This window comes from Nonomuraea turcica (assembly GCF_030718205.1).
In the GTDB taxonomy this organism is placed as follows: Bacteria; Actinomycetota; Actinomycetes; order Streptosporangiales; family Streptosporangiaceae; genus Nonomuraea.
In genome coordinates this window covers 567,587-682,929 of the sequence record NZ_JAUZQF010000003.1, presented here as the reverse complement: position 1 = coordinate 682,929, position 115,343 = coordinate 567,587, and the positions used below count along the sequence as shown (strand labels likewise).

95 protein-coding genes and 1 pseudogene (2 of these 96 running past the window's edge) are annotated in these 115,343 nt (G+C 69.6%); 38 read left to right on the top strand and 58 right to left on the bottom strand.

Annotated features, from left to right (window positions below):
- The 3 genes from Q9G87_RS11855 to Q9G87_RS11845 all read right to left on the bottom strand — a co-directional run.
- On the bottom strand, nucleotides 1-116 hold the 5' end (the start) of the coding sequence (locus Q9G87_RS11855) for a hypothetical protein (protein ID WP_305916327.1). It extends 391 nt beyond the left edge of the window; the window shows 116 of its 507 coding nt (coding positions 1-116); its start codon is at nucleotides 114-116; the stop codon falls past the left edge of the window.
- A gap of 1,026 nt (nucleotides 117-1,142) precedes the next feature.
- Nucleotides 1,143-1,922, bottom strand: a complete 780-nt coding sequence (gene erm / locus Q9G87_RS11850; protein ID WP_371825762.1) for an ErmE/ErmH/ErmO/ErmR family 23S rRNA (adenine(2058)-N(6))-methyltransferase — start codon at nucleotides 1,920-1,922, stop codon at nucleotides 1,143-1,145.
- 205 nt (nucleotides 1,923-2,127) lie between these two features.
- Nucleotides 2,128-2,943, bottom strand: a complete 816-nt coding sequence (locus Q9G87_RS11845; RefSeq protein ID WP_305916325.1) for an SDR family NAD(P)-dependent oxidoreductase — start codon at nucleotides 2,941-2,943, stop codon at nucleotides 2,128-2,130.
- 112 nt (nucleotides 2,944-3,055) lie between these two features.
- On the opposite strand from Q9G87_RS11845, the gene Q9G87_RS11840 reads away from it, so the two are divergent.
- Nucleotides 3,056-3,697 (top strand): TetR/AcrR family transcriptional regulator, encoded by a 642-nt coding sequence (locus tag Q9G87_RS11840; RefSeq protein WP_305916324.1) that lies wholly within the window; start codon nucleotides 3,056-3,058, stop codon nucleotides 3,695-3,697.
- Between the two features lie 12 nt (nucleotides 3,698-3,709).
- Here the strand turns inward: Q9G87_RS11840 and Q9G87_RS11835 are convergent, their stop codons facing one another.
- The gene (locus tag Q9G87_RS11835) at nucleotides 3,710-3,958 is read right to left on the bottom strand and encodes a hypothetical protein (protein ID WP_305916323.1); all 249 of its coding nucleotides are present in this window, start codon (nucleotides 3,956-3,958) and stop codon (nucleotides 3,710-3,712) included.
- On the opposite strand from Q9G87_RS11835, the gene Q9G87_RS60640 reads away from it, so the two are divergent.
- Complete coding sequence (locus Q9G87_RS60640) at nucleotides 3,866-4,192, top strand: site-specific integrase (RefSeq protein ID WP_371825761.1); 327 nt, start codon at nucleotides 3,866-3,868, stop codon at nucleotides 4,190-4,192. The two genes, Q9G87_RS11835 and Q9G87_RS60640, sit on opposite strands and share 93 nt — an antisense overlap.
- Nucleotides 4,114-4,395: a hypothetical protein gene (locus tag Q9G87_RS11830; protein ID WP_305916322.1), complete on the top strand. Its 282-nt coding sequence runs from the start codon at nucleotides 4,114-4,116 to the stop codon at nucleotides 4,393-4,395. The genes Q9G87_RS60640 and Q9G87_RS11830 overlap by 79 nt, the downstream gene beginning before the upstream one ends.
- Here Q9G87_RS11830 and Q9G87_RS11825 read toward each other — a convergent pair.
- From Q9G87_RS11825 to Q9G87_RS11815, 3 genes are all read right to left on the bottom strand, one after another.
- Nucleotides 4,326-5,144 carry a GNAT family N-acetyltransferase gene (locus Q9G87_RS11825; RefSeq protein ID WP_305916321.1) on the bottom strand — a complete coding sequence of 273 codons (819 nt, stop codon included), beginning with the start codon at nucleotides 5,142-5,144 and terminating at the stop codon, nucleotides 4,326-4,328. The two genes, Q9G87_RS11830 and Q9G87_RS11825, sit on opposite strands and share 70 nt — an antisense overlap.
- A gap of 313 nt (nucleotides 5,145-5,457) precedes the next feature.
- The gene (locus Q9G87_RS11820) at nucleotides 5,458-6,003 is read right to left on the bottom strand and encodes a dihydrofolate reductase family protein (protein WP_305916320.1); all 546 of its coding nucleotides are present in this window, start codon (nucleotides 6,001-6,003) and stop codon (nucleotides 5,458-5,460) included.
- Nucleotides 6,000-6,590, bottom strand: a complete 591-nt coding sequence (locus Q9G87_RS11815; RefSeq protein ID WP_305916319.1) for an NADPH-dependent FMN reductase — start codon at nucleotides 6,588-6,590, stop codon at nucleotides 6,000-6,002. Before Q9G87_RS11815 ends, Q9G87_RS11820 begins: the two co-directional genes overlap by 4 nt.
- A 72-nt stretch (nucleotides 6,591-6,662) precedes the next feature.
- Between Q9G87_RS11815 and Q9G87_RS11810 the strand changes: the two genes are divergently transcribed.
- Nucleotides 6,663-9,749 carry a BTAD domain-containing putative transcriptional regulator gene (locus tag Q9G87_RS11810; protein ID WP_305916318.1) on the top strand — a complete coding sequence of 1,029 codons (3,087 nt, stop codon included), beginning with the start codon at nucleotides 6,663-6,665 and terminating at the stop codon, nucleotides 9,747-9,749.
- 106 nt (nucleotides 9,750-9,855) lie between these two features.
- Here Q9G87_RS11810 and Q9G87_RS11805 read toward each other — a convergent pair whose 3' ends face one another.
- Nucleotides 9,856-10,752, bottom strand: a complete 897-nt coding sequence (locus Q9G87_RS11805) for a neutral zinc metallopeptidase (protein WP_305916317.1) — start codon at nucleotides 10,750-10,752, stop codon at nucleotides 9,856-9,858.
- A gap of 341 nt (nucleotides 10,753-11,093) precedes the next feature.
- Between Q9G87_RS11805 and Q9G87_RS11800 the strand changes: the two genes are divergently transcribed.
- Nucleotides 11,094-11,303 (top strand): hypothetical protein, encoded by a 210-nt coding sequence (locus tag Q9G87_RS11800; RefSeq protein WP_305916316.1) that lies wholly within the window; start codon nucleotides 11,094-11,096, stop codon nucleotides 11,301-11,303.
- Between the two features lie 18 nt (nucleotides 11,304-11,321).
- Nucleotides 11,322-11,465 carry an SDR family oxidoreductase gene (locus Q9G87_RS11795; protein ID WP_305916315.1) on the top strand — a complete coding sequence of 48 codons (144 nt, stop codon included), beginning with the start codon at nucleotides 11,322-11,324 and terminating at the stop codon, nucleotides 11,463-11,465.
- Nucleotides 11,466-11,640: 175 nt separating this feature from the next.
- Here the strand turns inward: Q9G87_RS11795 and Q9G87_RS11790 are convergent, their stop codons facing one another.
- The 4 genes from Q9G87_RS11790 to pta all read right to left on the bottom strand — a co-directional run bounded on the left by Q9G87_RS11790 (nucleotide 11,641) and on the right by pta (nucleotide 17,584).
- On the bottom strand, nucleotides 11,641-13,242 hold the full coding sequence (locus Q9G87_RS11790) for a ricin-type beta-trefoil lectin domain protein (RefSeq protein ID WP_305916314.1): 1,602 nt from the start codon (nucleotides 13,240-13,242) through the stop codon (nucleotides 11,641-11,643).
- A gap of 835 nt (nucleotides 13,243-14,077) precedes the next feature.
- On the bottom strand, nucleotides 14,078-14,857 hold the full coding sequence (locus Q9G87_RS11785; protein ID WP_305916313.1) for a PP2C family protein-serine/threonine phosphatase: 780 nt from the start codon (nucleotides 14,855-14,857) through the stop codon (nucleotides 14,078-14,080).
- The gene (locus tag Q9G87_RS11780) at nucleotides 14,857-15,363 is read right to left on the bottom strand and encodes a PAS domain-containing protein (protein WP_305916312.1); all 507 of its coding nucleotides are present in this window, start codon (nucleotides 15,361-15,363) and stop codon (nucleotides 14,857-14,859) included. Before Q9G87_RS11780 ends, Q9G87_RS11785 begins: the two co-directional genes overlap by 1 nt.
- Nucleotides 15,364-15,505: 142 nt before the next feature.
- Nucleotides 15,506-17,584: a phosphate acetyltransferase gene (pta, locus tag Q9G87_RS11775; protein WP_305916311.1), complete on the bottom strand. Its 2,079-nt coding sequence runs from the start codon at nucleotides 17,582-17,584 to the stop codon at nucleotides 15,506-15,508.
- Between pta and Q9G87_RS11770 the strand changes: the two genes are divergently transcribed.
- Nucleotides 17,583-17,999 (top strand): hypothetical protein, encoded by a 417-nt coding sequence (locus Q9G87_RS11770; RefSeq protein WP_305916310.1) that lies wholly within the window; start codon nucleotides 17,583-17,585, stop codon nucleotides 17,997-17,999. The two genes, pta and Q9G87_RS11770, sit on opposite strands and share 2 nt — an antisense overlap.
- A 259-nt stretch (nucleotides 18,000-18,258) precedes the next feature.
- Here Q9G87_RS11770 and Q9G87_RS11765 read toward each other — a convergent pair whose 3' ends face one another.
- The 4 genes from Q9G87_RS11765 to Q9G87_RS11750 are packed head-to-tail and all read right to left on the bottom strand — an operon-like array spanning nucleotide 18,259 to nucleotide 22,844.
- Nucleotides 18,259-19,266, bottom strand: a complete 1,008-nt coding sequence (locus Q9G87_RS11765) for a C-terminal binding protein (RefSeq protein ID WP_305916309.1) — start codon at nucleotides 19,264-19,266, stop codon at nucleotides 18,259-18,261.
- Nucleotides 19,253-21,022: an IlvD/Edd family dehydratase gene (locus Q9G87_RS11760; protein WP_305916308.1), complete on the bottom strand. Its 1,770-nt coding sequence runs from the start codon at nucleotides 21,020-21,022 to the stop codon at nucleotides 19,253-19,255. Before Q9G87_RS11760 ends, Q9G87_RS11765 begins: the two co-directional genes overlap by 14 nt.
- Nucleotides 21,022-22,392: a glucose-6-phosphate dehydrogenase gene (locus Q9G87_RS11755; protein ID WP_305916307.1), complete on the bottom strand. Its 1,371-nt coding sequence runs from the start codon at nucleotides 22,390-22,392 to the stop codon at nucleotides 21,022-21,024. The genes Q9G87_RS11760 and Q9G87_RS11755 overlap by 1 nt, the downstream gene beginning before the upstream one ends.
- Nucleotides 22,389-22,844 (bottom strand): glycoside hydrolase family 15 protein, encoded by a 456-nt coding sequence (locus Q9G87_RS11750; RefSeq protein WP_305916306.1) that lies wholly within the window; start codon nucleotides 22,842-22,844, stop codon nucleotides 22,389-22,391. The genes Q9G87_RS11755 and Q9G87_RS11750 overlap by 4 nt, the downstream gene beginning before the upstream one ends.
- Before the next feature lie 243 nt (nucleotides 22,845-23,087).
- On the opposite strand from Q9G87_RS11750, the gene Q9G87_RS11745 reads away from it, so the two are divergent.
- The 7 genes from Q9G87_RS11745 to Q9G87_RS11715 all read left to right on the top strand — a co-directional run bounded on the left by Q9G87_RS11745 (nucleotide 23,088) and on the right by Q9G87_RS11715 (nucleotide 31,832).
- A complete protein-coding gene (locus Q9G87_RS11745) occupies nucleotides 23,088-23,405 on the top strand; it encodes a hypothetical protein (RefSeq protein ID WP_305916305.1) in 318 nt (105 codons plus the stop codon).
- 135 nt (nucleotides 23,406-23,540) lie between these two features.
- Entirely contained in the window at nucleotides 23,541-24,380 is an 840-nt protein-coding gene (locus Q9G87_RS11740; protein ID WP_305916304.1) for a prephenate dehydratase, read from the top strand.
- Between the two features lie 75 nt (nucleotides 24,381-24,455).
- The gene (locus Q9G87_RS11735; protein ID WP_305916303.1) at nucleotides 24,456-24,629 is read left to right on the top strand and encodes a hypothetical protein; all 174 of its coding nucleotides are present in this window, start codon (nucleotides 24,456-24,458) and stop codon (nucleotides 24,627-24,629) included.
- 144 nt (nucleotides 24,630-24,773) lie between these two features.
- Nucleotides 24,774-25,763, top strand: a complete 990-nt coding sequence (locus Q9G87_RS11730) for a hypothetical protein (RefSeq protein WP_305916302.1) — start codon at nucleotides 24,774-24,776, stop codon at nucleotides 25,761-25,763.
- A gap of 380 nt (nucleotides 25,764-26,143) precedes the next feature.
- Complete coding sequence (locus Q9G87_RS11725) at nucleotides 26,144-29,485, top strand: family 16 glycoside hydrolase (protein ID WP_305916301.1); 3,342 nt, start codon at nucleotides 26,144-26,146, stop codon at nucleotides 29,483-29,485.
- A gap of 191 nt (nucleotides 29,486-29,676) precedes the next feature.
- Nucleotides 29,677-31,272, top strand: coding sequence for an ATP-binding protein (locus Q9G87_RS11720; protein ID WP_305916300.1), 1,596 nt, complete (start codon nucleotides 29,677-29,679; stop codon nucleotides 31,270-31,272).
- Between the two features lie 200 nt (nucleotides 31,273-31,472).
- The gene (locus Q9G87_RS11715; RefSeq protein WP_305916299.1) at nucleotides 31,473-31,832 is read left to right on the top strand and encodes a hypothetical protein; all 360 of its coding nucleotides are present in this window, start codon (nucleotides 31,473-31,475) and stop codon (nucleotides 31,830-31,832) included.
- Between the two features lie 231 nt (nucleotides 31,833-32,063).
- On the opposite strand, the gene Q9G87_RS11710 is transcribed toward Q9G87_RS11715, so the two are convergent.
- The 5 genes from Q9G87_RS11710 to Q9G87_RS11690 form a co-directional block, all read right to left on the bottom strand.
- Entirely contained in the window at nucleotides 32,064-32,888 is an 825-nt protein-coding gene (locus tag Q9G87_RS11710) for a carbohydrate ABC transporter permease (protein WP_305916298.1), read from the bottom strand.
- A gap of 1 nt (nucleotide 32,889) precedes the next feature.
- Nucleotides 32,890-33,846, bottom strand: coding sequence for a carbohydrate ABC transporter permease (locus Q9G87_RS11705; protein ID WP_305916297.1), 957 nt, complete (start codon nucleotides 33,844-33,846; stop codon nucleotides 32,890-32,892).
- 71 nt (nucleotides 33,847-33,917) lie between these two features.
- Entirely contained in the window at nucleotides 33,918-35,189 is a 1,272-nt protein-coding gene (locus Q9G87_RS11700; RefSeq protein ID WP_305916296.1) for an ABC transporter substrate-binding protein, read from the bottom strand.
- Nucleotides 35,190-35,358: 169 nt separating this feature from the next.
- Nucleotides 35,359-37,053 (bottom strand): hypothetical protein, encoded by a 1,695-nt coding sequence (locus tag Q9G87_RS11695; protein WP_305916295.1) that lies wholly within the window; start codon nucleotides 37,051-37,053, stop codon nucleotides 35,359-35,361.
- Between the two features lie 134 nt (nucleotides 37,054-37,187).
- A complete protein-coding gene (locus tag Q9G87_RS11690) occupies nucleotides 37,188-38,585 on the bottom strand; it encodes a hypothetical protein (protein ID WP_305916294.1) in 1,398 nt (465 codons plus the stop codon).
- Between the two features lie 125 nt (nucleotides 38,586-38,710).
- Here Q9G87_RS11690 and Q9G87_RS11685 point away from each other — a divergent pair, with 125 nt between their 5' ends.
- The 8 genes from Q9G87_RS11685 (at nucleotide 38,711) to Q9G87_RS11650 (ending at nucleotide 50,793) form a co-directional block, all read left to right on the top strand.
- Nucleotides 38,711-40,177: an extracellular solute-binding protein gene (locus Q9G87_RS11685; RefSeq protein ID WP_305916293.1), complete on the top strand. Its 1,467-nt coding sequence runs from the start codon at nucleotides 38,711-38,713 to the stop codon at nucleotides 40,175-40,177.
- A 66-nt stretch (nucleotides 40,178-40,243) separates the two neighbouring features.
- Nucleotides 40,244-42,037, top strand: a complete 1,794-nt coding sequence (locus tag Q9G87_RS11680) for an HSP90 family protein (protein ID WP_305916292.1) — start codon at nucleotides 40,244-40,246, stop codon at nucleotides 42,035-42,037.
- Nucleotides 42,034-44,823, top strand: a complete 2,790-nt coding sequence (locus tag Q9G87_RS11675) for a hypothetical protein (protein WP_305916291.1) — start codon at nucleotides 42,034-42,036, stop codon at nucleotides 44,821-44,823. The genes Q9G87_RS11680 and Q9G87_RS11675 overlap by 4 nt, the downstream gene beginning before the upstream one ends.
- 94 nt (nucleotides 44,824-44,917) lie before the next feature.
- Entirely contained in the window at nucleotides 44,918-46,039 is a 1,122-nt protein-coding gene (locus tag Q9G87_RS11670; protein WP_305916290.1) for a helix-turn-helix domain-containing protein, read from the top strand.
- Nucleotides 46,036-46,572, top strand: a complete 537-nt coding sequence (locus Q9G87_RS11665; protein WP_305916289.1) for a hypothetical protein — start codon at nucleotides 46,036-46,038, stop codon at nucleotides 46,570-46,572. Before Q9G87_RS11670 ends, Q9G87_RS11665 begins: the two co-directional genes overlap by 4 nt.
- A 336-nt stretch (nucleotides 46,573-46,908) precedes the next feature.
- A complete protein-coding gene (locus Q9G87_RS11660; RefSeq protein WP_305916288.1) occupies nucleotides 46,909-47,871 on the top strand; it encodes a golvesin C-terminal-like domain-containing protein in 963 nt (320 codons plus the stop codon).
- A gap of 46 nt (nucleotides 47,872-47,917) precedes the next feature.
- Nucleotides 47,918-48,106 (top strand): hypothetical protein, encoded by a 189-nt coding sequence (locus Q9G87_RS11655; RefSeq protein WP_305916287.1) that lies wholly within the window; start codon nucleotides 47,918-47,920, stop codon nucleotides 48,104-48,106.
- An 11-nt stretch (nucleotides 48,107-48,117) separates the two neighbouring features.
- Nucleotides 48,118-50,793, top strand: a complete 2,676-nt coding sequence (locus Q9G87_RS11650) for a helix-turn-helix transcriptional regulator (protein ID WP_305916286.1) — start codon at nucleotides 48,118-48,120, stop codon at nucleotides 50,791-50,793.
- A 9-nt stretch (nucleotides 50,794-50,802) separates the two neighbouring features.
- Here Q9G87_RS11650 and Q9G87_RS11645 read toward each other — a convergent pair whose 3' ends face one another.
- Nucleotides 50,803-51,981 (bottom strand): NAD(P)/FAD-dependent oxidoreductase, encoded by a 1,179-nt coding sequence (locus tag Q9G87_RS11645; RefSeq protein ID WP_305916285.1) that lies wholly within the window; start codon nucleotides 51,979-51,981, stop codon nucleotides 50,803-50,805.
- Nucleotides 51,982-52,190: 209 nt separating this feature from the next.
- Between Q9G87_RS11645 and Q9G87_RS11640 the strand changes: the two genes are divergently transcribed.
- From Q9G87_RS11640 to Q9G87_RS11625, 4 genes are all read left to right on the top strand, one after another.
- Nucleotides 52,191-52,553, top strand: coding sequence for a DUF6223 family protein (locus Q9G87_RS11640; RefSeq protein ID WP_305916284.1), 363 nt, complete (start codon nucleotides 52,191-52,193; stop codon nucleotides 52,551-52,553).
- A 62-nt stretch (nucleotides 52,554-52,615) separates the two neighbouring features.
- Complete coding sequence (locus Q9G87_RS11635; protein ID WP_305916283.1) at nucleotides 52,616-53,011, top strand: COX15/CtaA family protein; 396 nt, start codon at nucleotides 52,616-52,618, stop codon at nucleotides 53,009-53,011.
- A gap of 218 nt (nucleotides 53,012-53,229) precedes the next feature.
- Complete coding sequence (locus tag Q9G87_RS11630) at nucleotides 53,230-54,696, top strand: MFS transporter (RefSeq protein ID WP_305916282.1); 1,467 nt, start codon at nucleotides 53,230-53,232, stop codon at nucleotides 54,694-54,696.
- Nucleotides 54,697-54,821: 125 nt separating this feature from the next.
- On the top strand, nucleotides 54,822-55,958 hold the full coding sequence (locus Q9G87_RS11625; protein WP_305916281.1) for a hypothetical protein: 1,137 nt from the start codon (nucleotides 54,822-54,824) through the stop codon (nucleotides 55,956-55,958).
- Between the two features lie 103 nt (nucleotides 55,959-56,061).
- On the opposite strand, the gene Q9G87_RS11620 is transcribed toward Q9G87_RS11625, so the two are convergent.
- The gene (locus tag Q9G87_RS11620) at nucleotides 56,062-56,376 is read right to left on the bottom strand and encodes a hypothetical protein (protein ID WP_305916280.1); all 315 of its coding nucleotides are present in this window, start codon (nucleotides 56,374-56,376) and stop codon (nucleotides 56,062-56,064) included.
- A 457-nt stretch (nucleotides 56,377-56,833) separates the two neighbouring features.
- Here Q9G87_RS11620 and Q9G87_RS11615 point away from each other — a divergent pair, with 457 nt between their 5' ends.
- On the top strand, nucleotides 56,834-57,454 hold the full coding sequence (locus Q9G87_RS11615; RefSeq protein ID WP_305916279.1) for an L-threonylcarbamoyladenylate synthase: 621 nt from the start codon (nucleotides 56,834-56,836) through the stop codon (nucleotides 57,452-57,454).
- Nucleotides 57,455-58,226: 772 nt separating this feature from the next.
- Here the strand turns inward: Q9G87_RS11615 and Q9G87_RS11610 are convergent.
- Genes Q9G87_RS11610 through Q9G87_RS11585 form a run of 6 tightly spaced genes read right to left on the bottom strand, consistent with a single transcriptional unit; the run spans nucleotide 58,227 to nucleotide 65,327 of the window.
- Nucleotides 58,227-58,874 carry a TetR/AcrR family transcriptional regulator gene (locus Q9G87_RS11610; RefSeq protein ID WP_305916278.1) on the bottom strand — a complete coding sequence of 216 codons (648 nt, stop codon included), beginning with the start codon at nucleotides 58,872-58,874 and terminating at the stop codon, nucleotides 58,227-58,229.
- Nucleotides 58,875-58,909: 35 nt separating this feature from the next.
- Nucleotides 58,910-60,427: a bifunctional 3-(3-hydroxy-phenyl)propionate/3-hydroxycinnamic acid hydroxylase MhpA gene (gene mhpA, locus Q9G87_RS11605; RefSeq protein ID WP_305916277.1), complete on the bottom strand. Its 1,518-nt coding sequence runs from the start codon at nucleotides 60,425-60,427 to the stop codon at nucleotides 58,910-58,912.
- Nucleotides 60,424-62,322, bottom strand: a complete 1,899-nt coding sequence (locus Q9G87_RS11600) for an acyl-CoA synthetase (RefSeq protein WP_305916276.1) — start codon at nucleotides 62,320-62,322, stop codon at nucleotides 60,424-60,426. Before Q9G87_RS11600 ends, mhpA begins: the two co-directional genes overlap by 4 nt.
- On the bottom strand, nucleotides 62,319-63,278 hold the full coding sequence (locus tag Q9G87_RS11595) for a fumarylacetoacetate hydrolase family protein (RefSeq protein WP_305916275.1): 960 nt from the start codon (nucleotides 63,276-63,278) through the stop codon (nucleotides 62,319-62,321). The genes Q9G87_RS11600 and Q9G87_RS11595 overlap by 4 nt, the downstream gene beginning before the upstream one ends.
- On the bottom strand, nucleotides 63,275-64,420 hold the full coding sequence (locus Q9G87_RS11590; protein WP_305916274.1) for a VOC family protein: 1,146 nt from the start codon (nucleotides 64,418-64,420) through the stop codon (nucleotides 63,275-63,277). Before Q9G87_RS11590 ends, Q9G87_RS11595 begins: the two co-directional genes overlap by 4 nt.
- A 16-nt stretch (nucleotides 64,421-64,436) precedes the next feature.
- On the bottom strand, nucleotides 64,437-65,327 hold the full coding sequence (locus Q9G87_RS11585; protein WP_305916273.1) for an MBL fold metallo-hydrolase: 891 nt from the start codon (nucleotides 65,325-65,327) through the stop codon (nucleotides 64,437-64,439).
- Between the two features lie 120 nt (nucleotides 65,328-65,447).
- Between Q9G87_RS11585 and Q9G87_RS11580 the strand changes: the two genes are divergently transcribed.
- From Q9G87_RS11580 to Q9G87_RS11570, 3 genes and pseudogenes are all read left to right on the top strand, one after another.
- Entirely contained in the window at nucleotides 65,448-66,155 is a 708-nt protein-coding gene (locus Q9G87_RS11580) for a DUF3159 domain-containing protein (RefSeq protein ID WP_305916272.1), read from the top strand.
- Nucleotides 66,155-66,574, top strand: a pseudogene (locus Q9G87_RS60635) (MBL fold metallo-hydrolase); the annotation flags it as partial. The gene Q9G87_RS11580 and the pseudogene Q9G87_RS60635, both read left to right, overlap by 1 nt.
- 205 nt (nucleotides 66,575-66,779) lie before the next feature.
- Nucleotides 66,780-67,091, top strand: a complete 312-nt coding sequence (locus Q9G87_RS11570) for an alkyl sulfatase dimerization domain-containing protein (protein WP_305916270.1) — start codon at nucleotides 66,780-66,782, stop codon at nucleotides 67,089-67,091.
- 231 nt (nucleotides 67,092-67,322) lie between these two features.
- Here the strand turns inward: Q9G87_RS11570 and Q9G87_RS11565 are convergent, their stop codons facing one another.
- Nucleotides 67,323-67,622 (bottom strand): hypothetical protein, encoded by a 300-nt coding sequence (locus tag Q9G87_RS11565; RefSeq protein ID WP_305916269.1) that lies wholly within the window; start codon nucleotides 67,620-67,622, stop codon nucleotides 67,323-67,325.
- Nucleotides 67,623-67,634: 12 nt separating this feature from the next.
- Complete coding sequence (locus tag Q9G87_RS11560) at nucleotides 67,635-68,942, bottom strand: jacalin-like lectin (protein ID WP_305916268.1); 1,308 nt, start codon at nucleotides 68,940-68,942, stop codon at nucleotides 67,635-67,637.
- Between the two features lie 109 nt (nucleotides 68,943-69,051).
- Between Q9G87_RS11560 and Q9G87_RS11555 the strand changes: the two genes are divergently transcribed.
- Nucleotides 69,052-70,653, top strand: coding sequence for a PHP domain-containing protein (locus tag Q9G87_RS11555; protein ID WP_305916267.1), 1,602 nt, complete (start codon nucleotides 69,052-69,054; stop codon nucleotides 70,651-70,653).
- A 382-nt stretch (nucleotides 70,654-71,035) separates the two neighbouring features.
- On the opposite strand, the gene Q9G87_RS11550 is transcribed toward Q9G87_RS11555, so the two are convergent.
- The 13 genes from Q9G87_RS11550 to Q9G87_RS11490 all read right to left on the bottom strand — a co-directional run bounded on the left by Q9G87_RS11550 (nucleotide 71,036) and on the right by Q9G87_RS11490 (nucleotide 89,484).
- Nucleotides 71,036-72,289: a hypothetical protein gene (locus Q9G87_RS11550; protein WP_305916266.1), complete on the bottom strand. Its 1,254-nt coding sequence runs from the start codon at nucleotides 72,287-72,289 to the stop codon at nucleotides 71,036-71,038.
- Nucleotides 72,290-72,952: 663 nt separating this feature from the next.
- Nucleotides 72,953-76,192, bottom strand: a complete 3,240-nt coding sequence (locus Q9G87_RS11545; RefSeq protein WP_305916265.1) for a BTAD domain-containing putative transcriptional regulator — start codon at nucleotides 76,190-76,192, stop codon at nucleotides 72,953-72,955.
- 206 nt (nucleotides 76,193-76,398) lie between these two features.
- Nucleotides 76,399-77,301, bottom strand: coding sequence for a C40 family peptidase (locus tag Q9G87_RS11540; protein ID WP_305916264.1), 903 nt, complete (start codon nucleotides 77,299-77,301; stop codon nucleotides 76,399-76,401).
- Between the two features lie 262 nt (nucleotides 77,302-77,563).
- Nucleotides 77,564-79,120, bottom strand: a complete 1,557-nt coding sequence (locus tag Q9G87_RS11535) for an arylsulfatase (RefSeq protein ID WP_305916263.1) — start codon at nucleotides 79,118-79,120, stop codon at nucleotides 77,564-77,566.
- On the bottom strand, nucleotides 79,117-80,754 hold the full coding sequence (locus Q9G87_RS11530) for an alpha-amylase family glycosyl hydrolase (protein ID WP_305916262.1): 1,638 nt from the start codon (nucleotides 80,752-80,754) through the stop codon (nucleotides 79,117-79,119). The genes Q9G87_RS11535 and Q9G87_RS11530 overlap by 4 nt, the downstream gene beginning before the upstream one ends.
- Entirely contained in the window at nucleotides 80,747-81,655 is a 909-nt protein-coding gene (locus tag Q9G87_RS11525; RefSeq protein ID WP_305916261.1) for a dihydrodipicolinate synthase family protein, read from the bottom strand. Before Q9G87_RS11525 ends, Q9G87_RS11530 begins: the two co-directional genes overlap by 8 nt.
- A complete protein-coding gene (locus Q9G87_RS11520; RefSeq protein ID WP_305916260.1) occupies nucleotides 81,655-83,265 on the bottom strand; it encodes an FAD-dependent oxidoreductase in 1,611 nt (536 codons plus the stop codon). Before Q9G87_RS11520 ends, Q9G87_RS11525 begins: the two co-directional genes overlap by 1 nt.
- A 26-nt stretch (nucleotides 83,266-83,291) precedes the next feature.
- Nucleotides 83,292-84,080, bottom strand: coding sequence for an ABC transporter ATP-binding protein (locus Q9G87_RS11515; protein WP_305916259.1), 789 nt, complete (start codon nucleotides 84,078-84,080; stop codon nucleotides 83,292-83,294).
- A complete protein-coding gene (locus tag Q9G87_RS11510) occupies nucleotides 84,077-85,093 on the bottom strand; it encodes an ABC transporter ATP-binding protein (protein ID WP_305916258.1) in 1,017 nt (338 codons plus the stop codon). The genes Q9G87_RS11515 and Q9G87_RS11510 overlap by 4 nt, the downstream gene beginning before the upstream one ends.
- The gene (locus Q9G87_RS11505) at nucleotides 85,090-86,613 is read right to left on the bottom strand and encodes an ABC transporter substrate-binding protein (RefSeq protein ID WP_305916257.1); all 1,524 of its coding nucleotides are present in this window, start codon (nucleotides 86,611-86,613) and stop codon (nucleotides 85,090-85,092) included. Before Q9G87_RS11505 ends, Q9G87_RS11510 begins: the two co-directional genes overlap by 4 nt.
- 29 nt (nucleotides 86,614-86,642) lie before the next feature.
- Nucleotides 86,643-87,509, bottom strand: a complete 867-nt coding sequence (locus tag Q9G87_RS11500; protein ID WP_305916256.1) for an ABC transporter permease — start codon at nucleotides 87,507-87,509, stop codon at nucleotides 86,643-86,645.
- Complete coding sequence (locus Q9G87_RS11495) at nucleotides 87,506-88,432, bottom strand: ABC transporter permease (protein WP_305916255.1); 927 nt, start codon at nucleotides 88,430-88,432, stop codon at nucleotides 87,506-87,508. The genes Q9G87_RS11500 and Q9G87_RS11495 overlap by 4 nt, the downstream gene beginning before the upstream one ends.
- Nucleotides 88,429-89,484: a LacI family DNA-binding transcriptional regulator gene (locus Q9G87_RS11490; RefSeq protein WP_305916254.1), complete on the bottom strand. Its 1,056-nt coding sequence runs from the start codon at nucleotides 89,482-89,484 to the stop codon at nucleotides 88,429-88,431. Before Q9G87_RS11490 ends, Q9G87_RS11495 begins: the two co-directional genes overlap by 4 nt.
- A gap of 208 nt (nucleotides 89,485-89,692) precedes the next feature.
- On the opposite strand from Q9G87_RS11490, the gene Q9G87_RS11485 reads away from it, so the two are divergent.
- The gene (locus tag Q9G87_RS11485; protein ID WP_305916253.1) at nucleotides 89,693-91,489 is read left to right on the top strand and encodes a right-handed parallel beta-helix repeat-containing protein; all 1,797 of its coding nucleotides are present in this window, start codon (nucleotides 89,693-89,695) and stop codon (nucleotides 91,487-91,489) included.
- Nucleotides 91,490-91,508: 19 nt separating this feature from the next.
- Nucleotides 91,509-92,522 (top strand): SGNH/GDSL hydrolase family protein, encoded by a 1,014-nt coding sequence (locus Q9G87_RS11480; RefSeq protein WP_305916252.1) that lies wholly within the window; start codon nucleotides 91,509-91,511, stop codon nucleotides 92,520-92,522.
- Nucleotides 92,523-92,576: 54 nt separating this feature from the next.
- Here the strand turns inward: Q9G87_RS11480 and Q9G87_RS11475 are convergent, their stop codons facing one another.
- Nucleotides 92,577-93,782 (bottom strand): DUF5685 family protein, encoded by a 1,206-nt coding sequence (locus Q9G87_RS11475; RefSeq protein WP_305916251.1) that lies wholly within the window; start codon nucleotides 93,780-93,782, stop codon nucleotides 92,577-92,579.
- Between the two features lie 95 nt (nucleotides 93,783-93,877).
- Here Q9G87_RS11475 and Q9G87_RS11470 point away from each other — a divergent pair, with 95 nt between their 5' ends.
- Nucleotides 93,878-94,174 carry a hypothetical protein gene (locus tag Q9G87_RS11470; protein ID WP_305916250.1) on the top strand — a complete coding sequence of 99 codons (297 nt, stop codon included), beginning with the start codon at nucleotides 93,878-93,880 and terminating at the stop codon, nucleotides 94,172-94,174.
- Between the two features lie 18 nt (nucleotides 94,175-94,192).
- Here the strand turns inward: Q9G87_RS11470 and Q9G87_RS11465 are convergent, their stop codons facing one another.
- Together Q9G87_RS11465 and Q9G87_RS11460 are read right to left on the bottom strand one after the other, a co-directional pair.
- On the bottom strand, nucleotides 94,193-95,395 hold the full coding sequence (locus tag Q9G87_RS11465; protein ID WP_305916249.1) for an ankyrin repeat domain-containing protein: 1,203 nt from the start codon (nucleotides 95,393-95,395) through the stop codon (nucleotides 94,193-94,195).
- A 31-nt stretch (nucleotides 95,396-95,426) separates the two neighbouring features.
- Nucleotides 95,427-95,786: a VOC family protein gene (locus Q9G87_RS11460; RefSeq protein WP_305916248.1), complete on the bottom strand. Its 360-nt coding sequence runs from the start codon at nucleotides 95,784-95,786 to the stop codon at nucleotides 95,427-95,429.
- 202 nt (nucleotides 95,787-95,988) lie between these two features.
- Between Q9G87_RS11460 and Q9G87_RS11455 the strand changes: the two genes are divergently transcribed.
- Nucleotides 95,989-97,200, top strand: coding sequence for an extracellular catalytic domain type 1 short-chain-length polyhydroxyalkanoate depolymerase (locus Q9G87_RS11455; protein WP_305916247.1), 1,212 nt, complete (start codon nucleotides 95,989-95,991; stop codon nucleotides 97,198-97,200).
- A 73-nt stretch (nucleotides 97,201-97,273) separates the two neighbouring features.
- A complete protein-coding gene (locus tag Q9G87_RS11450; protein WP_305916246.1) occupies nucleotides 97,274-98,203 on the top strand; it encodes an LLM class flavin-dependent oxidoreductase in 930 nt (309 codons plus the stop codon).
- A gap of 51 nt (nucleotides 98,204-98,254) precedes the next feature.
- On the opposite strand, the gene Q9G87_RS11445 is transcribed toward Q9G87_RS11450, so the two are convergent.
- From Q9G87_RS11445 to Q9G87_RS11425, 5 genes are all read right to left on the bottom strand, one after another.
- Nucleotides 98,255-99,286 carry a LacI family DNA-binding transcriptional regulator gene (locus Q9G87_RS11445; protein ID WP_305916245.1) on the bottom strand — a complete coding sequence of 344 codons (1,032 nt, stop codon included), beginning with the start codon at nucleotides 99,284-99,286 and terminating at the stop codon, nucleotides 98,255-98,257.
- Between the two features lie 339 nt (nucleotides 99,287-99,625).
- Nucleotides 99,626-100,981, bottom strand: coding sequence for an ABC transporter substrate-binding protein (locus Q9G87_RS11440; protein WP_305916244.1), 1,356 nt, complete (start codon nucleotides 100,979-100,981; stop codon nucleotides 99,626-99,628).
- 44 nt (nucleotides 100,982-101,025) lie between these two features.
- Nucleotides 101,026-101,970 (bottom strand): carbohydrate ABC transporter permease, encoded by a 945-nt coding sequence (locus Q9G87_RS11435; protein ID WP_305916243.1) that lies wholly within the window; start codon nucleotides 101,968-101,970, stop codon nucleotides 101,026-101,028.
- 12 nt (nucleotides 101,971-101,982) lie between these two features.
- Nucleotides 101,983-102,927 carry a carbohydrate ABC transporter permease gene (locus Q9G87_RS11430; protein ID WP_305916242.1) on the bottom strand — a complete coding sequence of 315 codons (945 nt, stop codon included), beginning with the start codon at nucleotides 102,925-102,927 and terminating at the stop codon, nucleotides 101,983-101,985.
- Nucleotides 102,928-102,930: 3 nt separating this feature from the next.
- A complete protein-coding gene (locus tag Q9G87_RS11425) occupies nucleotides 102,931-105,069 on the bottom strand; it encodes an alpha-galactosidase (protein WP_305916344.1) in 2,139 nt (712 codons plus the stop codon).
- 308 nt (nucleotides 105,070-105,377) lie between these two features.
- On the opposite strand from Q9G87_RS11425, the gene Q9G87_RS11420 reads away from it, so the two are divergent.
- Nucleotides 105,378-107,003, top strand: coding sequence for an alpha-amylase family protein (locus Q9G87_RS11420; RefSeq protein WP_305916241.1), 1,626 nt, complete (start codon nucleotides 105,378-105,380; stop codon nucleotides 107,001-107,003).
- Nucleotides 107,004-107,022: 19 nt separating this feature from the next.
- On the opposite strand, the gene Q9G87_RS11415 is transcribed toward Q9G87_RS11420, so the two are convergent.
- From Q9G87_RS11415 to Q9G87_RS11390, 6 genes are all read right to left on the bottom strand, one after another.
- Nucleotides 107,023-107,997, bottom strand: coding sequence for a hypothetical protein (locus Q9G87_RS11415; RefSeq protein WP_305916240.1), 975 nt, complete (start codon nucleotides 107,995-107,997; stop codon nucleotides 107,023-107,025).
- Nucleotides 107,998-108,301: 304 nt separating this feature from the next.
- Nucleotides 108,302-109,933, bottom strand: coding sequence for a ricin-type beta-trefoil lectin domain protein (locus Q9G87_RS11410; RefSeq protein ID WP_305916239.1), 1,632 nt, complete (start codon nucleotides 109,931-109,933; stop codon nucleotides 108,302-108,304).
- A gap of 9 nt (nucleotides 109,934-109,942) precedes the next feature.
- Nucleotides 109,943-111,970 carry a glycoside hydrolase family 2 protein gene (locus Q9G87_RS11405; protein WP_305916238.1) on the bottom strand — a complete coding sequence of 676 codons (2,028 nt, stop codon included), beginning with the start codon at nucleotides 111,968-111,970 and terminating at the stop codon, nucleotides 109,943-109,945.
- A 25-nt stretch (nucleotides 111,971-111,995) separates the two neighbouring features.
- Nucleotides 111,996-112,838 carry a carbohydrate ABC transporter permease gene (locus Q9G87_RS11400; protein ID WP_305916237.1) on the bottom strand — a complete coding sequence of 281 codons (843 nt, stop codon included), beginning with the start codon at nucleotides 112,836-112,838 and terminating at the stop codon, nucleotides 111,996-111,998.
- Entirely contained in the window at nucleotides 112,835-113,701 is an 867-nt protein-coding gene (locus Q9G87_RS11395; protein ID WP_305916236.1) for a carbohydrate ABC transporter permease, read from the bottom strand. Before Q9G87_RS11395 ends, Q9G87_RS11400 begins: the two co-directional genes overlap by 4 nt.
- Complete coding sequence (locus Q9G87_RS11390) at nucleotides 113,698-115,074, bottom strand: ABC transporter substrate-binding protein (RefSeq protein ID WP_305916235.1); 1,377 nt, start codon at nucleotides 115,072-115,074, stop codon at nucleotides 113,698-113,700. The genes Q9G87_RS11395 and Q9G87_RS11390 overlap by 4 nt, the downstream gene beginning before the upstream one ends.
- Before the next feature lie 124 nt (nucleotides 115,075-115,198).
- On the opposite strand from Q9G87_RS11390, the gene Q9G87_RS11385 reads away from it, so the two are divergent.
- Nucleotides 115,199-115,343: the beginning of a LacI family DNA-binding transcriptional regulator gene (locus Q9G87_RS11385; RefSeq protein ID WP_305916234.1), read on the top strand. 866 nt of this gene lie beyond the right edge of the window; 145 of the gene's 1,011 nt are visible here — the first part of the coding sequence; its start codon is at nucleotides 115,199-115,201; the stop codon falls past the right edge of the window.

Sequence of the window (115,343 nt, the reverse complement as noted above, 5' to 3'; positions counted from 1 at the left end):
GGAACGTCGCGGGTTCTCATCCTGCGCAGTTGGTCGACGGCGTAGCCGCCGGCGCCTGCCGCGGCGCAGAACGGCTTGGATTCGACGATCTTCTTGACTCTGTCGGCGAACTTCATTGGCCATCCTCTTCTTTCGTCTGGTATGGCATGGCCGCTCAAGCGACCAACCGCCGCCGCGCTTGGCGAAGGCTCAGCCGGTACAGGCCAGACCTGCGCGTGTCCCCCGCACGGGCTCGCAGACCGACGCGGCCGGCTCGCCTCCGCGCGAATGCTGCTGGGACCTCATGTGTTCGGTGGAGCCGCACTGATGACCGCCAGCGCCCAGCCGGTCGGCGTGCGGCGACGCCCTGGATGCCTCCCGTTCGCCCCTTCCCCGCCCGCAGACACCGATGGCACACCCGCCGTCGATTTTGCGACCTAGAGCAGGTATCCCAACCCTCCAGAACGCTAAGCTGCGCCCACGCTCTCCCCCAGACGGTAAAGACCGTCAGGCGACAACAGCCGCCACCCCAGGCTCAACGGGCGAGGACGGGAACAACCGTCGGCATAGTCGAGCAGGACAACGCCACACAACTGGTGCACCACGTTCATGCGTAGCCGTGACTGGCGTGTGGGGGCCGGTCATGAAGGTACTCGACGCGGCGCGCTCCTCTCCTCCTGGACCGGCATCTGTCGCGGCGCTCTTGGACGCCGCCCCTTCATCGAGGCGGCAACCCCGCAGATTGTTGAGGGACAGGAGACTGTCAAGCATGAGCGACACGAAATATCAGTAACTCACCGTGGCGGTCAGCTCAGGTCCTCCCATGTCCAGGGAGCAGCGGCGCTGTCATCTCGTTCCCACCGCAAACGCAGCCGACCCCCATGATCGAAAATCCCGGAGTGGGACGAAGTGCTCACCGACGCCGACCGGCGCGGCCTGACCCCCGCTGTTCACCACCAACATGACGCCGTACGGAACCGTGCAGTTGGGGCGCGATCGCCGACTGGATCTGACCGGGCCGCCGATACCCCCTCAGCCCGCCTGACCATTCCAGCTCGGGGGGGCAGCGGGCGTGGGCGGGCAGAGAAGCGATCAGGCTCTACCCGAGGGCCGGTGCATGGGGGCGCAGGATGGGGAATTCCGCGCTGGGCATTTAGGTCGGGTCATCGGTATAGGCGCTGCCACAGTGTGATCCACTGGTCGGGGTGAACGTATCCGACGACGGCGTCGCGGGCAACGCCGGCCGCCGCCAGGGCGGCGTCCACTCCTCGGTGACGGGTCTTCAGCGAGGCGCGCACCGAGCCGCCGAGCCCGCTGAAGCCCAGCTCGACCAGCTCCTGGTAGGTGCGGCGGCCATGCACCAGCGGTTCGTGCCTGCGCTCGATCCGCAGGATCGCCGAGTCGACCGACGGTATCGGCCGGAAGCACTCCCGGCCCACCGTGTGGCCGAGCCTCCAGTGGAACCATGGCCACGACTGCACGGTGACGCGGCTCCAGCGGCCGTAGCCGCCCGCGCGTTTGCGGGCGTACTCGCGCTGAGTGAGCAGTGTGGCCGAGGTCAGGGACGGCGCCCGCAGGCACCAGTTCACTATTTTCGACGTCGCCGAGTACGGGATGTTGCCTACGACCGCGAACGGCCGTCCGGGGGCCGGCGCGGCGGTGAAGTCGCGGTGCGCCACCTCGATGCCGGCGGCACCGCGCGTGCGTGCGGCCAGACGCCGGGCCAGGCGCGGGTCGATCTCGTAGCCGATCACGTGCGCGCCCGCCCTGGCCAGCGCCAGAGTGAGCGCTCCGGCGCCCGCCCCCGGCTCCAGCACCAGGCCTGCCGGGTCGGCTGCCCTGATCACGAGATCGATGGCGTGGCGGTCGACCAAGAAGTTCTGCGAGAGCGTGCGCCGTGCTCGGTCCACGGGGGTGCGGGCACCGCCGGCTTTGCTCGTGATCAGGACGGGTGGACGGTCGGCGAAGGCATGACCTCGCGTCACAATGCCGCCCTTTCAAGGTGTTTCGACAGGGGCGCCCCGGCCGGCCCACGATGGGCGTCCTTGACGGCCGGGGACGCGGTCGCGCTCCTGGCCGGGATGTACACGATTTCCTCGGGGTCACGGCGGCGCCCCTGGCCGCCACGCTGTTTGTCCTGCGTGCAGGTCATCCGGGCGCCTTGCGGCTGAGGTGCTCCCAGGCGTGGTACTTCGTCACCCGCTCCTGAAGGTCCTGCTGAACCATGTCGTAGGACGCGGCGCCGACGATGAGACGCCGGGGCGGCTCCGGCAGGCCGGCCAGCTCCATGATTACGGGGGCGGCGGTGTCGGGGGCGGGACCGGCCTCATCGCCCCACATCTTGATCAGCTTGTCGCGCAGCTCCTGGTAGTGCGGGTCGGGCGTGGTCATCGTGGTGCCCGTGGTGAACAGGCCGGTGTCGTAGCCGCCCATCTGGACGATGGTGAGCTTGATGCCGAACTGCTCAGCCTCCATGGCCACGGCCTCGGAGACCGAGTCGAGCGCCGACTTGCCGGCCGCGTACAGGCCGACCATCGGGAAGCCGCCGCCGGTGCCCATCGTCGTGACCTGCAGAATCCGCCCGCCACCCTGGGCGCGCAGGTGCGGCAGCACGGCCTGGGTGACCCAGATCGCGCCGAACAGGTTGACGTCGAAGTGGGCCCGAATCTGCTCCTCCGTGGCCTCCTCCAGCATGCCCAGGAGCATGACGCCGGCGTTGTTGACCACGATGTCGAGCCTGCCGAAGGCCGCGACCGCCCGCTCCACGCCCTCGAACACGGCCGCGCGGTCGGTGACGTCGAGCGGCAGCGGTACCAAGCCGTCGGGATATTTCCGGGCGAGGTCGGCGAGCGGCTCAACGTTGCGGGCGGCCGCGACCACCCGGTCGCCCGCTTGTAGCGCCGCCTCGGCGAACGCCCGGCCCAGTCCTCGTGACGCGCCCGTGATGAACCATACCCGGGTCATGGGCTCCACCTTCTCTTGCTCGGGTCCGTTGCTACGAGGAAAGACGGTACGTCTCGCCTCGCGATGTGTCAAGACGGAACGTCTCGTCTTACGGAATGGTACGATCCGGGGCATGGCCAAGCAGCCCAATCCCGCCCGCCGCAACGAGCGCTCCCGGCAAGCCATCCTCACCGCGGCCCGCGAGCTGGTCTCCGAGGTGGGGTACGCCAAGCTGACCATCGAGGCCATCGCGGCCCGGGCCAGCGTGGGCAAGCAGACCATCTACCGCTGGTGGCCGTCCAAGGGCGCGGTGGTCTTGGACGCCTTCCTGGTGCTCAGCGAGGGCGGGCCGCAGCAGGACATGGCGCTGCCCGACACCGGCGACCTAGAGGCCGACCTCAAGGTGGTGATGCGGGCGACGGTGGCCGAGTTCGCTGATCCGGCCTTCGAGCGGCCAATCCGCGCGCTCAACACCGAGATCATCAACGACCCCGCCCTGGCCGCCCAGTACCTCGAGAAGCTGGCCGGCCCGGTCGACGAGGCCAAAAAGGCCCGGCTTCGCAGCGCGCAGCGAACCGGGCAACTCGCCGCCGACGCCGACCTCGACCTGGCGCTCGAACTGCTGTACGCGCCCCTCTACCAGCGCTGGCTGCTGCGCTCCGGCCCGCTCACCCCGCAGTACGCCGACGCCCTCGTCGAGGCCTTCCTCAAAGCCATGCGGCCGGACATCGGCCAGCTCATGGACGGTGAGGACTCCGGGAAGCTGGAGAACTGACGGCCAGTGGCGTCAGCGGGCCAGAGCGACCGGAGCTTCCAGTCGGGGGCGGCGTGCCCGCGGTTGCGGGATAACCGTTATCTGGCAACCGGGCGGATAGTGGAGGTCGGCACGGTGGATCCGGTCATCGCCGAGCAGCTCGGCCGCGCACACCCGCTCGCCCGGCACCTGGACGATTTCCTCACCGATCTGGCCAACGCCGGCGCCTCCGCGCACACCCGGCGCGCCTACCGCGGCGACCTGATCGCCTTCGCCGCTCACCACGGGGAGGAGATCGGCGCACTGTCCGCCGTGCCGGTTCGCGCGTTCCTGGCCGAGCTCGCCGAGTTGTCGCCAGCCAGCCGTAAGCGCAAGCGCGCCGCCGTCGCTCCTTCGCCAAGTGGGCGGTCCGGCACGACCTCCTGGCCGCCAACCCGATGGACCGCATCGACACGGTCAAGGTGCCCAAGAGCCTGCCGCGCCCGGCCGCGGCCGCCGACGTCGTCAAGGTGCTGACCGCGATCTGCTCACGGCGGCCGCGCAAGGAGACGCCGCTGGACCGGCTACGCGACCGGGTGCTGTTCGAGGCGGCGGGCAGGTCCGCGCGGGTCCGCGTCTTCGCCTGGGCGGCGGCCGACCTGATGGCCGGTCAGCCCATCGAGATGAGGATGGGCGCGACGTATCGCCCGCGGTCGCCCGGGTGGCGGTGGGCGCCGTAGACCATCGTCGGCAGGGCCGCGGGTCCCTCGGTGGGCCCCAGCCCAGTGAGCCACGGGCGCAGGCCCGGGTAGGCGTCCAGCAGGTCGATCCGCACGTCGCGGTCGGCGCCGTGGGCGGCGGCCAGGATGAGCTCGCGGGCGGCTTCCTCCGAGGGCGCGACGACGGGGCCGATGACACGGTGGGGCCCGGCGTTCCAGGCCACGGCGAAGCCGCCGTCGGTGACGATCGTGCGCTCGGCCCTAGCCAGCAGGACGGTCAGCGCCTTGCTCCGGTCGGCCCCGGTGACCTCGGCGTCCAGGTCGAGGAGCGCGGAGTGGTCGTCCGGTGTCGCCACGCGGACTCCGGACGACCCCGCCGCCCCCTCCATCGGGCCCATAGTGATCGTGAGGCTGCCCGTGGGCCGGAAGCCCAGCCGCTCGTAGACGGGGCGCCCGAACCGGGTCGCGGTCAGCTCCACGATGCGGTCTCCGGCGGCCTCCAGGGCGTGCTCCATCAGCCGCGTGCCGAGCCCCTGCCTGCCGTACCTGCTGGCGACCAGCATCATGCCGACGTCGGCCAGCGAGTCGCCGTAGCGGGTCACCACGACGCACCCGGCCAGGCCGTCGCCGTCGGCCGCGTCGACGGCGTAGACCTCGCCCGTCTCGAACATCAGCCGCCATTTGGCCTCGTCGGTGGACCACTCGCGATCGCTTTCGAGCCGCTGGCACAGGGGCAGTTCCTCGGGACCGAGAAGTCGAATATCACTCACAGGCGAGAACCTACTCTGTCGGCTACTCCGGCACAGCCCCGGAAGTACCAGAGCCTGTACGGAGTCGAGATCGCAGAGACGGCCTGCGCTCCGGTCTGCGGTTCTGGCAGGCCTTCGCCATGACGCGCGGAGACCTCACCGACGAGGAGTGGTCCATGATCGAGCCTCACCTGCCGCTGGGTGAGTGAGGCCCGATTCCGGATCTGCGGCGGCAGATCAACGCGGTGGTGTGGGGTTTCGTACCGGTAGCCCGTGGCGCGACCTGCCCATCGAGTACGGGCCATGGTCCACCGCTCGCAATGATCATCCTGGTCTACTGCTCAGGCTGGTAGACCAGGATGACCAGGCCGGAGCTGAACGTCTTGTTCTCCAGCAGCTTCAGCTTGGCCTTCGACTCACGCCTGAACAGCGGCTGTCCCTCACCGAGGATGAGGGGGTGCACCCACAGGTGGTACTCGTCGAGCAGCCCGGCCTGCGACAGCGCGTCGGTCAGCTGCCCGTTGCCGTAGATGATGATGTCGCCGCCCGCCTGCTGCTTGAGCTTGGTGACCTCCTCGACGAGGTTCTCGCCCCTGATGATGGTGGAGGTGCCCCAGATGTCGGCCTTCTCCAGGGTGTCGCTGACCACGTAATGGTGCATGCCGTTGATCCGGTCGGAGAACTCGTCGCTGGGCCTGGTCGGCCAGACCGACGCGAACCCCTCGTAGGTGGCCCGCCCCGCCAGCAGGGCGTCCGATCTGCGCATCAGGTCCAGGGCGTACTGGGTGGCATCGTCCGTCCGGTAGTCGAACGACCAGTTCTGCGGCTCGTCGATGTAGCCGTCGAGCGTGGTGAAGGTCGAAGCGATGACTTTCCTCATTGTTCTCTCCATTGGTAATCGTTTCTGGCGTCCCGCAGCGTACGGGCCCACCATGACAGCTGGTCAAGCGTGATTCCGGCCGCCGCATGGCAGCTCGCGCCCCGTTTGGGCCAGGAGCCGTCGGCGTCGAAGAGATCCCAGTAGCAGGGCAGGCTGACCGCCTCGGTGACGGCCACCGCCCGCAGCACGGTGAAGATCTCACGGAGCTGGGCGACCGCGTGCAGGCCGCCCGACTCTCTGCCGTACGACACGAAGGCGACCGGTTTGGCCTGCCACTCCGCGTAGTACCAGTCGATGGCGGTCTTGAGCGGTGCGGGGAAGCTGTGGTTGTACTCGGGGGTCACCACCACGAAGCCATCCGCCGCGGCCAGCCGCGGAGCCAGCGCCCGCACCTCGGCAGGCAGCTCCTCGTCCTCGTCGGTGAGGACCTCGGGCAGCCGCGCCTCGGCCAGATCGACGACGTCGACCTCCAGCTCCCTTCGCCTGCGGGCCTGGGCGGCGAACCACTCGGCCACCGTCGGGCCGAACCTGCCGCTTCTGGTGCTACCGATGATCACCGCCACCCGCAGCCGTTCGTTGCTTGCCATGTGACTACTGTGCTGGGCGGCCCTTACCGGTTCCTTCCACCGCTCTTACCGCTCCGGCATAGGGTGACGGTCATGCGGTTTGGGGTGCTTGGCCCGCTGATGGTGTGGGACGCGGACGGCGTGCCCGTCACGATCCGTGGGCTGAAGGTCCGCGCGATCCTGGCCGACCTGCTCCTGCACGAGGGCCACCCGGTGTCGGCCGACCGGCTGGTCGACGACCTGTGGGGAGACGACGCCCCCGCCAATCCATCGGCCACGCTGCAGGTCAGGGTCTCGCAGCTGCGCAAGGCGCTGGGCGATCGGAAGCTGGTGGCGCACCGGCCCGCAGGCTACCTGCTGCAGGTGGAGGCGGACGCCGTGGACGCGCGCCGGTTCACCGAGCTCACCAAGCAGGCCCAAGCGGCGAAAGACCCGGGAGCGCGGGCCGCGCTGCTGGCCGACGCGCTGGCCCTGTGGCGGGGCCCGGCGTTTGCCGATTTCGCCGACGAGGAGTTCGCCAGGGCGGCGATCGCCCGGTTGGAGGAGCAGCGCCTGACCGCCGTGGAAGCGCACGCCGAGGCCCGGCTGCAGCTGGGAGAACACGCCCTGCTCGCCGGGGAGCTGACCGACCTGGTGGCGCGGCATCCGCTTCGTGAGCGACTGCGTGCCGTACACCTGAAGGCCCTGTATCGGGCCGGACGGCAGAGCGAGGCACTGGACAGCTACGCCGACCTGCGCGAACGGCTCGGCGAGGAGCTCGGCCTGGACCCCAGCCCCGAGCTGGCCGAGTTGCAGCGGGCCATCCTCGCCCAGGACCCTGACCTCGCTCCAGCGGTACGGCACGCCACCAACCTGCCCGCTCCGCTCACCGAGCTGATCGGACGGGACGAGTCATTGGCCGCGGTATCCGCACAGCTCGGGGCGAATCGGCTGGTGACGCTCTGCGGGTCCGGCGGGGTGGGCAAGACGCGGCTGGCCGTGGAGACGGCGGGCCGGCTGGTCTCCGCCCACGCCGACGGTGTCTGGCTGGTCGAGCTGGCCTCCATGCCCCGGTCCGGCGAGGTGGCCGAGCTCGTGATGGCGGTCATGGAGATCCGCGACCCGGGCGGCGAGCCGCTCTCGGCACGCGACCGGCTGGCGCGTGCGCTGCGCAACCGGCGGGTGCTGCTGGTGCTGGACAACTGCGAGCACGTCGTGGACCAGGTGGCGGATCTGGCGGAGGCGCTGCTGCGGGCAGCGCCGGCACTCCGAATCCTGGCGACGAGCAGGGAGCCGCTGGCGCTGCCTGGCGAGGTGGTGTGGAACGTGCCGCCGCTGGAGCAGGACAGCGCGGTCCGGTTGTTCGCGGCCAGGGCGGCGGCCGCACAGAGCGATTTCCGGCTCGACGACTCGACCGCCCCCGCCGTCTCGTTGCTGTGCAAGCGGCTGGACGGGATCCCGCTGGCGTTGGAGCTGGCCGCCACCAGGGTGCGGGCGCTGGGCGTAGACGGCCTGGTGGAGCGGCTGGACGACCGCTTCAGGCTGCTGGCGACCGGGCATCGGGGTGCGCCTCCCCGCCAGAAGACGCTGACCGCCATGATCGACTGGAGTTGGGAGCTGCTGACCGAGCAGGAGCGGCTCGTGCTGCGCCGCCTGGCCGTACACGCCGACGGGTGCATCCTGGAGGCGGCGGAGGCCGTGTGCCCCGGCGACGTCGTGGCCGCCGATGACGTCCTCGACCTGCTCGCCCGCCTCGTCGACAGGTCGCTGGTGGCCAGGGCGGGAAACCGGTTCCGCCTGCTGGAGTCCGTCGCCGCTTACTGCGTGGAACGCATGCGAGAGGCGGGCGACCTGAATGAGGTACGGCACCGCCACCATGCTTATTACACCGATCTCGCTGAACGAGCCGCCCCCCACCTCTACGGCCCCGACCAGCGCCAGTGGCTTGGCCTGCTCGACGCGGAGGCCGCCAACCTCCGCGCCGTCGTGGACGGCGCTCACCCGGACCTGACCCTCCGTCTCGCCAGTGCCCTCACCTGGTACTGGTACCTCCGCGGTCGCCCGACCGAAGCCAGTCGCTCACTCGAAACCGCCCTCACCGCGGCGGATGGCGGGGTGCGGTCTGTGGCGATGGCGTGGCTTATGGGCATCTCCGTTCTGAAGGGCGGGAGTGCCGAGTGGGTGGCACGCCGGGAGCAGGCAGCGGAGGTGTTCGCCGGAGAGCTGGGCGAGCGGGCCAGGGCCGCGTGGTTCCTGGCCTTCGCGCTGGTGAACCTGGGTGAGATGGAAGCGGCTGAAGACCTGCTCGACAGGGCTCTGGAGGCCCTGCGCGCCGCGGGCGACCGGTGGGGTGAGGCGGCGGCGCTGAGCACTCGCGCCCAGTTCGCGCACGTACGCGGCGACCTGACCGGACTCGAGCGGGCAGCGACCAGAAGCGCGGAGTTGTTCGCCGACCTCGGCGACCGATGGGGTCAACTGCAGGCATCGGGCTGGCTGGGCGGCCTGGCAGAACTGACCGGCGACACCGACCGCGCCGCCAGGCTGCACGAGGAAGGTGTGCACATGGCGGAGGAGCTGGGCCTGTGGCCGGAGGTCAGCGGTCAACTCGCCTGGCTCGGCTGGACCCACGTGCAACTGGGCGACTACGCGAAGGCCTGGAAGCTGTGCGAGCGCGCCCTCCGCCTCGCCACGGAACAGGACTACGCGGGCGGCGAGATCCTCGCCGAGATCGGCCTCGGCTACGCCGCCCGCAGGCAGGGCGAGCTCGATCTCGCCGAGGAACACCTCGGCAACCTGGTACGGCGGGCGAAGTCAGGAGGCGGCGCCGAGCCCCTGTACCTCTCGATGGTCCTGGTCGAACTGGGCTTCACCGCCGAGGAACGCGGCGACGCCGAGGCCGCCCGCGCCCTGCACCTGGAGGCGTACAGCGCGGCACGCAAGCTCGACGCCCCGCACAGCGCGATCTCCGCCACGGAGGGCCTGGCCGGGGCCGTGGCCCTCGCGGGCGCCCACGCCCACGCCGCCCGGCTCCTCGGCGCGGCTGCTGCGTCCCGCGAGGCCACCGCCCTCCCGCAGTCCCCAGCGGAACGTGCCGACGCCGACAGAATCGCCGCAACCTGTCGCCAGATCCTGGGCGAAGAGATCTTCACCACTGAATACACCGCCGGCCGCCACCAGACCCTGGACGAGACGATCACATGAGCACGTCGTGGTCCGGGAGGGCGGGGAACAATGACAGCATCGGAGTGGCGGGCGCTGCGCCGTCTCTCGCATCGCCCGCCACGGATGATCGGTTGATGAGGGAGGGTTAGGGCTGCTTGGCGAGGCAGGCTTGGGTGCCATGCTTACCCCGCTCGAATGCGTCGATGCGCTGTTCAGCAGTGCCGTGATGATCTATGTCCGCTTCGGGAAGATCGTCGGAGATGCTTTCGAGAGCGTTGGCAATCCTCTCTGGATCTCTGCGATCCCATTCGAGTCGACCCTGATAGAGGGATCCGATGAGTGCCGCGCCGGCGAAGCAGTCAGCCTGGAGCTCGTAGCGGTAGCCCATCTGGGCTCTCTGGTGCGGGCGGAGCCGCTCTTGGATGGCGTGTCCCCATTCGTGAGCGATCGCCACGTAGGGAAAGGTGTTTCCGTCCCGCTCCGGGTTTCCTTTGATGTAGTTCTTGTCCCAGGCGATGTAGTCGTCCGAGGAGCAGTAATAAACGTTGTTCGGCTTCAGCCGCTCGTCACCGCACATGGGCGGATCAGCGGGATGGTACGGGCCCCACACCGTGGGAGGCTTGTACCGGCCGGTGATGTTTTTCTCCCAGAATGAGCTGACGATCTGCACCGCGTCCCTTTCGGTTTTGCCCATACGGAGGCGCGTCTGCGGGATGGACGTGGACTCGCCGGGCTGCTGCAGGATCGTCAGCTCGGACGGTTCCTCGTCGGCGGTGGAGCCGGGAGCCGAGTCCGGAGCCGAATCCGAGTCGCTGGACTGGGATTCCGAGTCGCTGGACTGGGATTCCGAGTCGCTGGACTGGTCTGCGGGGTCGGGTTCGGTCGGCCTCGCCCCCGTACCCGTCCCTGCCCGGCTTTCCGTAGCGGGTGCGGCTGTGGATTCGGATTCGGTGGGCGTTTCGGCGGCCAGCGCCGGTGACGCATAAGCGAGAGCGGCAAGAAATGCCGGGCCGAGCAACATGAGCCGTTGCTTCTCGTTCATTCCATCTCCTTTTCCCAGGGCTACGACCTGCGTCTTCGCCTTTCGGGTTGCGGAGATCTCCTTCCGAGATGTGCAGACCGCCAATGAAGCGGCCGTCCCCTCATGGTTGGCAGCCGGGTTCGGCCATGTCGATGGCTCTTGACCCAGTCGATCCGCCTCTTTAACGACATGCTGGAGCATTCGGCGAGCCGGGACATGCTCACTTGACCGTCGTCCTGGCTCCGATTGGCCGCCCCGAACCATGACTGGAGACCAGGGACACACCGTGGACCACAAGCCTCGGAACGCCTGTTCGAGTGCTGATCGTTGATCTGCAGGGCGGCCTGCGGAGGAAGGGAGCGATGCAGTTCATCGAGACCAGCATCATCGGCGTCCAGTTCGCCGTTCTCACCTTCCGGCGCCAGGCTCGGCGATTGCGTTCCTTTTCGTCCCCATGGTGCACGTCGCCGAACAGGCTGAAAAGGCGAGACGCGCTTCTCAAGCTCCTGGCGAAGGTGGCCGACTCCTTGCGGGCACGCGGGATAGAGGTGCCCTCCCGCAAGCAAGGGTGATCCCGCGCCTGCCAAGAGATGTGGGACCGCCTGATGGCTGTCAATGCCAAGGCCGTCTTCTTCGCCAGCTGGGCAGCCGCCCGGCGCATGCCCGATGGCGGCCGCATCGTCAACCTGTCCATCCTCGGCACCGTGCAGGCCACGCCCGGCAGCGCGGTGTAAACGGCCAGCAAGGGCGCGGTCGAGCAGATCACCCGCGTCCTGGCCCGCGAGCTGGGCCTGCGCGGCATCCCCCGGACACCCGTGCGGCAGTGGACGGAGTATTGACAGCCTTCAGCCGTCCAGGATCACGTAGACTACGCGCCCCCGGTGGCCCGATGCCTTCGTGATCACGTGCTTAAGCGTCCCAGCGCTGGTTGGCGCCGCCCCAGCAGGTGTACTGCTGGAGGCGAGCGCTATTTGCCGTCGACTGGCCGGACACGTCGAGGCACTTGCCCGAGTGCCGGGCGACGATCTCGACGTAGCTCGTGCCGGACACGGTGCGGAGTTGCCACTGCTGGTTGGTGCCGCTGCCGCACGTGTACTGGATGACGGCCGCGTTGTCCGCGGTGGAGGCGTTGTTCACGTCGAGGCACTTGCCGGAGTGCTGCGCCACGATGTTGTGGTAGCCGTTGCCCAGATCGCGCAGTTGCCACTGCTGGTTGGCGGCCCCGGTGCAGGTGTACTGGATGATCTCGGCGGCGTTCGCGGTCGAGCCCTGCAGGACGTCGACGCACTTGCCGGAGTTCTGGTTGACGATCTGGGTCGTCGTTGCGCCACCGCCGCCGTCGACGGCGTCGCCCCAGCCGTAGCGCAGGCGGTTCGCGCCGGACTGGTTGCGGATCGTGAGGTTGAGGTCGGTGCCGCTGCCGCTCCTGGCGTACATCGAGTACCAGTCGTAGCCGATGTCGCCGGGCTTGCCGCCGATGGCCGGCCAGTAGGTGCCGCCCATGGCGTTGTCCCGCATCACCTGGGTGACGGCGCGGATGTGGCGAACGAAGTTGTCCGTGCTGTTCGCGTCGGCGTAGTTCAGGCCGTTGTTCATCGGAGCCCCGAACTCGGTGACGACCGCCCGCGAGGCGCAGTTGCCAAGGCGGGTCTGGACGTGGGACCTCCAGCCGTCGTACGTGTTCGCCGAGTAGAAGAACGCGTAGTGGTGGAACGAGAACAGCGTGCCGGCGAAACGCGAGTCGTTGCACAGGTCACGGAGGTCCTGGCTGTAGCCGGTACCGCCGACGAGCACCCGGTTCGACGGGGCCGAGTAGTGGTAGTCCAGCCAGTCGGCGGCGAGGTTGCGCCACTCGGCCGAGCTGTAGCCGTGCGGCTCGTTCATCGGCTCGAAGTACACGAGGCTGTTCGATCCGTACTGGGAGGTCACGGTCGACCACATCGAGTTCCACGCCGACAGGTTGGTGATGCGGCCCCCGGAGGCCGCGCCGTCCTCCCAGTACGCGAGGATGACCTTCCACCCGCGCGCCGTGGCGGCGTCGACGGCGCCGCGGTAGGCGTTCCACCAGGTGGTGCCGACGGTGTGGGTGTTGATCGGCAGCCGGACCGTGTTCACGCCGAGTGTCGACTGCATGTCGTCGTACAGCGCGTTGGCCTTGGCCTGCACCGTGGCGTAGCTGTCGGAGCCGCTCAGCCCGTCGACGACGAGCGGGCCGGTGCTGAAGTTGTCGCCCAGCACCGCCCAGTTCATGCCGCGGAACTGACTGGTCGCGGCCGCTGCGGGCGTCGTCCATAAGCTCACCGCGGTGATCGGCAGGAGCACCAGGGCTGCCAGTCCGGCGAGCAGCCGCCTGGCTCGGGATGTGTCCATGAGGGAACCTTTCTCGTGCGTCGTCGCGGTGGTCTGCTCACGGGCCGGAAGGTCGCGTCGGCCGATCCGGCCGAGATGGTCCTGGTGCCTGGCGTAGTCGCGCGCGGTCGAGCGGGCACGACGAGACGTGGTGCTTGTCATGGTTCTCCTTGAGGGCATGCACCATGGACCGGCGGCACTGCCGGTTTGTGCACGCTCACGGCGTGATCGTTGACGCCCGCCCGGAGAGAAATCCGTCTACCAAGCCCAAGTTAGCGCTAACACATCGCCGAGAAAAGAAGCAAAGCGGCGTCGCCCGGGGCCTCGGTGAGCGCCCGGGTGAGCCGGTCGAGTTCGGCCAGGTCCGTACGGGCCTCGCGCAGGGCGTCGTCGAGACATCGCCGCAGCCAGCGGCACACCGGCCGCGAGAATGATCAGAAAACGTTTCATGACGTTCCTCTCGCTGAAGTTCAGGTCGTCAGCTGTTGGGGTGCGTCTCACTGTCGTTCGCGGCCGACACCCGGCACATCAGTCAGTTGACGGTCAGCACCGGCGAGCCGCTCCGGGCGCACGTCACACGCGCTGCGGCGCAGTCAGCGGGCCGCGTACGGGGGCATGCGCGCAGCTCTCCGGCCCACGGCCGGGCGGTGCCGCCCGTGCTCACGTCACCGATTGAAGAGTTGAATGGCTTAACGCGCCGAGGCGCGCACACGACTGCCACGCAAGGCCAGGCTGCCCGCCGGCCAGCGCCGTTGTGCTGCCGAACGACGGTCCGGCCGACTCCGGAATTTCGTGGTCAGCAGCAAGGGTGTACGCAGCCGGGGGCTCATGTGGAGCGCCCTGTCGACGGTCGCGATCGGTCTCCTGACCACCGCCGTCGCCACGCCCGCCCTCGCGGCGGACAAGCCCCCCCAAGCACGCCCCGGCGTCGGGACGGGCGTGCGTGGTCACTGCCTGAAGGCACGATCCCTCATGGAACGCGGGCAACATCGCCCTTCTACAGGCGAACGACGAGCAGGGCGACGTCGTCGCGGGCGCTGCTGACATCAAGCTCGGCCAGGAGGGCATCGGCGAGGTGTTCGGGGTCGAGCCGGCTGGATCGGGCGAGCGCGTCGGTCAGGCATGCCAATCCGACGTCGATGTCCCGGCCGCGGCGTTCGATGAGCCCGTCGGTGTACAGGACGAGGGTGTCGCCGGCCGTGTAGGGCAATTCTGCCTGCGGGCGGGTGACGTGCTCGGGGCGGGCGCCCAGCGGAGGATCGGTGGCCTCCTCCAGCAGCACACAAGCCCCGTCGCGGTGGAGCAGGACGGGCGGTAGGTGGCCGGCGCTGCTGTAGGTGATGCGGCATCGTGTGGTGTCGATCACGGCCTTGACCGCCGTGGTGGCCAGCGCCCCGTCAAGCGAACGGGCGTACAGGCCGAGCACTTCCAGCGCCGCGGCCGGCTCCTGCACGGCGCGGATCGCGGCGCTCAGCGCGCTGCGCAGCATCCCCATGGTCGTGGCGGCTTCCAGACCGTGACCTACGACGTCGCCGACCGCGACGGCGAAGCAGCCGTCCGGTAGGTCGACGACGTCGTACCAGTCGCCGCAGACGTTCAGCATTCCCACCGCGGGCAGATAACGGACCGCGATGTCGGGGTGCAGGTCCAGATCGGGGCAGCGGAGCATGGCCTCCTGAAGGGCGAGCGCGACCTGGCGTTCACGGGCGTGCGCCTGGCGCAGTTCCGCATACAACCGCTGGAGTTCTTGTGCCCGGGCATAGAGTTCGGCCTGCATCACCTCCTCCCGCAGCCTCGCCCCGCGGCCGTCTGCGGCCCGCTCCGGACCGCAGAGCGGACCAGCTCCGTCACGTCCTCGACCCGGTGAATGATCCACGACAGCCTCCCGTCCGGCGCCAGGACGGGGGTGTTGATCGGGCACCACCAGCGTTCCTCGAACGTTCCAGGGGAGCCGGCGAGGGGGATGTCGTACTTCTGCAGCCCCATACTGTCCGGTTTCTGGGAGGCCAGCACCCGGTGCAGCGAGGCGCGCAGGTTCTGCACCCCGTCGGCGTTGGGATCGCCGGGGTTATCGGGGAATGCGGCCAAGATGTGCTGCCCGATCAGGTCCTCGGCGGTACGGCCGGTCGCGCGCAGGTAGGCCTGGTTCACATCGACGATCACCAGGTCCGGGTCCAGCACCAGGCAAGGGGACGGCGTGGCGGAGAACAGCGCCGCGTAGTCAATCCACGGACTGATCGATTGTCGTGTGCCGGTCCTGTGCGGGCTGGTAAACCTGCCCATACATGCACCCTATAAGGCGTTTTGCCTGGTCATCACAGATAAGACCTGGGGCAGGACGCCGCTTCACGGAGATTTTGCGAGGAGCCGTGGCCCCACCGGGCACGCATGACAGGCGCCGATCGCGGGTGCTCGATGTCTGCCGTCAATGGCGTATCGCCGTTTCCACCGCGCCCCCGCGGCCGGCGTTCGGTTCGTCGTCGCGTACTTGCGCGGCCGTGATGGCCACGGTGGTGACGATGTCGGCGACGGTGGCACCGCGGGACAGGTCGTTGACGGGCTTACGCAGTCCTTGGAGCACCGGTCCCACCGCGACGGCGCCTGCGCTGCGCTGGACAGCCTTGTAGAGGTTGTTGCCGGTGTTGAGGTCGGGCACCACGAAGACGGTGGCGCGCCCGGCCACCTGGCTGTCCGGCATCTTCGTCCGCGCCACCGAGGGATCGACCGCGGCGTCGTACTGGATCGGCCCTTCCACCAGCAGGTCGGGACGGTGCTCGCGGACCAGCAGGGTTGCGGTGCGAACCTTGTCGACGTCGGCGCCGGCGCCCGAGGCGCCCGTCGAGTACGACAGCATGGCGATCTTGGGGTCGACGCCGAACAGGGCGGCGGTGCGGGCCGAGGAGATCGCGATGTCGGCGAGCTGCTCGGCGGTCGGGTCGGGGTTGACCGCGCAGTCGCCGTACACCAGCACCCGGTCGGCCAGGCACATGAAGAACACGCTGGAGACCAGTCCCAGGCGCAGGATCTCGAACGCCGGCCTGATGGTGTGCGCGGTGGTGTGCGCCGCGCCCGAGACCATGCCGTCGGCCATGCCGGTGTGCACCATCAGCGTGCCGAAGTAGGACACGTCGGTGACGGTGTCGCGGGCCAGCTCGACGGTCATCCCCCGGTGCGCCCGGACTCTGGCGTACTCGCCGGCGAACCGCTCGCGCAGCTGCGCGTCGAACGGGTCGAGCACCCTGGCCTGCTCCAGATCCAGGCCGAGTTGGGCAGCCTGCTCCCGGATGCGTTCCTCGTCGCCGAGCAGGGTGAGCTCGGCCACGCCACGGCGCAGCAGAACGTCTGCCGCGCGCAGGATGCGCGGCTCCTCGCCTTCGGGCAGCACGATGTGCCTGCGCCGGGTACGCGCCCGGTCCAGCAGCTCGTACTCGAACATCAGCGGAGTGACGACGTCGGTCTTGGCGATGGCCAGCCGATCGAGCAGCAGTCGGCCGTCGACGTGCTCGGCGAACAACCGCAGTGCCGTGTCGGTCTTCCCACCGGCTTCGGGCGTGAACTGGCCCTCCACCGCCGACAGACGGGTCGCGGTGTCGAAGGTGTCGTGGTCGGTGGCGATGACCGGCAGAGGAATGGCCATGCTGCGCAGCAGCCGGTCCACCGGGGCGGGCAGATCCGTGCCGCCCGTCATGATCACCGCCGACAGCGTGGGGAAGCCCGGCGCGGCATGCGCCGCGATCAGCCCGGGCAGCAGCGCGGCGGCCCGATCAGAGGGGATGATCACCGCTGCGCCCTCGGTATAGCGGTCCAGGATGCCGGGCAACGACATCGCGCCCACCATCAGGGCGCTCGCCTCCCGGCCGAGCCCGTCGCGCTCGCCGAGGAAGAACCTGCCGTCGCAGGCGCCGAGCAGGTCGGCGACGGTGGGCGCGCGCAGGGAGGGGGCCTCGGGCAGCACGAACACCGGCGTGAGGTGGTCGATCGCGATGTGCTCGGCAGCCGCCCGGGTGACCACGACCGCGAGCTCCCTGGCGTGGTGCTGCGCCAGTTGCCGGGACGACAGCTCGACCGCGGCGGCGATCTCCGCGACCGTCCTGCCTCTCCCGCTCACCACGCTCAGGACCGGCGTTCCCAGGTCCGCTGCCAGCCTGGCGTTGAACTCGAACTCGGTAGGCGCGCCCACGTCGGTGTAGTCCGTCCCGACCACCACCACCGCGTCACACCGCCCCGCGAGCGCACGGTAGCGGGCCACGATGTCGCCGGCCGCACGTTCGGCGTCGGCGTGCACCTCGTCGTAGGTGACGCCGGCGTACGTCTCGTAGGGCAGGGCGAGCTGGAACCTGCTCCGGAGGGTGTTGATCAGGTTGTCCTCGCGTCCCGCCCGGACCACTGGGCGCAACACGCCCACGGTCTCCACCTGCCGCGACAGCAACTCCACCATGCCCAGGGCGACCGTGCCCTTGTTGCTTCCGGCCTCGCCTGCCGCCACGTACACCGCACGCGTCATGTTCACCATTATCGGCACCTTACGCCGGACTCCTGGGACGTTCATCGCGCTGGTCTTCGCTCTCGCCGTGCCGTTCTGGCTGGTGGGAGCGTTCGCCGGGCGCTTCTGGCGCCCTGGCGACGGACGCGGCTCGACGGCCGCCGGCCCATCACCATCCGCACCGCCGACCGAGTGGGGGAGATCCTGCGCCACCCAGGCCCGCAAGACCGCCCCAAGGCCGCTACGCCTTCTCCATGTGAGCCCTCTCAAGCGGGCCCGCCGCAAGAACGTGGCCGGTAAGGCCGCGGCGATCCAAGCCGCTCTGCGAGCCGAGCACCTGGGAGGCGGTGGCCGCCGCATACGCCGCCTCTGTCCAGGCACGCACCCCGCCGATTTCCCCAAGGACCGCAGCAACGTTGCCACCCGCATCGTCTGACCTCCGGCCCGAGGAAACCCGGGCCATCTGGCCCCGCCAGCACCGCCATCCGGCAACTACGCGACCCCCGATGCCGCGACGAGGAGCAGGACTTCGATGAGGACGACCCCTGGTAGAACGCCGCCCTGGAACGTCTCGGAGGGGGCCGTCCGGCGAATGGAGCGCGGTCGAGTGTGTGGTGGGAGTGCGGCGATGCGCGGAAGGAACTTTGACGAAAGCTGTCGCGCTGTCCCTACCAGCGATCTCCTACCCGGGTTCCTCAAGGAGAGTCGGCCGTCACCTCATTGACCGGGCTACGGGCGCGTTGCCCGGTCAGAACCCGTACGGCCTCTTCTGCGGCGATACGCCGCACTGTCGTGATGGCCTGCTCGGAGTAGTAGGCGGCGTGGGGCGTGACGATCACGTTGGGCAGCGTGAACAGGGGGTTGCGGGGGCGCCAGCCGCGCTGTTTCGCGGGCTCCTCCTCAAGGTCGTCCAGTGCTGCGCCGGCGATCCATCCCTCGGTGAGTGCCTGGTAGAGCGCCGCATCCTCCACGATCGGGCCGCGCGCGGTGTTGATGAGGATGGCGGTCGGTTTCATCCTGCGGAGCGTCGTACGGTCGAAGGTGTGGTGTGTCCTGGGGGTGAGCGGCGCCTGGATCACCAGGTAGTCGGCGCCTTCCACGAGTTCGTCGAAGGACACCGGCCGCACCTGGCGCGATCGGATCTCGGACTCGTCAAGAAACGGGTCGTACGTCCAGACCTCGACGCCGAATGCTCTCGCGCGTTCGGCGATGAGCTGTGCGATGGAGCCGAAGGACAGCAGCCCGAACACCCGTCCCCGCAGCCGCCAGATCGGCTCCCCGCTCTGCCACTGCCAGACGCCCTGCCGGGTCGCCTGGTCGTATGCGCAGATCTTGCGGGCGGCGGCGAGCCAGAGCGCGACGGCATGGTCGGCGACCTCCTCGGCGCACCACTCGTTCGGCGCGTTCGTGACCTGGATGCCCCGCCGGGTCGCGGCGTTGACGTCGACGATGTCCACGCCCGTGCCATAGCGAGCGATCACCCGGCAACGGGTGAACGCGTCAATGGCACGGGAACCGACCCGAGCGTACTGGGTCAGGACGCCATCGACGTCCCGCCCCTTTTCGATCACCTCGTCCTCGCTCTTGCACTGTGCGGCGAGGAGCTGGAATCCGGCGCCCTCGACGATCTCGCGTTCGATGTCCACGTCGCCGAAGTCGGAGTCGGCGATCATGATAGTGCCTCTGGCGTCAGTGCGAGTCACGGGGAATCCCCTTGGTGTGTACGAGATCCTGGTAGGACAGGGCGAGTTCCAGGCAGCCCCCGCTGTCCAGCTGCCCGACCGTGGAGCGGTAGATCTCCTGCCACGGCGTCTGGTTGTCGAATACCGGAGGTGTGTAGTGGGCCCACCGCGCGGCGATCTCCTCATCCGGCAGCAGGACGTCGACGCGCGCGTTGTCCAGGTCGATACGGATGCGATCGCCGGTGCGCAGGATGGCGAGATTGCCACCGGCCGCGGCCTCGGGGCTGGCGTTGAGGATGGACGGCGCGTCCGAGGTGCCGCTCTGGCGGCCGTCACCGAGTGTGGGCAACCTGGTGACGCCCCGCCGGAGCAGTGCGGCGGGGATCTCCATGTTCACGACCTCGGCCGATCCCGGATAGCCGATCGGCCCGGTGTAGCGGATGACGAGGATGCAGCCTTCGTCGATGCCCAGTTCGGGATCTTGGATGCGGGCATGGTAGTCCTCGGGCCCGTCGAAGACGATGCAGCGATAGTCGGACACCGCGGGGAGGTCGCCGGTGAGGACCGAGGTCTTCATGACCGCGGAGTCGAACAGGTTGCCCGTCATGATGAGAAGTCCGCCGCGCGCGGCGAGCGGCTCGTCGAAGGGACGGATGACCGTCGGATCGGAGGGCGGGGCATCCGCCAGGTTCTCGGCCACGGTACGGCCGGAGACGGTCACGGAGTCGCCGTGCAGGCGCCCTGCTGCCAGCAACGACCGCATGACGGCGGGGACGCCGCCGGCGCGGTAGAAGTCCTCACCGAGGAACTCACCGGCGGGGGCGACGTTCGCCAGCACCGGGATGTCGGCTCCGACGCGTTGCCAGTCCTGGATGGACAGTGGCACCCCGACGTGTCGCGCGATGGCGTTGATGTGGATGGGCACGTTGGTGGATGCTGCGATGGCCGCGGCGACCACGATCGCGTTCTCGAAGGCCTGCCAGGTCATGATCTTACGCGGGGTGAGGTCCTCGCGCACGAGGTCCACCGCCCGGCGGCCTGTGTCGTAGGCCATCTGCGCTCGCCGGCGGTAGGGGGCCGGGATCGCCGCGCAACCGGGTAGGGACATGCCCAGGGCCTCGGCCAGGCTGTTCATCGACAGCGCGGTGCCCATCGTGTTGCAGTGACCAATGCTGGGCGCGGAAGCGGCCACGCGCGCCATGAATTCGTCGTAGTCGATCTCCCCGGTGGCGAGCATCCGCTTGGACTGCCAGATCACCAGCCCTGACCCCGAGGCGGCCATCCGCCGGCCCTGGTGATAGCCGTTGAGCATCGGCCCTCCGGACAGGACGATCGCCGGGATGTTCACCGTGGCCGCTGCGGCCAGGCACGCGGGCGTGGTCTTGTCACAGCCTGTCGTCAGAACGACTCCGTCGAGGGGATATCCGTAGAGCACCTCGACCAGCCCGAGGTAGGCGAGGTTGCGATCCAGGGCGGCAGTCGGGCGCTTACCGGTCTCCTGCAGCGGATGGACGGGAAACTCGAGCGGTATGCCCCCGCCGTCGCGGACCCCGTCCCTGACCCGGTCGGCCAGGGCGAGGTGGTGGCGGTTGCAGGGAACGAGGTCGCTACCCGTCTGGGCGATGCCGATGATCGGCCGGCCGGACTGGAGTTCGGCCGGGGTCAGCCCGAAGTTGAGAAAACGTTCGAGATACAGAGCCGTCATCTCCGGATTGCCCGCGTTGTCCCACCAGGCCTGGCTGCGCAGGCCGCCTGTGGCGCGCTCCGTCGACGGCATCAGCTGCCCCTGACCGGGGCAGGCCCGTCCGATCCGGCCGGGTATTCAACAAGCGGCACCAGGTCCCTGGACCAGGCCGACATGACCGGTGCGAGGACCCGCCAGGCCTCTTCGGCCTCGTCGCCGCGGATGGACAGGGCGGCGTTCCCGTGCAGCACGTCCAGCAACAGCCGGCCGTAGGCAGGCAGCTCGGGGGGCGTCGGCTGCGCGGCGAGGGTGAGCGGGGTGAGGTTGTGCGCCCCGGCGCCGACACCGGTCAGCGCCAGGGTCATGCTCTCCGGCTCCAGACCGAAGCGCAGCACGTTGGGCGCCGCCTCCTCGTCGAAACCGGCGGGCAGGTGCGGCACGGGCCGGAACCGTACGGCGACCTCCTTGCGGTCATGGCCGAGCGCCTTGCCGGTGCGCAGCCGGAAGGTCGTGCCGGACCAGCGCCAGCTTTCGAGCTCCAGCACTACCTCGGCGAAGGTCTCGGTACGTCTCCCCGGGTCCACATCCTCCTCCTCGGCGTAGGCGGGAACGTCACGATCTCCAATGCGGCCGGCCAGATAGCGGGCACGGCGGGTGCGGCGTACGACATCGTCGTCCGTCAGAAGGCGTACCGAGCGCAGCACGTCGATCTTCCGGTCGCGCAGGTCGCGCTCGCCGAGGCTGAGCGGCGGTTCCATGGCTACCAGGCAGAGCACCTGCAGCAGGTGGTTCTGCACCATGTCCTTGAGCGCCCCGACCCCGTCGTAGTAGCCCGCCCTGCCCTCCAGGGCCAGGGTCTCGTTCCAGACGATCTCCACCTCGGAGATGTGCGCGCTGTTCCAGATGGGCTCCAGCACACGGTTGGCCAGCCGGCTGCCGAGCACGTTCTGGACGGTCGTCATGGCCAGGAAATGGTCGACGCGGAACACGGCCTGCTCGGGCACGACCCCCATCAGCAGCCGGTTCAGCTCCACCGCGCTGTCGAGGTCTTCGCCGAACGGCTTCTCCAGCACGATCCGGCTGCCCGGCGGCAGGTTCGCGGCGCCGAGGGCGGCGACCGCGCCGGGGAAGATCGCCGGCGGGAGGGCGAGGTAGACGGCGACGGGCCCGTCACCGGCGACGAGCGAGGCGATGTCAGCGGCGTTGGTGGCGTCCGCCTGCTGGTATCGGGCGGAGTCGGCGATCGCCTTCCTGGCCTCGCCGGGCTCCGTCGCGGCGTGCCGGTCGAGCTGGGCGGACGCCCAGCGGCGGAACTCCTCGTCGGTCCAGTTCTGCCGGTCGGCGCAGGTGGGTTCGAACCGGTCGGCGAGGTGTCCGGCCGCGCGCAGGGCGGCCAGGGCCGGCAGCAGATAGCGGGCATTGAGGTCGCCGGTGGCGCCGAAGACGATGAGCCGGTTGATCATGCCGTCATGCCTGCCTTCACTCGTACGAGGTTGACGCCGCTGGCGATGATCCCGATGTGGCTGAACGCCTGCGGGAAGTTGCCCATGAACGCGCCCGTGGCCGGGTCGATCTGCTCGGGCAGCAGCCCGACGGGGTTGGCGCGGGCGCACAGCGACGCGTTCAGCTCCTCGGCCCGGCCCATGTGGCTGTGCAGGATCAGGTTGTCGACCAGCCAGAAGCTGCACAGCACGAAGGCGCCCTCGGCGCCGGGCAGGCCGTCGGGTGAGTGATCGTGCAGGTAGCGGTAGTGCAGGCCGTCACCGGCCGACAGGCGTTCGGCGATGGCCGCGGTGGTGGCCTCGCTCAGGCACTGTGCCTCCTCGTCCCAGGACTGGTCCAGGATGAGCCGGCGGAGCTTCTCGGCGGTGGCGCGCCAGGTCGCGATCGGCCCGGACGTGCCGAACGCTTGCATCGTGCCCCCGAATGTTCCCCCATGTCCAGCGTCTCCAGCGTCGCCGAGAACGCCGCAGACATGCCCAGCTCTACCCCGTCGATCTCGGCGTTTAACTTCGGGCTCTTCCCCGTGGACTGTCCGCGGACCCCGCGCAATGACGCGTCTACCGGTTTCATAAGCGAACGCCTATGAAGCACTGCCTCCGGCCGAACGCATCCAGGGTGAACACCGTTTCGTAGGTCGGTGCAAACGGGTGGCTGAGTGAAACAGCCCTCTGAAACGAACAGCTACCTGGACGACGGCCGTGATCTCATTGCGGGCGTGGGGCCCGACGACCGCCCCGTTGTGCTGCGCTTCGACCGCGAAACCGGCTGGATCTTCGTGATCTCCTGCGACGATCCCGCCTGTGCCCGGGCACGCATCGGGCGGCCCGTCCGAGATTTGCCCGATGACGTCGCGGGCCGAGTCGGCGCTGCCATGGTGGTCCGGGCCGACGGCCGGCCGCTGATCGCCTGGATGGACGTCGCGGACGAGGACGACTGGGACCTGGTCGTGACCAGGCCCCTCACCCTGCAATAATGCGTCAGCCGCGTAGGCCGGGCACGCCGATGACGGTCCGACGCCATACTCGCCCGGTCGCGCCAGCATGGAGGCGCCCTTCGGGACCGGGCCGTCGCCGGGCAGCCGCGCCCGGCCGCATGGGAAACTGCTGCGGTGACCGCACGACGTATCGCCTACCAGGGCGAGCCCGGCTCGAACTCCCACATGGTGTGCAAGCACCACTACCCCGACTGGCAAACGGTGCCGTGTGCGTCCTTCGAGGACGTGTTCGCGGTGGTGGAGAACGGGGAGGCGGAGCTGGCGATGATCCCGATCGACAACTCGATCGCAGGCCGGGTCGCCGACATCCACCACTTCCTGCCGACCTCGGACCTGTACATCGTCGGCGAGCACTTCCTGCGCATCCAGTTCAACCTAATGGCGCCGCCGGGTGCGACCCTGGACACGATCAAGGCCGTGCACAGCCACGTGCATGCCCTCGGCCAGTGCCGCCGGATCATCCGCGAGCACAAGCTGGTGCCGGTGATCGCCGGTGACACCGCCGGCGCTGCGCGCGAGGTGGCCGAGGCGGACGACCCGACCCAGGCGGCGATTGCGCCGCCACTCGCGGCGGAGATCTACGGCCTGCACATCCTCGCCCGCGACGTCGAGGACGAGGAGCACAACACCACCCGGTTCGTGGTGCTCAGCCCGGACTTCGTGCAGGCACCGCGCGGCGAGGGCCCGGTGGTCACCTCGTTCGTCTTCAACGTCCGCAACCTGCCGGCCGCGCTCTACAAGGCGCTCGGCGGGTTCGCGACCAACGGCATCAACATGACCAAGCTGGAGAGCTACATGGTCGGCGGCCACTTCGCGGCCACCCAGTTCCTCGCCGAGGTCGACGGGCACCCCGAGGACCCCGGCCTGAAGAACGCGCTGGAGGAATTGGCGTTCTTCACCACCGACGTGAAGATCCTCGGAGTCTACCCAGCCGGCCCGTCCCGCACCGACTGAATCTCGAGACGGGCGCCAGAGCGCCATCCTCGATCAAGCGGTCATCGGCCTAGATGATCAAGTCCGATGTGTTCAGTGATCGAATGCGATCAGGGAGCGCGTAACTGGCTGGCGTTCGGCGTCGAGGTCGAGCATGGCCTGCAGTACCCCGGACCGTTCGGGGGCTACCACCAGGTGCCGTCCGCCCAACGGCTGTGGATCTGGGCCACCGACGTGGAACAGGCCCGCAAGGACCTGCCCCTGGCCTGACCTGGGATGAGCGGCTGGCCCTACCACCCGTGGGAGGGCTGGCCGTCCTCTGGTTCGGGGGTCGCCAGGCTGGGACGGAACCGCGCCGATTCATAGCGTCGGGGCTGTTCCGTCATCGCGGCTTCCGCTTCGAAAGGCGTGCCGATGCCCGCAGTCCTTGAACCAGCCCGTACGGCGGTCCGCCGCCTGCACCGCCCGCTCCTGCTGATGGTCGCCTCGATGGCACTGCTGCTGGTCGTCTCGGCCGTGGGCATGGTGGCCGACGACCGTGTCCTGCTCGGCGCGCCGGTCTGGGGGAAACCCCTCAAGTTCGCCGTGTCGTTCATCGTGTACGGCCTGACGCTGGCCTGGTTGTTGACGCTGCCGCACAGGGCGAGCCGCTGGACCTGGTGGATGGCGACGCTGCTGGCCGTCACCGGCATGCTCGACGTCGGCGTCGTCGTGGTCCAGGCGGCGCGCGGTACGTTCAGCCATTTCAACCAGGCGGACGACCCGTTCAACAACGTCATCCAGTTGATCTTCGGCGTGGGCGTGCAGCTGCTCATGCTGGCGAACTTCGTCCTCGCCGGGCTTCTGATCTTCCAAAGGGTCGGCGACCGCGTGCTCACCTGGGCGATTCGCGGAGGCCTGACCTTCGTGATCGCCGGGATCGGCCTCGGACTCCTGATACCGGTGAGGTCCAGCGAGGTGTGGACGGCCAAGGACGCGGCCGGGCACGCGATCCCCCTGGCCGCCCAGCACAACGTGGGCGTCCCGGACGGCGGTCCCGGGCTGCCGCTCACCGGCTGGAGCACGGTCGGCGGCGACCTGCGCATCCCGCACTTCGTCGGCCTGCACGGGCTGCAGGTCATGCTGGTCGTGGCGCTGGTGCTCGGATTCCTGGCGAGCCGGGTAACCCTGCTGCGCGACGAGCGGACCCGGGCGCGCCTGATGATCGTGGCGGCCGCGGCGTACGCGGGCCTGATCGTCCTGGTGACTTGGCAGGCGCTGCGCGGCCAAGCACTGATTCACCCCGACGGCCAGACGCTGGGCGCCCTGGCCCTGCTCATGGCCGCCACGACGGCGGCGAGCTGGGCGGTCCTCGCCGCGGGCGGTTCGCCGGGCCCGCGCCGGGTGGTTCGGTCGGTGACCTGATCGACGCCGGGTCATGCCCTGCTGACGGCGCCTCTTCTCATGATCGCGGGAGCGGGATGCGTCGCGCTCACACATCTGGAAGTACATCGCCACTCCGTCCTCGAAGAAGGGCGGGCCCGGGCGCGACCTGCGGTTGCCTGCGCCCGTTGCCAGCGGTGCCGCACCCTTCTGCCCAAGGACTCATAGCTTTCTTCGATTTCTGGAGAAAGGGTATGGGCAAGTCCGGATATCTCGCCTTATATTACGGCGCAGAGCAGCGTTAACCCCTTCACGTTCCAGCGAATGAGACCCGGCATCCGCCGACGGATCACAGCTGTCCCGGCGATGCCGTACCCCGCCACCCCGCCGAACGCGGCACCCTCGCCGAGATGGGACAGCTCATGCGGAAATTATCCCTGTTACCCGCCTTACTGATCACCGCACTCTCAGGCCTCGTCGTACCCGCTCAAGCGCACGCGGCGGTGCCGCCGCAGGAGCCGGGCATCACCCTGCGCACCTACGACGTCCAGGTCGAGCTGTCCAAGCTCTGCACGCTCAAGCCCGGTCAGACACCCAACGTGGACAAGCTGATGCCCACGATCGACTGGACCTCCGACGCCGACTTCGGCCTGACCGACAAGTTCGTCACCGAGGTCATCGGCAACATCTCCATCGCCGCCGCAGGCACGTACGAGTTCCGGCTCACCAGCGACGACGGCTCCCGGCTGCGCATCGACGACACCGTCGTGATCACCAATGACGGGCGGCACGGCCCGATCGCCGTGGACGGCATGATCACCCTGACCACCGGCTACCACGCGCTGCGCGTCGACCACTTCGAGCACCTGTACGGCCAGCAGCTCAAGCTGGAGTGGAGACCACCTGGATCCGCGGAGTTCACCCTCGTACCGAACTCGGTGCTGAGCACGGACGCGGAAGTGGTGCGGGTCACCGCCCCCGGGCGCAAGGAGTGCGAGAGCGGCGCCGACTCGCCTGGCGACGGGCTGCCGATGGAGTCGGTACACCCTGACTTCGCGCTCACCGACCTGCGGCCGAACGGTTTCCAGCCGCAGGTGACCGCGATGGACTGGCTGCCCGACGACCGGTTGGCGATCGCCACGTGGGGCGGCTCGGAAACCAAGCTCGGCGAGGTCTACCTGCTCGACAACGTCACAGGCAAGACCTCAGCCGCGCAGGTGACCGCCAAGAAGATCGCCGGCGGGCTGCAGGAGCCTATGGGCATCAAGTACGTGGACGGCAAACTCTACGTGTCGGAGAAGTCCCGGCTGGTGGAGCTGAACGACACCAACGGCGACGAGGTCGCCGACAACCTCAGGACCGTGGCGAGCTGGCCGTTCGGCGGCAACTTCCACGAGTTCGCATTCGGGCTGCTCTACCGTGGCGGCCACTTCTACCTCAACCTCTCCGTCGCCATCAACTACGGTGGCGCCACCACCGACCCGCAGCCGGCGCGGGACCGGGGCACGACCATCAAGGTCAACAAGGCCACCGGCAGGGTCGAATACATCGCCGGCGGTCTGCGCACGCCCAACGGCCTCACCTGGGGTCCGGAGGGTGATCTGTTCGTCACGGACAATCAGGGCGGCTGGCTGCCCGCCTCGAAACTGGTGCACATCAAGAAGGACCGGTTCTTCAACCACTACACCAACCCTGCCGGCCCGTTCGACAACAACCTGGTGAGCCCGCCCGCGCTGTGGCTGCCGCACAACGAGATCGCCAACTCCCCCAGCACCCCGCTGGTCATGAGGCAGGGCAGGTTCGCGGGACAGATGCTGTTCGGCGACGTCACCTACGGCGGGATCCAGCGGGCCTACCTCGAGAAGGTCAACGGCGAGTACCAAGGCGCGGTCTTCCGCTTCACCCAGGGACTCGAGGCAGGGGTCAACCGGATCAGCCTGGGGCCCGACGGCGCCATCTACGCCGGAGGTCTCGGCGCCGGCGGAAACTGGGGCCAGCCGGGCAAGCTCACCTACGGCCTGCAGAAACTGACCCCGGGCGACGACAAGGCGTTCGACATCCTGAGGATGCGCGCGATCGAGGGCGGCTTCGAGCTGGAGTACACCCAGCCGCTGTCGGCGGAGACCGCCACGTCGCTGGCGTCCAAGTACCAGGTCACCCAATGGCGGTACGCCGCCGCCTCCACGTACGGTGGCCCCAAGGTGGACGAGGAGCCGCTGACCGTCACCTCCGCGAAGCTGACCTCCGGCGGAAAGAAGGTCACGCTCAAGATCGCGGGTCTCAAGCCTGGGCGCGTGGTGCACCTGCGGTCGCCGCGCCCGTTCAGCTCGGCCTCAGGGCAGCCGCTGTGGAGCACCGAGGCCTGGTACACGCTCAACTCGCTGGTCGGCGGCCCGGCGACGGACACGACGTACGAGGCGGAGAGCGCGTCACACAGCGGCGGCGCGAAGCTGGGCACCGACCACCTCAGTTACTCGGGAAGCGGCTTCGTCGACGGCTACTGGACGGCGGGCGCGGCCACGCAGTTCGCCGTACGGGCAGCCGAGGCCGGCACGTACCACGTGGGCCTGCGCTACTCCAACGGCCCGCACCCCGCACCCGGCACCAAGTCGCTGAGCGTGTACGTCAACGGAACCAAGGTCAGACAGGTGCCGTTGCCCACCACGGAAACGTGGGACCTGTGGGCCACCCAGGTAGAACCGCTCACGTTGAAGGCAGGCGCCAACACCATCGCCTACAAGTACGACAGCGGCGACATGGGCAACGTCAACCTGGACTCCATCACCGTGGCCACGCGACCGGTGCTCGAGGCGGAGAACGCCTTGCTGCGCGGTGGCGCGAAGGTGAGCACGAACCATCAGGGCTACACCGGCAAGGGCTTCGTCGACGGCTACACCGCCACGGGCGCGAGCACGTCGTTCACCGTACGGACGGACTCACCCGGCATGCACAACGTCGGGCTCCGCTACGCGGCCAACGCCGGCACGTCGGTGAGCGTGTACGTCAACGGTGACAAGGTCAGGCAGGTGGGGCTGGCCGCCACCGGCGGCTGGGACGCCTGGGCAGTCCAGACCGAGGCGCTCAACCTGAAGCGAGGATCGAACAGAATCGCCTATAGCTACGACTCCGGCGACACAGGACAGCTCAGCCTCGACCACCTCACCATGTCGAAGGCGCAGCGGATCATGCTGTTCGACGGGTCCAGCCTGGCGGCGTGGGAGAAGCGGGCCGGCGGACCGGCGACCTGGCCGATCGCGAACGGCTCTATGGAGTCCTACGGCGGCGACATCCGTACCCGGCAGACGTTCGGCGACTTCAAGCTCCACGTCGAGTGGTACGAGCCGGACTACCCACCGGACGTGACCGGGCAGCAACGCGGCAACAGCGGCGTCTTCCTCCAGGAACGCTACGAGGTGCAGGTCCTCGAGTCGTACGGTGACACCACACCGGCTGCCAACGAGGCGGGCGCGATCTACTCCAAGCGCGCGCCCGACCGCAACATGGCCACCGCCCCGGGAACCTGGCAGACCTACGAGATCACCTTCCGCGCGGCCCGCTACACCAGCGCGGGAGTGAAGGTCGACAACGCGCGGGTGACGGTCGTCTGGAACGGCGTCGTGGTGCACAACGACGTGGCCATCGACGGCGGCACAGGCGACAACATCCCGGAGAGCGCGGCCTGGGGCGGGATCCGCCTCCAGGACCACGGCGACCCCGGCGAGAATCCCCGCTTCCGCAACGTCTGGGTCGAACCCGTCACCTGACATCATCCGGCCCGGCAGGCCGTCCCGCCTCTGCGCGTGGCCGGTCTGCCGGGCCATGAGGGCGCCGTGCTGACCTCGTCCTCGGTGATCGCCCACACGCAGACCGCGCCCATCACCTGGCTCGGCTACGAGAAGCCGCCTTGGTTCCCTTGTTCCAGGCACTCAGATCAGAGTGGTGCCAGAATGTGACCGTGCCACCACTCCGAGCGAAGTATTTCAATACCACCGGCCCCTGCGATCCGCAGCTCCATTACATGCTGCCCCCCACACCACGGCTTCCCGAGGCGCGGGTGCTCATCGAGATGGATCGCTACTTCGTGCTGCACGCGCCCCGGCAGACCGGCAAGACGACCATCCTGGACACCCTGGCCTCCGAGCTCACCGCCGAGGGTGACATCGCCACCCTGTCGTTCTCCTGCGAGCGTGCCAAGGCGGCCGGCGACGACTACGCCGCAGCGGAGTCGCTGCTGCTCGATTCCCTCCGCGACGCCGCGCAGTGGTCGGGATGGCCGGACGAGCTGCTGCCGCCGGATCCCTGGCCGCAGGCCACTCCGGGCAGCCGGTTCGGCGCGGCGCTGCGTGAGTGGTGCGACCGCTGCCCGCGCCGGGTCGTGCTGTTCCTCGACGAGATCGATGCCCTGCAGGGCGCCAGCCTGGTCAGCATCCTCAGCCAGCTCCGCGACGGCCACAACGCGCGGCACAAGGGGCATCCGTTTCCTGCCTCGGTGGTGCTGTGCGGGTTGCGCGACCTGCGTGACTACAAGGTCGCCTCGGGCGGCGACCCTGCGCGGTTCAGCCCGGCCAGCCCGTTCAACATCCTTGCTGACTCCCTGCGCCTGGGCGACTTCACCACTGACCAGATCGCTGAGCTGTACGACCAGCACACCCAGGCGACCGGCCAGGAGTTCACCAAGGACGCGGTGGACCAGGTCTACGAGCTGACCCAGGGACAACCCTGGCTGGTCAACGCCCTCGCCCACGAGATCACCTTCAAGATGAAGGTGACCGGCACCATCACCACCGGGCAGGTGGAGGACGCAAAAGAGCGGCTGATCCGGGCGCGCGCCACCCACCTGGACTCCCTGGCGGCCCGGCTGCACGAGCCCCGGGTCAAGCGGGTGATGGAACCGATCGTGGCCGGTGGCCCCTACACCGACCGCCACAACTCCGACGACCTGTCCTACGCCCGCGATCTGGGCCTGATCACCCAGAAACCTCCGCCGCAGGTGGCCAACCCGATCTACCGGGAGGTCATCCTGCGCGTGCTGGGCGACCTGACGGAACAGAACATCCACGCCGACCCGCGCAGCTTCGTGCTCCCCGACGGCCGGTTCGACCTGCCACGCCTGCTGGAGGAGTTCGTCGTGTTCTGGCGCGAGCACGGCGAAGTCCTCATCCAGCAGGAGGGATACCACGAGGCCGCGTGCCAGATCATCCTCATGGCCTTCCTGCACCGCCTGGTCAACGGCGGCGGCTACCTCAACCGTGAATACGCCGCCGGCACCAAACGCCTGGACGTGCTCGTCCGCTGGCCGTACAGCGGCCCCGACGGTGGACGGCTGATGCAACGCGAGGCCATGGAACTGAAGGTGTGGCGACCCGGCGCAGACGACCCCAAACCCGAGGGTCTGGCCCAGCTCGACCGCTACCTCGACCGCCTCACCCTCACCACCGGTGTCCTGGTCATCTTCGACCGCCGCCCCGAAGCCCCACCATGGAAGGAACGAGGCAGCTTCGACCAGGCCACTACCCCATCCGGCCGCCAGGTCACCGTCCTGCGAGTGTGACGAATGCTTACGCGGTGAGCCATCGCGATCGTGCGGGATCGCCGGCCCGGCGAAGGTCTCACCCGCACTCTGGTTCCAGCAGCTCCCCATCGCTGAGCTGCACGCCGACAAGGGTCCGTACCTGGAGCCGGTGGTCAACTCTGCGGCACACGCAGGCGGGTGGAGAGCAGTTCGACCGCCTGCGGGCATACAGTCGCGATGTGGCCGAGCCGAATCGTCGTAAGATTCTGTACGCGGACATTGTCTCCGCGTTCTTACTCGTCGGCACCGGGGCCTTGTTCCTGGCCGCTCGGCAGGTGCCGGCCGTCGGCCGGATCGCGACGGTGCTGAACCTGGGGGCGCAGGCGTGTGCGGTCGGCGCGGCATTCCTGCTGTTCGCGGCGCTCTGGCGGCGCCCTGACTCCGGCACATTCCTGCTGGGCCCGGTCACGGACGAACGCGATATTTCCCAGCGGGCGATTCAAGCCCTGCACTGGAAACTCATGCTCCTTCGCTCAGTCGTCAGCATCGTTATTCTGCAAGCCGCGCTGACCGCCATATCGACGGTCCTCCCCCTCTGAATCAGGACCAGTCGGTGGCGTTCACCCGGAGGGACACCCGCGGCACTGGCCATCACCCAGTTCGGGCGTCACCAGATCGATCGCGGCCATGGTGAATGCCTGGCGAGTCGCCGACCTGGTGTTCGTGCACCCCCGAGTCGGATCCGGCCGCCCGAATGGCCTGGGCGCGTTCCTTGTCGAGAAGGCCGCTCATCGGGCGCCTGTGCCCCGCTTCTCCTGACGGTCGGGGCACTAATCCTTCAGGCCCGCGCTGAGGTCGGCGTTCATCACGTACTTCTGGAAGATCAGGTAGATCACGACAAGGGGGATCATGGACAGGACCGACGCCCCGAGCAGGACGGACCAGTTGACGTTCTCCGCGCCCACGATGCTCGCGACGCCGATCTGCAGGGTGAACTCGTTCGGGTCATTGAGGATCACAAGGGGCCAGATGTAGTCGTTCCACCGCCACTGGAACGACATGATGGCGAGGGTCATGATGATCGGCCGGGAGAGCGGGAGCATGATCCGGATGAAGGTCGACAGTTCCCCGCTGCCGTCGATGCGGGCCGCGTCCAGCAGGTCGCGCGGCACGCTCAGGAAGAACTGGCGGAACAGGAAGGTGCCCGTCGCCGTGATCACCGAGGGGGCCACGACGCCGGCGAGACTGTTGTACAGGCCCAGGTCGCGGACGATGAGAAACAGAGGGGAAAGGATGACCTCGCCCGGCAGCATCGTGGTGGCCAGGATGCAGATGGTGAACGCCCGCAGCCACCAGTTGGTGTACTTCGCCAGGGCGTACCCGCAGGTCGCGCTCGTCACGATGGTGATGAGGGTCGCGGACACGGCCACGATGAGGGTGTTGCCGAAGTAGCGGCTGAAGTCGAAGCTCGTCCAGGCGTCGGTGAAGCCGGAGATGGTCGGCTGCTTCGGGAAGATGGTCAGCGGATAGGAGAACAGCTCTCCCGCCGGTTTGAAGGAGCTGAGCAGGAACCACAGGACGGGAATGCCGTACAGGGCGACCATGAACCACAGGGCCGCCGTCGCCCAGACCTTCTTCGGCAGCAGGTAATCCATCTCAGGAGTCCTTCCGGCGGTTGATGACCAACTGCGTGATAGCGATGATCATCAGAATCAGCATGAGCACGAAGGACGCCGCGCTCGCGTAGCCGATTTGGGCGCGGCGGAAGCCGGTCGTGAAGATGTACTGGATGAGCAGGTTGTTTTCGGTGCCCGGACCTCCGGCGTTGACCGCTTGGATGAGCGCGTACTCCTTCATCGAGTGCAGGGTGGTGAGCAGGATCACGATGAAGGACGTGGGCGCGATCGAGGGCAGCGTGATGTGGCGGAACTTGGCCCACGCGCCCGCGCCGTCCAGGGACGCGGCTTCGTAGTACGCGGTCGGCACGTTCTTGATGGCCGCGACGAACATCAGCATGTTGACCGCGGTGCTACCCCAGGCTGCGGCGATGACCACGATGATCAGGGACAGGTTCGCGTTGGACTGCCACGGCACCGCCTCGCCGCCGAGCGCGATGATGACGTAGTTGACGAGCCCGAAGTTCTCACCGAAGATCCAGCGCCAGATGACACCGGCGATGATCGGGGAGATGAGCCAGGGCACGAAGAAGATCACCCGCGCGACCGGCTTGCCACGGCTGTACGGGCTGACGAGCAGCACGGCCGCGCTCAGCGCGGCGACGTACGTCAGCGGAACGACGGCCACGGTGAAGATCACGGTACGGACCAGCGCCGCGTAGAACGCCTCATCGTTCAGCAGTCGCTGGTAGTTGTCCAGACCGACGAACGGCGCCGAGCCGACGCCCGTATAGCTGGTGAAGGAGTATCCCAGGCCGATGACGGCCGGCCAGACGAAGAAGAGCAGGAACAGGGCGAGGTTGGACGAGATGAGCAGCAGGGGCGCCAGGGTGTAGCGGTCATGCCGCCGGGTCCGTCGGCGGGGCCACCGCCGCGACGCGATCAAGGCCGATGTCTCGTCGGCGAGCCCCGTCGACTGTGGGACACTCTCCGCCATTGCGCTCTCCTCTTTCCGCATTCGTCAACGCTCGGCCCGCCGGCGCGGGGAAGCGCCGGCGGGCCGGACGATCAGCCGACCTGCTGGTTGAGTCCCGACACGATGTTGTCGACGGTCTTCTTGATGTCCTGCTGACCGTTGATCAGCTTGGCCATCTCGTCCTTGGTCGGGTCGTCCTGGATTGCCTTGCCGGCCAGCAGCAGCTTCGTCCCGTTCTGGTGTCCCGAGGAGGAGATCGGGTCCGCCAGCTCGATCTCCTTGAGGTAGAGCTGGAACGCGTCCAGGGCCGCCTGGTTCTTGAACGGGTAGTTCAGCGTGAGACCGGACTCCACCGGCAGGTAGCCGTTGATCTGCGCGAGCTTCGTGTAGTTCGCGGGCTGGAAGATGTAGTCCACCCACTTCTTGGCGGCCTCGGCCTTGTCACCGTTGTTGAAGGCGACCACCTTGCCGCCGAGGTTGATGTCGGTGGCGTGGATGGGGCCCGGCGTCGGCGCACTGGCCCAGTCGAAGCTCGTGATGCTTTCCGCGAAGTCCGCCACCTGCCAGACGCCGGAGAAGTACGCGACGACCTGGCCACTCTTGAACAGGGCGTTCGGGTCGGCGCCCGCGCCCCAGACGGACTTCGGCATGACCTTGTCGTCGTTCAGTGAGGCGAACTTCGACATCGCCTGCACGGTGGCGTCGTCGGGGGTGGCGTACTTGTTGTCCGCGCCGAGCTGGAAGCCCTTGCCGCCGTGACCGTAGATGAAGGCCCTGATGCGCGCGGGGGACTGATCGTAGACCAGGTCGTACTTGGCGCCTGTGGCGGTGCGGACCTTCGTGGCGGCGGCCAGGAACTCGTCCCAGGTCCAGGTCTTGCTCGGGTCGGCGGGAATCTCGACCTTGGCCTTCTCGAACAGGGTCTTGTTGACGAACAGCCCGGCCGCCGTCAGGTCGGAGGGGATGCAGAGGACCTTGCCGTCCTGGACGGTGAGCAGGTCTTTGTTGATCTTGTTGGCCGGCGCGTTCGCCGTCGCGGCGAGGTCCTGGAGCTGGTTGATCCAGATGGTGTCGAGCGAGGGCACGCTGGCCGCGTCGGGCAGGGAGTTGGCCTGTGCCGCCTGGCGCAGCTTGTCCTGGTAGCCGTCGTAGGGGACGTTGACGATCTCGACCGTGACGCCCTCCTTGGCCTGGAACTCCTTGGCCAGGTCGTGGTAGCCCTGCGCCTGGGCCGAGCTCGCCGAGAGCCAGAAGGTGATGCTCTTAGCGCCGGAGTCCCCGCCCGAGCCTGCGTCGGAGCTGGAACCGCATGCGGTGAGGGCGATCGCCGCGGCGACGGTCACTGGCAGCCAACGCCAGCGCATGAGTCGTCTCCGGGCTGTCGCAGAAGTCGTCATGGCGTCTCCTTGAACGTTGTCTGCCTGTGGCGTGGGACGGTAACTGGAAAGCGTTTGCCGGGTCAATAGTCAGTACGTAAGCTGTTTAAGATCTTTTGACATATAGACATCAGGACAAACTTCCTGAACTGCGGTTTTATCCCGAGTCATGAGCAGCTGCGAGACCTAAACGCAACCTCCCCGGGACGCGTCCGGCGACGTAGAGCCGCTCTCCCGACACGGCGTCGGTGCCCCCGAGGAACCGGTACTCCTCGCCGGGCTCGTAGCCGGGAACCGCATGGGAAGCGGCCATCGACATGGCGAGCACCGTGACCGTGATCGAGTCGTCGCCAACGCGGTAGACCGCGGGCTCGCCCGGCTCGAGCTGCCAGGCGTGCTCGTCCAGGGCCACCGCGCCCGTCATGCGCCCGCCGGGCCGGAAGGCCAGCTCCAACGCCCAGTCCACAGCCGGGCCCGCCAGATCGACGGTCAGGTCGGCCCCGGTGTCCGTGATGGCCACGTGGACGGAGGTGGTCAGCGTGACCTCGTCCCGCGTGCGCAGGCCGAAGTCCATCGCCGAGCTGAACCGGCCATCGTCCACCAGCCCGTAGCGGCCGCGCGCGTCGCGGTTCTGATCCGTCATCGGCTGGTAGTAGGAGGCCGACACGGATTCCGTGAGCGTCGCGGTCGTGCCCCCCTGATCGTCCTCGACCAGCAATCGGGCGGCGCGGAACGGCCCCAGACCGAAGAAGACACGCGAGAGACGCACGTCTCCCAGGACGGCCGCCCCGGCGAACAAGCGGAGAAACGTCGGGGAGTTCGCCAGCCCGGAACGGATGCGTCTGTGGCGCGGATAGTCGGAACCGCCGAAGACCACGGTCGTCGTCGCGGGCCGATGGTCGACGAGCAGTCCCGCGGCACCGAAGACGCGTCGCCGCGGACTCCGGGGCAGGACGGATTCCGGCAGCTCCCGCGCGATGCCGGGGTCGAGGATCAGCTCCGTGGCCGCGCGCGCCGGTGAGACGACCCCCTGGGACAGCGCAAGCCCGGCCGCCCAGGCGAGGTCGCCACGGCCGCGCAGCAGCGCGATCCGGCGCAGCGGGAGCAGGCAGGGCGCCAGGGGCAGCGGCTGCCGCTGATCCTGGCGGCGCGACAGCACCGTCTCGACCGACCCGTCCGGCAGCAGCAGATCGAGCGTGGCGTCCAGGTTCCGTTCGACGGCGTCGACCAGGTCGGGACGGTCGAACACCTCGGCGATGGTGAGCAGCGACGGGTTCGACACGTACGCGGCGTAGTTGGCGCTGCGTTCGGAGTAGAGCCCGTCGTCGTCGATGTCGACTCCCTCGGCCAGCCACTGGCCGACCCGTTCCGCCAGCACCCGATCGGGCGCGAGCCGGTGAAGCCTTGCCAGGGCGGCCGAGATCTCCCAGCGGTGGTTCGGGGTGTGCACTCCACCCCGCGCCAAGGCCGGGGTGACCGCCGTCAGCAGGTCGTCGAGCAGGTCCGCCAGCCGGTGCTCGGCAGCGCCGGGAGGGTCGCGCCGCAGCAGCCGCAGGGCGTCGGCGAGATCGTTGACGCTGAACGCGGAGTCCGGCGGGGAGTCGACGTTGTCACCGCCGGTGAACAACCCGCCGGGGCCCTGTAGCTCGCGCAGCCGGGCGGCGAGCCGGGCCGCGTGATCGAGCAGCCGGCCGTCCCGCCCGTACGCGACGAGGGCCAGGATTCGCTCGGCCAGCCGGCGGTGTTGCAGGTGACCCCCGCCATCGTCCTCGTTGAGGATCGCCTTGACCTGCCCGGTCAGGGCAGCCTGGACCGCCGCGGTGAACGCAGCGTCAACACGTTTGTCGTTCATCTCTGCATCGACCAGCCATGAGCGGGTTCATCTGGAAGCTGTAGCGGGCCGCGGCGTAGAGGTGCGTGCCGTACTCCACGGGCGTGCCGCTGTTGTCGTAGGCGACGATGCCGGCCGATTCATGCTGATCTCCTTCAGAGCGGCGAGATCTCGAGGGTGAGGTGGAGGGGGCCTGGGTAGCGGATTCGGAAGGGGTCGGGTCTGGCGGCGGCGCCGGTGGAGACGGTCACCGACAGGCCCGGCAGGAGCCAGCGGTCCGCGCCGACGTCAGCCCGGCAGTCCGACTCGAACTCGAGGTCGCCCGCGGCGGTGACCTCGAGCACACCGTCCTTGGTCACGGTGGCGTCGACGCCGGCGGACGGCATGACGCGCAGCCAGTGCGGCGCGCCATCGTCGCCGCGCCAGTGGACGGTGACCGGGTGGTACTGATCGTCCGCACCTGTCTTGGCGCCGCCGGTGTCCTGGGCGCCGATCATGTGGTGCGGCCCGAGCCACGACGTGGCGATCCGCCGCGGGGACTCGGTGACGGTGGTGCTGACCCAGCGCGGTTCCTCCGGGGCCGGGGCGAGCAGCCCGGCGGCCTTGGGGTGGGCGCCGAGCAGGGCGAAGCAGGGGGCGAAGCACAGGTCGTGCGCGTGGACCGCCTGCGAGGGGTCGCCGGCGGGCAGCGGCGCGCGCTCCAGGCCGCCGGCCAGCGCGATCCACTGGCCGAGCAGGGACACGTAGCCGGACAGGTCCATGCCGTACGAGCGGTCGTACGGACCCGCCAGGTTGCGCAGGCCGGGGTGGTAGCGCCGGCCGATCTCCGTCCAGAGGCCGACCTCCATCTCGTCGCCGAGTTCGCGCAGGACCGGCGATGAGCTGCCGCGCCAGAGGGCCAGAGCGAACAGGTCCACTCCGTAGTAGGTGGGCGAGTTGAATTCGGCGAACGTCCGCGTCCGCCGCCAGATGTCGAAGACCTGCCGTCCCAGGCTCTCGCCGGCCGCGGCCAGCGCGGGATCGCCGCTCCGGACGCCGACCTCGTGCATGAGATGCGCGCTCATCAGGGCGATGTTGCTGTAGTGCGGCGACACCGCCCGTTCGCCGGCGTTGCCGGCCGCGAGGGCGAGCGCCCCGGTGATCCGCCGGACCAGGTCGTCCGGCAGCGTCTCGCCGTACTCGCGCAGGACGAGCAGGAGCGTGCAGCCGACGAACTCGCGCCAGTTCGGGTCGTAGTCGTTCCACAGGACCGGGTCGGCGGGGGGCTGCGGCTCCTGGGGCGAGCGCCGCCAGGTTCCGTCGTACGGCGTCCCCGGCGCCATGTACTGGTGCGTCAGGACTGAAGCCAGCGCCTCGGCGGCCCGCTCGGTGTCGGCCCTCATGAGCAGGCCGAGCGCGTACCAGGAGGTCTCCCTGACGCCATGGGTGCGCCAGGCATGCGAGGACCTGGCGAGGGAGATCGCCGGGTAGCGCAGGAGCCGCACTTCGGGGTCCCACAGCGAGTCCATCCACGCCATGGCCCGCGCCGCGAGCTGATGGCCTGGTCCACTCACAGGATCTACCTTTCACCTGTTGTCATGACATTCGGTGATTAGACCTGAAGGAGATGCGCAGTGTCAATAGTGGCAAATAGGATGACAAAAGAACGGTTTCGAGCGTGCTGCACCAAGGGAGCGTGATGTCGCACAGTCAGCCGCCACCGCTGTACGAGCAGCTCAAGGCCCGCCTGGTGGCGGACATCAGGGCCGGGCGCTTCGGTCCGGACGGCAGGATCCCCACCGAGCAGGAGCTGTGCGAGGAGTTCGGGCTGAGCCGCACCCCAGTGGCCAGGGCGCTGACCGAGCTGGCCCAGGAGGGGATCGTCCTGCGGCAGCGGCGGCGCGGCACGTTCGTCAACCCCGCGTGGGCCAGCGGGGCGGCTCCGGCGGAGGAGGAGCAGGAGACCGCCGACCTGACCGTCCTGGCGACCGGCACGGTCAGCGTCGACCACCTGCGGACGGCGGCGGCCGGCGCGGCCGTCCGGCCGCGGATCCGCACGGTGCGGTTCGACGAGCTCCACGCGGCCTTCCTGCGGGCCATCGCCGAAGGGCGCGGCCCCGACCTGGCCGTGCTCGACTCCGTCTGGGTGGCCGAGTTCGCCAGGGCGGGCTTCCTGACCCCGCTGGAGGACCTCGATGCCGACGGCTGGCTGGCCAACGAGTACACCCGCGACCTGCTGCCCCCGTTCTCCCACCGGTTCGGCGGACGGACGCCGGCGGTGCATGCACCGGCCGACGTCACCGGGCTGTGGTACCGGCGCGAGACGTTCGAACGTCTCGGGCTCCGCGCGCCCCGGACCTGGGAGGAACTGCGCGCCACCGGCCGGCTCCTGGCTGGGCGTCGTCCGGGGTCCGGGCACGTCCTCGTCATGCCGGGCGGGCGCCGGGCGGGGGAAGAGACCACGTACGCGCTGACCGGGCTGCTCGCCGCCAACGGCGCCCTCGTCCTGGGCGAGGGAGGCGAGGTGGTCCTGGACAGCCCGGCGGCCGCGGAGACCATGCGCCTGGTCCGGGAGCTGATCGCTGACGAGGTGCTGTCGCCGGACGTCGCCGGCTTCGGCAAGGACGAGGCCGTCAAGCTGCTGGCCGCGGGCAGAGCCGAGATGTGCGTCGGTGCGAGCTACCAGGCCGGTGCGCTGGCGAAGGTGACGAGGCTCTCGCTCGATCAGGTGCACAGCAGGTTCGGCTTCGCCCCGATGCCGCGCGGCCCGGAAGGCCGCTCCGCGGTGATGTGCGGCGGGATGGTGTACGTGATCCCGCGGCAGGCCCGCCATCCCGAGGCCGCGATGCGGCTGCTGCGGGCCGCCATGGCTCCCGACGCCCTGGTCCGGCTGTGCCTCATCACCGGGCAGCTGCCGCCGCGACGGACCTCGCTCCAGGCGGCCGCCGCCGTGTCGGCCTTTCACGCCCAGACCGCCGCGCTTCTCGACCGTGCCGTCCTGCGTCCGGTGAGCCCGGTGTACGCGCTCGTTTCCGCTCAGCTTCAGGTCATGATCGAGGAGGTTCTCCGCGGCGAGCGCGGCCCGGCCGCCGCCGTCGCCCGCACCGCCGATCTGATCCGCGCCGTCACGATGGCCGCTGACGTGACGCGACCTGCAGCGGGCTGACTTCGGGACCACCGAGCCCGCACCACTACTATGGCCGGCTGGTAACAACGACCGAGGAGTGGGGACGTGGAACGTACGTTCCAGGTCGATCTGCGAGGGATCGTCGACCTGTTCAGCCGACACCTGTACGCCAGTCCACGGGTGTACATGCGGGAGCTCCTGCAGAACGCGGTCGACGCCATCACCGCGCGCCGGGCGATCGACCCGGGTGCGCCGGCCGTGGTGTCGATCGAGCCGCCCGAGGTCACCGGCGACGGGACACTGCGCATACACGACAGTGGTATCGGCCTGTCCGAGCCCGAGGTGCACGAGCTGCTCGCCACGATCGGGCGTAGCTCCAAGCGGGACGACCTGGGCCTGGCGCGGCACGAGTTCCTCGGCCAGTTCGGCATCGGACTGCTGTCCTGCTTTCTGGTGGCCGACGAAGTCCGGGTGACCACCCGCTCCGCACACGGCGGGCCGACGGTGGAGTGGACCGGCCTGGCCGACGGGCGCTATCGCGTGGCCCCCGCGACGCGCGAGCGCACAGAGCCCGGTACCACGGTGACGCTCAGCCCGGTACCCGGCATGGCTCGCTGGCTGGCCGGCGAGATGGTGAACGACCTGGTGGCGTCGTACGGGGACGCGTTGCCGGTGACGATTTCGATCGCCGGGCGGCGGGTGAACTCCGGTGCGCTGCCCTGGCAGCACGGGCACCCGTCGCCGGCCGCGCGAGCCGGGGCACTGCGCGCGTACGCCGAACGCGTCTTCGGCTTCGCCCCGTTCGACGTGATCGACCTGGCGGTCCCCGAGGCCGGGCTGACCGGGCTGGCGTTCGTCCTGCCGATGGCGGCCAATCCCGCGGCCCAGTCGGGTCACCGGGTGTACCTGCGCCGGATGCTGCTGGCCGACGGCGTCGACAAGCTGCTGCCAGAGTGGGCGTTCTTCGTCCGGTGCGTGGTGGACACCGGCGAACTGCGCCCGACCGCCAGCCGCGAGGCATTGTACGAAGACGACCTGCTCGCCGACACGCGGGAGGCACTCGGCGCGCAGGTGAGGGACTGGCTCGTGCGCCTGGCCGCGACCGAGCCGGACCGCCTCCGGCAGTTCCTGGCCGTCCACCACCTGGGCGTCAAGTCACTGGCATTGCACGATGTGGAGATGCTGCGGGTGGTGGACCGCTGGTGGCCCATGGAGACCGACGCCGGGCCGATGACGCTCGCCGACTTCCGCCGACGACACCCGGTGGTGCGCTACACGGCGACCGCCGACGAGTTCCGCGTGCTGGCCGCGGTCGCCAGCGCGCAGAACTTCGGCCTGGTCAACGGCGGCTACGCGTACGACATCGAGATCATGCGCCGGCTTCCGCTGCTGGATCCGGCGATCGTCGTACGCCGGCTGGACCCCACCGAGCTGGCCACCCGGTTCGAGCCGCCGGACCCGGTGCTGGAGGCCCGGCTGCGGCCGTTTCTCACAGCGGCCGCCGGCGTCCTGCGAAACCTGGGATGTGACGTGGTACCGCGTTCCTTCGACCCGCCTGCCCTGCCGGCCCTGTACCTGACGAGCCGGGCCGCGGTGCAGGCGGCGGAGATGCGCACGGCCCGGTCGTCGGCGGGTGAGCTGTGGTCCGGAGTGCTCGGGGCCGTGGACACCACTGACGCGGCGCACCGGCCGCAGCTGATCCTCAACCTGCGCAATCCCGTCGTGCGGCGGGTCGCCGAGGTGCGCGACCCGGCCCTGGCCGCTCTCGGCGTTCAGGCTCTGTACGGTCAGGCGCTGCTGTCCGGCCACCATCCGCTCCGCCCGGAGGACGGCGCGATGCTCAATCGTTCCTTCCTGGACCTGCTGGACTGGGCCATCGGCGCGGCAGGCGCCCGATGAGCCGGAGTGGGGCCGAGCTGGCCGCCATGCTGGAGCAGGCCAGGCGGATGGGCCACGGCGAGGCGCAGACCGCGCTGCTGGAGGACCTGGTGCGGCACGCCGACGCCGGCGGACTGCACCGGCTGGCCTTCGCCGCGCGCCGCAGCCTGGCCAACGCGTACAGCGTCGGTCGTCAGTGGGACAAAGCGTTCCCGCTGTTCTCCCGTTGCCTGAGCGAGTACGACGCACGGCCCGGCGAGTTCGGGCCGGAAGAGGATTGGTCGCTGCGCAACTGGTACGCGAGCATCGCTCAGTCGATGGCCGAGTTTCCCGAGATCAGCCTGGCCCAGATCTACGGCGCCTTCGAGGACATGGAGCGCCGTTTCCGCGCCGGTGGTCACAGCCTGCGGCAGGTGTACGACGCCCGCCGGTGGGTGGCACAGCTCGCCCGCGACTGGCCCGAGGAGGAGCGCTGCCACCAGCAGTGGGAGGCGGCCGGCGGGCCCGACCCGGACTCGGTGTGGGACTTCGAGGTCCAGGTCGAGCGGCTGGTCCTGCGCGGCGACGACGCGTCCGTGGCGCGGGCGCTGGCCCTCGCCGGGCCGGTGCTCGCGGGCGAGGTCACCTTCACGGAGCCGTCCGCTCCGATCCAGTGCCTGATGTTGCTGCCGCTGGCCCGCGCCGGGCGACTGGAGGAGGCGGCGAAGGCGTTCAACCGGGCACGCCGTGCGATGTACCAGGGCGTCTACCGATACGAGTACGGCGGCATGAAGATCGAGTTCTGTGCGCTGACCGGTAATGAGGAGACCGGGCTGTCGGCTCTGCGGGAGCAGCTGGCGGGCTTTCCCACGCTGAACCGGCCGAACGGCAAGATGGAGTTCGCCACCGCCGCGGCGGTCCTGCTCCGGCGGCTGACCGCGGCCGGCCGGGGCGACGAGACGGTCCGAGCGAACGGCAGCGACCTCACCTGGTCCGTGGCCGAGCTGTGCCACGAGATGGAGAGCACCGCGCGGGACCTGGCCGCCCGGTTCGACGCGCGCAACGGCACCACCTGTCAGGGGGACCGAATCCGCGCCCGGCTGACCGCGCCTCCCGTCGTCGACTTCCTGCCTCTCTCTCCGGGCGCCCGCAGACCGGTACGGCTGGAGATCCCGCCCGGCCTGCCGCCCGAGGCGTTGCTGGACCGGGCCGAGTGGCACGAGCGACGGGACGAGCCCGCCCTGGCCCGCCGGTATGTGGCCGCCGTCGGTACACCCCCGCCGCACCTGGCCGCGCGCCACGCCGAGCTGACCGCGCTGACCGACTCCGAGCAGGCCGAGGAACGGTTCCGCTGGGCGGCGGAGGCCTACCGGCAGGCCGGCGACCAGCAGCGCTACCTGCTGTGCACGTGCCGGCTCGGCAACTGGCTGTGCAAGCAGGACCGGTTCCACGAGGGCCTGCCGATGGTGACCTGGGCGGTGGGCGAACTGCGCCGTACCGGCCGGCACGAGCTGATCGCCCGGGGCGAACTACTCCATGCCCGTTCGCTGTCTTGGGCCGGGAAGGTGCCGAAGGCGTACCAGACTCTGGCGAATGGCGTCCGGCATGCCCTGGCCTGTGGCGATCCGATCCTGATCGGCTCGCTGGCGCTGACTGAAGGCACCTGGCGGGAGTTCGACCGATTCCCGCCTGCCCAGGTGATCGGCCTGGCCGACACGGCACGGCAGGCGTTCGCCGCCGCGGCTTCACCCGGTCAGCTCGTCAGGGCGTTCGAGCTCCGGCGCCGCAGCCACGAGCGGGCCGGCGCGCCGCATCACTTCACGGACCTGGTCGAACACGAACTCGCCACGCTACCGCCGTCGGCACCGGCACAGCTGCGCGGCTACCTCCGGTATCGGCGTGGTGTCGCCCTCATCCTCTCCGGCCGCGCGGCCGACGCACTCGACGACCTGATCGACGGAGTCGGCGAGGCACGCTCCCGCGACGCCGATACCGCCGAACAGGGCTATCAACTCGCCGTGGCGTACCGGGCGGCGGGCCGGGCCGAGGACGCGATGGAGACCGCCGCCGACGTGGCCGCGTGGCTGGACCACTTGCGGGAGCTAGGAAAGCTGGCCGAGCCGGACATGGCCGACTGGAACCGTCTCCTGCTCGCCGAGTGCCATCAGATCCTCGGCCACCACGCCTCCGCGCTCGAAGAGTACGAGAAAGTCGCGGCCTCGGCGCGCGGCCGGAACGACGCGAGGCTGCTTCTCCAGGCGCTGATGCCATTGGCGAAGATCCACGACCTCCTGGACGAGGACGCGGAGGCGGCCGCGACCTACCGGGAGGCCGCCGATGCCGCGGCCGGGCTCGGCGACGTGCACGTGGCGGCCATCTGCCGCGCGTCCGAGGCGCTGTCCCTGCAGCGGACCGGTGACGTCGAGCGGGCCCTCGCCGTACTCGCGCAGGCTGAGGCCATGACCGGCGCGCTGCCCGCCGAGCCCGCGGAGCGCCTCCCGCAGACCTGGGCGATCACGTTTCGCAGCGCCGCGCACGTGCTGTCCGCGGCGGGCCGCCTCCAGGAGGCGGCGGACCGCGCCGCACGTGCGGCCACGGCCTTCCGGCAGGTGGGTGAGGTGACCGACGCGACGACCATGGACTTCCTGCATGCCCGTACCCTGGTCCGGCTGGGCCGTCCCGACCTCGCCGAGCCGCTGTTGCGAGCCATCATCGAGGCCGCCGGTCAGGAGACGCCGCTGCACCAAGCGGCGGCTCGGGCGCTGGCGGAGACCCTGGAGCAGCTCCGCCGATCCGCCGGACCCAGCCGGAGCGCTCCCAACGGTTGAGCGGATGGCCCGATGGTTCCGGTGAGGAGCACTAGCTGCGACAACCCGAATCGACTCCGTTGCGATTTTCGCAACTGAAACTTAGAGTGGAGGCATGTGCGGGGAGATCATGGCAGAGCGCGTCCGCCAGCTGATCACAAGAAGTGGCCGGAGCCAAGGCGAGTTCGCGACGCTGGCCGGACTCGACCCGTCGAAGATGTCCAAGTCGCTCTCCGGCACCCGAAGGTTCACCTCCCTCGACCTGGCGCGGATCGCCGAACTGGGTGGCGTGACGGTTGACTGGCTGCTCGGCGCCGATGAGACCCCTGCGTTGGCGGGGAGGCTCCCGTCCCCGCCGGGCAGTTCTGTGGAGAGTGCCGCGCAGGAGGCCGATCGGCTCACTCAGCTCCGCGCGGACCTCGCCTTTCTCGGTTACAAGCAGCACGTCACCCTCCCCCAAACCACACCCGTGGGCAGTTGGTGGGTAGGGCAGGGGCAACAACTTGCCGCCTGGGCCCTTGACGAGGCATGCGCTGCCGGAGCCGATCCCAGCCACACACGCGATCTCGCCGAGCTGATCGAGCACGTGTTCGGGATCGATGTGGCGATCAGCGAACTGCCTGATGGTTTCGACGGTCTGGCCTCCAGTAGAGAGCACCGCCGTCTCATTGTCGTCGGGACCTCGACGGTCCCCAGCCGTCAGCGCTTCACCCTCGCGCATGAGCTGGGGCACGTATTGGCCGGCGACGATCAAGGCCTACTGGTAGAGGCCGACATTTACGACAAGCGTCATAGCCGACAGTCCTCCGAGATCCGAGCGAACGCCTTCGCCACCGCCTTTCTCCTACCGGAAGAGCTACTGAAGTCGGAGACGAGCGGCATGGCCTGGACGGATGAGTCCTTCGCCAAGCTCGCCTTCCGATGGTGGGTGTCACCCAGCGCGTTGGCCTGGCGGCTGCATAACGTGAGCCTGATTTCCAAAGATCTCTGCGACCGGTTCCGCGGCATGACCACCGAGTCCGCGGCTCTGCTCGCCGGCGAGCTGGGTTCGTTCACCGAGTGGATCGACGCCGCCTCCCGCTGCCGGATTCCGCAGCTGCTGTTGCGCGACACCTTCCAGGCCTACCTCGACGGCACCTCGACCCTGCGTCCTTTCTCCAACCTGATCGGCGAGGACAGCGAGAGCATCCGGCAGGCTCTTGAACAAGCCGGAGAGGAACCTCCCCTGACGTCATGACCTGGTACTGGTTCCCCGACAACACCGTGCTGTGCAACTTCGCCGCAGTCTCACGCCTACGACTCCTGGAGGAGACTCTGCGCGGCAGGGGACGCTGGGTTGAGGCCATCGAAGCCGAGGCGAGCAAGTCGAAGGCCGTCTTCCCCGAACTGAACACGATCGCTCAGGACGGTTGGCTGGGCGAACCTATCGAGATCACCAATCTGAACGAAAGCCGCCAGGTCGAGCAGGTACGCCGTGCGGTGTTCGGCGGTTCGTTCCATAGGCCGACGCAGCACCTGGGCGAAGCACAGACCTGCCACGTCATTCTCAACTGGCCGCAGTTCCGCGGATCCCTGTGGATCACGGACGATCGGGACGCCGGAGAGTATGCCCGTAGGCAGGGCATCACTACACGGGACACCATGGACCTGTTCTGCGAAGCGATCGTTGACGGGCTCTGCACCGCCGACGAGGGCTTCAAGCTGCTGCATGAGATGGCCCGCCTGGGCCGCCACCTCCGCCTGCCGAGCCGCCCTGCTGATCTGCAGTAGCGAGGGGTGCCGGAAGCCGATCCCGTGTTGGGCGCTTACGGCACCTCACCCCTATTCCGCAGACGCCAGCGCCAGCGTCGCAGTTCCATAGCGCAGGTCGTGGTGCTGAATGTCCGCGATCAGGTCCTGGCCGCGATGATGGGCCGGCAAGTCAGGGGCGGCCGCCCCGCCACGCGCCCGTCACCGCAAAGGAAGTGGCTCGGCTGGCGAGTCTGGAACTCCCGCCGCGGACCCTGGGCCAAGAACTGACCTATGTAAATATCTTTCATTGACGCTCGCATGTTGGTTAGATACTTTCGCCCGCGCTTCCCCTCAACCCCCCGGAGGGACCAGCTCGTGAAAATCATCACTCGTTTATCGGCCGCCGTCGTAGCAGCCTCTCTGGTTCTGCTCGGCACTGTGGCGCCCGCGTCCGCCGCAACCACCACGGTCGACAACGCCACCGCCGGCCAGTTCACTGCCGGCGCCGACTGGGGCACATCGGCATGGTCCGCGCAGCGGTACGGCGCGGACTACCGGTTCGCGACACCGAACACCGTCGCGAGCGACGCCGCCTGGTTCAAGGCGTCGATCGCAGCGGCCGGGGCTCACCTGGTCGAGGTCTGGTACCCAGCGGACGCCGGCTACAACAGCGCCACCCCCTTCCTGGTGGCGACCACCGACGGCACCCGTACCGTGGTCATCGACCAGCGCGCCAACGGTGGCCGCTGGGTCAGTCTCGGCACGTTCACCCTGGCCGCCGGCGACTACAACGTGGTCGGCGTCAGCCGCTGGACCAGCCAGACCGGCTACGTCGTCGCCGACGCGGTCCGGATCACCTCGTCCACCGGAGGGGGCTCGTTCTCGCTACCCCTTCCGCGCAACGCGCTGCCGCGCAGCGAGTACGACGACCCGCACCACGACTATCCCGCGATCGACCTCCCGGTCGGCACCGGCACCCCGGCGTACGCGGTGCGCGCCGGCACGGTGACGGTCATCGAGGACAGCCTGTGCGGGCGAGGCATCAACCTGACCGGAACCGACGGGGTCATCTACACGTACTGCCACTTCTCGTCGTGGTCGGTCTCCAACGGCGCGTCGGTCGGCGCCGGGCAACAGATCGGGCTGACCGGCAACACCGGCAACTCGACCGGTCCGCATCTGCACTTCGGCATCCGCACCGGCAGCACCCGGCGGTGCCCGCAGAACTTCCTGCTGGCCGTCTACGACGGCGCCACTCCACCGGCGGCGAGCAGCCTGCCCACCACGGGCTGCTTCTACGCCAGCCGGTCGACGGAGCCGGTCATTCCGCTCGGCTAAGGGCATCAACGGCCGGCCCGCCAGTGCCCACCGCAGACGCGAACCGATGACGTTCGCGGTGCTGCCGGCGCTGCTCGGCCTCACCGCCGAGCGGCGCCGGCTGTGCCATGCCTGCCCGCACCTGCCCGGCCTGGGCATCCCCAAGGCTTCCAAGAAAGCCGGGGGTTGTCGACACCGTGGCCATGCTCAAGGCCTTGGAGCGGCGTTCTTGACTCTGGGAGCGATCCCCACCTAGCGTCTGTTCCGATGCTTTACGGCCGAGAAGAAGAGCAGGGCGAAATCGATCGACTTCTTGGCCGAATTCGTTCCGGTGAAAGCGGTGCGCTGCACATCTGGGGCGAGCCTGGCATCGGGAAGTCCGCGCTGCTCGAGTACGCGGCCTCGCGATCCGACCGTGCGCGGGTGCTGCGGATATCGGGAGTGGAGAGCGAGGCCGAGCTGCCCTACGCGGCCTTGCACCTGCTGTTACGCCCGGCGCTGCACCGGATGGACGCGCTGGCCGAGCCGCAGGCGGACGCCTTGCGTGGCGCGCTGGGATTGACAGGCGCAGCCGGCGCCGACCGCTTCCTCATCGGCCTGGCCGCGCTGACCCTGCTGGACGAGCTGGCCGGGGACGGGCCGCTGTTGTGCCTTGTCGACGATGCTCATTGGCTGGACGGACCTTCGGCCGAGACCATGGTGTTCGTGGCCCGCCGGCTCCAGCACGAAGGCATCGCTCTGATCTTCGGCGCCAGGCCCGGGTTCGCCGCGCAGGGGGTGGCCGAGCTCAAGCTCGGCGATCTCGACCGGGAATCGGCGAGCTTGATCCTCGACACGCAGGCTCCCCGCCTTCCCTGGCACCTGCGCGACCGGGTGCTGGCTGAGGCCGAGGGCAACCCGCTGGCACTCCTGGAGCTGCAACACCTGGCAACCGGCCCCACCACGCTGCCGACCGGACGCATGCCGTTGCCACAGCGGATCCAGGACGCTTACCAGCGGCGCATCGGTGAGCTTTCGCACCCCGCCCAGGCAGTGTTGACCATCGCCGCGGCCGAGGAGACCGGCGCGCTGGACGTGATTCTGCGTACGGCCGACGCGCTCGGCGTCGTGGATGGGCTGGACGAGGCCGAGGCCGCGGGCCTCATCAGGATCATCGGGCCGGTGGTGACCTTCAGGCACCCGCTGGTACGGACGGCGGCCTACCAAGGCACCCCGTTCTCCCGGCGGCTGGCCATCCATCGCGCGCTGGCCGCGGTGCTGGACGGTGAACGGGACGCCGACCGCCATGCCTGGCATCTGGCCGCGGCCTCACCCGGCCCCGACGAGAGCGTCGCGGCAGCCCTGGAATCGGCCGCCGGACGCGCCCGGGAACGCAGCGGGTACGCCGCGGCGGCTTCGGCTCTCGCCCGCGCCGCCCAGCTCAGCGAGGGCGACACCGAACGGGGCCGCAGGCTCCTGGCCGCCACCCAGGCGGCCGCCCTGGCCGGTCTGGCCGGCCTGCAGGAATCCCTCGCCGAGCAGGCCGAGCGCCTGCTCACCGACCCCTACCAGCGGGCGGCCCTGAACTCCGTCCGCGCCGAGCACGCCTTCAACATGGGCTCCCTCCATACCGCCGTCGACCTGCTCATTAAGGCAGCCGAGCTCACGACACCCCTGCCCGGCGCCCTGGACAAGGCCGCCGCATTGCTGGCCCAGGCGAGCCTGGCGGCGTTCTATGCCGGTGATCCCGGGCTGTCCCGGCGCGTGCACCACTGTTTCGCGCAGCTTGCGGGTGCGCCGGGGCATCCGGGCTTCGCGCTGGTCACGGCGACCGTGGACTTCCTTGTGGGGTCCCTGGACAAGGCCCTGCCGGAATTCCGTGCCAGGCTCACGGAGCCGGCCGCCGCACAAGAACACCTCGCCGGGTACGCGATCGCGGCCGGCCATTTCGGGGTCGCCCGTGACCTCGCGGCGGCGCAGGTGGAAGCGTGCCGTACGACCGGAAGGATCGGAGCAGCCCCGATGGCGCTGGCCCAGCTCGCCGCCGCCGAGTTGTACCTCGGCCGGCTCGAGAAGGGCGAATCGGCGGCGACCGAGGGGCTGCGGATGGCCGAGGACACCGGGCAGTCGCATCGCGTCGCCCACCACCACGGCGTGCTGGCCTGGATCGCCGCCGTCCGCGGCGAGGAGGAGCGGTGCCGCGAGCACGCCGCGCGCAATCTCGGGCCTTTCGCGGTCGAGCTGGTCTCCATCAGCGCCGGGTGGGGCGTCTGGGCGCTGGCCATGCTGGACCTCGGCTACGGACGCTGGGAAGCGGTCCTCGACCGGCTCGCGACCGCCGCGCGTGGCCCGATCGGCCACCAGGTGAGCGCCGTCTGCTTCGCGGCGGACGAGATCGAGGCCGCCGTACGGCTCGGCAACGCCGACGCGGCGGTCGTCCCCTTCGAACGGCTCCGCCGCTGGGCCGAGGCCGCCGCACTGCCCTGGTCGGACGCCGTGCTGGCGCGCTGCCGCGCCCTGCTGTCCCTGGACGACGACCCGGAGGCGCACTTCACCGCGGCGGTGTCCTGTGCGGACCGGCCGTTCGAGCAGGCCAGATCGGCGCTGGTGTACGGCGAGTGGCTGCGCCGATCCCGCCGCGCCTCCGACGCCCGCACCCAGCTGCGCCACGCCGCGGAAACCTTCACCCTCCTCGGCGCGACGCTGTGGGCCGGGCGCGCCGCCGCGGAACTACGGGCGGCGGGTGAGACCACGCCTGCCCGTACCACAGGCCACGACCTGGTGGCCCAGCTCACCGGCCAGGAGCTTCAGGTGGTGCGCCTGGCCGCCACCGGAGCCACGAACAAGGAGATCGCCGCGAAGCTGTTCCTTTCTCCCAAGACGGTCGGCCACCACCTCTACCGTGCCTTCCCCAAGCTGGGCGTCACCACCCGTACCGAGCTGGCGCGGCTTCAGCTCGCCTGACACGCGCGGTCACAGCGGCATGAACGGCTTGCGCGTGGCGCGCCTGCCCTTGGACAGCCCGGCGGGCAGCGGGTAGCGCCGCACCCATCCGTACATCGTGATCGGGCTCCTGCTGATCATTTCCTTGTACGCCACCGCGGCCTTGCCCCTGAGATACCAGTGGCGCGGAGAGTCGTCGTGGCGGACGAACTGGATCACGGCGTCTTCGCGACCGAGGCTGACCGGTTGGTGGAAGTATCCGAACCGGAACGGCCTGACCTTCTTGCCGGACATCTCGCGGGCGATGCAGTCAGCGGCGTGGGCGCCCGACGGCATCCCGCTCTGGCAGGTGCCGTGGATCGGCCCCCACGCCTGGCGGACGGCTGCCGCATCCCCGACCGCGTAGATCTCCGGATGCGACTGCGACCGCAGCGCCGCGTCGACCAGCACCCGGCCGCTGCCGTCCACGGCGATGCCGGATTCGGCGGCCAGCGCGGGCGCGCGTACGCCGGCCGTCCACAGGCAGACGTCGGCCGGCACGGTCTCCCCGCCGGCCAGGGCAACGGCGCCGGGGAGCACCTTGGTGATCTCGGCGTTCGCCAGCACGGTCACGCCGAGCCTGGCGAAGGCGGCGTTCACATGGGCGCGTGCCTTCTCCCCCATCATCCAGCCGGGCCGCTGTCTGCTGATCAGGGTGACGCGCAGGGCCGGATGGTTCTCGGCGATCTCGGTGGCCGCCTCGATGCCGGTCAGGCCCCCGCCGCACACCGCGGTCGTCCCGCCGATCTCGTCCAGGGCCGCCATCCGCAGCGCCATGCGACGGGCCAGCCGCGGGTCGTTGAGGGTGTAGGCGTGATCGCTGACACCGGGCACGATCCCGGCGTCGGTGTAGCTGCCGAGCGCGTACACGAGCCTGTCGTACGGCAGCGCCCGCATCCCGCCGGCCGCGGACACCGTGACCTCACCCCCGACGGTGTCGATGGCCTTCGCGCATCCCTGGACGAACACCACCCGGTTGCCGAGCAGGTCGGGAATGCGGTGATGAGCCAGTTCGTGCCCGGCCGCGACCTGATGCATCCGCAACCGCTCGACGAACAGCTCGGACGGGTTGACCAGCGTGATGGAGACGCTTTTGCCGCGGGTGCGCAGCGCCAGCCGGGCCGCGCTCATGACACCGGCGTAGCCACCACCCAGGACCACGATGTTCATCAGCGTTTCTCCCCTGCACGTCATCTGCTCGCTGTTTCGTGCAGGTCTCAACGCTAGGAACGGCCGGCGTCCCGCGGTATCGGGCATGTGCCTTAATCGCGGGCCCGCCCCGCAGGACACGGCAATTAGGGTCACATGCCCGATACCTCCGACGGCGTGCCGTTCCTAGCGTGTGACCCAAGAACTTCACCGAGAAAAGGAGAAGGCAGATGAACATCGCCCCGATCCAGCCGGATTCGTCCGTTGGCTACGCCCTGACCTCCGGGCGTCTCGTGCCGACGGTGGTCGCGCTGATCGCGCTGGCCGGCGTGGTCGTCGGCGGGCTGGCACTGGCCCGTCCCGGCGGCCGGTTCGGCCAGTCCCGGAAGGCGGCCAACGCGGCCCTGACGGCGGGACTGGTCAGTGTGGCCGGCGGCGGCGTGTGGGCCGCCACCACCGCCGGCACCGGCTTCGGCACCGGCAACGGATTCGCCGGCGCCCTCGTCGCCGTGATGCTCGGCCTGGTCAGCCTGGCCCTCGGCGGACTGGTACGGGCCCGCGCCCACAACGGGCACCCGGCCCGGTCCGCGTGAAGGTCACCGCCACACAGCAAGGCAACCTCGCCTTCCTGCGGACCGCGATCGCCTTGCAAACCGTGACAGTCTTCATCCAGGCGATCACGGCCGGGCTGTTGCTGTCCGTACCCAGCGGTGGGGTGCTGCACAGCGCTGGGGCGTACACGGCGTTCATCGTGACGCTGATACACCTGATCGCCGCGACCTTGGCGTGGCGGCCGGGCGGCGGTTCGCCCCGGCCCATCCTGTACGCGGCCGGGTTCTTCGGGCTCGTCTCGGCGCAGGTAGCGTTGGGCATCGCGCAGGTGACGGCCCTGCACATCCCCTTGGGCGTCCTGCTGTTCGGGATGAGCGTCCTTCAGCTCGCCTGGATCCGGACCGGCCGCCGCACTCACCCGGCCGAGCCGCTCTCGACGAGTCAGCTCAGGCTGGACGGACCTGACAGCCGACCAATCAAGGAGCGCCCCGTGCGGTGAAACCTGCGCAGAATCTCGCCCGCATGAGGAAGGGTGTCGTCCTGCTCACAGAGCGCAGCCCGCTCATGGTGATCAGTTCCGGGATGAACCGGATCATGACGACCACGGCCGTTCTCCCGGGGGCTGGTCGGGCCTGGAATGTCGGCGAGAATCAGCAGCACGTACATTGCTGCCCGACCGGATGTGACCAAGCGACTCAACAGGTGAGGAGCGTATCCGTGTCCACCGTCCCCCCCGCCCGCAAGAGCGGACGATCCTGGGCCCTGCTGCTCGTCCTGTGCGGCACGATCTTTCTCGAGGGCAGCGACGTCGCCATGCTGGCGGTTGCCATCCCCACCATCCGCGCCGACCTCGGCCTGACCACCGGCACCGCGGCGTGGGTGATGAGCGGCTACGTGCTCGGCTATGCCGGTTTCACCCTGCTCGGCGGCCGCGCCGCCGATCTGCTGGGCAGGCGACGCATGTTCCTCACCTGGCTGGGCGTCTTCCTGGTCTTCTCCATGCTGGGCGGCTTCGCGACCGACGGCTGGATGCTGGTCGTGGCCCGGTTCGTCACCGGCGTGGCGGCGGCCTTCATGACCCCCGCCGCCATGTCGATCATCACGACCTCCTACCCGGAGGGACCGCAGCGCGACAAGGCCCTGCTGGTCTTCGCCGGCGTCGGCGCCGGCGGCTTCTCGCTGGGCCTCATCATCGGTGGCCTGCTGACCGAACTCGGCTGGCGCTGGGTGTTCTTCGCCCCGGTGTTCCTGGCCGGCGCCATCCTGCTCGCGGCGCTCAGGCTGCTGCCCGCCGAAGGCCGGCCTGAGCCCGCACATCGCGGCTACGACCTGGCCGGCGCGGCCAGCCTCGCCGCCGCGATGCTGCTGCTCGCCTACGGCATCGTCCGGCTCGAGCACCGCGGCGAAGGGCTCGGGCCGGCCCTCGGCGCGCTCGCCGCCGGGCTGGCATTGGTGGCGGCATTCATCGTGATCGAACGGCGCGCCAAAGCGCCGCTCGTCCGGCTGGGGATCTTCCGCAAGGCCGCGATGGTCCGGGCCAACCTCGCCGCGCTGCTGTTCCTGGGCGCGTTCTTCGGCTTCCAGTTCATCGTCACGCTCTACCTGCAGGAGCTGCGCGGCTGGTCCTCGCTGCAGACCGCGATCGCGCTGATCGTCATGGGATGCGACGCCGTGCTGGCTCCCATCCTCACCCCCCGCCTGGTGAACCGGTACGGCCACGCCCGGGTGATCTTCGGCGGCTTCCTGCTGGCGATCGTGGCCTACGGGCTCTTCCTGCTGGTGGAGATGGACTGGTCGTACGCCGCGATGTTCCCGACCCTGATCATCGCAGGCACCGCCTTCGCCCTCGCCTACGGTCCGCTCACGATCGCGGCCACCGACAGCGTGGCGGAGGAGGAGCAGGGTCTGGCCGGCGGCCTGCTGTACACCTTCACCCAGTTCGGCTCGGCCGTCGGGATCTCCGCGGTGACCGCGGTGTACGGATTCGCCGCGGCCGGCGCCGATGGTTCACCGGGCGCGGTGCTGGACGCCTACCGCACCGCGCTCGTCGTCCCGGTGATCATGGTGCTGCTGGGGGCGGCGGTCTCCGCCTTCGGCCTGCGCAGCGCCAGGCCCGCCGGCCAGCGGAAACGATCGCTGTCGCACGAGACCGGGGAACGCTGCGGGGTTTCCGGAAGATCGTGAGCCATCTCAGCGACTTAGAGAACTTCGCGAAAGACCAAGGGCTAGAAGGACGTCAACCGCGACCGCCGATGCTCCATGCTGAGCATGTCCCAGCCACCCTTCCTGGCTATCCGTGAGGAGTCCCATTGACCCGGTACGCCATCGATCGCAGCCGCAACGCCCTCATCGCCAGCTGGAGCACTGGGCTGGGGGACGTAGCGGTGGTCGTAGCCGGTCTTCCTTCCGGGATCTCCAGCCGCGACGCCCTGAATCTGGCCAGGGCGCTGACCCAACTCTCCGAAGCGTGCTGGCGGTGCTACACCCATCCAGCCAGCGCCGCAGACAGCCACGAGCCCCACTCCGAAGGCTGGCGCCGGCAAGGCGAACGCGACGCCTTTACCGTCGTCCCCACCGCGTTGACGAGCCCCAACCTGCCCTCAGACGGCCACATGATCCACTCCTACATCCGTGTCGAAGAAGCCGCACACCGGGTCGGCCGAGCCCTGCACACGCTCGACGCCGCCGAGCTGACCACCCGCGTCACCATCGACGTCGCCGCCGAACTGGCCGCCATCGAGCAAGCCGAGCTGGGCAACCTGTCCGAGCGTGCCCGACAGGCTGTCGCCCTCACCCGCGAGGACGCCTCGCCTGTCCAGGTGGCCCAAGCCGACAGCATGCTGCACGACGACCCCTTCGGCCCCGAAACGCTCTTCACCGAGATCGACCCGGCCGCGGCTGCCGTCGCCGCCGCGCATTGGCTGCATGCGGCGGCCACCATCACCGCCGAGTATGCCGGGCTGCCCGCCACGCAGATCGTGGCCGAGGCCGACAACATCGAGGCCCTCCCCCACGAGACCCCGACCCTCGTCCTCGAGCTGATGGCCGACGGCGCCTCCCCCCGCCAGGCGGTGATGCCCATGATTCGCGCTGCCCTGCGTGTCGCGGAAGGCGAAATCCCCAACATCACGGCACTCAAACAACGGATCACCGCCGCCGAGCAGATGATCGACAAATGGCGCGATGCCCAGCCCGAGGTGAGCCTGGACACCCTCAACCTGCGGATCACACCCCTGGATCCCACCCGTCCGGCTCTCGACCTACTCGAAGACCTGCTCAGCGGAATTCGCGGCTGCTGGCTGCTGTATGCCGAGTACGCGATCGATCGCGATGAAGCAGGTGATCTCGACGATGAGGACGCAGAGGACTGGCAGGAGCACCGCACCGCATCGTTCTTCGCGGAAGTCCGGGGAGAAGCGGCCGACCAGCGCAAGCGCCTGCTGTAATCCAGCTTCACCAACGCCGCGGCGTTGAAGGTGACGAGGTGGTGCTGGCCTTGCCCCACCGCGGCCAGTGGTACTCCCTACTCCGCAACACGCTGCGTTATGGTCACGCGGCAAGGCCCTGCTTGAGAGCCGCGGCCATGCGGACGACACGCTCTGCCTGGTGGCGGGCGGCGTTTCGGGTCTGGTCGCCGATGGGCGGGCAGGCGAGAACGATCCGATGACCGACGGCCTCGCCCAGCTCGACCAATACTTGGACCGGCTCACCCTGGCCACCGGCGTGCTGGTGATCTTCGACCGACGCCCCGAGGCCCCACCGTGGAAGGAACGAGGCGGCTTTGAGCAGGCTCTCACGCCGTCCGGCCGCCAGGCCACCGTCCTGCGTGTGAAGGGTGTCCTGGGTCGGTGGACGTGCTGTCATGCAGCCCCAGATGGCCGACCTTCTGGTGCTGCCCTGTCCGTCCAAGCGCTGACTGTATGTGGCCGAGGAAGTCGCGGACCCGCTACCTGTCCCTGTGCTCCGTGCGCTGCCGGACCGCCGGCTGGGTGACCTGCGGCCGGAGCCGGAGCACCGCGCTCGCGGCGCCGAACGGCGATCTCGCCGTGACGGAGGAGACGCCATGGAAAGTTCGAGGACGGCTGGCCGGACAGCGACGGAGTCACTGCCCGCCATTCGGACTGGCCACAGCGACGTGACTCGCTCACGCGCTCTCGGGTGACAGTGAAGGTCGCCGTGAGGCGTGAAGATCGAGTGTGGTTGCCCGCCGACGTCGGGACCGGCGAGGAACTCGACTTGCTTCGCGGTGGAAGGCCCGTAGATGTAGAAAGTCGAGGCCATCGTGTCATGCGCTGGACTGTCCGCTTCTAAGCTCCCATGCATGGCAAAGTACTTCGATGTACATCCGGACAACCCGCAACCTCGGATGATCCGTCAGGCGGTCGATCTCCTTCACACGGACGGGCTGATCGCGTACCCGACAGACTCGTGCTACGCGTTGGGGTGCAGACTGGGCAACAAGGAGGGCATCGACCGGATCAGGGAGATCCGGCGTCTCGACGACGACCATCACTTCACCCTAGTTTGTAAGGACTTTGCCCAGTTCGGCCAGTTCGTTCACGTGAACAATGCGCTGTTCCGCTCGCTCAAGGCGGCGACTCCCGGCGGCTACACGTTCATCCTGCCCGCGACGAAGGAGGTGCCGCGGCGGTTGCTGCATCCCAGGAAGAAGACGGTCGGTGTTCGGATACCCGATCACGTCGTCACGCAGGCGTTGCTGACCGAGCTCGGCGAACCGCTGCTGTCCAGCACCCTGCTGCTGCCCGATGAGACCGAGCCGATGACGCAGGGCTGGGCGATCAAGGAAAGACTGGACCACGTCGTGGACGCTGTGATCGACTCCGGCGAGTGCGGTGACGAACCGACGACGGTCATCGACTTCTCGCAGAACGAGCCCCAGATCCTTCGCAGAGGCACCGGGGACCCGTCCCTCTTCGAGTAGGTGATCGGGACAGTCAGGCCCTTCGCGTAGCGCGCCGAGCACCTCGCCGAGCTCGTCCGCGAGCACTGGCACCACGGCACTCCTGGGCACAGGCCGACACGAGAGCAGGAAGAAATTCTGGCCACAGCGATACGAATCAACAACGGGTCGTGAACCATCACATCAAGATCATGTTCCTCCGATGTTCCCGCATCTCATCGCGCGGCAGCCGGCATTTGATCATCTCCGCGCGTCACTTCTGCACACCATCCCCAGGTCTCGTCACCATGCGACCAGTGAGAGCAAACGGGAGGCACGGGTGGCCCGGATCATCGAGCGCACGGGTGGCCCGGATCATCGAGCGCACGGCCAAGAACGGCGCGACGTCCTCGCTGGTCACGCTCAGCGGCGAGAACCGGTCGCACGGCTACCCCAAGGGCTGCCACGGCATCGAAGACCCAAACTACGACGCCACACGCGACCCTGAGATGCCAAGCTTCGAACACCTCCCGCTCGACCAGGTCACCCGCCGAGTGTTGCGCAAATGGGTGGAATGGATACTCACCAAACCCTCCGCCGGCAACCAACATCAACCCCGCCCACCCCTGTCGGACGAACATGGCGCACGACGATGGGCCCAACCAAACGACGTCGCCGTGAAGAGGACCGGCCGCGTCTCCCCCAAGGTGCTGCGCCAATGGCAAGAAGCAGGCTCGCCCTGGCCTGCACCGCCGGGCGTCGGGACACTGTTGGCCGTCCTTCCAGCACAGCCCGACCGCCTACGTCCCGTCGCTCAGATCGACTCGGGCGGAGGCTCGTCGGTCGGGAGCGGCAGTGCCACGATGCGGCGGGCCTCCGATTCGGCCACGCCGAACATCCGCAGGACGTTGAGCACGGTCTGGTCGGCGATGTCGTCGACCGAGGCCTTCGGGTCGGTGGCGCAGAGGTGCATCGTGGCGATCAGGCACCCCGCGGTGCAGGCGAGCGCAACCCTGACGTCGTCGATGACGAAGCGGCCGGCGGCGATGGCCGCCTCGATGTCGTTTCGGGCGTGCACCGCATGGCCGTACGGCGCTTCCAGCAGCGCGCCCCTGCTGTTCATCATCACCTGCGCCAGCCGGGGGCGGGTGCGGACGAGCCGGCCGGTGAGTCGCATCGACGTCGCGAAGACCACAGCCGGGTCATCGACGTCGGCGAGCAGCCGCTCCAGCCAGGCGGCGTGGGTCTCGAGCGCCTCGGCGATCGCCGCGTCGAGCAGTTCTGCCTTGGACGAGAAGTGGTTGTAGAACGTACCGAAGCCGACGTCGGCGGCATCTGTGATCTGCTGGATGCTGACCTCGAAGTCACCGCGCTCGGCGTAGATCTCCTGCGCGGCCTCGATCAGCGCCCTTCGGGTGCGCAGCTTGCGCCTCTCTCCACGCGACGGCTGCTGTTCCGGCATGGTCGGAATCGTAGCCGGGGCGAGCGTCCCGTTACTCACCGCAGTACCCCGGACGGTCCTGCGGCCTTGATCACGCGGTCGGGGTCGACACTGACCCAGGCGACGCCGGCGTCCTGCAGCCAGCGTGCGAGGAACCGTTCGCCTTCGCTGCCCTCCGGATCGACGGTCAGCCAGGCCGAGGGCAGGGCGCCGGGGACGGCCGCGAGGTCGGTGCCGGGAAGCGCGACGACCGCTGTGCGGTCGCCGAGCACCCGGTCGACCAGTACGGATTCGCCGTCCGGGCCCGGCAGGTGCACGAGCGGGAGGAGCGCGCCTCGTACGCTGCGGGGGGTGCGCCGCTGGACTCGGGGGCCGGGTGTGAGCGGCGGGCTGCCGGTGTCCAGCACGACTCGCCGGGCTGTCCGGGAGTGGGCGAGGGCGGGCAGGAGACGTCCCCGCACCAGCTCGGCGGCGCGGCCGCCGCCGGTCATCAGCCGGCCGACGGTCTTGGCCCGCTTGATCATCGCCGTGGCGTGCGGCCGGCGTTCGGCCTCGTACGAGTCGAGGAGCCCCGGCGCCGCGCGCCCGCGCAGCTCAGCGGCCAGCTTCCACGCGAGGTTGTGCGCGTCGCGGAGCCCGGCGCAAAGGCCCTGGCCGATGAACGGCGGCGTGACGTGGGCGGCGTCGCCGGCGATGAAGACCGGGCCCGCGCGCCAGCGGCGGGCGACGCGGGCGCGGAAGGTGTATTCCCGGCACTTCAGCAGTTCCAGGCGGTCGTCCGGGATGCCGCGGACCCACGGGTCGATGAGGCGGCGCAGCGCCGGGATGCCGTCGTAGTCGTCGGCGCTCTCACCGTCCAGCAGCTGGAACTCCCAGCGGTAGCGGTCCGGCCCGATGCGCATGTACGTGCCTGCCCGGTGCCGGTCGCACACCTGGTGCACACCGTCCCAGGCATCGAGACCCAGCTCGCAGCGGACATCGACGACCAGCCAGCGCTGCTCGAAGCCTAGATCGTCGCTGTCGATGGCGAGTTGTCCGCGGACGGTGCTGTTGGCGCCATCGCAGCCGATGAGGTACAGGGCCCGCAGCTCGGCCGTCGCGCCGTCCGGCTCGCTCACGTGGGCGGTTATCCCGTCGGTGTCGGTGTCGAAGCGGAGCAGCTCGTGGCCGCCGAGGATGGTCACCTCCGGCAGGCGCTTGAGGTTGTCGCGCAGCAGGCGCTCCAGGACCGGCTGGTCGAACATGTTGGCCTGAGGAAGCCCCGCGGCCGTCTTCCGCTCGCGGGAGAAGGTGGCCAGCTCACGGTGGCGCCCGTCGACGAGCCGCAGCCCGGCCGCGGGACGGGTATGCGCGGCGAACTCCTCACCGATACCGACCTGGTGGAGGATCCGGTACACCTCGTCGTCGACGTGGACGGCCCGCGGGAGCGGATAGATGTCATGGTGGCGCTCGACGACCGCGACCCGGCACCCGTACTGGCAGAGCAGGGTCGCCGCCGTCAGGCCGGTGGGACCGCCGCCGATCACGATCACGTCCCATTGGCCGGCCAGCGCATGGAGACCCTTCGTGGTCACTGCTCCGCCTCCTCGGTGTCCATGCGTATCTCGACGTTGTAGCCCCGCAGCACGGCGGCCGCATCGGCCCCGGCGCCGCCGGTCAGCCGCACGACCAGCCGCCCCTCCTCGTAGCGGACGCCGACCTCGACGCCGTCGATGCCGTGCTCGGCGAGCTCGGCACGGAAGTGCCGGGCGGCCGCCCCCTCGCGCAGCGCGGGCTTGAACGGCTTGCCGATCTCGGTGACCGGGATCGCGTCGAGCACAGTGATCGACTTCGGGCGCGCGGCTGGTTCGCTGATGTGCTCGGCGACCCAGGCCGTCAGTTCTTCCACCGTGATCCCAGTTGCGGAGAGAGCGACAAATGCCACCGGGACCTCGCCAGAGGTGCGGTCGGGCCGGCCGACGGCACCGGCGGCGGCCACGGCGGGGTGGCCGAGCAGGGCGTCCTCGATGACGGCAGGATCAATGTTGTGGCCGCCGCGGATGATCAAATCCTTCTGCCGGCCGCGGAGATGGATCCGCTCGTCGCGTACGAAGCCGAGGTCGCCCGTGCGCAGCCAGCCGTCGACGACGCCCTCGGCGGACACCCACCTTCGGTTGCCGTCGCGCCGCAGATACCCAGCGAACACGGTCGGGCCGCCGATCACCAGCTCGCCCGTCTCGCCTGCGGGCAATGGCCGCACCGTGCCGCTCGCCTCGTCGATCTTCGCAGCCACCAAAGTCTGGTAGGGCAGCCGCTGTCCGACCGAGCCGGGGCGCACGTCGCCCGGCAGGGTCGCCGACGATGCGCAGGTGGCCTCGGTGAGGCCGTAGCCCTCAAGCAGCTGCAGCCCCGTCCTCTCGGCGAACATCCGCCGCACGCTGTCCGGCAGCGGCGCAGCGCCGACGACCGGGAGTTCGAGCGAGCTGATGTCGGCGTCGACCGGTATGGCGGAGAGGTAGGCGTAGACGGTCGGCACCGCCGACATGGCGCGGGGCCGGTAGTGCTCGACCAGTCGCCAGAAACCGGTGTACAGCTTCGGGTCGCGATAGCCCAGCGGGCCCGGCCAGATCGACCGCGCTCCGGACACCAGCGGTGCGATGGCGGTCACCAGCAGCGCGTTGACGTGGAAGAGCGGCAGGCCGGCGACGATGCCCTGCCCCTCGCCGGAGCCGCCCGCGACAGCGATGCTCCACGCCATCACCGCCTGGTTGCGGTGGGTGTGCGCGGCCACCTTGGGGGTGCCGGTGGTGCCCCCGGTGTGGAAGAACGCCGCGAGGTCGTCGGGCGCCGGCGGCGCGGCCGGGAGTCCGGCGGGCTCGGCCGGTCCGTCGGTCACCAGGTCGTCGAGGCGTACGGTGCGCAGACCCGGGCGGGCCTCCAGCGCGGGCGCCGCGGCTCGGTCGGCGCCGTCGGGCGACAGCGCGACGAGGACCTCGATGCCGAAGTCGGGGGCGCCGTCCAGGAGCCGCTTCCACAGCGCCTCGTCCAGCTCGGGACCGGCGGCGACCAAGACCCGGGAGCCGGTCAGGCGCACGATGTGCGCGACGTGGCGCACGTCGAGCGCGGCGTTGACGGGGGCCGCGATCCCGACGGCCTCGGCCGCCAATGTGACCGCGAGGAGGTCGCTGCAGTTGGGGGCCATCAGCGTGACCGCGTCGTCGCGCCCGATCCCTAGCCCGTGCAGTGCGTGGGCGATCGCGTGCACGCGGTCGTGCAGTCCGCCGAAGCTCACCGGCACGTGGTCCTCGATCACGGTCGCGTCGGGAATCCACACCGAGTGCGGCACGTCGGGCCACCGCTGCGCGGCCCGTACGAGCAGGTCGTACGTCGTGAGCGCGAGGTCGCGGTCGGCGAGCGGGACCCGCTCGATCTTGTGGAGGTCGGCCACCGAGGTCAGCGGGGGCAGACCGGCCGCCGGACCCGGCGTCACAGGGCGGCCCTTCGCGCCTGTCCGCGCACGACGTTGGACTGCCGGCCGAGGTCGATACCGCGTACGGGGTCGGTGATGGTCGCGGCGACCACGTCGCCGTCCTTCAGGTAGTTCGGGTTGCCGGCCTGCCGCTTGAAGAACGCCTTCCACTTCACCGCCGGGGGCAGCAGCGCTCCGATCTTCTCGGCGACAGGTCCCGGGGACTTGAGGGCGGTGCCGCCCGGCGTGCCGGTGAGCAGCAGGTCGCCGGGGTCGAGGGCCTGGAAGCGGGCGAGCAGGGTGAGCGCGCGGGCGGGCTTGACGATCATGTCGGCGACGGTGCTGTTCTGGCGGACCTCTCCGTTGACGCTCAGCGTCAACCGCAGCCGCTCCAGTCCGGCCAGTTCCTCGCCGTCGACGAGGGTGAGGAACGGGCCGACCGGGGTGAAGGTCGGGTAGGACTTCGACTCGTAGAACTGCGTCCGGGTCAGCTGGATGTCGCGGGCGCTGATGTCATTGGCGACGACGATGCCTGCGACGACGTCGGCGAGCTCGTCCTCGGCCACTGCCTCACCGACGTCGATCCGATGCCCGATCACCAGGCCCAGCTCGACCTCGTAGTCGAGGAGCCGGACGTGCTCCGGGCACCGGATGTCGTCGGTGGGCCCACAGACCGAGCCGGACGACTTGCGGAAGAAGGCCGGCGGCACGGCGTCCGGGTTGAAGCCGGAGTCGTGTGCGTGGCTGCGGTAGTTGACCATCTGGGCGACCACTCGGGCCGGCGCGGTCACCGGAGAGAGCAGATCAACGTCCGCGAGCACGGGACCCTCGAGGTCGGGTGCGCTCGCGGCCTTGCCGACCGCCGGGCGGTCGGCGAGGAGTTCGCGTGTGGTCATCGCGTCGGTCAGGATTCGGGTCAGCCGGCCGCTGTGCTCGACCCACCAGCCGTTTTCGGTGCGAGCCACGTTGATGCTCATGCCGCCATCGCTTTCGCCAGTGCCTTCAGCACGTCTTTGTCGATTTCGCTGGCCTCGTCGCGGAGCGCCTTGAGAAGGGCGGAGACCATGCCCGGGGTGGGCTTGCCGCCCAGGAAGTCGCGGGATACGGGCGGGCCCCACTGGGCGAGCCCGCTGGCGCTCATCGGCGCCCAGCCGGGCTCCAGGGAGCAGTCGAAGAGATCACCGTCGGCATAGTGCTCGACCATCATCCTGTCGGGGTCGCGCCAGTAGTCGAAGATCTGGCTGCCCTGGATGTGCCGGCCGATGCCCCACACGCGGCGGTAGCCCTGCGCGGCGAGGTGCTCGCCGCCCGCGGCCACCGCGTCGAGGTCGGTGACCTGGTAGGCCGAGTGCACGTAGCCGACGCGTGGCCCGAGGTGCATGGCCAGCGTGTGATGGTCGGTCGGCACGGACCCGAGGTCGCAGCGCAGGAAGGCCATCGTGGGCCCGCGGTCGCGGAGTTCGTCGAGGAAGAGGAAGTCGCTCACGATCAGCCCGAGCGCCTCGAGATACCACTCCAGCGTGCGCCGGAACCTCGTCGTCTCCAGCACGACGTGCCCGAGCCGCTGCACCTGTGCCGCGGCCTGCGGGGGCCGCTGGGTGGCGTTGAGCCGGACCGGCTTCGTGCCGACATTGAGGTCGAGCGGCTCACGCTCGGCCAGTGCCGGAAGCCGATCCATGCCGGCGACGACCCGTACCGGGAAACCGCTCGGGTCGGTCAGCTGGACGCCCAGACCGCCCTGGAGCGGGAGTGCGTTGGCGCCCGCCCAGCGGGCCAGCCGCCGCACGTCGGCGACGGACTCGGCGACGAACGTCGGCCCGACGAAGCGGGCATGGCGGCCGCGGCGGATGATCAGACATGGCAGCGCCGACCAGGTGCCGCGCAGGCTGAGCCGGTCCGGCGTGCGCGAGTGCACCACAAACCCGAAGTCGCGGGCGAAGCGCTCGGCCCGGTCAAGGTCGGGCTTGACGAACTCCAGCCATCCGAGCTCCACCACCTTGATCACCGGGTTGCGGGCCCTTCCCGGATGCTCCCCGCGCAGAGCGCCGAGCTCGCTGTGCAGCCCGTGGTGGACGTCTGCCGGCCCGGCCGCACCGGCCGGTATCTCGATCTCCATCATCGGCGAAACTCCCTTCTCAATGGACCGGTCGCGACGCCCCGGGGGCGTCGCCGACCGTGACCGACAGCAGGTCGTGCCCGACCGACACCCGCCCCTCGAACCCGCCTTGGCGCACCTCGTCCTCGAACTCGGCCACCTGCTCCGGCGACGTCGGAGCGGGGATCAGATGCGTCAGCACCAGGTGCGGCACGCCGACGCGCTTGGCCATCGCGCCGAGCGCCACGGTGTCGGCGTGGTAACTGAAGATGGTCTCGAAGCGCGTCCCTTTCACGAGCTCCGCCAACGCCGAGCTCCGGCACGCCTCATGGACCAGGACGTCGGCGCCGGCCGACAGCTCCGCAACCTCGTCGCAGACCCGCGTATCGCCGGAGACGACGACCACCCCGTCCGGCGTCGTCACCCGGTAGCCGACGGCCTGCTCGACCGGCTCGTGCCGCACCCGTACGGCCTCGACGCTGACCCGGCCACAGGCGCTGCGCCAGACCTCGGCGGGGGCGTCGGGGAGGTCGAACCAGTGGCCGATCACCTCAGGCGGGCCGTCCTGCACATGCTGTACGCGCACGTTGACGTCGTACTCGTTGGCCGCAAGCACGCGCCGTACGAACCCGGGCGCGTGCCCGTCGACCGCCACCACAGGAAGGGGGCCGGTGCCGTGCATGTGGTCCTGCACCCACCGGGTGTGCACCAGGTCGGCGACGTCGCTGACGTGGTCGCTGTGCAGATGCGTGAGCAGAAGAGCGGACAGCTGGTACGGGCCGATCCCTGCCTGGGCCAGCCGCATCAAGGTGGAGCGCCCGGCATCGATTTGGAGGTGGACATCGCTGTGACTCACAAGCACGCCGGGTCCAGCGCGATCCGCGCTCGGGAAGGGCACGCCGGTGCCGGTCAACGTCACGGTGGTGGTCATCTGGCTGGCTCCTGTCGTCGCAACCCTTGACAAATGATGAGTTCATCAGTTCTGATATGTCAAGCGTAACTGATCCACATGTCACTTAAAGACGGCAGACGGTAGGAGAGCAGGCGCCCGATGACCGAGCCCGGCACAGACAAGGCACACAACCCGTTCCCTGGCCCGCCACGCCGCGCGGCCGACATCGCACGGCACATCGTCGACGCGCTCGCCGCACCCGCGGCATTCCTGATCGTCGAGTCCGGTAACGGCCCCGAGTGGGGCGCGGTCGTCGCGCTGCTGGTCGCCCTGGCGGTCAGCGCGGTCCGCAGGCACCGCGGCGACTCGCTGGCCGTCGTCACGCTGTCGACCACGGTCGTGGCCTTTCACAGCGTGAGCGCCATCGCGTTCGGCGAAGGGCGCGCGTTCTACTTCCCCGAACTCGTCGTCAACGCCGCCGGCCTGGTGGCGTGCGCCGGCTCGCTGCTGATCGGGCGGCCGCTCACCGAGGCGGTCTGCCGCAAGGCCGGGGTGGAGCCGTCCCGAACGGCCGGCGATCCGGCCGCCCGGCGCCGCCACGTCCGCCTGACCGCAGGCTGGCTCGTGCTGTGGGTGAGCCACCTCGTGCCGCTCAGCTACCTCTACGCGGCGAACTCACTCGTCGGGCTCACGCTGGTCAGCGCCCTGTTCTGCAAGCCGTCGCTGCTGGCGATGGCCGCCTTCACCGTCGTGGTCGTACGCCGGGCCGTGCGGCAGGGTCCGTACGCCGCTGGCGCCGCACCGGACCATCAAGTGGTGGCTGCCACGTCTGAAGGCCGCCCGGCACCCCGTCGAAAGGACCCGTGATGGTGCCCGACTTCGGGCACGCCTTCGCCCTCCGGCACGAGCAGGGACTCGGCCCCTTCGACGCCGCCGATGCCTGCGGCGTGCCTCGCCCGGAGGTGATCGCGCACGACAACGTACTCGCGCGCTTCCGGCGTTACGCCGAAACGCAGGGCTATAACATGCTCATCAACCGCCGTCAGTTCCGCATGCCAGACCTCGTCTGGCCGACCGAATTCCGGGAACCGGACGTCACCTTCTCCGACGCTCATATGGTCGAGGCCGGTGGTCTCCGCCTTGAACTCACCCACCACCGGGGCGAGACAGACGACCATGTGGTCGGCGGGCTCCCCCAGCAGCGGATCCTCTTCCCGGGCGACCTGTTTCTCGGCGTCGCCCCGAACGCCGGCAACCCGCAGAAGGTGCAGCGCTACCCCGTCGAGTGGGCCGCCGCCCTCCGCTGGATGGCCTCGCTCGACGCCGAGTTGATGCTCGGCAGCCACGGCATCCCCGTCGCCGGCGCCGATCGCGTACGCGCGGCCCTGGAGAACACCGCCCGCTACCTGGAGGCCCTCGTCGACCAGACACTGGCCTGCCTCAACGACGGCGCGACACTGGTCGAGACCCTGCACCGGGTGCGGGTGCCGGATGATCTGGCCGCGCTGCGCCGCCCTCGCCGCCGAACTCGCCGCGCTCAGCGGCGGCGCCCAGGTCCTCGCCGACCGCGCACTGGAGCTGTCCCGCGCCGGCGAGCACCGGCTGGCCTGCCACCTCGCCGGTGACGCCGCGCCGGAGGACAGGGCCGTCCACACCGCCCGCGCCGAGGTCTACGCGCTCCGCGCCGCCCACGAGCGCAGTACCATGTCGATCGGCATCTTCAGCTGGGCCGAGGCCGAGTCGCGGGACGTCCTGACCGGCCCCGATGCAATGACCGAGCTCGCGACGAGGCCGGCGACCTGAATCCGTGGCCGATGCTTTTCCGGTTCGCGGAGTTGCCACACGTAGCGGCGCACGATCTGCCTGCCCATTCGGATGATTGTCTTCAGTGCCCGCTGAAGGCGCTCGGCGCGGGTGGCCGGCAGCCTGCACCGCACCGCTGCTCAGGGCCCGCGACAAAGGACTACCGATGCCCTCCACCCTCGTGCTCAACAGTCCCGAGGTCGATGCCGTCGACATCCGCGGAGGAGTTCATCACCGAGCCGAGCCGGCCAGCTTGATCGCGGCCTCGAAGGGACGTGGCGAGCACCCCTCCTGCAGGTCCTCCCCCTGCATGTCGCGGGGGAAGGCGACGCTGATCGCCGAAACGAGGCAGGCATCCTCGCCATACGTCTCGTGCACGCGCCGCCGAGGGCGGTGATCAGCGTCGCCAGCCCGGTCAGCGTGATGATCCTCGGCAGTTCCTGCTGAGACGTGCAGCCGACCGGTGAGGAAATAGACGGCATAGGTGGTGGTGAAGGTGCGATCATCGACCCGTCCGGACGGGAAGCGCACAATCCCAAACGATCAACGCTGGGTATAGATCACACCCACCTTGTCCAGTTCGGCGCCGGAACGGCCGTGGAATCCGGCGATCTGCCAACCCGCCGGAGCGGCAAAGGTGGTGCAGTCGGAGGTGGTGGATCCGCCCGCGAGCGTCCGGCCGAGGTTGGTGGTGAAGCGCGCATAGAAGATGCGCGTGTGCTCGTTCCGGACACCACGGCACAGATACAGCGACGAGGCATACTCGTCCGCGCCCAGTGCCAGTGTCCTGGCTGTGCCACCGGTGCCGCCATGCGCCAGCACGGTACCGTCTTGTTGGGTCAGCCCGATCCGGTCGACGCGAGAGCCGGCCTGGAGCGACAACACGATCGCACGGGCGCGTGCGGGCACCACGTCGGTGAAATAGGTCCCATGGGGGCCGCCGAACTGCTCGCTGAGCTGGAACGAGGGGTTGAGAGACCAGGAGAACGACGTGCTGATCGGGTAGTGGTCGGACAACATGGCACCCGCCGCGTCGCGGAAGGCGGCGTTGTCGTTGTTGTAGCCGGTGGCGGTCAGCATGACGTAGGAGCCGCTGCGATAGAGGATCTTGTCGACCACCTCACACGCGTTGGTCACCGCCGCATCGTCACAGACCAGCGCGGGTGATCCCGCCTCCGGCGGGGTGCCCCCACGCACGTGCTGCACCCACACGTCCGCAAGGCCGTTCTGCGCGAGCAGGTCACGGATGTTGTCGCCAGTGCGGGTGTAGCGCGTGTTGGTGTCGCCGTAGACGATCACCGGGTGCCCCGCCGAGTGCGACTGGATGAACGCCGACAGCTGCAGCAGGTTCGCCCGCCGCGCAGCCAGGTCGCCGCTCTCGCTCCCGGCATCGGCGTGCAGGTTGTACAGGTGCGCGTAGACGCCCGCGGCCAGCCGTACCCGCATGAACGTGAACCCCTTGGGGGTCAGGCAGTCGCCCGAGCCGATCGAGCACGTGCTCCAGGTGACGCGCTCGAAGTCGTCAGCGTCATACGGCCGGCCGGACAGCGTGTTTAGGCCACTGCCGAATGGGACGCCGCCGCTGGTCGGGGTCCGGTACGGATGGTTGTCGGCGGCGTAGAGCGCGGCGTGGTAGTTGAAGTCCTCCTGGACATGCACGATGTCGTACGGCGCCAGGCGCGCCCCGATGATCGGCGTGTTGGTGGCCGGGTCGCCGCCGGAGATGACGTCGGGCAACCCGGCGATGTTGTAGCTCAGCAGGGAGAACGTGCCGGAGGCGGCGTGCGCGGGCAGCGGCGCCCAGATCGCGACCAGCAGGACGAACAGCGGGAGTAAGCGCACAATCCTCATGGCCGCGACGGTAGAGAGCGAAGGTTACGCGTGTACATAGCAGCGTTCATGAGGAGTTCTCGTGTCTGCGGTTGTTCCCTTGCCCGGCGATCCCGGAGAAAGAGGACCTGTGAACGTAAACAAGGATCGGCGAGCGCTCCTCGCCGGAGCGGGCCTGGTGGGCGCGGGCGCGGTGCTCGCCGACCCGGCAGCGGCCCGGGCTGACTCTCCCAGGCGCCCTGAGCGCCGGCGCGGCTATCTGTGGCTGGCCGGTGACCACCACCTGCACTCCCAGTACAGCAACGACGCCATGTACTCGGTCGCCGCGCAGGCCGAGCGCGCGGTGGCAGGCGCCCTGGACTGGATCGTCATCACCGACCACGGCAACGTGCCCTTCGCCACGCACAGCGTCAACCCGCTGGTGGCGGACATCCGCGCGGCCAGGGAGCAGCACCGCGACAACCTGCTGATCTTCACCGGGCTGGAGTGGAACATTCCGGCCGGCGAGCACACGACGCTGATGCTCGCCCCTGGCCGCAACGAAGCCGCCTTCCTGCAGGAGTTCGTCTCCAAGCACGACGCCAGGGTGAACGGCACCAGGGACGGCACACCCGCCAACGAGGAGCTGGCCGTCAAGGCCATCCAGTTCCTGCGCGAGGCCGTGCGGCGCGGCCGGATCGACGACGCGCTGGTGCTGCCCAACCACCCCGCGCGGCTGGGCATCAACTCCCCCGCCGAGACCCGGGCCTGGCGGGACACCGCACCCGAGATCGTGATCGGCATGGAGGGCGCGCCCGGTCACCAGGCCGCCGGCCTGCCCGCGCCCGGCATGTCCAGGGGCCGCGGCCTGTACGACTCCAACCCCGGCACCTGGTCCTTCCCCGGCTACCCCGCCGAGGCCTACCGGACCTGGGGCGGTTTCGACTGGATGACCGCCGCCGTCGGCGGGCTGTGGGACAGCATGCTGGCCGAGGGCCTGCCGTGGTGGATCACCACCACCTCCGACGGCCACCAGGGCTGCGGCGACTGGGTGAAAAACCCGGTCGACCCGCTCAACCAGACCGGCTACGACTCCATCCCCTACAACGACCGGGGTGACACCTTCAACTCGACCGGCCGCTTCCCCGAGCCGGTCAATGCCGGCCGGCCGATCACCGAGTACAGCTCCCTGCCCCCCGGCGCCTACAACAAGACCTGGGTCGGCGCCACCGGCTTCGGCTACCGCCAGGTCATCGAGGCCATGCGCGCGGGCCGCATGTGGGTCTGCTTCGGCGACCTCATCGCCGGGCTCGACCTGCGGCTGGGCCACACTTCGATGGGCGGGACCGAGCGGGTACGGCGTGGCGAGAAGGTCAAGGTGACGGTCACCGTCGATATGGCCAACCGGCCCAACGCCACCGGCCTGGTGCCCCGCGCGGCCCGCGTGGACCTGATCTTCGGCACGGTCACCGGCCCCGCCGCCGACCGCAGCACCTTCCGTGCCCCCGACACCCGCGTGGTCAGGTCCTGGGACGTCTCCGGTCGCACCGGCACGGTCACGCTGGAGCACGAGGTAACCGCCGAGACCTCGTTCTATGTGCGGGTGCGCGGCACCGACGGCAAGCGCAGCGCCCCGGGCTACTTCGGTGCCGACGTCGACCCGGCCGGGCCCGCCATCGACATGCCCGGCCAGGCCAACCCGTGGGAAGACCTCTGGTTCTACTCCAACCCGGTCTTCGCGGCGGTGCGATAACGCCCGGGCGAACCCACGGCGCGGCAGCTGGCGATCCGGCCGTGAACAGAGTCGCACGCGATCGCTCAGGAGTACGGCAAGCAGGGCCTGCGCGCGGTCAACGTGGTGCCGGGCGGCATTCCCGGACCGGAGAAGGTGGCGGGAGTGGTGGCGATGCTCATTTCCGATGACGGCGTTCATCACTGGCACCGAGATCCGGGTGGACAGCCATCGCCTCTGTACCACGGGCGTCGGGATGGCCGGTAGCGGGCTGGCCGTGCTCCGACGCGCCAAACCGGCGAAGCGCACAACGGCCACGGCCCACCCGCACCGGTTCCCGTACCTGTACCTGCACTTGATCGCCGTGGTGCCAGAGTTCCGGGGCACCGCCTGCTGGCCGCGATCATTCAGCCGAGCTTCTCCTTGGCACGTGCTCGACACTGTCCTCGACATCACCGGCTGGCTCATCTTGCTTCGTGCAGGGGTGAATCGTGTGGCGGACGGCAAGATAAACCGCGCGCACGGCGAGAATGCGCTCGATCCTGTCAATGATTGGCGCGAAGAACTGCCGCCGGTGGTCGGCGCTGGTCATCGAGGTGACGGCGAAGTACATGGTGCCGAACCCGGCGAACAGTGTGCCGATGCGCAGCAGCGCCACCGGCACCATGGGAAGCAGGACCGAGGGCGCCGGTTCGGCGCCGATCCACTGCTCGGCCGTCTCGGGCGTGACCACGAGCAGGCCCAGGACAAGGAAGAACGCGAACAGTGCCACGCCGACCACGGCTGCCTGCACCAGTTGGCGGACGGCTAGCATCAGCAGTAGGTTGCGAACCTCGCGCCCGCCCAGCGGCACCGCCCGCAGGGGGGCACCTGAGGTCAGGTCCTCGATCGGCACCTCCGCCAGAGGCGTACCCTGACACGCCGCAGCCAGCCGGCGCGGGCTGAGATCCTGCTCGACCCGCCCGATCTCCTCGCGCAGGCGGGTGGCCGCCGCCAGCACGGTGACCACGGCGAACAGGGCGACGACCAGCGCCACCCGCCACCAGGACAGCCGGTTCATCGCCTGCCACAACTCGCCAGTGAAGAAAAGGAAGAGCGTCACGAACAACAACGGCGGCAGTGCCCGGCCCACCAGATGCAGGCTGTTACGGAGGTCGGAAAATGTGCGCCGGACCGCCCGGCGCAGCAGCGCGCCCAGGCCGTACGTCGTTGCCAGCAGCGTCGCCACGAACACGGCGGCGAAGAAGATGACGAACCCCAGCAGCCCGACCACCTGGCTCGCCGGCGGCGTGACAGTTCCGTCGACGACGAGCTGCAACAGCGGTACGGCCACCGGCATCGCCGCGTATCCGGCGAGGATCGCGATGGTACCCGCACGGGAGAAGCGGAGCGACCGCTGGACGAACGCGCTCGTCGTCGCCCATACGATCACCGTCACGACGACGACCCCGCCGAGTAGGGCCCAGAGTCCCGATCCGGCCGTCCTGAACGGCACCAGCCAAACCAGGCTGGCGAGCGCCACGAACGCCAGCGCCGGAAGCATTCGCGGGAGCACGTGCGTGACGAGGCCGTACCCCTCGATCATCGTGGGCGCACCACGGCGCACGAACCACCGTTCGGTCTGGCGCACCAGGGCGGGAGAGACGGGGGACTGCACGGATCGCATCCTTCCCTAGCAAGTCGCGTCAAGGCGAGAGCCGACCTCGCGCTTCTGCAAGCTCGGTCCGGTCGCGCCAAGTCCGAGGCAGCTTACTTCCGGTCGAGGCAGGGACGAATGCCCACGTCGAAACCACCCCAGCTCAGCGGCAGGCCCGGCCTGCCAGGCGATCAGGGCCTCAGCGTCGGCCAGCGCCTCCCCCGGATCACTCCGCTGCTCCGATGCCGTCCGGCGCCGCGCCGCCTAGCGTCACCGGCCATGAGACTCCTCATCGTGCTGGCCCTTGCCGCCGGCCTGACCGCCCCGCCCGCCGTCGTCATGGCGGTACCCAGATCCGAGGGCCGGAGGAGTGGCTGGCCACGACCGTCACGTTCTCGTTGGAGGAGAGTGAGGGAGAGACGGTCCTGCTGTTCACGCATGGCGGGTGGCGCGAGCCGGTCGACTTCCTACATCACTGCAGCACCGGGAAGATCAGCGAGGCCCGCGCCGAGGGAGCCCGGATCGTCAAGGCGGGCCTGCCCTTCACCCGTCATGCGGCGAGAAGATCTACAAGGTGGCCCGCAAGTACATCGACGTCGATCTCTGCTGATCTCTGCGCGCAGGGCCCGTGCCGGGATGGGTGATCGGGGGTCAACAGTCCGCGCCCCCGCCGACTGGTTCTGTTCATTGTCTCGAGGCATGCAGCGCGGCCAATGCCTGCCTTTCGAGCAGGCGGAAACCGCAGGATCCGGCGATCGCCACGGCCTGCTCGGCGGTGTAGCTCGCCGAGGCCGGGTCACCGGCGGAGAGCCGGGCGGTGGCGAGGCCGACCAGTGCCCGTGCCTCCACGAACGGGTAGGTGTTGTGCGCGATCGTCACGCTGTCCTCGAACCACTGGGCGGCTGCCGTCGCGTCGCCGAGCGCGAGGTATGCCTGTGCCGCAGTGGCCGCGGTCTGTGCCGTGGCCTTCCGGTCGTGGACCGCGATCGCCATATCGTGCGCTCGCCTCGCCACCTCCAGCGCGGTGGCGGCGTTTCCGCGCTGTCTGTGCAGCTGGCTCAACTCGTCCAAGGTGGACAGCTCGCCGCGCAGGTTCGACCTCTTCCGGTACGCCACGAGCACTTCGGTGAGCAGTTCCGAGGCGCGCGCCTCCGCACCGAGCTGACGTAACGCGCTCGCCAGGTTGCCCCGATTGGCCAGCGCCGACGTCTCGCGGCCGGTCGCCTCGTTGATCTCCAGCGCCGCGTTGAGCAGTTCGGCGGCGTCCCGAAGCTCGCCCTGGCACAGCCGCATCACCCCGAGTCCGTTGAGGGCGACCGCCCGCACGTGGCCGAGCTGGTCGTCCTCGGTCAACTCGAGCGCGCGGTGCAGCCAATCCTCCGCGTCGGTGAGCTTGCCCTGCTCCAGATAGAGCCACCCGATGTGATGGGACAGGTACGCGGCGGCCGTCGTCCAGCCGGTGGTGACCGCGAGCTGTTCGCCGGCGAGGCAGTCGGACAGCGCCTCCTCGTCCCGGCCGACCGACCACAGCGCCTGGCCACGGCTGATCAACATCGCGGTCCGCGCGACGTCATCGCCGGCTCTGGTGGCCGCGTCCAGCCCTGCCTCCGCCGCGGGCAGCCAGCCGTCGATGTGCCGGCGGATCAGGAAGTAGCCGCGGAGCTGGTCGGTGATCCGCCAGGACAGCGCGCGGTCGGCGGACCCGGCCGCGTGCCTGACGACGGCGACCAACGCGGGCAGCTCGGCGTCCAGCCAGGCGATCGCGTCGGCTTCGGTGGCGAAGAACGTCTCCCGCTCCGCATGCGTGTCGAGCCGCACGAGCTGCGGGTACACCCACTCCATCGCGGCCGTCACCGCGTCGGCGTACCAGGTGTACAGCCGGGAGCGCGCGGTTTCGCCCTCGGTGTCATCGGCGAGCAGCCGCCGGGCGTACAGGCCCAGCAGGTCATGGAACCGGTAGCGGTCCGTCGCGTACTGCATCAGCATGTTCGCCTCGAGCAGGTCCTCCAGCACGCGGTCGGCCTCGGTCGCCGGCATCGCCAGCAGGACACCGGTGCTGTCGGCGCCGAAGTCGTCACCGGGGTGCAGGCTGCACAGCCGGAACGCGCGCTGGGCCGCTGCGCTCAGATCGGCGTAGCTGAGCTGGAAACTGGTGAGCACGCTCGACTCACCGGTGGACAGCTCGGTGAGTCTGCGGTTGTCGTCGTGCAGCCGGCGGGTCAGGTCGCCGATGGTCCACGCCTGCCGGGTGGCCAGTCGCGCGCTCGCGATGCGCAGCGCGAGCGGCAGCCGTGCGCACGCCTCGGCGAGCGCGCCGGCCGCGCCGGGATCGGCGTCGATCCGATGCGATCCCGCGGTCGCGGCGATCAGGGTGATCGACTCCTCCGGGTTGAGCGGTTCGAGGTGGACCATGCTCGCACCGGCGAGGCCGAGCATCCTGCGCCGGCTGGTCACGATCACGTCGCTGCCGCCCGCACCTGGCAGCAGCGGACGGACCTGGTCGGCGTCATGTGCGTTGTCCAGCAGCACCAGCATCCGCCGGTCGGCGAGCTCGCTGCGGAACAGCGCGGCCGCCTCGGCCTCGTCGGTCCCGATTCCCCTGCTCGGCACGCCGAGCGCGCGCAGGAACCGGCCCAGCACCCCCATAGGTTCCGGTGCGGCCGCGGTGGTGCCGCGCAGGTCGGCGTAGAGCTGACCGTCGGGATACTTCGCGCGCAACCGGTGCGCGGCGGCGAGCGCGAGAGCGGTCTTACCGACTCCGGCGATGCCGTCGATCAGCACGATCCGGGACGAGGTCGGTCCGGACTCCTCGTCCGTCCTGGCGAGGGCAGCCTCGATCCTGGCCATGTCATCCGCCCTGCCGACGAAGTCCGGCGGCGCGGCGGGCGCCTGCTGGATCGCGGTCCGCCCCATGGTCCGCCGGGCGTGCCGCTCCTGCTGCCGGAGCACCGCGAGCTGGGCGGACCGCAGCCGCTCGCCAGGATCGATGCCGAGCTGGTCGGCGAGTGCGGACCGGATCCGGTCGTACGCCGCGAGTGCCTCTGCCTGCCGGCCGCTCGCGGCCAGGGTCAGGATCAGCTCGGCGTGCAGCGGCTCGTCCAGCTCGCGCAGATTCACCAGCTCCCGCACCGGTTTCAACGCGCGTTCCGGCTTGCCGAGATCGCGCGCCAGAGTGGCGAACGTCTGGACAGTGGTGGCGTACTCGGTGGCTATCGCGGTGTAGAGCGGGCTCGATGCCACCCGCTCCGCGTCGATCTCACCGCGCCACAGCGCGACGGCTTCGGCGAGCCGCGTCAACGCCTCCTCCGGCGCGTCGTACGCCGCCCGCGTGGTGAGGTCGCGGAACGTCAGCAGGTCCAGGTGATCGGCGGTGACGGCGAGCCGGTAGCCGGTCTGACCGCCGAGGAGCACGCTGTCGGTTCGCGCGTCGGAGTCCAGTAGCCGCCGCAACCTGGCGACGTGCGTGTGCAGCAGGCTCACCGGATTCTGGGTTTCGCCGTGCTGCCACAGAAGGTCGATCAGTTCGTCCTGGCCGACCGCCGCACCGGCGCCCAGCGCGAGCCGCGCGAGCAGCGTGCGTTGCAGGTCGGAGCCGAGGGATGCCTGGACATCGCCGTGCCAGACTTCGACCGGACCGAGCACACGGATGCGCAGCGGGCCGCCACGGACCGGACCGGCTTCGGCGCGCAGCGGGCGATGGGCCTCGGCGGCGGCGGCGTGGAGTTGCTCGGCATCGGGCCCGCTCAACCCGAGCGCGGTGGCGATGGCCTGGACCGAGTCCGGCTTCGGGCTTCTCGTCCTGCCCTGTTCCAGATCGCGGATCGCGCCCGCGCTCACGCCCGCCCGGTCCGCGAGTTGCCGTTGCGTCAGTCCGGTGCGGCGGCGATGGGCTCGAAGCAGCCCGCCGAAGCTTGTCTCCGTCACTCGTACCTACGCCGAGTGACCAGACTCTTGATCTGCGACCTTCGGGGCACCAGACGATCCTAGGCCAGGACACGCCACAGACCCCAGCGTGCTGGCTGTAGCACGCCGGGGCTCGTGTTATGCGGATCTGGCGCTGGACCAGTAGTGGTCGTGAGGCGGCGGTGTCCTGGGGGTCCCGGTTGCGGCCTGGACACCCAGGAGCGACGTCATGGGTTGACGACGGTCGCCACGGTGTCGACACCGAGGATGCGGAAGGCCGCGACGCGGTTGTCGTAGAGGCCGCCTTCGGGATGGTAGTCGACGTTGGTGCCCTCTTGGAGCGCGTCGAAGATCTGGCCGTCCCCCTCCCAGAAGGCGACGTGGCCGACGGCTTCTGCGGTCGTCTTGTAGAAGATCAGGTCACCGACCTTCAGGTCCGAGTAATCGATCGCTTTGGCGTAGAACTTCCCCGGGTTCTGGTTGTTGTTGGCCCAGTTCCACATTTCGACGGCGCGGCGGACCGGCCAGCCGGGGAAGTTGGCGATCGGGTTGTAGGAGGCGTAGACCAGGCCGGAGCAGTCGTAGCCCGGGTACTGGGGGGTTCCTATACCCTGCTTGATGTAAGGTTCGCCGCGCTTGGCCACGGCGTTCTTGTGGGCGATCATGCTCCAGTTGAAGATGTCCCTCTCCTGGTAGCAGAACACCCCCTGCTCGGTCGTCCCGTTCTGGACTTTCACCCTGAGGTGATTGATGTTGGGGATGTTGTCGGGGTTCCAGTCGGACTTGAGGCCGATCTCGTGGTGGCCGTTGCCGCCTCTGAGGATGAAGTAGGTCTCGCCGCTGGGGAAGATGAAGGGTGCCTCGCCGCCCTCGGCGCCGCGGGCCTGGATCCGCAGCACCGGAGACCTGTTGGCCTCCGTGCCGGTGTCCTCGATACGCCAGCGAACGGTCACCTGGTCCGCTCTTTTCCAGTCGACCTGAATGAAGGCCTCGGCACCCCCGCAGGAGACGGTGAGCGTGCCGCTCGGATTGCTCAAACCGTCGGCGGACGCCGAAGGCGCGGACACGAAGACGGCGCTGGAGACCGCGACGACGAAGGCCACGATCAACGTCATGATTCTGGGTTTCACGTTCTTCCTTTCATGGGGGGATGTCTTTCGTCGTGGGATCGGCGTCGCAACCCCGGCGTCTTGTCGCTTCGAAGAAAGTGGGAATCGGAAGTCACGCGTTGCCGCACGTCCACGGCTGCCGGCCGCGGCCCTTGGTGCAGGTCATTGGCGGCTTGGTAAGAACGTTAGGGATTGCCGCTGGCGCGGCGCTGTCCGTACTCCGCCCGTACCGCTCTGTACGCCGCCCGTACCGGACGCGCGGCCAGCGGGGGCGGTCCTGGGCCTAACGCGCCTCTTCGCGGGATATGACGCCGACCCGCTGCGCCCAACACTGGTACGCGGTGGCCAGCTCCGCGACGAGGTCGGGGCGGCGCTCGGCGAGATCGGTCAACTCGGAGCGGTCGGTGTCCATGTCGTAGAGCTCCCATGGCCCCGCGTGCTCGCGGACCAGCTTCCACCGCCCCCGGCGTACGGCGGCGTTGCCGAGGTGCTCCCAGAACAGGGGCGTGTCCGGGACCGACGCGCCGCGCAGGGCCGGCACCATGGTGCGCCCCTCAAGGTGCGGCACCGCCCGCCCTCGGTACTCCCGCGGGTAGTCGACGCCGGCGGCAGCGAGCAGGGTGGGCAGCACGTCGGTGAGCTGAAAGGGCGTTCGGACGATCCGCCCTGCGGTGAGGCCGCCCGCGGGCCAGTGCACGATGAACGGGGTCGCGATGCCTCCCTCGTGGACCCACCGTTTGTAGAGGCGGAACGGGGTGTTGGACAGGTTGGCCCACGCGGGACCGTAACTCGCGTAGGTGTCCTCCGGGCCGGGGTCGATGCCCGGGATGTTGCCGACGCGCAGCTCGGCGCCTTCCCGAGTGGCCGCCGGCACAATGTGCCGCTTGGCCCGGAACTCCTCGGGGTCACCGAGCGGCAGCATCTCGGCGCAGCCGCCGTTGTCCGACAGAAACACCACCAGGGTGTCGTCGGAGACCCCGGATGCCTCCAGCCGGTCGAGGATACGGCCGATGCCCCGGTCCATCCGCTCCACCTGGGCCGCGTACACCTGCATGCGGCGTGCCTCCCACGCCTGATCCGGTGCCGCCGCCCACCGTGGTTGCGCCGGGTCGGGCGCGGACAGTGCCGACTCGGCGCCGAGCAGGCCTTCGGCGCGCAGCCGGTCGAGCCGGCGAGCGCGCAGTTCGTCCCAGCCCGCGGAGTAGACGCCGTCGTACCCGGCGATGTCCTCCTGGGGCGCGTGCAGCGGCCAGTGCGGCGCGGTGTAGGCGACATAGGCGAAGAACGGACGACCGGCGGCAGCCTCCCGGCCGATGAACTCCACGGCGTGATCGGTGATCGCGTCGGTGTAGAAGAACTGCGGATCTCGGGTCTCGGCGCTCGCGTCCACCTCGCCGCGGTACAGGGTTGCCGGGTCGTAGTAGCTCCCGCATCCGCTGAGCGTCCCGAAGAAGTCGGCGAATCCTCGCCGCGTGGGCCACGAGTCGGCCGGCTCCCACAACGGCCCGCTCAGGTGCCATTTGCCCGACATGCCGGTGGCGTACCCGGCGTCTCTGAGCACCTCGGCGACGGTCACGCAGCGGTCGTTGAGGCTGCCCGGATAGCCTCCGGGTGCGCCGTTGCCGGCCAGGACGCCGATACCGGTCTGGTGCGGGTGCAGCCCGGTCAGCAGGGACGCGCGCGACGGGCTGCATCGTGCCGTGTTGTAGAACTGCGACAGCCGCACCCCGGACCGCCCGATCCGGTCGAGATTCGGCGTGCGGATCTCACCGCCGTAACAGCCGATGTCCGAGTACCCCAGGTCATCGGCGAGGATCAGCACGATGTTGGGCCGTCTCACGGTGTGCTCCCGCCCTGCAGACGCAGCCAGGCGGCCGTGTCCGGCCCGAGCGGATCGTGTGCCGCGTCGAGGGTGTCGCTGCGCAGGAGGGTGACCGTGTTCGCGGGCACCGGCACCTCCGTGGCGCCGAGATTGACGACGCACGCGAAGTCCGGTCCGCGCCGGAAGTGCAGGACCGGGCCGGCTCGGCCCACCCACTCGAGCTCCTGAGGGACATCCAGCTTCCGCCGGATCCGCAGCGCCCGCGCGACGAGGTGATAAGTGGAGGCCGGGTCGTCCACCTGGTTCGCCACCGAGAGCCGTCCCCACCCAGGGGGCTGCGGCAGCCACGGGTCCGCGGACCCGAACCCGGCGCCGTCCGGTGCCGGCGTCCAGGGCAGCGGCACTCGGCAGCCGTCGCGTCCTCGGCGCCGCCCGCCGGAACGGGTCCAGATCGGATCCTGGAGGCGATCGTCCGGGATGTCCATGTAGTCGGGCAGCCCGAGTTCCTCACCCTGATAGAGGTAGGCGACGCCGGGTAGCGCCAGCATCAGCAGCAGCGCGGCCCTGGCGCGGCGGCGGCCCAGGTCCTCGTCGACCGGGCCCAGCTCGTGACCGGACCTTCCCTGATGCTTGCGGGTGTCGGCACGGCCGTAACGGGTCACCGTCCGTTCGACGTCGTGATTGGACAGCACCCAGGTCGGCGGCGCACCGGAGAGGGACATCGTGCGGAGCGTGGAGTCGATCACCGTGAACAGATCGCCGGCGTCCCACGCGGACTGCAGGAAGGGGAAGTTGAAGGCGGTGTGGAGTTGGGCCGGCGCCACGTACCGGGCCAGCCGCTCGGGATCCGCCACCCATGCCTCGGCCACGAAGACCCTTGGCGGGTCGTACGCGTCGGCCACCGCGCGCCAGCCCCGGTAGATGGCGTGCACCTCGTCGCGGTCCCGGTGCGGATGGTCCGGCACGTCAGTCAGGACGAGCAGGTCTTCCTCCCGGTAGCCCAGATCGGGATAGCCGGGGTGCTTGATCAGGCCGGTGGCGACGTCGATCCGGAACCCGTCCACCCCGCGGTCGAACCAGAAGCGCAGGAGGTCCAGGAACTCCGCGCGGACCTCGGGGTTGGACCAGTTCAGGTCGGCCTGGCTGGGATCGAACAGGTGCAGATACCACTGCCCGTCGGGCACCCGCGTCCAGGCGGGGCCGCCGAACGTGCTGCGCCAGTCGTTGGGCACGACCTCCCCGGTGGGTCCTCGACCGTCCAGAAAGTGGTACCTGGCGCGTTCCGCGGAGCCCGGCGGGGCGGCGAGCGCGGCCTGGAACCAGGGGTGTTCGGTGGACGTGTGGTTCGGCACGACGTCCAGGATGACTTTCAGGCCATGCCGGTGCGCCTCCGCGATGAGTTGCTCGGCCTCGCGTACGTCGCCGTATTCGCGGGCGATGGCGCGATAGTCGGATACGTCGTAGCCCCCGTCATTGTTCGGCGACTCGTACCACGGCGTGATCCAGATGGCGTCGACACCGAGGCCGGCCAGATAGCTCAGGCGGCTGCGGATCCCGGCGATGTCGCCGATCCCGTCGCCGTCGCCGTCCGCGAACGACCGGATGTAGACCTGGTAGATCACCGCGGTACGCCACCACTCGACGTCACCCATCGGCGGCTCCGATCAGTTCCGGCTCGAGTTCGGCCAGGAACTCGCGCAGCGCCGCCAGCTCGCCGTCGTCGAGGGTCCGCAGCGGTGGGGCGACCGCTGCCCGGCACAGGCCCCGCATGGCCAGGGTCGCCTTGACGACCGGGACTCCGGCCCTGATCCGGTGCACCCCGAGCAACCGGATGACCCGTTTCTGGGCCAGTGCGGCACGCTCCTGATCGCCGGCGCGATACGCGGCGACCAGCTCCAGCGCGACGCGCGGGGCGATGTTGGCGATCCCGGGAGTGATCCCGTCCGCGCCCGCGGACAGCGCGTCGAGCATCTTGCCTTCGGCTCCCTGGTTCACCCCGAAGTCCGGCCGGTCGCCTTTGACCTCGAGCCACTGACGCAGGATGTCCGTCTCACCCGAGCTGTCCTTGACGCCGACGACGTGCTCCATGTCGGCGACGGCCGCGATCGAGCCCTCCGAGAACGGCGGCGCGTACCGAGGGATGTTGTACGCGATCACCGGCACGGCGGCGGTACTGATCGCTCGGTAGTGTTCGATGATGTCGCGCTCGTCATGGTGGAAATAGCAGGGCGGGCTGAGGGCGACCGCGTCACACCCGGCCTCGGCGGCGAGCTCGGCCCGGCTGAGCGATTCACGAGTGCCGGCGGCGGAGACGTTGACGATGACGGCGCCATCCGGCACCAGCCGCCGCCAGTGGTCGACGGCGTCGCCGAGGAACGCGCCGATCTCCGCCGTCTGGTGCAATGGCCCCTCGCCGTTCGTGCCGAGGAGCATGATCTTCGTGATGCCCGCGGCGGCGAGCGCCCCGAAGTATCGCAGGCCGGCCGCGAGATCCGGTCGTCCGCTCTCGCCGATCGGGGTCACGGCGGGGACGATCACACCTGACACAGACATCAGTACCCCCGGATCTCTGGCCAGGCCAGCTCGACGCCGTCGGCCTTCAGCGCGCTCTGGTACGCCCGCAGGTGTCCCTCCTTGCGCCGGACGTCATGCGGCTCCACCGTCTCCCCCAGACAGTAGGCCACCAGCGAGGCGGCGGCCTCGCCGATGTTCCACTCCACCGGGTGGAGCCGGTAGCAGCCGTTGGTGATGTGCGTGCTGCCGATGTTCTTGCCGGCCGGCAGCAGGTTCCTCAGGCGCACGGGCAGCAGGGCGCCGAGCGGGATCTGGAACGGGCAACTGGCGACGTCGATGTAGTTGTCGCCGCCCGTTGAGGGGTGCAGGTCGATCCGGTACATGCCGATCCCGACCGTGTCGTCGTACTGCGTCGCCCCCGCCGCACCTCGCACGGCGAGAGACACGTCCTGTTCGACGACCGTGTACTCGGCCCTGATCCGCCGGGACTCGCGGATGTACGGCGCGGCGGCGAAGCCGTCGGGAGTGTCCATGACATCCGGCCGCAGCCGCAGTCCCGGCCAGCCCCGGCCGCCGTCCGGCCGCGGCGCCTCGGTCTGCAGCCAGTAGAGCATGCTCGCGGAGAGCTCACGCGCGCCGGCGAGATGGCGGGCCTTTTCCTCCTCGCTCACCCCGATGATGGGCCCCGCCACGTAGTCGATCATCGGCCAGTTCACCAGGGTGACGTCGCTCGTCACGAAGCCGGGCTCGTACAGCTCGCGGGCGACGGCCCGGCGGAACTCCCACAGTTCGCGGTCCCCTGGGTCCTCGCTCTGGTCGGCGAGCACGGGCCCGGACCGGATGTTCGGGGTGAACGTCCGCGTCAGCGGCTCCCGCGTCCGCGGGTCCGGGGCGGTCAGCCCGATCTGCGGTCCCGGCCAGTAATCGGGACGGTACGCGCGCCAGTGGTCGTACGCTGCCGGCCGGGCGATCACGTGGTCCTCGCCCTCCCGGTGATCGACGGCGAACACCCAGGAGAACGCCTGCATGTTGCCGGGCTGCGCCACCTCGGGCGCACTCGGCTCACCGGTCTCGTGCCGGGACTCGAACCCGGTGACGTGCTCCGCACCGGCGAGCGGCAGGACGTCGCCGAGCTCGGTGGCGTCCAGATAGTACGGGCTCGCGATGTGCACCAGGCCAGCGTCCGCGCAGTCCACCGTCACGCTGCGGACCCGGTCGCCGTCGGTCTCCGCCGCCACCGGCCGCGCACCGAGCAGGATGCGCAGCCGGCCGCTGCTCAAGTAGGGGTCGACCAGCGCGCGCAACACGGCACCGCTGACCCGCGGCTCATGGCACAACGCACCGACCCGGCCCAGACCGGGATTCAGGTGTGGCTCGTTCCTGGCCGCCGCGGTGAGGGGATACCACGTCCGGTAGTAGTCGCGAACCGCGGTCCGGTAGCGGCGGTAGGAGGCGGTGCAGCCGAACTGCTCGATCCACCTGTGCTCATCCGGGGGCACCCCCTGGCTGGTGAACTGCCCGCCTATGCGGTCGCCTTCCTCGGTCAGGACCACCCGCAGCCCGTGTCGCAGAGCTGCGAGCGCGGCGGCGACTCCGCCGACACCGCCGCCGATGATGGCCAGATCCGCATCAGTGATCCGCGATTCCAACGTGTTCCCCCTGTGTGCATGTGGATTCAGGCGCCCTCTAGGTCGAGGGCGGCGTCGAGGAGTTTCCTGGTGTACGGGTGATCGGGCTGTTCGAACAGTTCGTCGGCGGTCGCGGTCTCGACCAGGCGGCCCTGGTGCATGACCGCCACCCGGTCCGCGATCTGCCGGACCACCCCGAGGTCGTGGGTGATGAAGAGGATGGCGAGCCCCCGGGCGGCCCGCAGGCCGGCCAGCAGTCGCAGGATCTGGGACTGCACCGAGACGTCGAGTGCCGAGACGGCCTCGTCGCAGACCAGCAGCCGAGGGCGCAGGGCGAGCGCGCGGGCGATGCTGACCCGCTGGCACTGCCCGCCGGACAGGGCCGTGGCACGCCGGCCGGCGACGCCGGCGTCCAGGCCGACGTCCGCGAGAAGTTCGTCGATCGCGGCATCCCAGGATCGGCCGTCCGGCGCGGCCGAGGGATGGGTCCGCCAGGTCTCGGCGATGATCGACCGGACGGTCATCCGGGGGTTGAGCGAGGCCGCGGGATCCTGGAAGACCATCTGGATCGCCCGCCGGGTCGCCGGTGACCGCTTCGTCACCGGGCCGACCGGAGCCCCGTCGAACAGGACCGCCCCTTTCTGGTGTGCCTGGAGACCGACGACGCAGCGGGCGACCGTGGTCTTTCCCGAGCCGGACTCCCCGACGATCGCCAGGGTCTCGTCAGGGCGGAGGACGAAGGAGACGCCGTCGACGGCATTCGGTTTGCTGCCGCGCCTGCGCTCTCTCCAGGTGTGGAAGTTGACGACGAGGTCGCGTACCTCGATCAAGCTCACGTTTCCTCCGGGAAGTGGCAGGCGACCTGCCGGCCGGCGGCGACCTGGCGCATCTGCGGCACCTCGCTTCGGCACCGGTCCTGCGCCTTGGCGCACCGTGGGTGGAAGGGGCATCCGCTCGGGCGTTCGGCCGGGCTGGCCGGGCTGCCCGGCAGCGGTTCGGCGATGGCCGTCTTACTGCGTACGGCCGGTACGCTCACCACGAGCGCCCGCGTGTACGGATGCGCCGGGCTTTTGAGCACCTCGCGGCCACTGCCGACTTCGCAGATCCGGCCGGCGTACATGACGACGACCTCGTCCGCCACATGTGCCATCACCCGCAGGTCGTGGCTGACCAGCAGCATGGCCATGCCCTCCTCGTCGCGGACCCGCCTCAGCAGCGCGAGGATGCGGGCCTGCACGGTGACGTCGAGCGCCGTCGTCGGTTCATCGGCGAGGATGAGCTGCGGCGATCCGGCCAGTGCCGTCGCCACCATGGCCCGCTGTCGCAGTCCGCCCGAATACTGGTGCGGATATTGAGCGTGCCGGGTCTCCGGCTCCGGAATGCCTACTCGGTCGAGCAGGTCGATCACGGTCCGGCGGACCTCCTTCGCGGGCATTCCGCCGCGCCGGAGGATCTCGCCGACCTGCCGGCCTATCGTCTGCGTCGGGTCGAGCGCGGCCTGAGGGTCCTGGAAGATCATCGCGATGCCGCGCCCACGCAGCCGGCGCCGGTCCGGCTCCGCCATGGTGACCAGGTCCTCACCGTGCCACAACATCCGGCCGGAGACCGCCGCGCCGGGCGGCAGCAGGCCGACGATCGCTGTCGCCGTCATCGTCTTGCCGCTGCCCGATTCACCGATCAGGCCGGTGGTCCGGCCCTCCGCGATGGTGAACGAGACATCGTCCACCACGCGGACCTGGCCGGCCGGGCCTGGCAGGTCGATCGACAGGTGCTCGACCCGGAGCAGCGGAGCGGGCTCCGTGGCGAGCACCGCCGACGACGGGTCGGTGACGTTCGACGACCGGTTCACGATCCACCGGTGCCGATCCGGACGGTGGAGAAGTCCGGCGTGAGGCCCGGGGTGATGGCGAGGCCTTGCACGGACTTGTTCCGGACGTACAGGTTCTGCACGAACATGGGGTACATACCGACCGCGTCATCCCAGATGATCTTGTTGGCCTGCGCGTACAGGTCCTGCCGCTTGGCGGTGTCGCTGGTCGAGCCCGCCTGGGCCAGCAGGTCGTCGAGGTCCTTGTTGCAGTAGCCCGTGCGCTTGGCCGCGCAGGTGTACAACCGGCCGAGGTTGGTCGCCGCGTCGAAGCCGGCGGTGCCGAGTTGCTGGATGTTCAGATCCCACTTGAGCGCCAGCAGATCCTGCAGGAAGACCGCCGCCTCCTTCTGGGTCGGCTCGACCTTGACCCCGATCTTCGCGAGGTCGCTCGCCACCGCGTCGGCGAACTGCTGGAACTGCGGCTGGGAGAACTGGGCCTGGATCGTCTGCTTGTAGTCCCAGCCGGCGTCGTCCAGCGCCTTCTTGGCCGCGACCGGGTCATATCGCACCGGGGTCTGCGGCGCGTAGCCGAGCACGTTGGGGCTCACCACCGAGTCCGCCACCGAACCGGTCTCCGGGAACAGCGACTTGATGATGGTGGCGAAGTCGACCGCCTGCCACAGTGCGCGCCGGACGGCGGCTTCTTTGAGCCCCTCGCGGGAGCTGTTCATCCACATGGTGATGACGCCGCTGCCCGAGTCCTTCTCCACGACGAGGTTGGGATTCCCCTTCAGACCCGGCAACTGGTCGTCCGGGACCGCCCACGTCATGTCCACCTCGCCGGTCTTCAGTGCGGTCATCTTCGCCGCCATCTCCCCGATGCTGCGCAGTTCCAGGCGGTTCAGCGCGGGCTTGCCGCCCCAGTAGCCGGGGTTGGGGGCGAGCACCAGGCTCTGGCCTGGCGTGAACTGCTCGACGACGAACGGGCCTGAGCCGATCGGCTTGGTCCAGCCGTCGTTCTGGTGCGCGGCGGGGGTGACATAGAAGGTGATGAGCTTGCCGAGCAACGCGGGATCGGGGCCCTTGGCCGTGATGACGACCGTATTCGCACCGCTCGCCTTGGCCTCATGGCCGGTGAAGTTGGCGGCCATCGCGCCCTTGAGCTCGAGAAGCCGGTTGAAGGAGGCGACGACGTCAGCGCTGGTGACCGGGGTGCCGTCGGAGAACTTGACGTTGTTCCGCAGCGTGAAGGTCCACTCCGTGGCGTCCTGGTTGGGCTGCCACGACTCGGCGAGCACGCCCTCGAACTTGCCCTCCCCGACCGTACGGACCAGCGGGCTGAAGATCGCCTTGGCGGCGACCTGGGTGCCGTTGTCCATCGAGGAGGCACCGTGCGGGTCGAGGTTCTCGATCGGGGTCCACACGGCGACGGCCAGCTCCTGCGGCACGTCACCACCGGCCGACGAGCCGCCGGTGGTGGTGCTGCAAGCGACCAGCCCGGCGATGGAAACCGTCGCGGCGGCCAGGGCCACCGCGCGACGAAGCCGATTGAGCCTCATGGAATTCCCTCCTGACATTGGCTGAGCAGTCAGCGGCTGGTGCCGAGACGCTGCGTGAGGTGGTCGCCGAGCAGGCCCGTGCTCACCACGAGGCCGGTCAGCGCCAGCCCCGGTAGCGCCGAAATCCACCAGGCGGTGTCCAGATAGTCCTTGCCGTTCGCGATGACCTGGCCCCAGGAGACCGTGGCCGAGGGCAGGCCGAGGCCCAGGAAGCTGAGGCCGGCCTCGGACAGCACCGCGCCGGCGAACTCTGTGGTCGCCAACGCGGTCACCGGACCGATCACGAACGGGATGATGTGCCGGATGATCATGACGGGGGTAGGAACCCCGATCAGCCGCGCGGCGTCGACCCACGGCCGTTCGCGCAGCGAGAGGGTGAGACCGCGGGCCAGCCTGGCGAAGCCGACCCAGCCGGCCACCGACAGGGCCAGGACCACGACCAGCATGCTGCGCTCGAGGAGGCCGGCGATCACGATCGCGAGCAGGATGCCGGGGAAGGCCATCAGGATGTCGATCAGCCGGGAGATCGCGACGTCGGTCCAGCCGGCGAGGTAACCGGCGAGCGTCCCGAAGGCCAGCCCCACCACCAGGCAGGCGGCCACCACGGAGATCCCGATGATGATCGACGTCCGGGCGCCGTAGACGAGCTGGCCGAGCATGTCCCGGCCGGCGCCGTCGGTGCCGAGCACGGCGACCGTGCCGTCCGCCCTGACCGCCCCGATCGGCAGCAGCCGGTCCGCCACGCTGGTCGCCACCGGGTCGTACGCGATCAGCAGCGGCCCGATCAGGCCGACGAGCAGGTAGCCGGCGAGGACGACGGCGGCGATCGTGGCGACGGCCGGCGTGGATCGCAGGCCGACGGGCCACAACCGGGGCCGTACGGTAATCGCGCTCATGCGCCTGCCCCCAGCCGGACTCGCGGGTCGAGCCGGGCGGCGATCAGATCCGCCGCGACGTTGCAGCAGATCACGATGACCGCGATGAGGAGGACGGCGGCCTGCACGATCGAGTAGTCCCGGTTGGCGACCGCGGTCACCAGCAACGAGCCGAGGCCGGGCCAGGTGAAGACGCTCTCCACGATCACCGCGCCGCCCAGCAGCGTGCTCACGTGCAGCGCGCCTACGGTCACCACCGGTGTCGCCGCGTTGCGTACCACATGTCCGGTCACCACTTCGCGCGTGCTGAGCCCCTTGGCGTACGACCGCTGCACGTAGGGCTCCGCCATGGTGTCGGCGACGCTGCTCCGGGTGATCCGGGTGAGGAGCGCGGTGAAGGGGGCGGCGAGCGTGAGCGCCGGAAGCACGATGTGGGCCGGGGTACCGGTGCCGGCGCTGGGGAGCAGCCGGAGCTGCAACGCCATCAAAAGGATCAGCATGATCCCGATCCAGAACGGCGGCATCGAGTAGAGGGTCAGGGCGAAGCCGGAGATCCCACGGTCGATCCACCGGCCGCGGTAGGCGCCGGCCAGGGCGCCGAGGACGACGCCCGACATCGCGATGACGGTCGCCACCAGGGTGAGCTCCACCGAGGCCGGCAGCCGGGACAACACCAGCTCGAACGCCGGCTGTCCGAAGCGGTAGGACTCCCCGAAGTCGAGCGTCGCCAGCTGGGCCAGATAGTGCCAGTACTGGACCGGCAGCGGCTGGTCCAGGCCGAGCCGCGTCCGGGCGGCCGCCACCTCGGCGCCTGTGGCGTCCGGTCCGAGCAGCACCAGCGCCTGGTCTCCGGGGGCGAGCCGCATGATGAAGAACACCAGTGTGGCGGCCCCGAAGATGATCAGGACGCCGGTCGCCGCCGTGCGCAGCGCATACCTGGTCATCGCCGGACCACCCGGCTGATCGAGTTGCCGCGTACGTCCGTGCACGGCACGACCAGCTGAAGAGGCGGCTGGTCCCCGCCCTCGAGCAGGTTGACCAGCAACTGCACCGCGGCCCGGCCCATCTCCACCCGTGGTATCTCGAACGACGTCCAGATCCTGGTCGCGGTCGGCGCCGGGGCGGAGCCCAGGAACGCGACCGACAGGTCGTCCGGGATTCGCAGGCCTGCCGCCTCGGCGACCTCGGCCAGGGCGAGGCCGGTGGCGTTGTCCTCGGAAGGCTCGACCAGGACCGCCGTGATCCCCGCCCGCACCCATCCGGTGACCCGGTCCGCGCCGATGTCCTCGGCACCGGAGGAGAACTCGACCACGAGGTCGTCCGGGCTCAGGCCCGCGGCCTGAGCACCTTGGCGCAGGCCGAGCTCGCGATCATCACCCGGCTCGGCGCCGTCGGTCTGCCGCAGGAGCAGGATCCGCTGATGTCCGAGCGCGACCAGCTCCTCCACGAGGGCCGCAGTCGGAGCGACGTAATCCGGGGCGACGTAGGACAGCTCGGTTCCCTCGATGTCGCGCCGTCCGATGAAGACGAACGGGAAGCCCTCCTTGACCAGGTTCGCCAGGTCGTCACGCGAGATGTGCCGGCCCAGCAGGACACAGCCGTCGGCTTTCAGCAGCGCGTTGCGCCCCCTGGCGTAGACCCCGCCTTGGGCGGTGTTGGCCGAGGTGAACAGCAGCAGGTCGTAGCCGAGCCGCGCCGCCTCCTCCTCCACTCCGACCAGGAACGGGTGATAGAAGTCTCGCTGGTCGACCGGGAACACCGACTCGAACGTGTAGAGCCCGATGGTCTTGACGGTCATCCCGCGCAGCGCACGGGCGGCGGGGTTGACGGCATACCCCAGGTCTTCGATCGCCTGTTGAACCCGCCGGCGGGTCTCCTCGGCCACCTGCACGCCCGGGCGCTCACTGAGCACGAGGGAGACGGTGGCCTGGGACACTCCGGCCCGCTGGGCGATCTCGACTTGGGTGGGGCGTCGCGGCCCGGCTCGTTTTGGCATGGCGATCCAGTTGACTAATACGTAACGACTCCGAGGCACTCTAGGGACCTGGCGGCGGTCTCCACAAGGGGTAGGTTTCCCGAATATTGCCATTTAATGTCGCAAACCAGCCCCAAGGGGAGCATTTGTTGCCTCTTGTGAGGCGGATATGACGTCTGTACGATCCTCGATCTATACGTATCAGGTCGCTTAATGAGAGGTAGAGGCCATGTCCGAGGGGACCGATCGTCGAGCGCTGTTACGGATCGGCGGTGCGGCACTGGGCGCGGCCGCGGCAGCCGCCTCATGGGGACCGTCACCCGCGGCGGCCGCCGCCGTGGACCCGCAGGATGTCGTCACACCACAGCAGTTCGGCGCGGTGGCCGACGGGCAGCACGACGACACCGACGCCATCCAGCAGGCCATCAACGCCCAGCAGACCCGGCTGAACCGGATCGTCGTCTTCCCGCCGGGCACCTACCGGATCACCCGCACCATCGTCATCCCCGACCTGCCCGGGGAGCCCTTCAACCGCATCCAGCTGCGCGGTTACAGCACCATGACGAACCGCGCCTCGATCATCCAGGTGACACACGACGGGGTGGGCATCGACGTCCGGTGCTCCCTCGCCGCGATCTACGGCCTGGCCTTCGTCGCCCCTGCCAAGACCGCCGGCAATGTAGCGCTGCGCTTCGCCGGTGAGGCCAACACCGACGACACCGACGCCGCCATCCTGGAGTGCACGTTCGTGTCGTTCAAGCTCGCCGTCGAGCACGTCGGCCGCGGGCTGTACTTCTCGCACAATCTCGTCGCCCTCTGCACCACCGGCGTCAGCCTCGCCTGGCCGACCGGCGGCGTGGAAGGCGGCCCCGACCATGTCCCGCCGTACGGGCTGCGGAAGTGGCTCATCGCCAACAACCACTTCCACAGTCCGTTCCAGGCCATCGTCACGCAAGGCGCCGGGGACAGCGACTTCCGCGGCGCGATCATCCAGGGCAACCTGCTCGACATCGGCCGGCGGCTGCTGATCGGCAGCCTGACCAACTCCACCATCAGCGGCAATGTGGTGGAGAAGGCGGACAATGGGCCGATCATCGAGATCACCAGCGGGGGCCACAACCTGACCATCGGCGACAACGTCCTCGGCGGGTTCGAGCCGCCGCAGAACAACGGCCTGTGCGCCATCCAGTTCTCCAGCGGTGTCACCGCGCACAACGTCACCATCAGCGGGAACTCGTTCAACTGGCTCAACCACTCGCCGATCCGATTCGAGAACGACGCGAGCAAGATCACCATCGCGAACAACTCGTTCGACAACTGGAACCTCGACGCGAAGACCGATGCCGCGGCGATCAGGGTGGCCGGGAAGGCGCACGCGTTCAGCATCATCGGCAACGTCATCTCGGCCGATCCGGCCGATCGGCCGCCGATTCTGACCACCGGCGGGCTGCACGACTCACACGTCATCGGCAACACCTCTGAGCATGTGCCGCTGGTCGCGGGCACGGTGGGGGCGGATTCGTTCGTGCAGGCCGGCCCGGGCCGGTTCAACCGGATCGAGGTGGCCCAGCCGCTGGGAGCGGCGGCCACGGTGGTCAGCACCTGGACCGGGCCGATCAAGGTGGGCGAGGACCGCTACGGCTCGTTCGTCGTGGAGGGCAACAACGCCAACCCGGGCGTCAAAGGCGGGCTACGGGTGGTCCCGGTCAACGCGTCGGGATCGGCCGCCACCGAGTTGCTGTGCTCGACCACGTCCACCAATGAGCTGGTCTCCATGATCTCCAACGCCACCGGGCTGGTTCCGCCCGTCGACAACGTACGCGATCTGGGCAGCGCGGATCGACGGATGCGAGCCGTGTACACCCACCAGGTGGTCCTGGCCGAGCACGCGCCGGACACACTGCCGAACGCGGCCGACCACGCCGGAGGTCTCATCATGATCCACGACCCCAAGACCGGCAAGCGCGGCCTCGCTCTCTCCGACGGTGGATCCTGGCGGAACGTCGTGCTCGGCACCGAGGTCTGATCAAGGAGGTCCGGTTCGCATGGCGCTGATCCAGCTCGCTCCTGACGCGCGGCCGACCGTCTGGCGGGGCAGCCTGGCCTGGACGGAGGAGGGCGGCTCATGGCAACCGTGGCGGCTGCCACCTGACCGGATCGCCACCGCCCACGCTCCGGACCTGGCCACGCGTGCGCGCATGCCGGCCGGCGTCCGCGCGGTCGTCCGTACCGACGCGACCGCGCTGGAGCTGCGCACCTACGCCGTGGACGATGATGTGACGTCGCTGGACGTCGTCGTGGACGGCGCGCTGTGGCGGCGGACGGCACTGACGGCCGGGACGGAGACGAGCCACGTCACGTTGCCGCCCGACGCCAAGGTCGTCGAGGTTTGGTTGCCCCAGTTCGGCGAGATCCGGATAGGACCCCTCGTCCTGCACGGCGCCACGTACGCCACCGCCGCCACGGATGAGGGGTTCCGCTGGGTCACGTACGGAAGCTCGATCACGCAGTGTCGCTCAGCTCTAGGCCCGAGCGAGACGTGGCCCGCTCTTGTCGCTCGACGCCTCGGCTGGGATCTCACCTGTCTCGGATTCGCCGGGGAGTGCCACCTTGATCCCATCGTCGCCAGAGCCATCACGCGTACGCCCGCGGACCTGATCTCGCTGTGCCTCGGGGGCAACATCTACGGCGCTGCGAGTTTCGGCGCACGCACGCTCACCGGCCAGGTGTCGGGCTTCATCCAGACGATTCGCGATGCCCATCCCCACGTGCCGATCGCCGTGATCTCGCCGATCGTCTCACCACGCCGTGAGCGGTTGCCCAACCGCGCGATGATGACCCTCGACGATGTCCGCGGCGCCGTGACGGACGCCGTGACCACACTGCATCGATGCGGCGAGGCACGGCTCCACCTCGTCAGCGGCCTGAGCATCTTCGGACTCGAGGATGCCCACCTCCTGCTGCCTGACTCCCTGCATCCAACCGCCGACGGCTACCGCCTGATGGCCGAGCGACTCGCCCCCCGCCTGGCAGCCATCGCGCCCGCCAGGAGCCGGTAAGAGCATGCCCAGGCCCGCGTCCATGTCCACGACGCCGAGGAGATCACGCGGCGGTCAGCCGCAGTCGCAGCCGCAGCCGTCGCAGCAACAGCCGTCCTCGCCCGGGCAGCAGGAGCCGCAGTTGCTGCAGTTGCCGCAGCAGTCGTAGCCGGAGCAGTCGAAGCGCTGGCAGCAGGAGCCCTCGCGGTCCTCATCCCAGGCGGGCCGGTACAGGCCGCACGTGCAGCAGCTCAGCGCGGTGCACGCCAACGACAGCAGTCCGCCGGGGTCCCGCTTCGGCGGCCGTTGTCCCGGCGGCGCGCCGGGATCGCCGGGCGGGTGGCCGGGCGGGTGGCCGGGTGGGTGGCCGGGCGGGTGGCCGGGTGGGTGGCCGGTGCCGTGCGTTCCGGCGGTGGCGAAGGCTCGGGAGACGGCGCTGCCGGTCTCCCGCACCAGCAGCGCGCGCGTCAGGGCGGGGCGGGGCAGGTCCAGCTCATCCACGGCGGCGCGCAGCTCGGCGTGCGCGGCGTCGCAGTGGCGGCGCGCCTCGTCCAGGCCGGTGCCGGTGGCGGCCAGCGGATTGTACGCCCCAGACGCCCGGTCGTCGGCCAGGTCCTCCACCGCGTCGATCAGGTGTGCCAGCTTCCCGAATCCGCGACCGGCCGCCTCGAGGGCCTCCCGGTTGTGCGGCTTCCCCGCGAGCACTGCGGTGTGCGCGAACGCGGCGGCGACGGCGTCCTCAGTAGGCCCCGTCAACTCTCGTAACCCGGGCGCGGCGCCGCTCCCCGTGGGCGCCTGGGCGGGGGCGCGTTCCAGGAGGGCCTGGCGGCCGGCCGCCGCTGTCAGCGGGGTGGGGTCGAACCCCAGCGTGCCGGCCATGGCGGTGCCGGCCGAGGACCAGCGGCCCGCCAGGCGGGTGGCGCCGGCGGCCACCGGGCGGCGGGCGTACACGCCGTCCCCGTCCGCCACGTGGTCGCTCACCTTGCCGGCCGCCAGGAGCAGCGACACCGAGGCCGCCAGCCGTACCCCCTCGGACTCCACTACGTCGGCGCCCTTGAAGCCGCGTAGCGCACACGGGCCCGCCCTCCGGTGCGACGTGGACGCGGGCGACTGGGCCTCGGTGAGGACGGACACGAGCAGGCCGTCGTAGTTGGTCACCAGGCGGGACAGATGTCCGTACTCGTCGCGGAGCGCCAGGCAGAGCCCGCACAGGTGGCCCATCCAGTCCGCGTAGAGCCCCTTGCACATGACGTGCCGACACGGGCGGACAATGCCGAACATACGTCCCCTTATGTGCGTATTAGAGAGCCAACCGTAGCACCAGGCCCCGACGGTCTCCGGCGATCAACACGGAGGTGGACTGATACAAATGGGGCATGAGTGAATCCGTCGGGTATCCCCCGCAGCGGAACCTGCCGCCGGCCCGGCGTGTCTACAGCCGGACCTACCGTGGGTGGGCCCACGTGCTCCTGTGGACGCCGATCGCGCTCACGGTGGCCGGTGTCGTCCTCGGCCTGGGGCTGTTCGCGGCCGCTGACGCCGACCCGACGTACGGTTCGTCCGCACTCGGCTATCTCGGCCTCGTCGTGTGGGGCGCCCTCGCGGTCCTGTCACCGGCCCTGCTCGGGTCGTTCATCGCCGGGCTGGTCATGCTGAGCCGCGCGCGCCGCTGAGGCTTCGGACCCGGTATCTCAGCGCGATCGACACTCGATCAGATCGTGGAGCTGCTGAGTCACGGGATCGTGCGGGCGAGCGGCGAAGACGATGTGCAGCCAGCCGTCGGCGTCGGCTTGGAGGAGATCGTCGCGGATGGACGGGTCGGCACCGCGCTCCAGGAGCAGGCGGATCACGTGGAGTCGACCGCCCGGGATTGCCCAGTGCAGGCCGGTTCGCCCGAGGTAGGGCGCGACGTCGGGGTGGACGCCCTGGTCGAGGAACCAGCGCACGACCTCGATCCGGCCGTGCTGGCAGGCATGGACGAACGCCTCTCCCACGATCTCCTCCGGATCATCGGTCGGCGGCAGCCGAGACGGAAAGCCTGCGCCGGTGTCGGCGAGGTTGGGGCGCGCCGACGCGGCGTCCGCCCGGAGGCTGCCGTCCGCGTCGAAACAGGCCCGCACCAGATCCAGCCGGCCGCAGGCGGCATACGTCCAGAGCGCCTGCGGGACGATCCCGTGCTCGGCGAGCAGGTCGACGACCTCCGTGTTGTCGTGGTAGATGGCGTTCTCCAGCGGGGTGATGCCCCATTTCCGCGTGCCAGGATCGGCGCCGGCGTCGAGCAGCAGGCGCACGTATTCGACCCGGTTGGAGCGGGCAGCCCGGGTGAGCGGGAGATCCAGGTTGGTGGCCTTGCCGAGCAGGACATCGACTGCGGCGCGTGGCACGCCGAGCTCCTTCTCGAGCCGGACACCGGGGATCGTCTCGGGGCCTGCGAGCATGTCCAGCAGGGTATCGACGTCCTCGGCGGTCAGACCGGCGAGCCGATCAGTGTCGCCGGCCAGCAGGGCTTCGGCCTCGCGGTGCAGCCGCCGCCGCTTCTCGTGGCGTTCGTCGAGATCGCGCCGGGATTTCTCGGTGAACGACACGAGCTCCTGCCAGGTCGGGAAGCCGAGCTCCCGCGCGATGATCAGCCGCGCGTCGCGAAGCCCGGCGCTCGCGGCGGAGGTCGCGGTGGCGTGCCGGGGCACGTAGGCCCGCAACCGTCGCAGCGCGCCGGGATCGTCGCGGCGCAACTCGACGAGGAGGGTGTCGAGGTCCGCTTGCCCGGCCGGAAAGAGGTTGGTCTTGTCCAGTGCGTTGACGTGCTGCTCGAGGTGGGAAAATCCCTGCCCGCGGACTGGCAGCGCCCTCGCACGCTCCCTTTCAGAGTAGTGATCGGCTCTGCGTGGAGGCAACCATCAGGAAACGTCGAAGAGTTTCCGAGGGTCAGGGAGAAGCAGGCACAGCGGGCGCAGTCTCGCCCCCTATGCCCGTCTCGTTGCCGTCGGCGTCACGGAAGACCCACTTGCAGACGTTGCCGTGCTGCTCCCTATCCACCGGCCGCAGCCCGCGCCCTGCGATCCGGTCCACCTCGGACACCGGATCGTCCACCCAGATCATGCTCACACCACCTCCGGCACGAGCGGCATCCTCGATGACGTACACGTACCGGTCCTCGGCCAGCTGCCACACCGCTTCGACATCGTTGGGCCAGAACGCCGGATCCTTGCCGAGGAGCTTGGTGTACCACTCCACGGCGCTCTTGCAGTCGCGGACAGGGATGCCCGCGAAGATCCCCACTGTCACGGTCGGATCTCCTCTCCATCGGGGCCGGGAAGGACCAGCTCGCCAAAGGAACAGACTCCGCGCGTCTGCGGAAATCATCGCGGCCCTTCGCTTGCCCACAACCCCGGGTTGAAAAAGTGTGTTCTGGCGATATGTCCGGACAATCGCCGCCACTCTAGCCTGCGCTGTAGACCAGTGATCCAGGTCACAAAGGAGCGGCGCGATGAGCTTCCTCTCTCCCCTGCGCAGACCATGGGCCGTCACCGTGCTAGGCGTTCTGCTCGGACTGGCGGGCCTGCTCACCACAGCGCTGACCACGCCGGCTGCGCGGGCGGCGTCGCTGGTGCAGGTGTCGTCCTTCGGCACCAACCCGGGCAACCTCGCAATGCACGCCTACCGCCCCGACGGTCTGCAGAGCGGCCGCCCGCTGGTGGTGCTGCTACACGGGTGCACCCAGAACGCCAGCGGCTATTTCACCAGCAGCGGCTGGCGGAAGTATGCCGACCAGTGGGGCTTCGCGCTCGTGCTGCCCCAGACGAGCAGCGCCAACAACGCCTCGAGCTGCTTCAACTGGTTCGAGACCGGTGACACCACCCGGGGGGCCGGCGAGGCGGCCTCGATCCGCGCCATGGTCGCGTACGCCGTCGCGAACTACGGTACCGACCCCGCCCGGATCTACGTCAGCGGCCTGTCCGCGGGCGGGGCCATGTCGGCCGTCATGCTGGCCACCTATCCGGATGTCTTCGCCGCCGGCTCCATCGCGGCCGGGCTGGCCTATCGCTGCGCAAGCAGCCTGACCCAGGCGTCGAGCTGCCAGTACGGCGCCACCAGCAAGACGCCGCAGCAGTGGGGCGACCTGGTGCGCAACGCCTGTGCCGGCTGCGCGGGCCCGTACCCGCGCGTCGCGATCTGGCACGGTCTGTCCGATTACACCGTCGTTCCGGCCAACGGCACCCAACTGCGTGACCAGTGGACGAACGTGCGCGGCGTCTCGCAGACCCCCACGTCCACACAGTCGCTCACCGGCGGCACTTCCCTCCAGGTGTACGGAGACGACGACGTGCGGCTCTACCAGATCACCGGAATGGGGCACGGCCTGCCGATCGACCCGGGAAGCGCCGCCGACCAGTGCGGCACCACTGCGGCGTACTTCCTGGACACCATCTGCTCGGCCTACCACGACGCGCGTTTCTTCGGCCTGGACGGCGGACAGACCACCCCGCCGACCTCCACCCCCACGCCCACGCCGACACCGGCGACTTGTGTGTACGCGAGCAACTACGCCCACACCACCGCAGGTCGCGCCTATCAGTCCGGTGGCAACACCTACGCCAACGGCTCCAACGACGCCATGGGCCTATGGAACACCTTCGTCACCCACACACTCAGGCAGACTGGCCCGAATTACTGGGTCCTCGCCGACGGCCAGTGCTGACCTCCGAGAGTAAGTAATGGCGCTCGGAAGGCGGCGACATGGCGTGCCGGACCTGAGCGATACCCTGTCGGCCATGCGAGTGGGCATCGTGATTCTGCCTGACCAGCGGTGGTCGGAAGCGTCGCGGCGGTGGCGCCAGGCGGAGGAATACGGGTTCGACCACGCCTGGACCTACGACCACATGGGCTGGCGGGACCTCGTCGACGGCCCTTGGTTCGACGCCGTGCCGGTCTTGACCGCCGCGGCGCTGGTGACCTCCCGCATCCGCCTCGGCACGATGGTCGCCTCACCCAACTTCCGCCATCCGGCGCACTTCGCCCGCGAGGTGACCGCGCTCGATGACATGGCCGGTGGACGGCTCACCCTTGGCCTGGGCGCCGGCGGCATGGGATATGACGCCACCGTGCTCGGGCTGCCCGCGATGTCCCCGCGCCAGCGGGTCGACCGCTTCGCCGAGTTCGTGACGCTTCTCGACGGGCTGCTGCGGGACGGCAGTGCCGACTTCAGCGGGGAGCACTACCGAGCCGTGGACGCCCGCAGCACTCCGGGGTGCGTGCAGCGGCCGCGAGCGCCGTTCGTCGTCGCGGCCAACGGGCCGCGTTCGATGCGCCTGGCCGCCCGATTCGGACAGGGCTGGGTGACCACCGGCGAGCGCAGCACCGATCTCGGCGCGTGGTGGCAGTCGGTCGCCGAGCTGGCCAAGCGGTTCGACGATGTGGAGGCCGCTGCCGGGCGGGGCCCGGGCGAGCTCGACCGCATGCTCTCGCTGGACGCCGCACCGGTGTTCTCCCTCTCCAGCGCCGGCTTCTTCGCCGACGCTGCCGGGCGGGCCCGCGAGCTGGGCTTCACCGACGTGATCACGCACTGGCCGCGGTCCGACAGCTGGTACGCCGGCAGCGAGGCCACCTTGGAGACAGTGGCGAAGAACGTGTTGCCTGCCATCCAGCAGACAGCGCCCAGGCTCGGCCCGCCTACGTCGACGTCCCGCGTCGAGCCGCGCTGAATGTCGTTGGCGCCTCCGCCGAGGATGCGGTCGTGTCGATCCCGAGACCGGCTAGGCCGAGCCGCCCACGAGGATTTCGGTCGGCAGGTAGATGCCCGGCTCCCCCGTGGGGCCCTCCTCGATCTCGAGCAGGCAGCGCTCCACCAACGCGGCCGCGGCCTGCTCGAACGGCAGCCGCACGGTCGTCAGCGGCGGATCCGTGAGCCACTGAAGAGGGCCGCCGTCGAAGCCGGTCACGGCGACGTCGTGGCCGACCCGCAGCCCCGCCGAGCGTACGGCGCGGATCGCCGCGACGGCCAGCCAGTCGGCCGCGGTGACCACCGCGGTGGGGCGCCGACGCCCGCGCAGCAGCCGGCCCACGGCGGCCTCGACCTTCGCCTCCGGCTCCTGCACCAGCCACGAGCCGGGCACGGCCAGGCCGTGGTGCCGCATCCGGGCGCGGAAACCCTCCACCCGCTCGATGAACCAGTAGCCCGGCAGGCGGGGCCCCACGTAGGCGATGTCCTCGTGTCCTTTGCTCACCAGGTAGTCGACCATGGAAGCGACGCCCGCGGCGTTGTCCACATCGACCCACGACTGCGGCAGGTCGGCCTCGGTGCGCCCGAACGAGGCGAAGGGCATCCCCACTCCCGCGAGATAGCGGGCCCGGGGATCGTCGATGCTGGAGTCGGTGATCACGAATCCGTCGACTCCGTGGGCCGCGACGAGCTCGCCCAGCCGGTCGGTCACGTCGCCGGGCGAGGTGAAGACGAGGATCTGATATCCCCGCCGCTCGGCCTCACGCAGCAGAGGCGAGACGAAGGACACCGCGAAGACCTGGTTGGACTCCAGCAGCGCGCCGGAGACGTGGAACCCGAGCTGGCGCGTGCGCTGCAGGCGCAGGCTGCGTGCCTGCCGGTTGGGCTGGTAGCCGAGATCCTCCACCGCGGCCAGCACCCGCAGGCGGGTCTCCTCGGGGATGCCACTGCCCGGCCGCTCGTTGATGACGAACGAGACCGTGGTCGGCGAGACGCCTGCAAGGCGGGCCACGTCCGCCATGGTCGGGCGCCGCCTGCGTCCCCGGGCCCCCTGCCTGGTGCTCATCGGCCGCTCCGTGCTGATCGCTCCCCCGCTGCTCCCCGGTCGCTCCGTACTGATCGCTCCCCCACCGCTCCCCGGTCGCTCCGTACTGATCCCGCGTCCGCCATCCTGCGGGCCGTCGCCACCGCGACGCCCCGGCGGTGATGGTGAGGTCCGGCGGCTTCACGCGTGCGCATGCGCCCGGCCCCTCGGCCGGGCGTGATCAGCGTAGCGCAGGTGGTACGGCCGATGAGTACCTCCGGCCGCGTGACTCTTGCGTGCGTATCGGGCATGTGGACCCCCGTTCCGGCGGCAGACCCGGCACCGGCCATGCCGTGCCGGGCTGCCCGCATCTCGCCCCGATCACTTGAACAGGGCGTTGACCTGCTCGTTGGCCTTGCTCAGCGAGCTCGCCGGGGCGCTGCCGCCGATCACGGCGTCCATGGCCGGCTTCATGACGGATTCGATCTCGGCGGCGTGGTCGGTGATCGGGAAGAGGAAGGTCGTCTTGTCCTTGACGTTCACGGTGAACGCCTCGACGTCGACGCCCTTGTCCGCGAACTTCTTCTGGGCGACCTCCACCGCGGCGGGGATGGCGGGGAAGACGACCGCGTGCTGGGCGACGACGTTCTGGCACGCAGGGGAGGCGAGATACTTCACCCACTGCCACGCGGCGTCCTTGTTCTTGGTCCCTGCGTAGATCGAGTCGGCCAGGCCGTTGAACATGCTCATCCGCGTGCCCATCGGGCCGGCGGGCAGCGGGGCGAGCCCCGGCTCGAACGTGCCGGACTTGGCGCCGAACACCGAACCGATCATCCAGCTGCCGTTGGTCGCCATGGCGCCCTTACCCGCGGACAGCATGTCGTTCCAGGCCACGCCCTCGGTCGCCTTGAGCGGCGGCATGTAACCCTTGTCGATCAGGCTCTTCCACCAGGTGATGGTCTCCTGGAACTTGGGGTCGCCGTAGTTGTACTGGCTGCCCCACGGGTTCTTGTCGGTGAACTTCCAGCCGTTGCTGGCGGCGTACATGCTCCACTGGGTCTGGCCCACGCCGTTGCCGGAGCTCTCCAGCCACAGGCCGTAGGTTTCGACCTTGCTCTTGTCGAAGCCGGGCTCGTCGCCGCGCTTGCCGTTCTTGTCCACGGTCAGCTTGGCGATGATCTTCTCGTAGGTGCCGCCGTCGGCAGGGTTCCAGGCCATGTTCTTCAGCTGCTCATCGGTGATCCCCGCCTTCTCGGTGAGCTTCTTGTTGTAGAAGACGGCGATGGTGTCCCAGTCCTTGGGCAGGCCGTACCGCTTGCCGTCGGCGCCGACCCACAGGTCGGCCAGGCCCTCCGCGTAGATGCCGGTGTCCACCTTGTCCTGCTTAACGAGGTCGTCGATCGGCAGGATGGTGCGCTTGGTGACGAACTCCGGGTACTTGGCCAGGTGGTCGGTGAAGACGTCCGGCGCGGACCCGGAGACGAAGCCCGTGGTGAGCTTGGTCCAGTAGTCGTCCCAGCCGAGCTGGGTGATCTTGACCGTGATGTTCGGGTTGGCCTTCTGGAAGTCGGTGGCGCACTGCTGGTATGCCGGCTGCTGGTTGGCGTCCCAGAGCCAGTAGGAGATGGTCGCCTTCCCGCCGGCGGAGGCGGACCCTCCGCTGGTGCCGCCGCCGCACGCGGCGAGGGCCAGCGACAGCAGGGCGACGCCGGCGACCGCCGGCAGCTTTTTGATCATCAAGGTGTCCTTTCCAGTGGGGGGTTGACGCGAAGATCCGGCGGTCACTTCAGACCGGAGAACTGGATGGAGTTGACGATGCGCTTGCCGAACGCCGCGAACAGCACCAGCACCGGAAGCGCCGCGACGAGGGTGGCGGCCATCAGCCCGGCCCAGTCGGGGCTGCCCTGCGGCGTCTGGGACTTGAACACGCCGAGCGCCACGGTCAGCACGCGGACGTCGTCGTTCGTGGGATCGGTGACCAGCAGCGGCCAGAAGTACTCGTTCCAGGAATTGATGTACGTGAGGATGGCCAGCGTGGCGATCGGCGCCGCGCTCATGGGCAGGATGAGCCGGAAGAAGATGCGGGGATAGCCGGCGCCGTCGAGCATCGCGGCCTCCTCCACCTCGCGGCTCACGTTCAGGAAGAACTGCCGCAGGAAGAAGACGGCGAACGGGGTCATGAACAGGTACGGCAGCACGATCCCTGCGAAGGTGTTGAGCAGCCCCATGTTCTTCATCAGCTCGAAGTTGGGCAGGTGGATGAAGATCGGCGGGACCATCAGCGCGGTCAGGAAGAGGAAGAACACCTTGTCCCGGCCGGGCCAGCGCAGCCGCGCGAACGCGTAGGCCGCCATGGCGCTGAAGAACACCTGGCCGATCGTGATGACCGTCGCGACGATCACGGAGTTGCGCAGGTAGAGCCAGAACCTGATGGAGGCGCCGGAGCCGCCCTGCGCCTGGGCCTCCTGGATGCTCGCCACCCCGAACACCCGCTCGTACCCGCCGAGGGTCGGGGCCACCGGCAGCCAGGACGAGGGATCGGAGAACAACATCCGGTTGTTGGACAGCGAGGTGCGCAGCATCCAGTAGAACGGGAACAGCGTGAGCAGGACGAAGATCCAGAGCACCACCCAGGCGGCGATCCGGCCGATACGGGTGCGACGTCCATGGCGCGCGGCCGGCCTGGCCACCGCGGTCTTCGCCGAGGGCATGCTTATCGCGGTCATGACAGCGCTCCTCTAGGACAGGTCCGACTCGCCCGCACGCAGCAAGCGCATCTGAAGCAGCGAGACACCGGCGAGGATGGCGATGAGGGCGACGCCCATCGCGGAGGCATAGCCGAAGTCGAACTGGCTGAAGGCCTTCTCGAAGATGTAGTAGTAGATGACCTTGGAGGCGTCCGCGGGGCCGCCCTGGGTGGTGACGGCCACGGTGTCGAAGATCTGGAACGACCCGATGACCGTGATGACCAGCACCATCGCCAGCACCGGCCGCAGCAGCGGCAGCGTGATCCGCCAGAACGAGCGCCACTCCGTGGATCCGTCCACGGACGCCGCCTCGTAGAGCGACCTGGGGATCGCCTGCAGGCCGGCGAAGATCAGCAGCGCCGTGTAGCCCATGTGCTTCCAGACGTTCACCAGCGCGATCGTCGGGATCACCAGGTGCTCTTCCCCGAAGAACCCCAGGGGCTCGAGCCCGATCCAGCCGATGACCTGGTTGACCACACCGAGGGTGTAGTCCGCCATCCAGTACCACACCAGGGCGACGACCACGCTCGCGACGAGGTACGGCAGCAGCAGCACGCCGCGCAGGAGGCTCGACTTGGTCAGCCGGTGCATCATGACCGCCAGGACGATCGCGACGATCGTCTGCACCGAAATGTTGATGACGACGTATTCCAGGGTCACCGCGAGGGAGCGCCAGAAGGAGCCGTCACCGATGAGCTTGACGTAGTTCGCCGCCCCCGACCATTCGGGCGGAGCCAGCAGGCTGTGGTCGGTGAAGCTCAGGTACACGCCGCGGATCGTGGGCCAGAGGTAGAAGACCGCGAACCCGAGCAGCGCCGGGAGGATGAAGAAGAGCGCCGCCCGATGGTCCCTCCTCTCGTGCGATCGGGCCTGCGGCTTGTGGCGCCCCGCGGGCGCCCCGGGTCTTGGTGTGGGAACGGAGACCGTGTTCGCCATCGATCACTCCCTAGTCAGCCGGAGCAGCAGTAGGTGTTCTGGATAGAGATCGGGGGCCTGGATCCCGGCCTGTTCCAGGACCGAGCCGGGAAGCCTGAGCTCGCCGCGGGCCAGCCACGACGGGAGTACGTGGTTGATGCCGGCGGCCACGTCACCTGGCGCCAGCGGTTCGACCCGGTACGTCGCCCGTGGGTCGAGCCCGGGCAGCCGCACCCGGCCGGGCGGCGCGACGACCGAGGTCGCGACCGCGACCAGCGCGAAGATCGCCTCGGAGCGGTCCTGCGCGACCACGCCGTGCACCCACAGCGCGGGGTCGGGATGATCGGCGCGGACGATCCGCCCCGTGTGCAGCAGGCCGCGCACGTCCTTGTAGAGCGCGATCCAGCGGGCCAGCTCGGCTCGCTCGGCCACCGAGGCCGAGGTGAGGTCCCATTCGATGCCGAAGTGGCCGAACAGCGCGGTTCCCGCGCGGAAGGCGAGGTCGTGGCGCCGGCCGGTGGTGTGCGCGTGCCCGGCTCCCACGTGCGAGCCGATGAGCTCGGGCGGGAGCAGGAGCTGGGTCCAGCGCTGGATCGACTGGCGTTCCAGTGCGTCGATGCAGTCGCTGCCCCACACCCGGTCCGTCCGCTGGAGGATGCCGAGGTCCACGCGCGCTCCCCCCGAGGAGCAGGACTCGATCTCCAGGCCGGGGTGGCGGCGGCGCAGCTCGTCCAGCAGCCGGTAGACCGCCAGCGTCTGCCGGTGGACGGCCGCCTCGCCGCGCGGGCTGTGGCCCGCGTCGATCAGGTCGCGGTTGTGGTCCCACTTCAGGTAGTCGATGGCGTACTCGGCGACGAGCCGGTCCAGGCGGTCCAGCACGTACGCGTACGCCTCGGGGTGCACGAGGTCGAGCACCTGCTGGTGACGCACCTCCGGCGGCGTCCGCCCGCCCGTCGACATGATCCACTCCGGGTGGGCCCGGGCCAGGTCGGAGTCGGGATTGATCATCTCCGGCTCGACCCACAGCCCGAATCCCAGCCCGAGCGCCCGCACGTGATCGACCAGGGGGTGCAGGCCCTGCGGCCAGACGTCCTCGTCCACGTACCAGTCGCCGAGGCCGGCGTAGTCGTCGCGGCGGTGGCGGAACCAGCCGTCGTCCAGGACGAACCGCTCCGCTCCCACCTCGGCCGCCCGGTCGGCGAGCGCGCGCAGCTTGGGCAGGTCGTGGTCGAAGTAGACGGCCTCCCAGGTGTTCATGACCACGGGACGCGGGTCCGCCGGGTGGCCCGGCCGGGCGCGCAGGTGCCGGTGGAAGCGGTCCGACACGCCGTCCAGCCCGTGGCCGTAGGCCGCGTACAGCCGCGGGGTGGTGTACTCCTCCCCCGGTTCCAGCCGTACCTCGCCCGGCAGGAGCAGCTCGCCGCCGCCGATGACGGCCCGCCCGTCCGGCAGGCGCTCGGCGTAGGTGACATGGTTGCCACTCCAGCCCACGTGTACGGCCCACACCTCGCCGGAGCGGAATCCGAAGTCGGGAACACCGGCCGCCAGGAGCAACGACGCGTCCGCCCCTGTGCGGCCGCGGCGGCTCTCCCTGACCCGGGAGCCCACGGTGAACGGCTGGCGCTGCGGTGACCGCTCGCGCAGGTGCCGCCCGGTCAGGTCCAGCAACTCGGCGGCCTCGGCGGGCACCGGCAGGTTGAGCACGAGGCCGTCCAGCACGTACGGCTCGGCCGGATGCCGGTTGCGCACCGCGGCCCGCAGGGTGATCAGGCCGGTCGCGTCGAGCGCGATCCACACCGCCAGCTCCAGGCCCGCGGCCTCGTCCACGGCTTCGACGCGGACCTCCGCGCCGGCGGCGTGCGCGGAGGTCACTGTGAACAGCGGCGACCAGGCCGTGCCCCCGCGATGCCCGCGCAGTCCCGGCAGCCCCGGCCAGCCGGTCGCGTGCTCGGCGAGCACCGAGAGTTCCGCGGGCGTGTCGAGGCCGCTGGAGACGACGGCGGGAACGGCGGCGAGGGCCAGCTCGCGCAGCTGCGCTGGAGTGACGTCTCCGAGGTCGCCGCCCCAGTGCAGCACGCTCGGCAGGCGCGGCCCGCCGACATCCAGGACCAGGCTGACGCCGCCCGCCCGCAGGTGGATCGGCTCCGGCCGACTCGCCGCCACGCCGTACGGCGCCGTCGGCTCCTCGGCTCGCGTGCTGGTCTCCTGCGGCACTGCGGCACCTCCCGATGAGGAACTAAGCTTTAGTAAATCGATTTAGGCAACACGATTCGCCATGGCGATCAAGAGGAGGAAGCCACGGTATGCGCGGGACCATTTCGATTTACTAATTGCTTTTAGTTGCTAGGCTGGCCTCAAAAGTGCCCCCGCCTGAACCGCATGTCAATCCTTCGTTACGAGTCCGTTACGCGGATCCCACACTCGGCTCCGCGAGCCTGTGACACTCCACCCCCCTTCCTCCTTGGAGCGCCATGAGCGAGGTACGCGTGCCCGATGAGGTGTTCGTCCTGCACGACGACGGCGGCCGGCCGGCCCCGGCCCGGCGCGGTCGCACCGGCTTCGCCACCCCGGACGTGGCGGTCGACCTGAACCCGGCGGGCGAAGGCCTCGAGATCCACCTAAGCTCCCCCAGCCGCGGCCTGTCCCTGGTGGCTCTGCGGTGGCATGATCCGCTACCGGAGCCGGCCCTGATCCTGGGCGACGCCTGGGAACGCTCCTACGGCGACCTGCAGTGGCGGCACCGCCAGCCGGACCGCGTCCTTCCCTGGTACTGGCTGGCCCACGACCCCGCCACCGGCCGCACCGAGGGCATGGGCGTGCGGGTCCGGCCCGCCGCCTTCTGCTCGTGGAACCTCGACGAGGACGGCGTCACGCTCTGGCTGGACGTACGCAATGGCGCCGCGCCGGTCGAACCGGGCGGGCGGCGGCTGCACGCGGCCACCGTGGTCCGGCTCGGCCCGCGCGCGGACATGTCGCCGTTCGCCGCACTGACCGAGTTGTGCCGGGCCATGTGCGACGACCCGCTGCTACCGCCCGAGCCGGTCGTCGGCGCCAACAACTGGTACTACGCCTATGGCCGCGACTTCGGCCCGGGCGAGGTCCTGCGGGATGCGGAGACCATCGCCGACCTCGCCGGCGGCCACCCGGTCCGGCCCTTCTGCGTGGTGGACGCCGGGTGGAGTCCCGGCGGCGAGTGCCCCGGCGGGCCGTGGACGGCCGGACTCCCCGGCCTCTTCGACGACATGCCCGGCCTCGCCGCCGGCATCGCCGCCGCGGGCGCCCGGCCCGGCATCTGGCTCCGGCCGGCGGCGCTGTCCGTCGTGGACGACCCGAGCCGGCTGCGGGCCGGCCCGCGACCGGTGCCCGAGCAGCCGCTGGACCTGAGCATCCCGGACAACCTGCACACCATCGGCGCCGACGTCCGCCGCCTGACCGGCTGGGGCTTCGACCTGATCAAGCATGACTTCTCCACGTACGACCACTTCGCCCGGTGGGGTTTTCACATGGGCCGGCGACTCACCGAGCCCGGCTGGGCGCTGGCCGACCGCACCGTCACCAACGCCGAGGTGCTCCTGAGCCTGTACCGGACCATCAGGCAGGCGGCCGGTGACGCGCTGGTGCTCGGCTGCAACACGGTCGGCCACCTGGCCGCCGGCCTGGTCCACCTGCAGCGGACCGGCGACGACACCTCCGGCAGGTTCTGGGAGCGGACCCGCCGGATGGGGGTCAACACCCTGGCCTTCCGGCTGGCCCAGCACCGCACCTTCTTCGCCGTGGACGCCGACTGCGTGCCCTGCACTCCGGCCACCCCGTGGGAACGCAACCGGGAGTTCCTGGACCTGGTGGCCCGGTCGGGGACGGCGCTGTTCGTCTCGGTGGACCCGCGGGCCCGCACCGCCGGCGTGGACGCCGACCTGCGCGCCGCCGTGCGGATCGCGCTGGACGGCGGCGTGCCGGGCGGTGTGGAGCCCTTGGACTGGCTGCACACCAACAGCCCGCGCGACTGGCGGACCGGTGACGGCCACCGCCGCTACCGGTGGCTGGAGCCGTACGGCGCCGGGCCGCTGATGGACGGCACCGAGCTGCTCGGGTTGTGACGCCTCGCCCGCACCCTGGTCATCGGCACGACGTCATGACGCCGGCGATGGCGGCATGAACCACAGCCTTCTCATCGCTGGTCAGATCCATGGGGCGGTGAGTGAAGGCGTTGTCCGTGTGGACGTGGACCTGTAGCCCCGACGACCGGGCACCGGCGATCAGGATGTCGGTGAGGCCGAGCAGGAGGGATGCCGACCTGGTGGCGGAGTCCACATCCTGATGCCGATCGAACTCCGCCGCGAGAGCACGCAGACCTTCGGCGAGGTCCGGCTCTGGCACGGTGAGGGCTCCGGCGACCCGGCGTGCCTGCTCGGCGGACCTGTCGCCCCAGTTCGACCAGTGCCAGCCGGGCCACCGCTGCCCGACGTCCAGCAGGGCACCGCGCAACGTCGAGGTGGTCCAGATGCCGGCGCTCTGGTCATCGAGGTCGAGGTGGACACCGGCGACGACCTTCTCGGGGCATGAGGTGATCGTCGGCCAGGCAGAGAGGTAGTCGTCCAGGAACCTCGCCCCAATGCCGATGACCGCTGCGGCCGAATCGACGAGGTAGGCCCGCGTCCGGCCTTGGTGGATCACGGTGACCAACTCGTCGCACCATTCTTCGCCGGCTTGCGGAGCCTGCGGGGATGGCGGGGTGACCTCGGCGGCGTGGCCGACTACCACCTTGATCTGCTGAGGGCCGTCATAGGCCCACTCCACCCGCCAGCCGGGCCAGGTCCGGGCGAGTGTGGCCAGGGCCGCGAGCCGGTAGCTTTGGTCGCCGTCGCAGTGGCAGAACAGCAGCAGTCGCCGTTCGTCATGGTCGATCAGGCATGCGCCGTCGCATTCGCCCTCCCACATCCATGAGCTCTGCTCGCGCTGGCGGCGGGCGAACCGGGTTGCCGGTTCAGGGCCGGGCAGGAGGTCGAGTTCGAGGTGGTGGGCGCCCCATTGCGAGTAGTAGAGCCCGAAAGTGCCGCCCTGCAGAGTGGCGTAATGTGCACGGCTTCCCATAGCCATACCGTAATTGAGGCATCACTAAATGTGAGTGCCGTTCTGAAGATCTCGTGCTGAAGGTATCGCGGTGGGCCCGAGTCCGCGGGGTTTGGGGGGCGGCAGAGGTGCGTCACAACGTCGGCCGCCGTCTCTGGGCTGCCGCCCTGGCTGATGGGACCGGTGCATCGTGGCCGGCGGCGAGAAGGCCAAGCGGCGGGAGATTGGCTGACGGTCGAGCCGTCGACCAGAGACGGGCCGACGGTGGGACAGGTGGTACCACCGTCGGCCCTGAGGTGCGCAAACGTGTGAGACCTTCACGTGCTTAGGCCGGGAGGTTCCACTTCTGCGGATCGAGTCCGTTGCAGTCGTAGATCTGCAGGCGGGTGCCGGCGGCGGTGGCGCCGCCGGGGCTGTCGAGGCAGCGGCCGGACTGCGGGTTCAGCAGGGCGCCGTTCGGCTGCGAGCGCCACTGCTGGCCGCCCGCGCCGTTGCACTCCCAGAGCTGGACCTTGCTGAAGTTGGCGGTGGCGTTGGCGTCGATGTCCAGGCACTTGCCGAAGGCGCGCAGAGTGCCATCGGGGTGCCGCGACCAGCGCTGGCCGGTGGCGATCCCGCAGTCCCACAGCTGCACGGGGTTGCCGTTGGCGTTCGTGTTGGTGTCCACGTCCACGCACTTGCCGGCGCCGGCGGGCCCGGTGATCTGGCCGGCGGTGCCGGGCAGCGTGCCGATGCCGTACTTGACCTGGCACTGGTTGCCGGTGAGCTGGGTGGCGGCGAGGTAGAGGAAGCCGGTGCCGTTCGCGGAGGGCACGATGGGCGAGCTGTAGCCGGGGCAGGACGGCTCGCCGGTGTTGTAGCCGCCGGTGGGGTTGACGTTCACCGGCGCCTCGATCTCGGTCCACGCGCCGGCGCCCAGATTGGTGTTGGCGAACAGGACCTGGCCGGACTCGCCGAGCACGGTCTTGTTGCCGGTCGGGCCGGCGACGACGCGCTGGCCGGACATCAGCAGCGTGCCGTTGGGGCCGCCGCCAGGCAGCCAGGCCACGTACGGCGTGTGCAGCAGCTCCCGCTGGTCGGAGGTGCGGACCAGGGTCCCGGTGCCGGAGCCCCAGTTCAGGCCGTCGGAGCTGGTCTTGACGTACACCTCGCAGGCGTGGTCGGGGTCGGTGGCGTCCCGGCACATCTCGTACGCCATCAGGAATGACCCGTTCGGCAGCCCGGTCACGATTGACATGCCCGGCCTGGCCAGGTTGTCGGCCGGGAAAGCCACGTCCTGGGTGAGGGTGGCGCTCCACGACTGGCCGCCGTTGGTGGAGGTGTAGTGGCCGATGATCTGGTTGTTGGTGGGGGTGTTGGCGGGGCGCTCGTCGGAGATGAAGCAGGCGAGGGTGTTGTTCGGGGCCAGCAGGAACCACGGCTCCCAGATGCCGTGGCCCCACGAATTGGGCTGGCCGCTGGTCTGCGTGCAGTTCGACAGGTACGTCCAGGTCGCACCGTGGTCGGTGCTCTTGAACACCTCGACCTTCTGGGCCGTGTAGTCGCCGACGTCCCAGGCTGTGCCCGCGGCCAGAAGGTCGCCTTGGTTCAGCCCGTTGGCTGTGCGCGGCACCTCGTACAGAACCGGGGCCTCCAGGTCCCAGCCGGGCGTATGGGAGGTGATCGTGGAGATCGGGTTCGCTGGCCAGGTGCGCCCACCGTCGGTGCTGCGGTAGATCGGCAGCGACGTGGGCGCGTTGTGGTTGCGGCGGGCGAACGTCGCGAGCATGGTCTCGTTCGGCGAGCCGTCGTGGTCGAGTCGGATCGCCCGCGGGTAGCTGGCGTCGCCCTGCGGATACGTGCCCAGGTTCGGCGCGTAGAGCACCTGGCCGGGCGGAGCCGCCTGGGCGGAACTCGCGGACCCGGCCAGGCAGGCTCCGACCAGGGCTAACGCGGCAATGGGGGGTGTGAGGCGCACGCTGTCTCCTTAGTTCGAGTCGTCTCCGATGACGGGGGTGGTGCAGGTGTCCACGTCCACGGCCGAGCGGGCGACCACGGCGCCGTCGCTGACCAGGGCGAGGTGCAGGCGGCCGCTGGTCCAACCGGCCGGGAGCTCGGCGCTGACCTCGGCGGGGGCGCTGAGCAGGAACGGCTTGGCCTCGATCCACGGGCCTGGCGCGCCGAAAGCGCCGGGTGCGTCGGGGGCGGGGCGCAGCACGGGAGTCCAGGCGGTGTGCAGGTGGCCGTTGACCGGCTCGGCGCCGTGGTGGGAGACGCGTACGGGCACGGTGATCTCGCGCGTCTCGGTCAGCAGGTCGCGGCCGGGCGCGACGGGGACGACGTCGAGGACGAGCGTGGTGGTGGCGTTCACGTGCGCCGGGTCCACCCCGGCCAGGTCTTTGGCCCGGCGCTCGAAGTCCAGCAGGCCGGCGGACTCGTGCTCGATGTCGTACAGCTCGGTGTAGACGTAGCCGGCCAGGCGGTCGTGGCGGCGCAGCTCCTGGGTCTGCCAGCGCAGGTGCCAGGCGCGTTCCACGCTGGTGAAGCCGCCGCCGTACTCGCTGTTGAGGTTGGGCAGGCCGCGCAGCGGCTGGGACGGCGCGCCGGCCAGCTTCTTGCGTACGACGTAGTCCGGGCCGAGCCGGACCGGGAAGTCGTCCTGCGCGCCGTCCAGCAGGGCGGCCACCGTCCGGCCCCAGGAGGCGGCGGACTCGTCGTAGTAGTGCCAGTCGAGGAGGTCGGTCTTGACGTGGGTCCAGCCGGAGTTGTCCACCGCCGGGCGGGTCGGGTCGAGGGCCTTGAGCAGGTCGTACGCCCACGCGGCGGCCTCCTGCTTGGCCGGGTCGCCCGGGATGTCCCAGTCCAGGCCCCACTCCTCGTTGTACAGGCCCCAGATGACGATCGCCGGGGAGTTGCCGTCGCGTTCCACCATGGGCGCGATCTGCTCCTCGAACGCCGCCACGGACTCGGCGGAGAAGCGGCCAGTGGCGGCGGGCTCGGCCCATAGCAGCATGCCGAGCGTGTCGGCGTGGTGGACGAAGCGCGGGTCCTCCAGCTTGAGGTGCTTGCGGACCAGGTTGTATCCGGCCGCGGCGGCAAGGTCGAGGTCGTGGCGGAGCGCGGCGTCGTCGGGTGGGGTGATGCCGGTGCGCGGCCAGTAGCCCTGGTCGAGCACGCCGCGTACGAACAGGCGGCGGCCGTTCAGGTACAGGTCCTCGCCGATCACCTCGATCCGGCGCAGACCCGTGTAGGCGGCGACCCGGTCGGTGCCGTCGGCCGAGGTCAGCTCGGCGTCCACGTGGTAGAGGTGCGGGTCGTCCGGCGACCACAGGCGCGGCTCGCCGACCGGCAGCACGCCCCGTACGGTCCCGCCGGCGACCGGCAGCTCGATCGTCGTCTCCGTCCCGCGCAGGGTCAGCCGGAGTACGGACTCCGCCGGTCCCGCCACCCGGGCCTCGACCTCGATGGCGTCCAGTCCCGCCGACGGGCGCAGCTTCAGGGCGGCCAAGTGGGTGGCGGGGCGGGCTTCCAGCCAGACGCTCTGCCAGATGCCGGACGACGGGGTGAAACACACGCCGTCGAAGTCGTCGCGCGGGATGCTGCGCTGTTTGCCGTGCGCGATCTCGCGCTTGTCGAGCGGCGCGGAGACCCGTACCACGACCTCCTGGGCGCCGCCGTCGCGCAGCGCGTCGGTGATGTCGGCCTCGAACGGCGTGTAGCCGCCCCGGTGGGTGACCACCTCGACGTCGTTCACCCAGACGGTGGCCTCGTGGTGCACGGCGCCGAAGTGCAGCACCACCCGCTGCCCGGTCCACTCCGGCGGGACGGTGAGCCGGCGGCGATACCAGGCCACCGGCAGCCAGTGGGCCTCGATGCCCGACGCGGGGGTCTCCCAGGCGAAGGGCACGGTGATGGTCCGGTGCCAGTCCGGCTCGGGGTCGGCCCGGAAGTCCCACTCGCCGTTGAGGCTCGACCAGGCGTGCGACCGGTCGAAGTGGGGGCGGGGATATTCCATGGTGCTCTCTTCCGTGAGGACGGGGTCAGCCCTTGACGCTGCCCGCGAGGATGCCGTTGATGAAGTGGCGCTGCAGCAGGACGAAGATCACCAGCAGCGGCAGGAGCGCGATGCTGCCCGCGGCGAGGAGTTCGCCCCAGACCGTCGCGAAGTCGGCGCCGATCCGGTTGCCGGTGACGTTCTGCGCCAGCGTGGCCAGCACCACCTGCAGCGTCTGGTGTGAGGTGTCGTTGACGGCGACGACCGGCCAGACGAAGTCGTTGTAGACGTTCATGGTGGTCAGCACCGCCAGCGCGGCCAGTCCGGGCCGGATCACCGGCAGCACGACCTTGGCGAAGATGCCGAACTCGCCCGCGCCGTCCACCCGCCCGGCGTCGATCAGCTCGTCCGGGATGGCGGCGATGGTCTGCCGCATCCAGAAGATGCTGAACGCGTCGATGCTGCCCGGCAGGATCAGCGCCTGGTACGTGTTCACCCAGCCCAGCGCGCTCATCTCCAGCAGCAGCGGGATGATCAGCACCAGCGTCGGCAGCATCAGGGTCAGCAGGACCACGCCGAACAGCAGGTTCTTGCCGGGGAAGTCGTACTTGGCGAAGGCGTAGCCGGCCAGCGGGCAGAAGAACATGGTCATCGCGCCCTTGACCACCAGCACCAGCGCCGTGTTCGCGAACCCGGTGCCGATCGGCACGTCGGCGAACATCGCCCGGTAGTTGTCCAGCGTCAGCGCGCCGATCGACAGCGGATCTGAGATGATCTCGGCCGCCGGCTTGAGCGAGGAGCTGACCGCCCACCAGATCGGGTAGAGGAACACGATCGCGAGCAGCGCCAGCACCGCGTACTGCAGGGGGCCGGGCCTGGTCTGGTTCATGACGCCTCGTCCTTCGGCCGCAGCAGCCTGACCGAGACCAGCGACAGGCCGAAGACCAGCAGCACCAGCAGGAACGAGTTCGCGGCGCCGGTGCCCAGGTCGGAGGCGGTGATGTGGTCGTACAGGTACAGGCCTGCGGTGGTGGTGGAGCCGTACGGGCCGCCCTCGGTGACCACGAACGGCTCGGCGAACATCTGGAAGACGGCCAGCGTCTGCACGACCACCAGGAACGCCATGCTCCGGCGCACCAGCGGGACGGTGATCGACCAGAACTGGCGGGCGCGGGAGGCGCCGTCGAGGGCGGCGGCCTCGTACACGCCGCCGGGCACGGCCTGCAGGCCGGCCAGCAGGATGATGATCGCGAACCCGGTGGTCTTCCACAGGAACAGCAGCGCCAGCGTCGGCTTGGCCCACGCCGTGGACGTCAGCCAGCCCACGTCCGGCAGGCCCACCAGGTTGAGCAGGTGGTTGACCGGGCCGTAGTCCTGGTCGAACACTACGATCCACACCTGCGCCATGGCCACCAGCGGGGTCACGAACGGCGCGATGAACGCCACCCGGAACAGCCCGCGCAGCCGCAGCTTGGCGTTGGCCAGCAGCACCGCGCCGCCCAACCCGGCGATGACCTGGATCGGCACGATGAGCAGCCACATGATCGCGCTGTTGCCGAGCGAGGCCCAGAAGTCCGGGCTGGTCAGCAGGTAGAGGTAGTTGCCGAGCCCCACCCAGTGGGCCTCGCCGGCTCCCCGCCAGCGCATGAAGCTGAGCTGCAGCGCGTAGATCAGCGGGTAGATCCCGAACGCGGCGAAGACCACGAAGAACGGGGCGATGAACAGGTACGGCGACAGTCGCGCAGACCTCATGAGCGGTCGATGAGGTTGCGCTGGATCTTCTGCGCCGACTCGGCGATCACGTCATCGGGCGCCATCTTGCCCTCCATCAGGCGCTGCACGTTGTTGCCGAGGTAGTCCACCGACTGCGCCCACCACCACGGGATCGGCGCGGCGGCAGGGATGGTGGCGGCGGCGTCCACGGCCACCTTCCACAGGTCCTGGCCGCCGAGCGCCTCGATCGGCTGGAACAGCGGCTTGGCCGGGTCGAGTGCGGGCTGGTAGCTGGGGATCGAGGTGGACAGGCCGCCGGGGTAGACGCTGTTGGGGCCGTACACGGCGGTGTAGCCGGGCTCCTTGAAGCACAGGAACTCATACAGCAGCCAGGCCAGCTCGGGGTTCTTGGCCTTGGCGGGGATGACGAAGCTGCTCCCGCCCATCGCACCGCTGCGCGCGCCGCCCGGCGTCCAGGCCGGCAGCGGCGCCGCCCGCCACTTGCCCTTGGTGGCCTTGAGCAGCTGCTGCGGCGCGAAGGACCACCAGATCGCCCACGGCACGAACACCTGCTGGCCGCTCTCCAGCGTGTTGACGTCGGCCGGCTCCAGGTAGGGCGCGTGGGTGACCAGACCGTCCTTGACGGCGGTCTGGATCCAGGCGAAGATCCGCCGGTATTCGGCCGAGTCGAGCCGGAGCTTGCCCTGGGCGTCGGTGAGGCTGGTGCCCTGCTGGTTGGCCAGCATCTCCAGCCACAGCTGGCCCAGGAACGGGCTCTTGTCCAGGTGGATGGGCCTGGTCTTGGGGTCCTTCTCCTTGATCGTGCGGGCCGCGGTCAGCAGGTCGTCGTACGTGGCCAGGCTCGCCGGGTCGATCCCCGCGCCCTCCAGGATGTCCTCGCGGTACCAGAGCAGGCCGGGGTCCAGGTCCCACGGCACGCCGTAGATCTTGCCCCCGACGGTGTTCACCGACACTTTGTACGGCGACGTCTGCTCGCGGTACGGCGCGATCAGGTCGGTCAGGTCGTACAGGTGCTCGGCCTGCCCGCCGATCTTGGCGTCGTCCCAGAAGCTGCCGTCGGGCACGTCCGTGCCGCTGATCAGGGTGTTGGCCAGCTTGGCGTCGATGTCCACGGCCTGGTGGTTCACCGTGACGTTCGGGTACGCCTCGCGGAACTTGGCGATCGCCGCGTCGAACACCTTGAACAGGTCGCCGGACCGGTTCCAGATCGTGATCTGGCCCTTCGCGGACGCGGCCGAGGCGGTGGGCTTGGCGAGCTTGCTCGGCTGGGCGCCCGGCCCGCCGGGGGTGCCGGGGGCGCAGCCGGCCAGCGCGCCGCCGGTCGCCGCGAGCGCGCCGAGGCCCAGGGCTCCCTTGAGAAATCCACGGCGGTCCATTGGTGGTTCGGACATCTCTGACTCCTCGGCCTCGCCTCAGGTGAGGGCTCTGCAACGATGCAGACATCATGCATACTTGTCTGCAACGATGCAAGAGCGGTTAGGATCTGGTGAGGTTTGGAAGGGCGTAAGGAGACGCATGGCCGGTGCAACCCTGCGCGACGTCGCCAAGCGGGCGAACGTCTCGATCCGCACGGTGTCCAACGTGGTCAACGGCTACGCGCCGGTCTCCGACGAGCTGCGGGTCCGGGTCCAGGCGGCGCTGGACGAGCTCGACTACCGCC

Excerpts from the sequence above, each read along its gene's own strand:
- Q9G87_RS11845 (WP_305916325.1), bottom strand. The coding sequence starts at position 2,943 with ATGACCCGGGTATGGTTCATCACGGGCGCGTCACGAGGACTGGGCCGG.
- Q9G87_RS11840 (WP_305916324.1), top strand. The coding sequence starts at position 3,056 with ATGGCCAAGCAGCCCAATCCCGCCCGCCGCAACGAGCGCTCCCGGCAA.
- Q9G87_RS11830 (WP_305916322.1), top strand. The coding sequence starts at position 4,114 with ATGGACCGCATCGACACGGTCAAGGTGCCCAAGAGCCTGCCGCGCCCG.
- Q9G87_RS11820 (WP_305916320.1), bottom strand. The coding sequence starts at position 6,003 with ATGAGGAAAGTCATCGCTTCGACCTTCACCACGCTCGACGGCTACATC.
- Q9G87_RS11815 (WP_305916319.1), bottom strand. The coding sequence starts at position 6,590 with ATGGCAAGCAACGAACGGCTGCGGGTGGCGGTGATCATCGGTAGCACC.
- Q9G87_RS11810 (WP_305916318.1), top strand. The coding sequence starts at position 6,663 with ATGCGGTTTGGGGTGCTTGGCCCGCTGATGGTGTGGGACGCGGACGGC.
- Q9G87_RS11805 (WP_305916317.1), bottom strand. The coding sequence starts at position 10,752 with ATGAACGAGAAGCAACGGCTCATGTTGCTCGGCCCGGCATTTCTTGCC.
- Q9G87_RS11800 (WP_305916316.1), top strand. The coding sequence starts at position 11,094 with ATGCAGTTCATCGAGACCAGCATCATCGGCGTCCAGTTCGCCGTTCTC.
- Q9G87_RS11795 (WP_305916315.1), top strand. The coding sequence starts at position 11,322 with ATGTGGGACCGCCTGATGGCTGTCAATGCCAAGGCCGTCTTCTTCGCC.
- Q9G87_RS11790 (WP_305916314.1), bottom strand. The coding sequence starts at position 13,242 with ATGACAAGCACCACGTCTCGTCGTGCCCGCTCGACCGCGCGCGACTAC.
- Q9G87_RS11785 (WP_305916313.1), bottom strand. The coding sequence starts at position 14,857 with ATGCAGGCCGAACTCTATGCCCGGGCACAAGAACTCCAGCGGTTGTAT.
- Q9G87_RS11780 (WP_305916312.1), bottom strand. The coding sequence starts at position 15,363 with ATGGGCAGGTTTACCAGCCCGCACAGGACCGGCACACGACAATCGATC.
- Q9G87_RS11770 (WP_305916310.1), top strand. The coding sequence starts at position 17,583 with ATGTTCACCATTATCGGCACCTTACGCCGGACTCCTGGGACGTTCATC.
- pta (WP_305916311.1), bottom strand. The coding sequence starts at position 17,584 with ATGACGCGTGCGGTGTACGTGGCGGCAGGCGAGGCCGGAAGCAACAAG.
- Q9G87_RS11760 (WP_305916308.1), bottom strand. The coding sequence starts at position 21,022 with ATGCCGTCGACGGAGCGCGCCACAGGCGGCCTGCGCAGCCAGGCCTGG.
- Q9G87_RS11755 (WP_305916307.1), bottom strand. The coding sequence starts at position 22,392 with ATGATCAACCGGCTCATCGTCTTCGGCGCCACCGGCGACCTCAATGCC.
- Q9G87_RS11750 (WP_305916306.1), bottom strand. The coding sequence starts at position 22,844 with ATGCAAGCGTTCGGCACGTCCGGGCCGATCGCGACCTGGCGCGCCACC.
- Q9G87_RS11730 (WP_305916302.1), top strand. The coding sequence starts at position 24,774 with ATGCCCGCAGTCCTTGAACCAGCCCGTACGGCGGTCCGCCGCCTGCAC.
- Q9G87_RS11725 (WP_305916301.1), top strand. The coding sequence starts at position 26,144 with ATGCGGAAATTATCCCTGTTACCCGCCTTACTGATCACCGCACTCTCA.
- Q9G87_RS11710 (WP_305916298.1), bottom strand. The coding sequence starts at position 32,888 with ATGGATTACCTGCTGCCGAAGAAGGTCTGGGCGACGGCGGCCCTGTGG.
- Q9G87_RS11705 (WP_305916297.1), bottom strand. The coding sequence starts at position 33,846 with ATGGCGGAGAGTGTCCCACAGTCGACGGGGCTCGCCGACGAGACATCG.
- Q9G87_RS11700 (WP_305916296.1), bottom strand. The coding sequence starts at position 35,189 with ATGCGCTGGCGTTGGCTGCCAGTGACCGTCGCCGCGGCGATCGCCCTC.
- Q9G87_RS11695 (WP_305916295.1), bottom strand. The coding sequence starts at position 37,053 with ATGAACGACAAACGTGTTGACGCTGCGTTCACCGCGGCGGTCCAGGCT.
- Q9G87_RS11685 (WP_305916293.1), top strand. The coding sequence starts at position 38,711 with ATGTCGCACAGTCAGCCGCCACCGCTGTACGAGCAGCTCAAGGCCCGC.
- Q9G87_RS11675 (WP_305916291.1), top strand. The coding sequence starts at position 42,034 with ATGAGCCGGAGTGGGGCCGAGCTGGCCGCCATGCTGGAGCAGGCCAGG.
- Q9G87_RS11670 (WP_305916290.1), top strand. The coding sequence starts at position 44,918 with ATGTGCGGGGAGATCATGGCAGAGCGCGTCCGCCAGCTGATCACAAGA.
- Q9G87_RS11665 (WP_305916289.1), top strand. The coding sequence starts at position 46,036 with ATGACCTGGTACTGGTTCCCCGACAACACCGTGCTGTGCAACTTCGCC.
- Q9G87_RS11655 (WP_305916287.1), top strand. The coding sequence starts at position 47,918 with ATGACGTTCGCGGTGCTGCCGGCGCTGCTCGGCCTCACCGCCGAGCGG.
- Q9G87_RS11650 (WP_305916286.1), top strand. The coding sequence starts at position 48,118 with ATGCTTTACGGCCGAGAAGAAGAGCAGGGCGAAATCGATCGACTTCTT.
- Q9G87_RS11645 (WP_305916285.1), bottom strand. The coding sequence starts at position 51,981 with ATGAACATCGTGGTCCTGGGTGGTGGCTACGCCGGTGTCATGAGCGCG.
- Q9G87_RS11640 (WP_305916284.1), top strand. The coding sequence starts at position 52,191 with ATGAACATCGCCCCGATCCAGCCGGATTCGTCCGTTGGCTACGCCCTG.
- Q9G87_RS11620 (WP_305916280.1), bottom strand. The coding sequence starts at position 56,376 with ATGACAGCACGTCCACCGACCCAGGACACCCTTCACACGCAGGACGGT.
- Q9G87_RS11615 (WP_305916279.1), top strand. The coding sequence starts at position 56,834 with ATGGCAAAGTACTTCGATGTACATCCGGACAACCCGCAACCTCGGATG.
- Q9G87_RS11610 (WP_305916278.1), bottom strand. The coding sequence starts at position 58,874 with ATGCCGGAACAGCAGCCGTCGCGTGGAGAGAGGCGCAAGCTGCGCACC.
- Q9G87_RS11595 (WP_305916275.1), bottom strand. The coding sequence starts at position 63,278 with ATGAGCATCAACGTGGCTCGCACCGAAAACGGCTGGTGGGTCGAGCAC.
- Q9G87_RS11590 (WP_305916274.1), bottom strand. The coding sequence starts at position 64,420 with ATGATGGAGATCGAGATACCGGCCGGTGCGGCCGGGCCGGCAGACGTC.
- Q9G87_RS11585 (WP_305916273.1), bottom strand. The coding sequence starts at position 65,327 with ATGACCACCACCGTGACGTTGACCGGCACCGGCGTGCCCTTCCCGAGC.
- Q9G87_RS11580 (WP_305916272.1), top strand. The coding sequence starts at position 65,448 with ATGACCGAGCCCGGCACAGACAAGGCACACAACCCGTTCCCTGGCCCG.
- Q9G87_RS11570 (WP_305916270.1), top strand. The coding sequence starts at position 66,780 with ATGATCTGGCCGCGCTGCGCCGCCCTCGCCGCCGAACTCGCCGCGCTC.
- Q9G87_RS11560 (WP_305916268.1), bottom strand. The coding sequence starts at position 68,942 with ATGAGGATTGTGCGCTTACTCCCGCTGTTCGTCCTGCTGGTCGCGATC.
- Q9G87_RS11530 (WP_305916262.1), bottom strand. The coding sequence starts at position 80,754 with ATGGGTGACGTCGAGTGGTGGCGTACCGCGGTGATCTACCAGGTCTAC.
- Q9G87_RS11525 (WP_305916261.1), bottom strand. The coding sequence starts at position 81,655 with ATGTCTGTGTCAGGTGTGATCGTCCCCGCCGTGACCCCGATCGGCGAG.
- Q9G87_RS11505 (WP_305916257.1), bottom strand. The coding sequence starts at position 86,613 with ATGAGGCTCAATCGGCTTCGTCGCGCGGTGGCCCTGGCCGCCGCGACG.
- Q9G87_RS11500 (WP_305916256.1), bottom strand. The coding sequence starts at position 87,509 with ATGAGCGCGATTACCGTACGGCCCCGGTTGTGGCCCGTCGGCCTGCGA.
- Q9G87_RS11495 (WP_305916255.1), bottom strand. The coding sequence starts at position 88,432 with ATGACCAGGTATGCGCTGCGCACGGCGGCGACCGGCGTCCTGATCATC.
- Q9G87_RS11490 (WP_305916254.1), bottom strand. The coding sequence starts at position 89,484 with ATGCCAAAACGAGCCGGGCCGCGACGCCCCACCCAAGTCGAGATCGCC.
- Q9G87_RS11485 (WP_305916253.1), top strand. The coding sequence starts at position 89,693 with ATGTCCGAGGGGACCGATCGTCGAGCGCTGTTACGGATCGGCGGTGCG.
- Q9G87_RS11480 (WP_305916252.1), top strand. The coding sequence starts at position 91,509 with ATGGCGCTGATCCAGCTCGCTCCTGACGCGCGGCCGACCGTCTGGCGG.
- Q9G87_RS11475 (WP_305916251.1), bottom strand. The coding sequence starts at position 93,782 with ATGTTCGGCATTGTCCGCCCGTGTCGGCACGTCATGTGCAAGGGGCTC.
- Q9G87_RS11470 (WP_305916250.1), top strand. The coding sequence starts at position 93,878 with ATGAGTGAATCCGTCGGGTATCCCCCGCAGCGGAACCTGCCGCCGGCC.
- Q9G87_RS11455 (WP_305916247.1), top strand. The coding sequence starts at position 95,989 with ATGAGCTTCCTCTCTCCCCTGCGCAGACCATGGGCCGTCACCGTGCTA.
- Q9G87_RS11450 (WP_305916246.1), top strand. The coding sequence starts at position 97,274 with ATGCGAGTGGGCATCGTGATTCTGCCTGACCAGCGGTGGTCGGAAGCG.
- Q9G87_RS11445 (WP_305916245.1), bottom strand. The coding sequence starts at position 99,286 with ATGAGCACCAGGCAGGGGGCCCGGGGACGCAGGCGGCGCCCGACCATG.
- Q9G87_RS11440 (WP_305916244.1), bottom strand. The coding sequence starts at position 100,981 with ATGATCAAAAAGCTGCCGGCGGTCGCCGGCGTCGCCCTGCTGTCGCTG.
- Q9G87_RS11435 (WP_305916243.1), bottom strand. The coding sequence starts at position 101,970 with ATGACCGCGATAAGCATGCCCTCGGCGAAGACCGCGGTGGCCAGGCCG.
- Q9G87_RS11430 (WP_305916242.1), bottom strand. The coding sequence starts at position 102,927 with ATGGCGAACACGGTCTCCGTTCCCACACCAAGACCCGGGGCGCCCGCG.
- Q9G87_RS11420 (WP_305916241.1), top strand. The coding sequence starts at position 105,378 with ATGAGCGAGGTACGCGTGCCCGATGAGGTGTTCGTCCTGCACGACGAC.
- Q9G87_RS11415 (WP_305916240.1), bottom strand. The coding sequence starts at position 107,997 with ATGGGAAGCCGTGCACATTACGCCACTCTGCAGGGCGGCACTTTCGGG.
- Q9G87_RS11405 (WP_305916238.1), bottom strand. The coding sequence starts at position 111,970 with ATGGAATATCCCCGCCCCCACTTCGACCGGTCGCACGCCTGGTCGAGC.
- Q9G87_RS11400 (WP_305916237.1), bottom strand. The coding sequence starts at position 112,838 with ATGAACCAGACCAGGCCCGGCCCCCTGCAGTACGCGGTGCTGGCGCTG.
- Q9G87_RS11395 (WP_305916236.1), bottom strand. The coding sequence starts at position 113,701 with ATGAGGTCTGCGCGACTGTCGCCGTACCTGTTCATCGCCCCGTTCTTC.
- Q9G87_RS11390 (WP_305916235.1), bottom strand. The coding sequence starts at position 115,074 with ATGTCCGAACCACCAATGGACCGCCGTGGATTTCTCAAGGGAGCCCTG.